Here is a 115,343-nt window from a genome sequence, read left to right as displayed (position 1 = left end):
AATTTTTATACCCAATATTTTAGAAATCCCAATTGCCATATCAGTATATCCGGAAAAATCTGAATATAACTGGATAAAGTATAAGACTGCTCCTATAAAAAGCGTACTTCCGTTTAAAGTGTGGTAAGATTCAAACAGAGGAGTTGTAATGGTAGCAATATTGTCTGCTACAACAAGTTTTTTGAATAGTCCCCACAAGATTTGCTTCAATCCATCAGTAAACTGAGTAGAAGAAAATTCTCTTTTTATTTTAAGATTATTCAGGAAAGGTGTGGCTCTGTCAATTGGTCCTGCAATAATACAAGGAAAAAAGGCTACAAATATTGAATAATCTAATAAATTAGGAATTTCTTTAAGTTTATTATTTTTAATATCTAAAAGATATCCAATCATTCTAAAGGAATAAAAACTAATTCCGATAGGGAAAATAATCTTCAAAAGCTTTAGTTCATTCTTTAATCCGAATATTTTTAAAAGATCATTAAAGTTTTCAATGAAAAAATTAAAATATTTAAAGTATAAAAGTTGTATCAGAACTAAGAAAACGCCTAATCTTAGCCATCTTACTTTTGTTTTTCCTTCGGACGATTTTATTTTATTACCTATAAAAAAGGTAACAACAGTGGAGAGAATTAATAAAGATAAAAATTCCCAGCTCCAACTAGAATAGAAAATATAACTTCCGATCAGGAGAATTATATTTTGAATTTTTGTATTTTTTCCTAATAGGTAATAGCAAAAAAATAAAACAATAAAGAATGCGATAAAGCTGTATGAATTAAGAAGCATGCGGAAAGAATCTATTTAGATTTTATAGATTCTACCATTTCTCCTACATTATTCCAGCTCTGAATTTCCGAAGAAGTAAAACGAATTCCAAAAGCTTTTTCCACAGCAACTATCAATTGAATATGAGAAAGAGAATCCCATTCTTCAATATCTTCTGCAGTTGTTTCTTCGGTAAGCGTAATATCGTCGTTGTCTAATTCTTCACGAAAAATACCGCTAAGTTTTGCTAAAATTTCATCTTGATTCATAATTTATTTGTCTATTATTTGTTTACTATATATACTTGTTTACCTTGATATTCATTTGCATTTAGTACCCATTTATCTTCCTGAGCGGTAAATCCAAGTCTTTCATAATGATCTTTTACCATTTGATTTTTTGCAGTCGGAATATATTCTCCTAAAACATATTTAAAACCATTTTTCTTAGCTGTTTCAACAATTGTATTTAAGGTAAAATCCTCCATTCCTCTTTTCAGAACACGACAACTCATCAACCAAGTATTAATGAAGAGCGTTTCCTCGTCCTGTTTTTCAAGAACAATTACGCAAATCAAGCCATTATCGCCATATTTATCTTCTAATGTAAAGGAAATTGTATGATGATTTTCAGAGCTCATCAGATTTTCTATTTCTTGTTCAGTATATCTTACGGTTCTAAGATTAAACTGATTCGAACGCTGTGTCAACTGAGAAACCCTAGGTTTCGAAAAATTATTAAAAACCTGAACGTCCGAAACCATATTCATGCTTTTCAGGAAATCTTCCACATTCGTAAAACTATCCAAAGCAATTCCTCTTTGAGCTTCAACTTGATATTGCTTCGTTCTTTCCGCATCATTTTCAGAAAAACTTGCAGTTTCGAAAAGATTTAAGCTATATAAATATTCAAGATATTCAGCAGGATCTTCCGGCAATTCGGGAACACAAACATCAGGAAGATTTTCGCGAACGATATTCCTTTCAAAAGGATTGTCATCCAAAAATACCATAGAATCGAATCCAATATTTAAAATATTTTGAATTTTTCTTATGTTGTCTGCTTTATTTTCCCAATTGGCAACAAAAACAGCAACATCATCCAGTTTTATTACCATATCCGGATGCTTCTCGAAAGGTTCTTTCGCTTTATCTTCATCATTCTTACTACAAACCGCCAAGATAATTCCTCTTTTTTGTAAGGCTTTAATCCAATATTGAAATTCTGTGAAAGCTTTTCCGATTCCTAAACTTCCGATTTGAATTTTTTCTAAACCATCATCACCTATAATTCCACCCCAAGTTGTATTGTCAAGATCGAGAATCAGACATTTTTTGAATTTCCCTTCAACAGATGCGATAATTCCAACCATGTTGCTGGCAACAATTGGAAGTACGTCCAAAGACAAAACCATCTCCGTGTTCACATAAATATTGGGCGAAAACATAAAATTTCTTCCCAATTTATTCTGAATAGAAAGTAAGTCGGCAATGAAAAGATTGCTTTTTTTGATTGCTAATTCAGAAAGAAGATAATTTAATTTGTTCTGTTGAAAAACAAAAGAAGATTCTACTTTATTGGCAAAATTTCCAAAAACCTGATTGTTGATTGTCGGAAAATTGCAATAAATAACTTTACTTCTTGTTCGGTTCTGAATGGTATCGTAAAGTTCTTCTAGATAATTGATTTTATTTTGAGCAAAGCCAATCTGTGAATCGTAAGATTTATAATACTGATTTAAAAGTTTATGTGAAGACTCAAAAATGATTGTATAATCTGCCTCAAACTCATAATATTCTGATGTAGGATCAAGAATTTGACGGGAAATCTGCCCAAAGTCTGCTTCAAAAATCTCAAATTCAAAACCTTCATCAATGGCAGTTCCTTTTAAGGCGACATTTAAAAACTGAGTGGCAGTATCGCCAAGCAAAGCAACTTTTACTTTTTTTAGTCTTGTGTTATATAGGATTTTGTTCTTTTTTAATTCCGAAAATGTTTTATACATATTTATGTAATTTACAGAATATTTTAGCTTATATATTGTTTTAAAGCAAAAAAATCTAATTTTTTAGATTAAGTTTATTGATTTGTATGTCTAAAGATGCTATTTAAAAATAATATTCGATAGCCTTGTTTGTGTTTAAAAGAATTGTCTGCTTTTCATCATAAGATATAATTGTGTTTATTATATTTAATACCTACAAAAATATTGTTTTTTTGCTAATTACCAAATTTCTCGAGCCATTAAACAGCAATCATGTATTAATATATTGTTAAACTTCTAAATATTACCAATAACTAATAAATTATCTTGTAATATTTCCACTTTCTTGAATTTTACTCTTAAAAAAACTAAAAAATCAACAATTATTTTAGATTAAAAAAAATTAATTATAATTCTCATAATTTTTTTCGTCACCATTAGGCTGGAATCACCATAAAACCTATATTTGCAGCCTAAATTTTAAATATAATGAAAGAACTAATTGAAAAAATCAACGCGGAATTTGAAGCATTCGCTACTGAAGCAAACCAACAAGCAGAAAAAGGTAACAAAGCAGCTGGAACTAGAGCTCGTAAATCAGCTTTGGAACTAAGCAAATTGTTCAAAGAATTCAGAAAAGTTTCTGTTGAGGAATCAAAAAAATAATTGTTCCGGACCGGCTGACAAGTCGGTCTTTTTTTTGCCTTAAAATGGAAATAGTTAGTTTTGCTTGCATGTGTTTTGGTTGTCATTGCGAGAAACGAAGTGACGAAGCAATATCCTCATCTAAACACGAATAACGCTAATTTCTATTATTTTTAAAATTAATTTTTTAATAGGATTGTATCCTATCCTGATGTAAGTTGTCTCTTAGTACTCCTCATATTTAAATATGACAAGACTTTCTGTGGTGGCTGAGGAAACTCGAAGCCACCAGTCCTAAAAACCCTAGCCCCGCTTTCCATTACAATCCTTTTTTGAAAAAAAAGATTGTAATGGAAAGCGGGAAAAAGCTCCCAAAAAATAAGATTGAAACGAATTGACAATTCACGATTCACATTTTATCTTTTCTCCCAAAATCTCTTTATCTTTAAGCCAATCAATAAAAATTATGAAGATAAACAGATTTTTTGTTTTGCCGGCGGTTGTTTTGGCAACACAATTTTCTTTGGCTCAGGAGAAATTGAATCCAACTGTACAAAATTTCATTAATGAAGTAAATACAAATTCTCAACTTGAAAACATGGCTTTCGAGCTTTTGGACGGAATCGGGCCGCGTTTGGTGGGAACTCCCGAAATGCTGAAAGCAAATGAATGGACAGCAAACAAGCTTCGTTCGTGGGATATTGATGCAAATTTGCAGCAATTCGGAACATGGAAAGGCTGGCAAAGAGGCATTACGCATGTTGATATGATATATCCGCGCGTGAAAACGCTTTCTGCAACACAACTGGCATGGAGTCCGGCAACCAAAAAAGCAGTCGAAGCTGAAGTGGTGATTCTTCCGAAAGTTTCTTCTAAAGCTGAATTTGGCAAATGGTTACCCTCTGCAAAAGGTAAAATTGTTTTGATTGCACAATATCAGAAGATTGGTCGTTCCGATGAGCAGATCAAGGAGTTTGCCACGACTGAATTATATGAAAAATTGAAAGCAGAAAAAGAACAGGCTACGAAAGATTTTCAAAATTATGTAAAGAGTATCGGTTACGACAATACAACGCTTCCTGAAGCTTTGGAAAAGGCAGGAGCAGCCGGAATTTCTATTTCCAATTGGACCGGAATTATGGGAGCTAACAGAATTTTTGGTGCAAAAACAACAAAAATTCCGATGATTGATATTGATGTTGAAGATTACGGAATGTTGTACAGAATGGCTGAAAATGGACAAAAACCGAGAATTAAAGTAGAAACCCAATCAAAAATACTTCCTGAAGCGAAAACTTTTAACACAATCGGAATGATTAAAGGAAAAGAAAAACCTAATGAATATGTAATTCTTTCTGCTCATTTGGATTCGTGGGACGGTGCTCAAGGTGCGACTGACAATGGAACAGGCGTTCTTACCATGCTAGAAACGATGAGAATTCTGAAAAAATATTATCCAAATAATAAACGAACAATTGTTGTTGGACTTTGGGGAAGCGAAGAACAAGGTCTGAACGGTTCGAGAGGTTTTGTAGCAGATAATCCTGAAATTATGAAAGGTACGCAAGCTGTTTTCAATCAAGATAATGGAACGGGTAGAGTGGTGAATATCAGTGGACAAGGTTTTGTGAATGCATATGACTATATCGGGAAATGGCTAAATGCTGCTCCGAAAAAAGTGAAAGATCAGATTAAAACAGATTTTCCGGGGATGCCTGGTGGCGGAGGTTCGGATCACGCCTCATTTGTTGCGGCGGGAGTTCCAGGATTTTCTTTAGGCTCTCTGAACTGGGGATATTTTGGCTATACTTGGCACACAACGAAGGATACGTATGATAAAATTGTTTTTGATGAAGTTAAAAATAATGTAATTCTTACTGCAACTTTGGCGTATATGGCTTCGGAAGATCCTGAATTTACAAATAGAGAAAAAAGAGCGATGCCTCTTGATGATAAAGGACAGGTTACAAAATGGCCGGAAGTGAAGGAACCAAGGAGAGATTCTAAAGGATTTTAAAATGAAATTTTTAAGTTAAAATAAAATAAACCTTCAAGGTTTCAAAAACCTTGAAGGTTTGATTTTGTTAAGTATAAAACTTACAAAATCATACTCAACTGTATTCTTTTTCTTGCTTCATCCACTTCAGTTACACGCACCTGAACGTGTTGATGCAGCTTTACAACTTCATTCACATCCGATACAAAACCGTCTTTCAATTGAGAAATATGAACCAATCCGCTTTCTTTAATTCCTAAATCCACAAAACATCCGAAAGCTGTAATATTATTCACGATTCCAGGTAAAATCATTCCTATTTTTAAGTCTGTGATCTTTTTTACGTTAGGATCAAATTCGAAAACTTTGGCTGCTTTTCTTGGATCTAATCCGGGCTTTTCAAGTTCTTTTAAAATATCTTTGATCGTTAAAATTCCAATATCTTCGGTAATATATTTTTCCGGATTAATTTGAGCAATTTTTTCTTTATTAGCAATCAATTCATTGGTTTTAATACCTAAATCTTTTGCCATTTTTTCAACAATTCCATATGCTTCAGGGTGAACCGCAGAATTATCTAACGGATTTTTACTATTATTAATTCTAATGAATGCAGCCGCCTGTTGGAAAGCCTTTTCTCCTAATCTCGGAACTTTTTTCAATTGTTTTCTGTCTTCAAAAGCTCCGTTTTCGGCACGGTAATTTACGATGTTTTCTGCCATCTTTTCGCCGATTCCAGAAACATAGCTTAACAGAGATTTACTCGCTGTATTTAAATTAATTCCAACAGAATTCACGCATTTCATCACGGTAGAATCCAGTTCATTTTTCAATTGAGTTTGATCGACATCGTGTTGATATTGACCAACTCCAATCGATTTGGCATCAATTTTCACCAGTTCAGCCAGAGGATCTGCCAATCTTCTTCCAATAGAAACTGCTCCACGAACCGTCACATCATAACTTGGGAATTCATCTCTCGCAATTTTACTTGCTGAATAAACCGATGCTCCCGCTTCTGAAACCACAAAAACCTGCAACGGTTTATCAAACGCAATTTTTTTTATGAAAAATTCGGTTTCACGACTTGCGGTTCCGTTTCCGATGGAAATTGCTTCAATATTATAAGCATTTACCATCGATCTGATTTTTTTCATTGCCATTCCGCTTTCGTTTTGAGGAGCGTGAGGATAGATCGTTTCGTTATGTAATAAATCACCTTTTTCATCCAGACAAACGACTTTACAACCGCTTCTGTAACCCGGATCAATCGCCAAAATTCTTTTTTCTCCCAAAGGCGGAGCTAATAATAACTGACTTAAATTTTCCGAAAATATTTCAATTGCTTTTTTGTCTGCTTTTTCTTTGGCTTCCTGTAAAGTTTCATTTGAAATTGCAGGTTCAAGTAATCGTTTGTAGCTGTCTTTTATGGCTAATGAAATTTGTTCTGCTGTTTCGTTGTTTGATTTAATAATGGCATTTTCAATAAAATCAATCGCTTCTTCTTTATCGATATCCACGCTTGTTTTTACAAAGCCTTCTGCTTCAGCTCTCAACATGGCTAAAAGCCGGTGAGAAGGTGTTCTGTTCAGGCTTTCTTCCCATTCGAAATATTGAGAGAATTTCTGTGCGTCTTCTTCATCTTTTTTTGCCTTCACAACCTTTGAAGTTATAACAGCTTTTCTTTGAAATAATCGACGTAGATTTTTTCTCACATACATATTTTCATTGATCCATTCTGCCATGATGTCTCGTGCGCCTTGTAGAGCTTCGTCTTCATTGGAAACTTGATCGTTCAAATATTTTGAAGCTAAAAACTGCAAATCCTGAGCTCTTTGACTCATAATGATTTTCGCTAAAGGTTCTAATCCTTTTTCTTTTGCAGCATCAGCTTTGGTTTTCTTTCTTTTTTTGAACGGTAAATATAAATCTTCAAGCTCTTGAATATCAAAACTTTCTTCAATTCTTTGTTTGAATTCGGGAGTTAAGGCGTTTTGTTCCTCAACAGATTTTAAAATGGTTTCTTTTCTCTTTACGATTTCTTCGAATTGTTTGTTCAGTTTTGAAATTTGTTCGATTTGCGTTTCGTCCAGATTTCCGGTTTTGTCCTTTCTGTAACGGGAAATGAAAGGGATTGTGCAGTCTTCACTTAATAATTGAAGCGTTGCATTAATGCTTTTTTCGGATATATCGAGAGTTTGTTTGATGTACGTAACTGTGTTCATTCGAAATTTTTGAATGGCTAAAATACTGACTTTTTTATTAAAGAATTTTGATTTTTTCTTCAGTAAATTTATTTGCGTAAAATTTGTCATGCTGAAAGCATCTAGACGAGAATCTACCCATAATTATTTCTAATACTATGTTTTTAGGTCCTTTACAGACTGACAAACTTTGTGAATATTTTTTCGAATGTTTAAAATGATGACTTCCGCCATAGCCCCGATTGCAGCGACATCCTTTTGTGTAGTGAAGCGGAACAAAAGATACAGCGGAAAGCGGGAAAAAGCTCTTTAAAAATAAAATTATTTCACGATCTCATCATAATAAATCGGAACATATTCCTTCTCATCGTACCCCATAATGATGATTCTGAAGTCTTTGGCATCATCATTATTAAAGAACTGAATTTTTGCAGAATCTTTGGGTTGCACCTGAAAATAAGGATTCCAATAGAGAACATTACGGAAATCCTGCGAAATATTTTTAAAATTTTCGTCGTCGTAGAGCGGACTTACAAATGGAGTTTCTTTGTCGAAACCATTCAGAGTTATCTGTTTTAGTTTAGTTGGAGCAGAAGAGTTATTTGCTGAACCCGTAATTCCACCGCGTTTTGTATAGATTGCGATTCCACCTCCTCCGCCACCGCCAAAACCGCCTGCGAAAAAGCCTTTCATTACTTTTACCATTGCAATATCGGATGTCGAAATAGAGGAAACCATGGAAGGTTCGACTTTCATTTCGTCGAGATAAATGTTGATCGTGCTTCCTCTCAATTTTGGAACAAAATCTCCCATGCTAGATTCGATCGTCAATCCGGCAACTCGTCCTTGTAGCCATTGAAGAATGTTCATAGAACCCATCGCAGAATTATTATCGTTCACCAAATCGAAAATAATGTCGTTGGCACTGTTGAATAATGGACTGCTTAGTTTCTCGTTTAATTCTTTTGTTCGGTCTTTTTTCTCACCTTTTAACTTAATTTCCTCGATTAATGTTGCTTTTTCATTGATGGAGCTTTGGGCATTCTTATCTGCAATATATCTTTGAATTTGTTCGGTGGGCTTGTCGTCGTTTGAACGTTGAGTTAAAATATAATTGCTTTTCGGCAAATCCTTTTTAGACGGAACAAAAGCGTAATTAGGCTGAAAAATAACCTGAACCTGTTCTTTTGGAATTTTAGGATCATTTAATTGATATGAAAATTTAATGGCATCTTCAAAGAACAATCCGTTTAAAGCAAAAAATCCGTTGGCATCGGTTTTTACCTGATAGAATCTTGTGCCGTGATTGGGGATTTCGAATAGCAAATTCATTTCCGTATTAGGCGCTGGTTTCCCTTGAATAGAGACTTTTCCTTTGTAAGAAATATAAGGTTGCGGTCTGTTGCTGATCGTCGGAAAAACTCCAGCCATGATAGTTTTCCAGTCGAATCTTTTCCATTTTTCTGAGATTAAAAGGGCATCCAAAGCCTCAGAATTATGATTTTTTGTAAAATATTGCGACGGATTATAAATTTTAGAAGTGATATCGCCGGTAAGCCATAACGTGCTTAATAAACTGTTTTCATCTTCCGAACTATCAGATTTTCCATCAAGAACGAGAACTGTGTAAGGCCTGTCGTCGGAAGTTTGAGGAAGTCCGAAAGAATTTGAAGCTCTTGGGGATTCGTTCAACGATAATGATTGAATAGATGGTTTCTTGATTTTTAATAATTCAGGTTGAACAAAGCAAAGTCTCTGAGCGACAATGTTTTCATTTTCATCAAAAACAGTAAGCTGTAAAACTCCATTGATTAATTTGTCTGTTGGAATCGTATAAGTTTGTTCTAAAATTTTGTTTGATTTTGCCTTAAAAACCAATTGATTGCTAATTGTTCCGATTACTTTATACAAAGTTTCAGGAGCTATGTTTTTCGATTTTAATGCAAATTTTACGGCTTCATTTGTGCTTTTAACTTGAAGATTTATTCCTGAATTTGAAACGTTCGGTAAATCGATGGTCTGTTTATTCCCTTTTGAATCGTCAACGATTAATTGATATTTTGTTCCAACTTTTGGAGTCAATGAAAAAGAACCGATATTTTGATCAAAGCCTTTGAATGAAATTATTTTTACATCAGGTTTTGCGGTATCGATTACATAACCATTCCAATCGGTTGGAGTTATACCTGTTGATTGTAAACGAACTGCAAATTTTGTATTAATTCCATCAACGAAAGTTCCGCTTTCCGGAAAAACAGAAGCTGTCCATTTAGATTCATTATTAATGATAAGTTTTTGTGAAGAGTTTGGATTATAAACCGTAATGGATCTTAGCGCTTGAAAGTCTTCATTAAAATTGGTCATCCAAGTCGTGTAAGCTCTGATATAATAAATGTCTTCTTTTAAATTTTCAGGTAATGAAAAACTTCCGCTGCCTTCTCCATGAATTAAAGGAATTAATTTTTTACTGATCTGAGTTTTGTTGCTGTCGTAAAGCTCAACAAACAACGAGGTAGAAATTGTTGAAGGGCTATAACCATCAAAAACAAAAGATTTAAACCAAAGATTTTCACCCGCGATGTAACTGTTTTTATTGAAGATTAAATGTACTTTTTCCTGAGGATATTTATCGGTAAATATTTCAATGGCTTTCTCAGCTTTATCCTGAGCTTGGAAATTACCGAATGCACTTAAAATCAATAATAAAGGTAATAAATTTTTTGACATAAACCTGAAATTGTTTGTGTTTGAATTAAGTGTTAAAATTACATATTTAGAATCTTAATATGGTTGTAGTTTAATTCTTGTTTATTAAAATATTATTAAATTATCTAGGATAAATAATTAAAGGTTTAAAGTTTTAGTGTATTTTTAATAAGATCATTTCTTGATCTATGTTAAGCTAGTAGACTATTGTTTTTTTCTATTTTTGGACTACCGAAATTTTAGATGTAAAAATATTTATTAAAAATTTCAGTTATATTAGCTATAATTAATAAACTTTTTTAACAATTAATAATATGAAAAAACTTAGTGTAATTGCATTGGTTGCAATCGGTCTTTTTGCGACGTCTTGTAATAAAGAAAAATCTGCAGACAGTGCAGCAACAGCTACAGAGCAAAAGGTTGCAGAAAGCAAAGGTGAAGTGTTGAATGTAGATATTGCAACATCTGTTGTAAGCTGGAAAGCGACTCACAAAGGAGGTATGGCTCCACGTTGGGGAACTCTTAATGTAAAATCAGGAGATTTAAGCGTTGATAACGGACAGCTTACGGCAGGAAATTTCGTGATCGATATGGCTTCTATTAAAGTAGATCCGGCTTCTGTAACTGAAAAAGATAAAAAACCGGCTGATCTTGAAACTCACTTAAAAAGCCCGGATTTCTTTGATGTAACTAAAAATCCAACTTCAGAATTCAAAATTACAAGCGTAACAGATTTAGCTGAAGCACCAAAAGAAGGCGCAATTGCTGGAGCAAACAAAACAGTAAGCGGAAACCTTACATTATCCGGAAAAACAGTAAACGTAACTTTCCCTGCAAAAGTTGATGTTGCTGAAGGCACGGCTGCAATCCAAGCTAAATTTACAGTAAACAGAGCAGATTGGGGAATAAAATTCGGTACGTCTGAAACAGACCCTGCAGAGTGGGCAATCAGCAAAGACATCGAAATTTCTGTTGACGTAAAGGCAAAAAAATAATTAATTGCTAGATACAAAATCTTAAAGCTGCCTCTTTTTGGGGTGGCTTTTTTGTTTTAATTCAAAACCTTTGAATTCTCAATTCTCACACAATATTCGCTTCCAAGATACAACGGATTTCCATGTTTCTCAGACCAAAAACCATCCAAAATATCTTTATTAAGACAACGATAAACAGCAACTCCTTTATAAATTTCCTGATTATCACCTTTGTAATTAAAATTAATCACTAAAATCTGATCTTTGTAAAATCCTGTTCCATTTTGAATATGATCGCCAATCATCCATTGGGCGATGATACGATTGTTTTCGTCCAGAGACAACGTTAATATTCCATGATAAGAAATATAGTCAGTTTCTTCCTGATTGCTGCCTTGAACCGAATAACTTCCCGCAAGATCCTGTACTGTCATTGATTTTTATTTATTGAATTTGCAAAGTTATTGAATCTTGTTTTAGATTTGTTCATATGTTTTATTTATTAATTTTAATCAATCTTATCAGCTTTATAATTTTTGGATTAGATAAGAAAAAATCAATTAAACACCAGAGAAGAATTTCTGAAAATACTTTATTGGGTGTTTCATTTATTGGCGGGACTGCTGGGGCGATTGCAGGAATGCTTATTTTCAGACATAAAATTTCTAAAGGATCTTTTTTGTTAAAATTTGGATTTGTTGTGATGCTTCAGGTTGTTTTAATTTTGCTTTTTCAAAAGCATTTTAAATAAAAAAGACAACCTTAAAAAAGGCTGCCTTCGTCTTAAGATAATTTAATTGTTAATAACACCAAAAGGCTTCCATGTATTGATTCCATCGGTCGTGTTTACCCAACCAATTGGATTGGTTACAGAAGGTTCTGTATTTAAAATAATATCGCCGCGTCTCCATTCGGAAGAAGAAGTTGTAGGATAGGAAGCTGCATAACTTACTTTTATTTTCCCCAAGTTGAAAAAGTCGTTTACATTTTGATAATATACGATTCCTAAATTATCATTTGTAATGAAATTACTAATTATGTTGAATTCAACATCTGACAAGCATTTGTTATTGCTAATTGTTGTTTTCAATCCTTCATTAGCCTTAATATCGTAAACTTTAAAATTTTTAACTGAATTTCCTCTTACATCATCGTAAAGAGAACCTTCCCCGACAATATTTATTCCAATGGAAATTTCATTATCAATGACACCGTTGTAACTTAGAATATCATTATCAACAATTTTATTTCCACGAACTGCTAAAGGATTTACAGTGTTATTTGCTAAGTACAATCCATATCCAGGTTCATCCAGAGCAATATAATTACTGTTAATATTCCAATTGTAACAATCATCTAATAAAACAATGCCGATGTGATGACAAAAATCGATCATACTATTCATAATGTTTACATGTGATGTTTTTTCTGCATATATAGCATCATAATAATTATTTATTAATGTGTCAATGATTCGCCAGCCTTCTTTTACTATTCCATCGTTATTAAACCAAATTCCCTTACTATTAGGAATTTTTACATTATCGGCAAGAGAAATAGATGTATTATTAGAAATTTCATTATTTACTGATCTTCCATTAATTAAAATACCTGTTTTACAATTTAATATTTTTAAAGATTGGATTTGAGAAGACCACATATAACTAATTTCTAATCCAGTTTCGTAACCATTTATAAAAATATCTCTTATAATAATACTACTAAGTTCACCTTCTGTAATATTTGTCCCATTTACTTTTATACCTATGTTTGTATTTGGTTCATTCACATAAGAATTTCCACTTCCGATTGCAAAACCATCTAAAACGACTCCAGATGAATTAATAATAATTCCATTATTGTTTAAAGTAAGAATATAAGACGGTAATATATTATTATATCCTTTATTGCCAATTGTAGAAGATCCTTTTATTTTAATTGCTTTATTAATTTGCAATGGAGAATAAAGCATATATCTTCGTTCATCTAAACTTAGTATATGTCCAGCATCCATTTCATCAATAAGTTTTTGAATTTTAGAATAATCATCAGTATTTCCATCTCCAACTGCACCGGAAATTCTCACCGAAACATCACCAGTAATCATTCTCCGATATTTTGCGATACTATTGTCTGAATTTGATTTTGTAAAATATAAATACTTTCCATTGGTTGGAATGGTGTTGTCATTTTTGAAATTAACAAGCTCTCCGGTAAAATCATCAATTAAAGTTACTATCTCTCTATCTAAAGTAGAGTCCTGAGTAATAATGAATTCCGAAATCGTCAATAAATTTAAGTTGTTTGTCATTTTGTAATTTAAAAGTGTTAATAATAATATAACCTTGCAAGAATTATAATCCAAAAATACAGGCTTGAAGCGTCAAAACTTGACGTGTTTTTATTTATTAATTTTAAATTTTTAACGAATTTTAAATACCACATTTTTCTTATCGGCATCATATTTTCACTTCACCATCCTACAAACACCAAAATATTAATATTATGTCAAAAAAAATCGCCATTTTGGCAACACACGGATTTGAGGAAAGCGAATTAGCATCACCGAAAGAATATTTGGAGCAACAAGGATGGACTGCACACATCATCAGTCCAGAATCTGGAAGTATAAAAGCATGGGCAGAAAAAGACTGGGGAAAAGAATATCCTGTCGATAAGACTTTGAATGAAGCATCCGCTTCAGATTATGATGCCTTGGTTTTACCAGGCGGTGTTATCAATCCTGATCAATTGAGAACAAATGAAAAGGCTTTAAGTTTTGTTAAAGATTTTTTCCAACAGCATAAACCAGTCGCTGCAATTTGTCATGGACCTCAGATTTTAATTAATGCAGAGGTTGTAGAAGGACGAAATTTAACTTCTGTAAATTCAATTAGTAAAGATCTAAAAAACGCAGGTGCCAATTGGGAAGATAGTGAAGTTGTTGTAGATAATGGGTTGGTTACCAGTAGAACACCGAAAGATTTGCCTGCTTTTAATGCCAAAATGGTGGAAGAAATCAAAGAGGGAAAGCATGAAGAGCAAACTTTGTAATTTTTAAGTTTATAAAATAATGAAGGGTTTAAGTCAAAAGATTTAAACCTTTTTTAATGATTTTAGCTTTTAAAATAAGAAGGATTTATCGCTTAATATTCAACATTTAAGGATTATTTTAAATAAATCTCTCATTATGAATTTGTTAATTAACTAAACTTATTGTTTATTTTTTCATTAAAAATCACTATTTTTGCACCCGTAAAAATCTTATATGCAAAACATTAGAAATATTGCGATTATCGCACACGTTGACCACGGTAAGACTACTTTGGTTGACAAGATCATCCACGCTACCAATATTTTCAGAGAAAATCAGGAGAGTGGGGAGTTAATTATGGATAACAATGATCTTGAAAGAGAAAGAGGGATCACGATCTTATCCAAGAATATTTCTGTTACTTATAAAGACACGAAAATTAACGTAATTGATACACCTGGTCACGCCGATTTTGGAGGAGAAGTAGAAAGAGTATTGAAAATGGCAGACGGAGTTATTTTGTTGGTGGATGCGTTTGAAGGACCAATGCCACAAACGAGATTCGTACTTCAGAAGGCTTTGGAATTAGGATTAAGACCATTGGTTGTTATCAATAAAGTAGATAAGCCAAACTGTCGTCCGGACGAGGTTCACGATCAGGTGTTTGATTTATTCTTCAACTTAGAAGCTACAGAAGAGCAATTGGATTTCCCAACGTTCTATGGTTCTTCTAAACAAGGATGGTTCAACACTTCATTAGAGCAGACTGACAATATTATGCCATTGTTGGATGGTATTTTAGAATATGTTCCAGCTCCGAAAGTAACTGAAGGTAACCTTCAGATGCAGATTACTTCTCTAGATTTCTCTTCTTTCTTAGGAAGAATTGCGATCGGAAAAGTAACAAGAGGTGAGATCAAAGAATCTCAGTGGATCGGTCTTGCTCAGGCAGATGGAAAAGTTGTGAAAGGAAAAGTAAAAGAATTATACGTTTTCGAAGGTTTAGGAAAGAAAAAAGTAACTGAAGTACAGGCAGGTGATATCTGTGCTGTTGTAGGTTTCGACGCTTTCCAGATCGGAGATTCTTTCGTAGATCTTGAAAATCCTGAACCATTGGAAAGAACGGCTATTGATGAGCCTACGTTGAACATGACATTCTCTATCAACAATTCACCTTTCTTTGGTAAGGATGGTAAGTATGTGACTTCTAATCACCTGAAAGAAAGATTGACAAAAGAATTAGAGAAAAACTTAGCATTAAGAGTTCAACAAACTGATGATGCAAACACTTTCCTAGTTTTCGGTAGAGGTATTCTTCACTTGTCAGTTCTTATTGAAACAATGAGAAGAGAAGGGTATGAAATGACGATCGGTCAGCCACAGGTTATCTTAAGAGAAGATGAAGATGGTCAGAAATTAGAGCCTTATGAATCTTTGGTTGTAGACGTTCCTGAAGAATATGCTTCTAGAGTAATCGACTTGGCAACTCAGAGAAAAGGAGATCTTCACATTATGGAAACTAAGGGTGAAATGCAGCATATGGAATTCGAAATTCCTTCAAGAGGTTTGATCGGATTGCGTTCTCAGATGTTGACAGCTACTGCAGGTGAAGCTATTATGGCTCACCGTTTCACAGAATACAAGCCTTTCAAAGGTGCTATTCCTGGAAGAAACAATGGGGTATTAATCAGCAAAACTCAAGGTCCTGCAACTGAATATTCTATTGCTAAATTACAGGATAGAGGTAAGTTCTTCGTTGATCCGGGTGAGGAAATTTACGCAGGAATGATCATCGGTGAGCAAAACAAACCGGGTGACTTAGTTGTAAATATCGTTGAAGCAAAACAGTTGAACAACATGAGAGCTTCAGGTAAAGATAAAGATACAGGTGTTGCTCCAAAAATCTTATTCTCTCTTGAAGAATGCATGGAATATATCCAAGGTGACGAAGCAATCGAGGTAACTCCAAACTTCATCCGTATGAGAAAGAAATTACTTTCTGAAGAAGAAAGAAAAAGAGTGGAAAGATCTGCGAAAGCGTAATCTAAAACTTATAAATATACTAAAGCCTCGATTTTTCGGGGCTTTTTTTGTTTTAATGATTAGGCATAAATTTTCTAAACGTAAATTAGTATTCAATAGGAGCGGACTTTAGTCCGCTTTCAATTTTGAATCTAAATTGGCTTTAGCCAAAATTTAATAAAGAATATCTTTGAGAGCTTATTTAAGTGAAACGCCTTTGCGAACTTAAAAACAATTAGTAGTCAAAAAAACCTTTGCGCACTTTGCGTTAAAATATTTATAATTTAAAACAATATCAATTAAATAATTCATTTTATTATCGTAATTTTTAAAATCAAAAAAAATAATTTAATGTAGTTTTGTAGACTATGAAAATGAATACACTAAAGCTAATCGTTTTATCAGGAATTCTAGCATCTTTTACAGCATGTTCTACTCAGAATAACGCAGTGAAAGCTACAACTCCAACAAAAAATACGACAAAGCCGAATAACAATATATCGACTCCCAAACCGCCTGTTGCAAACACAAAACCAGCAATTCCGCCAACAGAAGAAGTTTTCAGAACCAATCTTCCTGAAATCAAAAGAGAATTTCGTGGAGCATGGATCGCAAGTGTGGCAAACATCAACTGGCCTTCAAGAAATAATTTAACAGTTGACCAACAAAAAGCAGAAGCAATTTCCATGTTGGACATGTTGAAAGATAACAATTTCAACGCGGTAATTTTTCAAGTAAGACCTTCCGCAGATGCTTTGTATACAAGTAATATCGAACCTTGGTCATACTTTTTGACAGGTGAAACAGGAAGGGCGCCTTATCCGAATTACGATCCGTTGCAGTTTTGGATCGACGAAGCGCATAAAAGAGGGTTGGAACTGCATGTTTGGTTAAATCCTTACCGTGCTCATCACACAAACGGAGGAACACCAAATAGTTTATCTATGGCGAACAAACTTTCGGATATTGTCGTAAGATTAAAAAACGGAATGTATTGGTTTGATCCCGCAAATCCGAAAACGCAGGGGCATGTTTCTAATGTCGTGAAAGATATCGTGAAAAGATATGACATTGATGCAGTTCATTTTGATGATTATTTTTATCCTTATGCAACCTACAACAAAGGTGCAGATTTTCCTGATAATGCAACCTGGAACGAATATCTGAGAAATGGCGGAACATTGACCAGAGCAGACTGGAGAAGGGATAATGTGAATAAATTTGTAGAAAGAATTTACAAGGAAATTCATGCTGAGAAAAACTATGTGAGATTTGGGATCAGTCCGTTTGGGATTTGGAAACCCGGATATCCGGAAGGAATTGTCGGTTCTTCTCAGTACGACGAATTATATGCCGATGCCAAATTATGGTTAAATAAAGGCTGGGTAGACTATTTTTCCCCGCAATTATATTGGCCGATCGATTCTAAAGGTCAGGCTTTTGAATCATTATTAAACTGGTGGGAATCCGAAAATACAATGAAACGCCATCTTTGGCCTGGCTTAAATACAGTTGAAATAAAAGTTTCCGATCGTCCGACTGAGATTAAAAATCAGATTGAAATTTCGAGACAGGTTTTAGGAAAAGATGCCGGTGAAATTCATTGGAGTATTGCGGGTTTAACGAAAAATTCAAACATGCTTCCAACATTGAAAAGCGGACCTTACAAAGAAAAAGCTTTGGTGCCAAAAACACCTTGGCTAAAAGCTGTTCCGCTACAAATACCGACTTTGTTTGCTAATGATAACGGAAGTTTTGTTCAGACAAGTTGGAGCAGTAAAAATTTAAAAGAAGTTTTCCAATGGGTTTTATTTACTCAATACAACGGAGTTTGGGAAATGGAAATTTTAACGTTGGATCAACTTTCAAAAGACATTCTTAAATTTAAAGATGGAAAAAAATTGGAAGCTATCGCAATAAAAGCGATTGACAGACTCGGAAATGAAAGTGATTATTTAGCTAAAAAAGTGAAATAATTTACCAAGATTTTTAAACTTAACCGAAATTCCTATCCTCTAAAAGGGTGCAAAGATTCAAAAAAATTTTGACGGGGTGGTTTAAAAATAAATAATTATAAAAAATAAAAACCAGTTCAAAGAGCTGGTTTTTCGTTTGTTGTGAAATTTGTAAATCTATTTCTGCAAGTTAAAACAATCCAAATCCGGACATAAAAACGTTTGAATATCAGTCAAATTCAAAATTCCGGAATCTGCAAGTGAACAAAGAAGTTTGCATACAGGATCCAATAATGCACCTCCTGAAATGGTCTTAAGCTCATTTCTTTCTAGTTTTTTTAGATTTCTCATGGTAATAATTTTTGTTTGGTTAATTCAATTCTAAAATATAAAATTTTTAGTTTTTATTTTAGAATAACTATAAATTATTAATTTAAATTAAAGTAAATCAATGAATTATAAAGTGCGGTTGCTAGTTTTTATGAAAATAAGTACTTCCTCGGAATCATTTTTGTATAACTAATTGTATAACCACACAAAAAATATTTTATTATGAATACTAAAAGACTTTCCGAGGCAATGGAAAACGCATTAAGTAATCAAATGAACAAAGAAATTCATGCTTCTCACGTTTTCCTTTCGTACGGAATTTGGGCAGATGACAAAGGATATCAGGGAATTGCAAATTTCCTTTACAGACATGCGCAGGAGGAAAGAAATCACTCAATAAAATTCATGGAATACGTTCTCAATAGAGGAGGAAAACCGAAAGTTGATGCGATTCCTGCTCCACCACAAGATCCGGAATCTTTATCTGCTTGCTTCGACGGTGTTTTTAAACATGAAGTAGACAATACAACATCAATTTATCGACTTGTAGATCAGGCTTTGGAAGAAAAAGACTGGGCAACTTGGAATTTCATGCAGTGGTTTGTACAAGAGCAGATTGAAGAAGAAACTTTAGCGCAAAACCTAATCGACAAATTAAAAATTGCCGGTGGCGATCGAGCTACAGACGAGTCTCTATTTACTCTAGATAAAGCATTACAGGAAGCACCAAACGACGTTCCGTTGGCGCAGGACGCTACTGGTGCGAATCCTTAAAAACCATTTGGTGAAACAAAAATTATTTTAAAATCTGTCAAAATTTGGCAGATTTTTTTATTATGAAACTCCCTTTAAATTCACTATCTTTGCACGCTGAAAGTTCAAGGTTTTTAATTCAAAAAAATTAAATTGAATTTACTTTAAACCTGAATATTAAAATAAATTTAGAATTTACAATATGAAACCGAAAGGTTACATAACATTATAAATAAAATAAAAATTTCGTTATGAAATGTGGAATCGTAGGCTTACCAAACGTAGGTAAATCAACTCTTTTTAACTGTCTGAGTAACGCAAAAGCTCAGTCAGCAAACTATCCTTTCTGTACAATCGAACCGAACTTGGGAACAGTTTCTGTACCGGATCACAGATTGTTTGAATTGGAAAAATTAGTAAAACCAGAGAGAGTTTTACCTGCTGTTGTTGAGATCGTAGATATTGCTGGTCTTGTGAAAGGAGCGAGCAAAGGAGAAGGTCTTGGAAACCAGTTCTTGGCAAATATCCGTGAGTGTGAGGCGATTATCCATGTTTTAAGATGTTTTGATAACGGAAATATCGTTCACGTTGAAGGTTCGGTTGATCCTTTAAGAGATAAAGAAATTATCGATATCGAACTTCAGTTAAAAGATTTGGAAACTGTTGGAAAAGCAGTTGAAAAGGCAAAAAAATTCATCAAATCCGGAAAGAAAGAAGATATTTTGACGTACGAAACGCTTCAAAATCTTCAAAAATTCTTAGAAGACGGGAAAAATGCAAGAGAATTTGCAACTGATGATTTCACAAAATCGATTATTGGTGAAGTTCAATTGTTAACAAATAAACCAGTTCTTTACGTTTGTAATGTTGATGAAAATTCAATTAAAAACGGAAACGACTGGATTGGTAAGATTGAAGAAATGGCTAAAAATGAAGGCGCAGAAGTTGTGGTTTTAGCTGCTCAAATCGAAGCTGATATCAATGAACTGGAAACTTATGAAGAAAGAGAGATTTTCCTTGAAGAACTTGGTCTTACAGAACCTGGAGTGAACCGTTTGATTAGAAAAGCCTATGATCTGTTGAAGCTTCAAACGTATTTTACAGCGGGTGTAAAGGAAGTTAGAGCCTGGACTATCGGACAAGGTTGGACTGCTCCTCAAGCTGCAGGTGTAATTCACACAGACTTCGAAAAAGGTTTTATCCGTGCGGAAGTTATCAAGTTTGATGATTATATGACATATGGTTCTGAGGTGAAAATCAAAGAAGCAGGAAAACTTTCTGTAGAAGGTAAAGAATATATCGTGAAGGATGGCGACATCATGCACTTTAGATTCAACGTATAAGAAAATATTAAAGTTAGTTATAATTGAAAAGCGCTCCCGATATATTTTGGGAGCGCTTTTTGCGTTATTTAAAATTTATTATTTAATCAAATGGAAGCAGTTGACACTGAAGTTCGGCACATCCGATTCCAAATTTTTTGCACTGTCCGGTCATTGGATCAATACATTGTTCTTTACCGCCCATAACTGAGCGTAACTCTTTTTTGTTCAGTTTTTTTAAATTTTTCATTATTATTGATTTTTAGTGAGTTAGTAACACTAAGATAAGGAAAATATTAATAGTAAATCACTTTTTGATGACAAATTTAAGCTTTACAGTTTACTGCTTTTTTTCCTCATTTAAATTTAAAAATATTATTTCGTACATTTGATTTTTACAAATTTCTAGTCATGGAAAAAACAGCACACACTTCATATACATCGCTGGAAGATTTTTATCAAGAGATGACAGAAAAGCTGGGAAAAGATGTTGAAAGTATTTTCCCAAAAGGTCTTCATAAAGATATCGGTCATTTCAATGTTTTTGATATTGCTCAAACCCTAGAAAGATCTAGGCTGACTTCTGAAATGCCTTACAATAGGAGAAAATATTACAAAATAAGCTTGATAAGAGGTAGAAACAGAGCTGAATATGCAGACAAAATTATCCGAATTCAGAAAAATGCTTTGTTATTTGCAACACCTAAAGTTCCTTATCATTGGATTCCGGAAGATCCGCAACAATCCGGGAGTTTCTGTGTTTTTACAGAAGATTTTTTCATAAAAGATAAATCCCACAATACTCTTGAAGATTTACCCATTTTTCAGCCGGGAAATATTCCTTTGTTTGAAATTGATGATGAGCTAGCGGATGAGATTGAACAGTTGTTTTCTAAGATTAAAAAAGAGATTGATTCCGATTATATTTTCAAATATGATTTAATCAGAAACTATGTATTAGAACTTATTCATTATGGGCAAAAATTGCAGCCTGCTTCAAAATTATCAACCTCAAATGATGCTTCGCTACGCGTAGTTTCCTTGTTTATTGAGTTGCTGGAGAGACAGTTTCCTATTGAAAGTTCTGACCAGAGACTGCAACTAAAAACAGCAAAAGACTATGCGGATCGCTTGGCTGTTCATGTGAATTATTTAAATAAAAAATTAAAGGAAAGTACAGGAAAAACGACTACTGAAATTATTGCAGAAAGGGTAATTCAGGAAGCTAAAATTTTATTAAAACAAACAAAATGGAATGTTTCAGAAATAGCTTATGCTTTAGGTTTTGAGGAAATAGCCCATTTCTCAAATTTCTTTAAAAAGAAAACTTCTTTGGCTCCGTTGGAATTTCGCTCATGATTTGAATTTTGCAAATTTCAGTTTGATTAAAGCAAACACTTTCCCTTAAAATTGTCTGAACTTTGTCTCATCAAAAACAAACAAAAAAAATGGAAACAAGAACAAAAATCGCATTAGTTACAGGAGGAAGTCGTGGATTAGGAAGAAATTCTGCTCTTAAAATTGCTCAGAAAGGGCTAGATGTGATCTTAACTTATAAAAGCAATAAAGAAGAAGCCGATAAGGTTGTTGAAGAAATTCAATCTTTTGGAAGAAAAGCAATTGCTTATCAATTGGATACAAAAGATACAAAGAGTTTTGATGCTTTTGTAAAAACAGTTGGAGATCATTTAGAAGAAAATACGGGAAGCAGAAATATTGATTTTTTAATCAATAATGCAGGAACTTCTTTGCATGCTTCGATTACGGATGTTACAGAAGAGCAATTGGATGATATTGTAGATATTCATTTCAAAGGGGTATTTTTCCTGACTCAGAAATTTTTGCCGTTCATCAACGAAAATGGAGGAATTGTAAATATTTCTTCCGGATTGGCACGATTCGCAACGCCTGGATATTCAGTTTATGGTGGAATTAAGGCTGGAATCGAGATGCTGACAAAATATATGGCAAAAGAATTGGGCGCAAGAAAAATTAAAGCCAATGTTGTTGCTCCAGGTGCTATAGAAACAGATTTCGGTGGAGGATTGGTAAGAGATACAAAAGAAATAAATGATATGGTTGCAGGTGCTACAGCTTTAGGTAGAGTAGGCGTTCCGGATGATATCGGTGGAGTTGTAGCGTTCTTGTGTACGGAAGATGCGCGTTGGATTACAGGACAAAGAATCGAAGCTTCCGGAGGAATGTTTTTATAATATCTAAAATAAATGTGGTGACTTCGATAGCCTCAATCACCCATGAGGGTAAGAATCAATTATTCAATTAATAATTATATTGATACCACAAAAAAACTGGTGACTAAGGTTCTCAAAGTCACCAGTTTTTTTATTTAAAATTTAAAAAATATATGCAATCATCTGCATAATCTGCCAAATCCGTGAGAGATTAAATTTTAAGAATTAAATTACAATTTAGCCAAATTCTCAATAGCCTTTTCCAAAGTTTCCTGTTTTTTCGCGAAGCATAGACGAATTACATTTTCATTCAATTTATTTTTATAGAAAGAAGAAAACGGAACGCTTGCCACTTTATGATTGATCGTCAGTTCTCTGGCAAAATCAAAATCGTTTTTATCGGATATTTTATCGTATTTCAAAGCCTGAAAATAGGTTCCTTCACAATCTAGAAGTTCAAAAGAAGTTGTAGCCAAACCTTGTCTTAAGAAATCTCTTTTTTCCTGAAAAAATTGATTCAAATAATTGTAATGATCCTCATTTTTCATATACTCAGCCAAAGCCATTTGAATTGGAGTATTTACAGAAAATACATTGAATTGATGAATCTTTCTAAATTCATCCGTCAAATATTTTGGAGCCGCACAATATCCTACCTTCCAGCCTGTCACGTGGAATAGCTTTCCGAAAGAAGCCACCAAAAGACTTCTGTTTTTCAGTTCTGGATATTTACAGATGCTTAAATGTTGTTTTCCATCAAAAACGATATTTTCATACACTTCATCGCTTAAAATTAAAATAGAAGTTCCTTCAACGATTTTTATTAATTCCTGAAGATCATTTTCTTTTAAAATTTTTCCGGAAGGGTTGTTTGGATTGTTTAAAATAATCATTTTCGTTTTATCTGAAACTAGATTTCTCACTTCGTTCCAATCGATTTCATAATCCGGAGCTTTCATTTCAAAACGCTTTACAATTCCTCCGAAAAGCTCTACAGTTGGTTCATAGCAATCATAAGCCGGTTCAAAAATGATCACCTCATCATCTTTTTTTACAAAAGTGGCAATGGTTGTAAAAATTGCCTGAGTTCCACCTGCAGTCACGGTAATTTCAGAATCGGGATGATAAATTGCCTGGTGCGAATTCTCTATTTTTCTTGCAATTTCTTCCTTTAAGCCAATCATTCCGCCCATCGGAGCGTATTGATTAAAGCCTTTTTTAATAAAGTTGTCTACGAGATCCAACAATTCGGAATCTGGCATAAAATCGGGAAAGCCTTGGGATAAGTTGATGGCTTCATTTTCATTGGCAAGTTGCGTCATCTGGCTGAAAATCGTAGTTCCGACATTGGAAAGTTTTGATAAAGGAAGTTGTATCATTAAAACGAAATTTTATTGATATCGAATTTATTTATTTTTTTCAAGAAAAAGGTAATGAAACCTTAATAATATTAAATAAAAAAGACTGTCTTCACAATAAAGACAGCCTCCCTTTTGAATTCATATCAACTTATTTGGAAATCAAAAGTTTTTGAGAAGAAGTTTTTATTTAATCCACTCAAATATTTTTGTGGTTTTATCTGAACCCTCAAAACCATCCACAGGAAAATAAATAAGGGAATCTTTTCTTAACATTTGGCTTGCAAATCCGACTACTTTTTTCTTGTGGTCTTGCATTATTTGGATATCATTTTTTCTAAGTGCTCTTACCACAAACTCAGAACAATAATATTTTTCATTATTTTCATCAAAATCGAAATCGAATATGATGTTTTCTTTTTCAGAAGAAATTAATGTGTTTTTAATGCTTTCAAATTTTTCAGTATTTATGTTATTTAATTTCCATACAGATACATAATTCAGATCTTCAGGTTTTGTGAAATCTTCGATGGTTTCGATAAAAAGATTGTTTTTATGAGCATTCTTTTTTACATAAATATGGTAAATATTGAGTTCACCATCTTTTATAAATCCAATTCCTAAATGAGATGCGTATTTGTTTTTAAGATTGAAATCTTTGGCAAGATTTCCAAGTTTTCCGGTTGTTCCCCTTTGTATCAAATAAATAGCCTGAGTTTCTAGTTTTAAATTTTTTATTCTAAAATCTAAAGAAGGTCGTTTATAAAAAGAAAAAACTACTATTATGAGCAAAATACCCATAATAGTAATTAAAAATTTGAAGAATATATTATTCTTAGTTTTCATAAGGTTTTATTTATTGTCCAAGGCAACGCCTACAAACCATCCGATTGTACCGCCAATGAATGCTCCCGGGGGCCCTGCTACTGCGAATCCTATTCCAAGACCTATTGCTCCGCCGATAAATCCGCCCCCATCTTTGCTCATTACACCTCCGCCAATAATAGCTCCCTGTTCATAATTGAGTCTGTATTTATTAAGATTTCGTAAGAATTCTTTTTCGTTTTGAGGAAGATTGTTTATCGCTAGTTTGTTTTCAAGATCAGGCATATAGCTGTTAGAAATAGCAACAGCAAGATCTTTAGCCGGATTAGAATATCCCAAATTTGTAAGGGCTTCATAGAAAGTAAGCTGAGAGTACGCTGTTGTTTGCCCGATCAATTGGTTTACTGTGTCTAGAGGCAATCGGTCTGCATCTGGAATTTGGGTAATCTGGTAAAATTCATTAAGATCATTCTGGGTAAGCACATATCCAGGTCCGTTTTGTGCAACTTTTGCTTTGATAAAATTTACACCCTGATTAAAAATATCAGGATTATCAAAATAATTTTGACCGTCGAGATTACTCACCGATATATCAGAACTTTTAGAAGCAACAGTTTCTGTCTGCATATCTACACTGTCCTGATTACAAGAGTTTAAAAATGTTTGTGAAAATACCAAGCCGATTACAGCTAAAGCGATTTTTGTTTTTTTCATGATATACTATTTTGTAAAGTTTTGATAAAAGTATTCATGAATAAAATATCTCACTATTGGGAATAAGTAACTGTTGGTGTATTTTGATTAAGTGTAAATTTTTTATCAACAAATGTTTAAAATAAAAAAGACCGCCAAAAGGCAGTCTTAATTTCTTTTAAATAGCTATTCAACTGTCACATATTCAGGCAACTTTTTGCAAAAAATCATTTTTTCTGCGAATGGAAACATCCAGAACAGAATTGTCTACCATCACCACTTGCCCGCCTTTTCCTTTTATATATTCTTTTAAATGTTCAAGATTAATAAGGTGCTTATGATGGATTCTGAAAAAATTGTGTCCTGAAAGGTTTTTTTCAAAATCACATAATGTTTTAGAAACTACTACTTTAGATTTGTCTGACAAATAAATAAATGTATAGTTGGAATCTGCTTCACAACGAATAATTTCATCAATATTTACTCTTTTAAAACCTTGAAGTGTAGGAAGATTAATCTTATTTTGAACAATATTAAAACTAGAAACTTTATTTTTATTGTTTTCTATGACCTTGTTCACGGTGATTACGAAGTCGAGATTGGTGACAGGTTTTAATAAATAATTTGTAATTCCTGTTTTGATGGCCTGAATAATAAATTGTTCACAATCCGACATGAAAATAATCTGAGAATGATTCCGCCTGAATGATAAAAGTCGTTCTACAGCCAAATCGTCTCCTAACGGAATATCGATAAATAAAAGATCAGGAGTTTTTTTGCTCAAATAACTGGCAGCAAATTCAAGTTTATTGGCTTGGAAATCAATTTCGCATTCAGGAAACTCTGCATTTAATAAGAGGGAAATGCATTCACTATCGTCTTGTTCGTCGATAATGCACGTTTGTAATGTATTTTTCATGGTGTGGAATAGGTTTTTAGTTTTTATTGTATCAGTTTCTCTTAAATCATTTTATATTTTTTAAAGATTAATATTTTAATTTATTATCAAATTTGGTTGATAAATTTCAAATAATTAATGAATTTTGTTTTTCACTTATGCTTGAATAATGTAAATATAGTATTTTATTAACAATTATCCAATACTTGCAGATAAATAATGATAAAAAATGAATTAAAAGTTTAGCTTAATTTTCGCCAAATTCGTATTTTTGTATGTTTGCTGAAATTACGTATGTCACAAGAAATAAACCCAATCTATTCCGAAGATAATATCAGAACCCTCGATTGGCAGGAACACATCCGTTTGCGTCCCGGAATGTATATCGGGAAGCTGGGAGACGGTTCTTCTGCTGATGATGGTATTTATATTTTGCTAAAAGAAATTCTAGACAACTCAATCGACGAGTTTAGAATGAAAGCAGGCAAAAGAATTGAAATAAAAGTCGATGACGGTAAAGTTATGATCCGCGACTTTGGACGTGGAATCCCTCTTGGAAAAGTGGTTGATGCCGTTTCGAAAATGAATACCGGAGGGAAGTACGACAGCAAAGCCTTCAAAAAATCTGTAGGTTTGAATGGTGTCGGTACAAAGGCGGTAAATGCGCTTTCAGAGTACTTCCGAGTTCGCTCTTTCCGTGATGGAAAGATGAAAATGGCGGAATTTTCGAGAGGCTTAATTAAAGAAAATTTTGACGAAAAAGATACTTCAGACAGAAACGGTACAGAGATCTCTTTCGTTCCCGATGGTGAAATTTTTCTTCATTTTAAATTCAGAAAAGAGTATATCGAAAGAATGCTCCGCAATTATGCATACCTGAATCCAGGATTGAAAATTATCTTTAATGGTGAAACTTTCTATTCGGAAAATGGTCTTAAAGACTTGTTGGATGAAGAACTTGAAAATGAAACTTTATATCCTATCGTTCACCTGAAAGATAATGATATTGAAGTGGCAATTACACACACCGATAAATCTCAGACGGAAACATATTTTTCTTTTGTAAACGGACAAAATACAACGCAGGGAGGTACGCATTTGAATGCTTTCCGTGAAGCATATGTAAAGACAATTCGTGAATTTTTTAATAAAAACTTCGATGCGTCGGATGTTAGAAAATCTATTGTTGCAGCGGTTTCCATTAATGTAGAAGAGCCTGTTTTCGAATCTCAGACGAAGACAAAATTAGGTTCCAACGATATAGGACCCAACGGGCCAACGGTAAGAACATTTATCATTGATTTCTTAAAGAGCAAACTAGATAACTTCTTACACAAAAACCCTGAAATTGCAGAAGCGATTCAGAGAAAAATTTTAATTTCAGAAAGAGAAAGAAAAGAGCTTTCCGGAATCCAAAAATTGGCTAGAGAGAGAGCGAAAAAAGTTTCTCTTCACAATAAAAAACTTCGTGATTGCAGACAACATTACAACGATCAGAAAAACGAAAGAAAAGGAGAAACTCAAATCTTCATTACCGAGGGAGATTCTGCATCCGGATCGATCACAAAATCGAGAGATGTTGAAACGCAGGCTGTATTTTCTTTAAAAGGTAAGCCGTTGAATTGCTATGGCTTAACAAAGAAAGTTGTGTACGAAAATGAAGAATTTAACCTTCTTCAGGCAGCACTAAATATTGAGGAAAGTTTAGAAGATCTAAGGTACAATCAGGTTATTATCGCAACCGATGCCGATGTCGACGGAATGCACATTCGTCTGTTGATGATCACGTTCTTCTTGCAGTTTTTCCCTGATTTAATTAAGAATAATCACCTTTATATTCTTCAAACTCCATTATTTAGGGTAAGAAATAAAAAGGAAACAAGATATTGCTACTCAGAAGCTGAGAGAATCAAGGCTTTGAATGAGTTGGGAAAGAATCCGGAAATTACCCGATTCAAGGGATTGGGAGAGATTTCTCCGGATGAATTCAAGCATTTCATAGGTAAAGACATTCGTCTGGAACCGGTGGTAGTAGGTAAAGATCAGACAATCGACCAATTGCTGGAGTTTTATATGGGGAAAAATACTCCGGACAGGCAGACTTTCATTCTTGAAAATCTAGTGGTTGAAGATCCTGATATCGATAAAAAAGAAATATTGAGTGAAGTCATAGATGAAAATTAATTTTAAATTTTATTTTTAAAAAACACAAAACACTAAACACAACAAAAATGAGACTAAGTAACCGTAATAAAACCTCGGTTTACAGCTTCGTAAATACACTCTTAATCATGTTTTTGATAGGAGGAATCGGAGCTTATCTGTTGGAAGAATACAGATTTAATATTTTAGGAAGAGAAAGTTTACTATTGATCATTGTTCCAATCATATTGATAGTATTTTTTTATCTTAACGGAAGACAGATTTTTGAGTATGACAGCGACGGAGAGGCGCTTCATTTCAGAAATAGGAACATCATTCCTTTTTTGGATAAACCATTAAGTGATGAATTTCCCAAGTACAAACTGTTGAAATATGAAGTAATTGATATCTTTTTTATGAAAAGACTGTATATTACAATTTCAAGTAAAAACAGTGGTTCTACTATGTTGAAATACGAGATTTCATATCTCACAAGAAAAGAAATTAATGATTTAAAACTCTCCTTAGCTAAAGTAGTAAAGACTAATAACGAGAATAAGTATTAATTGTAAATGATGACAGAAGAATACTCGCATGAAGGTGAGAGCTTAAAAAAAGTATCGGGACTTTATAAAGACTGGTTTTTGGATTATGCTTCTTATGTAATTTTAGACAGGGCGATTCCGTCAGTTTTTGATGGTTTCAAGCCTGTTCAGCGAAGAATCATGCATTCCATGCGAGAGCTGGAAGACGGACGTTATAACAAAGTTGCCAATATTGTTGGAAACACCATGAAATATCACCCTCATGGTGATGCTTCTATTACGGATGCAATGGTGGGAATCGGGCAAAAAGAGCTCTTGATCGATACTCAGGGAAACTGGGGGAACATCTACACAGGGGATTCTGCGGCTGCGGCGAGATATATTGAAGCAAGATTAACACCCTTTGCTTTGGAAGTGGTTTTTAACCCGAAAACTACCGATTGGGCAAAATCTTATGACGGCAGAAACAACGAGCCGATCGACCTTCCCGTAAAATTTCCGTTGCTTTTGGCACAGGGTGTTGAAGGAATCGGGGTCGGACTTTCTACGAAGATTCTTCCGCACAATTTTAATGAATTAATTAATGCTTCTGTTGCTTATCTTAAAGGCAAAAAGTTTGAATTATTTCCAGATTTTCTTACAGCCGGATTTCTCGATGTCTCCGAATATAATGACGGTCACAGGGGTGGAAAAGTAAGAGCCAGAGCGAGAATCAATCAGGTAGATAAGCATACTTTGATGATTACCGAGCTGCCTTATTCTAAAACTACAAGTGATTTAATTGATTCGATCTTAAAGGCCAATGAAAAAGGTAAGATTAAAATCAAAAAAATTGAAGATAATACATCGGATAAGGTTGAAATTTTAATTCACCTTCCTAATGATGCTTCGCCGGATAAAACTATCGATGCATTGTACGCATTTACCGATTGTCAGGTTACAATTTCTCCGAATGCGTGTGTAATTGTTGGCGACAAACCAATGTTCCTGAACGTTTCTGAAATTCTAAGAAGAAACACAGATCATACCGTTTCTTTACTTAAAAAAGAACTGGAAATCGAGCTTCATGAATTGCAGGAAAGCTGGCATTTCTCTTCATTGGAAAGGATTTTTATTGAAAACAGAATTTATCACGAGATTGAAGAAGTAAAGACTTGGGAAGATGTTATAAAGACTATTGATGCAGGATTAAAACCTCACACCGGACATCTTTTGAGAGCAGTGACGGAAGAGGATATTTTAAAATTAACGGAAATCAGAATTAAGAGAATTTCGAGATTCGATTTAGATAAATTTAAAGAAAATATAGCCGCGCTTGAGGGAAAAATAGAGCAGGTAAAACATCATTTGGCAAATCTTATTCAGTATGCAATTGATTATTATTTAAATATTCAAAAGAAATACGGAAAAGATAGGCAAAGAAAAACTGAGCTTAGAATTTTTGATACCATTGATGCAACAAAAGTTGCGGTGGCAAATGAGAAATTCTACGCCAATTTCGAAGAAGGTTTCATCGGAACTTCCTTGAAAAAAGACCAATATCTGTTTGATTGTTCGGATATTGATGATATCATTACATTCAGAAAAGACGGAAGTATGAAAGTCGTAAAAGTGGAAGCCAAAACTTTCATCGGAAAAGATATTCTTCACGTTGCGATCTGGAAGAAAAATGATAAAAGAACCGTTTACAACATGATTTATCGTGAGGGAACAAACGGTCCTTATTATATGAAACGTTTTTCGGTGACAGGAGTTACGAGAAATACGGATTATCCTTTAGCTTCGGACAAAAAAGGCTCGGAAACGCTTTATTTCTCAGCAAATCCGAATGGTGAAGCGGAAACAGTAAGTGTTCTTTTAAAACCAAATCCGAGAATCAGAAAAAATAAAATGGATATTGATTTCTCCGAATTGGCGATTAAAGGTCGTGATTCTAAAGGAAATCTGGTTACAAAATATGCGGTGAAAAAAGTAGATCTGAAAGAAGAAGGTGTTTCTACTTTGGCGCCAAGAAGAATCTGGTTCGATGATACGGTGAGAAGATTGAATGCAGACGCAAGAGGAACATTATTGGGAAGTTTTAAAGGTGATGATAAGATTCTGACAATCAATACGAACGGTGAAGCGAAATTAGTTTCGTTTGATCTTGGAAATCGTTTTGATGATGAATATTTAGTCCTTGAAAAATGGAGACCGGAACAGCCTGTAACGTGCATTTATTTTGATGGCGAAAAAGATATCTACTTCATTAAGAGATTCTTATTCGAAAATAATACGAATGTACAGACCTTTATGCCATCGGAACATAGTAAATCTTTCATCGAAAATGTGATCGTTGCAAATGGTGCAACTGCAGAAATTATTTTCGCGAAAGATAAAGGTAAAGAGCGTGATCCTGAAACAATTGATATCGACGAATTTATTTCTGTAAAAGGCATAAAAGCAATTGGGAATCAATTCACTAAATTTAAGGTTAAAACAATAAATATTACAATTCCTGAACCTGAAGAAGAGGAACCAGAAGTCTATGAAGAACCGGAAAGAGTTGAAGGTGAGGAAGATGGAGGAACGATCGGTGATTTGTTTCAGGGTGATGAAAATTAAAACACAGAAAATTAGATAAAATTATGAGCCCAATTGTTTTAGTTATTATTGCAGTTACATGTATCGTTAGTTACATGGGACTGAATAATGTGGCAATGTTTGAAAAATACAAATTCAGTGTAAGTGCCATTAACAATAGGAAAGAATATTTCAGATTAATAACTTCGGCATTTCTTCATGCAGATTTTATGCATTTGTTTTTCAATATGCTTTCGTTGTATTTTTTTCAAGGCGTGGTAATGGTTTTCTTTGGAAATATAGGATTTTTAATTATTTATTTTGGATCCTTAATTCTTGGGAATTTGTTCAGTTTAATGATTTATAAAAATCAGCCTTGGTATTCTGCGATTGGAGCTTCAGGAGCCGTTTCAGGGATTATTTTTGCTTCAATAGCCATGGCTCCGAATGAGATAAGTGTAAACTTTTTACCAGGATGGATCTTCGGAACATTATATTTTGGATATTCAGTTTATATGATGCTGAATCCTAAACAGTGGGATAATTTAGGTCATTCTGCGCATTTGGGAGGTGCTTTTTTCGGATTGGTTTATTCAATCGTAATGCATCCTCAATTGGCATTGAGTAATCTTTATTACTTAGGTGTAATGTCGCTTCCTTTGATTTATTTAGGATATCAGATTTTTGTTAAAAAGAAGATTAGATAGAAAATATATTTAATTAAAAAATATAAACCAATGAATGATTATTCATTGGTTTTTTTATTTCAAGTTGTTTTGAACTTATTAAATTTATTTTACTCCAAAAACAAATCTGTCATTCTCAGACAAATCTTTTATCAACAGAGCTTCTGAGAAATCATTAATATATAATTCCAAAGTTTCCGGGCCTAATTTCTGATTAATTTCTAAAAATAATAATCCGTTTTCGTTCAAATATTTTTTAGAATCTTCGGCTATTTTTCTATAAAAAATCAAGGCATCGGGAGTGGGAGAGAAAAGTGCCATTGCTGGCTCAAATCCTTTTACAGAATGCTCAATTTCCTGTTCTTCATCAATTCCTATGTAAGGTGGATTTGAAATAATGATGTCAAAATTTTTCTTCAAATCAAAATTTAGATAATCTGCATGAATAAAATTAACTTCAAGTTGATGAAATTCTGCATTTTTTTTCGCTGTTTCCAATGCTTTTTCAGAAAAATCAATTGAAGTGATTTCTGCTTGTGGAAAATGTTTTTTTAAAACCAAAGGAATAATTCCGCTTCCCGTGCCGATATCGAGAATTTTTAATCGGTCGATTATCAAAGCTGAATTGTGAATTTTTTTTATGGCAAACTCAAGCAATTCCTCAGTTTCAGGACGTGGAATTAGTACATTTTTATTCACGAAAAAAGTCATTCCATAGAATTCTGTTTCACCTAGAATATGTTGATAGGGTTTGTTGGTTTTTAATTCAAAAATGATATTTAATAATTTTTTTTCATCTTCAATCAGCAGCTCCTGATCAGAAAATCTTCGTTGATGAAAAGAATCGAAACCGACAATTTTTTCAATGAAAATTGAACTTAGAAAACTACTTTCCGAATCTGTATACAACTCGGAAAGCTCTGTTTTAAGATATTTTTTAAACTCTGAAATAGTCATTATCTCGTAAAAACAAGTTTTGTATCGGTCGATTTTTCCTCATCTATTCTGTAACCTTCGTAGTTGAAAGCTTTTACATCATCTAAAGTCTGAGCATTGGTTTCTGCACAAAATCTTACCACCAAACCTCTTGCATGTTTTGTGTATACAACGATGGTTTTTAGTTTTCCTTCTTTTAATTCATAGAAATCAAAATCGATAATTTTATGGTTTAATTTCTTACGATCGACAGCTTTAAAATATTCATTGCTTCCCAAGTTTAAAAGAATTTCGTTCTTTTTCATTTCAGAATTAAGCTGTTCTGTGATTTTTTCTCTCCAGAATTCATACAGATTTTTGTATTCATCGAACTCGAAGGGTCTTCCCATTTCCAATCTATAAAGCATTACCTTATCGGAAGGTTTCAACAAGCCGTATAAACCGGAAAGTATCCTGTAATTTTTTTGTAGATAATCTACTGCGCTTTTATCTAAAGTTTTCGCATCTAAGCCTCTGTAAACTTCACCAGTAAAAGCAAACATTGCAGGAGCAGATTCTTTTGCTGTTGGCTTTGCTTTCCATTTTTGGTTTCTTTCCCAGTTTTCGTCTGCCAATTTTGGGGAGATTTCCATTAGCTCGGAAAGATATTTTGGAGATTTTTGTTTTAAATAAGAGTATATAAATTCCGCTTGTTCAATGAATTTTGGGGTAGTCGTTTTCAACAAATCTGTTGTATTTTCTACGTTCATTAATTTGGCTGGAGATGTTACTATTTTCATACTATTAAAATACAGATAAATGTTTGAGATCCATAAGATTCATCACCATTAATGATACAAAATCATATATAAAGTGACAAAGAATCAGGATCTTAATGTTTGAATAAATTTTATAAAAAACTGCAAAAACGACACCGATAAAGAAAGGTACGACAACCTGACCAATTGTTCCGTAAGTGCTGTGAAGAATCCCAAAAAGAATAGCGGAAATGATGATTCCAAAATATTGATTATTGTAAATTTTTTCAATTCTTGGCTGCATATAACCGCGCATAAGAAGCTCTTCGACAACACCCGCCGTTAAGCAGGTAAAGATAATTAATAAATAATTGTTTTTAAAAATGGAAGAAAGCTGAACAAGTTTCTCACTAAACTTCTCCTGAGTTAAAATTTTAATTAAAACATTTAAGAAAGCTCCACCAAACGAACAAATAAAGTAAAGCGCACTAATTGCTACAATATAAAATCCGAATGAATATTTTTTGTCTTTCCAAAGTAAAAGCGAATTTTTTTCAATAAAAAGACTGTAAAGAAATGTAATAATTAAAACAAACCAAAAAACAATTCTCGTATAAAAAAACTTTTCTGCAGTAATGTCCGTTATTCCCAAAATTGTATTAATTAAAGGAAAAATGTACATCATGACTATAGCCAATAATACAAAAGTAAGTAAAATTCCGAGAGAATATTTTCCGTTCAGACTCATAAAATCAACGTAAAAAATTAATGTTTAAAGATTTTCTGTTGATTTTTTAAATATCACCTTTTCCCTGTCTGATAACTTCCGGTTCGCCCGAAGTAAGGTCCACAATCGTAGAAGCCATATTGTCTCCGTAACCGGAATCGATAACGATGTCAACCAAATGATCATATTTTTCTGCAATCAATTCAGGATCAGTGGAGTATTCTAGAACTTCATCATCATCTTTAATAGAAGTTGAAGCAATCGGATGCCCCAATTTTTCAACAATTAATTGTGGAATCGAATGGTCTGGAACACGAATACCAATTGTTTTGTGACCTTTATATGCTAAAGGAAGACTTTTATTGGCATCAAGAATAAATGTAAAAGGTCCCGGAAGATGGCTTTTCAAAAACCTGAAAGTCGATGTATCGATAGGTCTTGTGAAATCGGAAAGATGGCTTAAATCATTACAAATAATGGAAAATTGAGCCTTCTCCAATTTAATTTTTTTGATCTGAGCCAGTTTTTCCATGGCTTTTATGTCAAAAATATTACAGCCTAATGCATAGACAGTATCGGAAGGATAAATAATTAATCCTCCATTATTTAAAGTTTTAATGACCTCATTGATAAGGTTTTCCTGTGGATTATCTGGATATATTTTCAATATTTTTGCCATAGCTCAAAGATACGAATATTAAAATAGTTTTCATAAAAGTCCTTTATTTAAAAGAAAAATTAGGAGTTTTAAAAAATATTCGTATATTTGCAATCCAATATCGCGGGATGGAGCAGTAGGTAGCTCGTCGGGCTCATAACCCGAAGGTCATCGGTTCGAGTCCGGTTCCCGCTACTAAGTAAGTGTTTTCGGTAAACACTCTAAAAATACACCGCGGGATGGAGCAGTAGGTAGCTCGTCGGGCTCATAACCCGAAGGTCATCGGTTCGAGTCCGGTTCCCGCTACTAAGCAAGTGTTTTCGGTAAACACTCTAAAAATACACCGCGGGATGGAGCAGTAGGTAGCTCGTCGGGCTCATAACCCGAAGGTCATCGGTTCGAGTCCGGTTCCCGCTACTAAGCAAGCGTTTTCGGTAAACGCTCTAAAAATATACCGCGGGATGGAGCAGTAGGTAGCTCGTCGGGCTCATAACCCGAAGGTCATCGGTTCGAGTCCGGTTCCCGCTACTAAACCAAGAGTATTACAATTTTTGTGATACTCTTTTTTATTTCTCTTTGTAGTGATTTAATTTAATGGCTTAATTTATGTACATATTTCGATACACCATTAAATCAAAATATCATGTACAAAAAAATTCTCGCAGGTCTGGGAGGAGCAATTGCCCTCAATCTGCTGCACGAAACAATCAGGAAAAACTTTGATAATGTTCCTCAAATTAATAAAGTGGGAGAAGAGGCTTTAAATAAAGCTTTGGATAAAGTCGATATGAAAATTACAGACAAAGATCAGCTGTACGCTGCGACATTGGCCGGAGATGTGATAGGAAACGGAATGTATTATGCAACTACCGCAACAACAGGTTTTAATATGATTTCAGGGATCATGATGGGGTTAGGTGCTGTCGCGCTTCCTAAGAAAATGGGACTCAATGATGATCCCGTTGCGGAAACAACTGAGAAAAAAGTGATGACCGTTGCTTATTATCTTTTTGGAGCTATCGTTACAAAGCTCATTTATGATAAAATAAAATAGAAGTTCATCTTTAAAATATTTGCCACAACTAATTGTTTGTGGCAATTTTTTTATATTTTTTTCAATGCTGAAGCTTTATGAACGGCAGATTTTCCTGTCTTTTCACTCATTACTTCATATTGCGGATTTTCTTCTGAGGCTCGACGTTGTCTGCTCATGAAAATGAAATCTTTTGTATGAATTTTAGTAATGATCCCGTGAGTTTCTCCGTTGCTGAATCTCCACTTTACCATATCTCCTTTTTTTAATGTGCTCATTTTGTTTGATTTAATGAATGTTAATCATTTATTATGCCATAAAATTTTAAATTTATATTCAATAAAAAAGAGAACCAAAATTTGATTCTCTTTGTATTAAATTCATTCTAAATTCGAAAGATATTATCCGAACATTCCCACTTTGTAATCACCGGGAACTTGTTGGAAAGCGATGTTGAACCTGTTCCACATATTGATTGCATTCACGACCAAAGTAAGATCAATGATTTCTTCTTCGGAAAACTGTGATTTTGCCTGTGCATAGACTTCATCTGAAACGTGAAGGTTATTTACGGCCTCAGCATATTCCAAAGCTGCTCTTTCTCTTTCTGTGTAATAAGGAGTTTCTCTCCACGCGCTCAATCCGTAAAGACGTTGCTCGGTTTCGCCCATTGCACGAAGCTCTTTGGAATGCATATCCAGACAATAGGCGCATTTATTGATCTGTGAAATTCTGAAATCTACCAGTTCCATCAGTTGTTTGTCGATCGACGAATTTTTTAAATACTGAGTAATTCCAAATAATGGTGTGATTGCTTTTTTTCCTTTTTCGAATAAATTGATTCTTGGTTCCATAAGATTTTAAAATTTGTTGTTTATATCTTAATGACAATCGAATTTTTGTTTTTGGACAAACATTGTTTTTTTTAAACACAAAAAGTGAGAAAAGATTTTAAAACCTATTAATAAGCTTAAAAAAAGAATACATAAGCTTTAAAAATCTTTGATTCTTACTTTTTGAAATTCTTTAAGTAATTAAGTTTTAATCAACTATAAATCTTTTGCATCTTTGTGGTTAAAATTTAAACAAAATAAAAATCCCGCTTATAAAAAGCAGGATTTAAGGTATCATTTAATTAAAAAAAATAATTATTGTTGCGCAGCTAAATCGTTGTAAGGTGCCAGTTTATAATCATCAGCCATGGTCTGAGTTACAAATTCTGTTCTCTGAGCCCCTTTCATTCTTCCTGCAGCATCAAGAGCGTTGAAGTATGATTCGCTCAATTTTGTTCCGATTTCAGCAGGTTTAAAATCAAATTTAGTATCACCTTCTACACCAAGATATCCGTTCTTTCTTGTAAGGTTTGTGATATAATTGTTGTAATTGATCATCGTACCAACAAACATTTTGTTGTGATATTCCATACACTTCTTCGCTTTCTTTGAAGAGTTGTTTAGGATACAATTGTTCATATTTCCTCTGTAAAGTTTCCACTCCAGATCTATTTTTCCGTATTCTTTTCCGATAGCCGTTTTACCGTTTGCAAAGATATTCGGATCGTTTTCTTTATCGCTGATTTCCTTTAAATGTTTGATAGCTAAAGGAATTGTATTTTCGATTTTAGTTTTAGCTTCTCTTACTGCACTGAAATCCGCAGCCGGAGAACCTTTCTTTTGAGCGGTAGTAATGTTAAAAACAAGTAGTAATAGTACAATCAGTAAATTATATCTTTTCATGCGAAATTTTTAAAGCACTAAAATAAATATAATTTCTCGTTTTAAACAAATAGATTTTAATTTTATTTAATAAATTTTAACAATTCTTTAATATTAATTGTTCATTGTTGCCAAAATGATGGTTTTCGTACTTTTATGAGAGGCATTTTCGTAGGTGAATTGCTATTTATTTTTCAAATACAATCACCTGATCGGTACTTCCCATTATGACTTTTTGAGTAAGATTGATAAACAAGCCATGTCCTACAACTCCTTCAATTTCATTTAAAGCAATTGATAATTCTGAAGGATTTGTGATAAAACCAAAATCTGCATCTATAATATAATTTCCTTGATCCGTTAAAAATGTTTGATTATTAATATGACGAATTTCTCCTTTGCCTTGTAATTCTTTAATTTTAGAATGAACATATGTTGAAGCAAAAGGAACGACCTCAATCGGAAGTTTGAATTTGCCTAATTTTTCAACCAGTTTAGACGAATCTGCAATAATAATTTCTTGAATTGTCATGGATGCAACAATTTTTTCCCGAAGTAAAGCTCCGCCGCCACCTTTTATTAAGGTTAAATCTTTTGTAAACTCATCTGCACCATCAATTGTAATATCAATTTTATCGACTGTATTGATGTCAATCAATGGAATTCCCAAAGAAATTGCAAGTTCCTGAGTTTTAATTGATGTCGGAACAGCTTTAATTTTAAGCCCGTTTTTTACAAGTTCTGCAATTTCTTTAATAACATAATATATAGTTGAACCCGTTCCTAAGCCGATAATTGTATTATCTTTTAAATATTTTACAGCTTCTTTTGCAGCAAGTTCTTTTTCTTTTTCTAAATCTTTTTTCATTGCGATGATGATAACAATGTTTTGCTGTTTCAATTTAAGAATTTCAGAAAGAATAATACTTTTTTCAACAGATTAAATAGTGAATAATTCTGAGAGTTAAAAATTTAACAAATTTTAATAAAATTTATATAATTGATTTTCAGTTGATTATACTTATTTGGTTTTTATCACTAAAAAAATAGTTGTTTGAATCAGTTTTATTTCTACATTTGTATAACTAATTTCTTAGTGATATAGAATTCCGTGAAAATTTTATATCATAATTAATGATTAAATGAAAGGGATATGAAAATTCAGACTTTAACAAAAGCAGAAGAGCAAGTGATGCAATATTTATGGAAACTGGAAAAAGGATTTTTGAAAGATGTCCTGGATCTTTTCCCTGAACCAAAGCCTCACACCAATACCGTTTCTACTATTTTGAAAGTGTTGAAAGACAAAGAATTCGTAGACTATAATGTATACGGAAGACAACATGAGTATTTTCCAATGGTTTCTCAGGAGCAATATTCCGGAAAAACAATGAAAAGTCTTGTGAAAAATTATTTTAAAGGTTCTTACAAAAGTGCCGTTTCTTTCCTTGTAGAAAAGAATGAGATGACTGTGGAAGATCTTGAAATGCTATTAGACGAACTCAAAAATAAATAACCATGGAAACTGTACTTCTATACTTAGGAAAAGTTATTTTATGTTCAGGTGTAACGTTTTTGTATTATCAGTTGTCTTTAAAGGACAAGACGTTTCATCACTACAACAGATTTTATCTTTTGTCTGCGATGCTCATATCGTTGTTGCTTCCTTTAATAAAGGTTGAAGACTTTACCATTGAAGTAAGCAATGATATATATAAGTTAATAGATACGGTACAGAATTTTAACTCAACTAAAAATTTAAACAATGACCACATTTATCTTAGAATTATTTTTTCAGCTTTGGGATTGGTTTCTTTCTATTTTTTAGGAAGGTTTATCTACGGAATTTTTAGAATCCAACAGCTTAAAAATCAATTTCAAAAGGAGAGTTTTGATGGAATTAATTTCTATCATACCAACCTGACCGAGGCACCGTTTTCATACTTTAGAAATCTTTTCTGGAAGAATTCTATCTTGCTGAATTCCGAAGTAGGAGAGCAAATTTTAAAGCACGAAATGGTACATATTGAGCAGAAACACTCATTCGATAAGATATTTATTGAGATCAGCACGTCTGTGTTCTGGTTCAATCCATTCTTTCATATCATTAAAAAAGAAATCAGTTTAATTCACGAATATCTGGCTGATAAAAAAGCCGTAAAACAATCGGACACAAAAGCATTTGCGCAGATGCTTTTAGCAAGCCACTTTTCCGGAAACCAGTTGCCTGCGACCAGTCCGTTCTTAAGTTCAAATCTAAAAAAACGACTAAAAATGTTACAAAAACCTCAAACCAAATTCGGGTATGCGCGTAGAATTTTTGCATTGCCGGTAGTGTTTTCAGTTGCATTTGCCTATTTGGTAAATGCTAAGAATCAAGAAATTAAAGCAACAAATATAGAAATTGAGAAAGCGGTTTCTCAAATTAAAAAAGACGATAAAATCTCAATTAAAAAAGATACAATTACTCCAAATTCTAAAAATGATGTTGTTGTAGCTCCGAAAGTGTACATTAGAACCAATGATGACAAGAAAATTTCGGATTTAAGCAAAAAAATTGGTGAGAAAAGTAAAAATTTAAAAGGTTTAGAACCTGACAGTAAAGAATTTCAAAAAAATATAGAAGAAATTAATGCTCTTTCTGACGACATTAATAAAATTGTAAATTCACCAGACTTTCAAAAAAATATCGGTGATTTTAAAATAATTGCTAATAAAAACAGATCATTAGATTGGGAAACTACTGTTAGTGATGTAAAAATTGCTGATCTTGGAGATATGCATTTTGATTTTGACTTTCCAGATGCACCACCACCTCCGCCGAATGCACCAAACGCTCCAAAAGTAAAAATCTACACTTTCAAAGACATGAAAGATATGAAATGGACTCCGGAAGCTAATATGGCTTTCAAATCTGCAGAGAGAGCAAAAGAATCTGCTTCTACAGCCAGAAGAAGAGCAAAATTGGAGAAGGAGAGAGCAAGACTTGACGAAAAAAGAGCAAAGCTTGAGGGCGAAAGGGCAAAGCTTGAAGCAGAAAGAAGAGTTTTAGACGGAAATAAGCGAGTATATGTTTATGCCAACACTTTTAAAACATTCCCTGATGAAAAAACTTTCAGAATAAATGCGGACAATATTACTTTGAAAAGAAATGGACAGTCTTTGATTGCTTCAGGGATTAAAAATATAAACGGAGATGGGGATATAAAAATTTACATCGACGGAAAAGAGTCTACCAATGCAGAAATGCAGGCTCTGGATCCTAAAAATATATCGAGAATGGACGTTAATAAAAGAAATGTCGACGGGGGAAAAACAACCGGAGAAATCAGAATTGAAACGAAGAAGAAATAATAAAGTTCCAATCGGCTCTGTTGATACTTAATTTAAAAAATATTGACAGAGCTTTTTTATTGATATTATTTTAAAGAGTTAAAATATTTTATTAAAACATAAAGTTGAAAAAATATGGAGACGTTATTTTCATATTTAATTAAAATTGTTATCTGTACAGCGGTTTTATTGGGATATTATTATCTGTTTTTAAAGGATAAAACATTCCATCATTACAACAGGTTTTATTTGTTGTCTGCCTTGCCGCTTTCTTTACTGATTCCTTTGATAAAAGTTGAAAATTTTACCATTGAAGTCAGCAGAAACATATATTTTTTTATCGAAAGAATGCAAACCTTTAGTTTCTATAAAAATGCTGATAACCATGAAAATATTTATTTAAGCATTGTATTTTTAGCTTTGGGATTCATTTCGCTTTTCTTTCTATTAAAATTTTTATTAGGGATTTTTAAAATTGAAAAATTAAAAAAGCAGTTTCAGAAAGAACAAATCCAAAATATTAATTTTTACAGGACAGATCTCACAAACGCACCATTTTCTTATTTTAAAAATCTTTTCTGGAAAAATTCAATTGAATTGAATTCAGAAGTAGGAAGGCAGATTTTAAAACACGAAATGGTTCATATTGAACAAAAACATACGGTGGACAAGATGATTGTCGAAATTATCGCATCTAGCTTTTGGTTCAATCCTTTCTATCACATTATTAAAAAAGAACTGAGTTTGATTCATGAATATCTGGCGGATAACAAATCTGTACAGCAATCGGATACTAAAATGTTTGCACAAATGCTTTTAACAAGCCATTTTTCAGGTAATGAGCTGCCTGCAACGAACCCGTTTCTGAGTTCAAATTTAAAAAAACGATTAACTATGCTACAAAAACCTAAAACGAAATTTGGATATACCCGAAGAATTTTCGCGCTGCCGCTTGTTTGCACTATGATATTTGCATATATGGTAAATGCGAAAAATAAGGAAATTAGAGAAATCAATATCAAAATAGACCAGGCTGTTTCTCAAATGAAAAAGGATACGATCACCCCTCAGAAAAATCAAGATAAAGGTGAGATTAAAACAACAAAAAACCGTCTGGCTACAGAAAAGTCAGAAAATGAATATGCTCGGTTTTACAGGGATACAGAAAAAAGAAGATTGGAATTGATAAAGCAAAACGAAAAATCTAAACAGGAATTAATAAAGACTATAGAATCCCACAGAGAAGAGCTGGCTTTTGACGAAAAATTTCCTAAAAATAGAGATTACGATAAAAAACCTCTGACTGAAGAGGAAAAAAATGAGCTTAAGGAAGATGCAGAACAAATCGAAAAATTAAGCAAAGCTAGAGTGACACAGGTAAATTCTAATTCAGGTTATGGATTTTTTAAATTTGATAAAACAACAACAAAAGTTTTTGATATCAACGGAAATGAAATTAAAAATGATGCTAAATCTCCGGTCGGAAATCCAAATATGATGACGATCTTCATTGATGGAGCAGAACTTTTTGTCAACGGAAATAAAGTTTCCAAAGATGAATTTTTACAGTATCAGGCCAATTTCAAAGGCGCATCGGATGCTCCTGCCAATATTAAACTTTTTAAAATAGAAAGGGTAGGAGATCTTAAGAGGTCTTATGCCAAAAGAATGGAAATTATTACGAATTAAAAAAAACAAATTATGAAGAAAATTTTAGCTTTAGGTTTAATCGTCTTGGGACTGATTGCTCATGCGCAGGTCAACAGATTTTACTACGATTACAAATACATTTCAGACTCAACCAATAAAGCAGATGTGAAAAGTGATATGATGCTTTTAGACATTGATAAAAATGGTTCGAAATATTACAGCCGCGAGAAATTTGTATCAGATTCTACAATGAAGGCGGATATTACGAAGCAGATGAAAGGCGGATTCGGCGGAAGTATCAATATTAAAAGGAATATGAAGCCGGGAATGATTTATACAAGTGTTACAAAGACTTATCCGGATTATAAAGTTTCGCTTTCGGAAAAAATAGGTCAAACCAATTATAAAATTGAAGAAGATCAAAAGCCGGAATGGAAAATTCTTCCAGATAAGCAAAAAATTGGAGATTACAATGCTCAAAAGGCAACGACAACTTTCGGTGGAAGAGAGTGGATTGCATGGTTTAGTACAGATATTCCTTTTCAGGATGGACCTTACAAATTCTATGGTTTACCAGGTTTAATCGTGAAACTGGAAGATAAAACAGGTTCTCACATCATGACTTTAGTCGGTAACAAAAAAACAGAAGCAAGTACAGATGAAGAGCTTAAATTGCAGGGCGTGATGACTTTTGGGATAAATGATAAAGATATCGAAGTCAGCAAAAAGCAGTTCAGAAAAGCATGGAAAGATTATCAGGCAGATCCTACTAAAGATATGAAGCAGAGAATGAGTACTCTTCCTGCAGGTGCAGTTGTAAAAATGAAAAATGCAGACGGAAAGGATATCGATATGAATGAAATGTACAGAAACATGGAAAAAAGTGCGAAACTGGAAATTCAAAAAAATAATAACAGAATAGAACCTGAATTATTTAAATAAAAAAATAAAGCAAACCGTAACTTTTTAATTTTAAGCAGGGTGGATTTTTAAAATTCATCCTGCTTTCTTTTTATTATCTTTAAATTTTAAACATTAAATCTCAATTATGACAGAAAAGGAAAAATGCGCAAAAGGACTTTTGTATAATGCCAATTATGATCAGGAATTGATAAGTGAAAGAATTGCCGTAAAGGATCTTTGTCAGGAATATAATCAGCTTAAAAATTCGGATGCTGAAGGTCGGATTCAATTAATTAAAAAGATTTTAGGAAAAACCAAAGAAAATATATGTATTGAACCCAATTTCTGGTGCGATTACGGCTATAATATCGAAGTTGGAGAGAATTTTTACGCCAATCATAATCTTGTGATCTTAGACTGTGCTCAGGTTATTTTTGGGGATAATGTTTTCATAGGTCCGAACTGTAGTTTTTATACGGCGAATCACCCTCTTGACGTAAAACGCAGAAATGAAGGTTTAGAATCTGCACATCGCATTAAGATCGGAAGCAATGTTTGGCTGGGTGGAAATGTCGTGGTTTTGCCTGGAGTTTCCATCGGTGATAATGCTGTAATTGGAGCGGGAAGCGTTGTTACTAAAAATATTCCTGATAATGTTGTGGCAGTCGGGAATCCTTGTAAGGTTGTGAAAAATATTGATAATTAAATTGATTTTGAGATTATAATTTAAAACATAAACATTATCAAAATCAGCGAGAGATTATAAAAATATACAAATAAAAAAGTTCGGCGCGGAAACGAAGTTTCCGCGCCGAACTGTATCTAAAATATCATCTGATTAAGACAATTTCTGAGAGTCTGCAACAAATTGTGCCAAACCACTATCCGTAAGAGGATGCTTCAACAAGCTCAAGATCGGAGGAAGTGGTGAAGTAATAACATCTGCACCAATCTTCGCACAGTCGATAATGTGCATTGAGTGACGGATAGAAGCTGCTAAAATTTCAGTTTCATACATGTAGTTATCAAAAATCAATCTGATTTCCTGAATTAAATTTAGTCCGTCAGTTGAAATATCATCAAGTCTTCCTAAGAAAGGAGAAACGTAAGTTGCACCAGCTTTTGCAGCCAAAAGTGCCTGTCCCGGAGAGAAAATTAAAGTGCAGTTTGTTCTGATTCCTTTGTCAGAAAAATATTTTAAAGCTTTCACACCATCCTTAATCATTGGGATTTTTACCACAATATTCGGGTGGATTGCTGCCAATTCTTCTCCTTCTTTAATCATTTCGTCATACGTAGTAGAAAGAACTTCCGCAGAAATATCTCCGTCTACAATTTCGCAAATTGCTTTGTAGTGATTCTTGATCGCCTCAGCTCCCTGAATTCCTTCCTTCGCCATCAAAGATGGGTTTGTCGTTACTCCATCAAGGATTCCAAGATCTTTCGCTTCTTTTATTTGCTCTAAATTAGCAGTGTCAATAAAAAATTTCATTTGTTTTCTGATTTATTACACAAATATAATCATTCCATTTCGAGTAGGGAATTTAATTTTGTATGGAATTAATTAAAAGAATAAGTATTAAATTAGCCTATAGCATATTGCTTAAAGCCAAATCATGAAAAACCAATTCACAACAAAACTCGAAATTATCGGCATCAATCCTTTTGTTTTTCTTCCAGAGGAAATTTTAAATGAAATTTTCGAAAAATCAGGAAAAAATAAAAGCCCGATTCCTGTAAAAGGAATGGTAAACAATAAAGAGTTTAAACAAAATCTAATGAAATATTTAGGAGAATGGCGCTTGTATATTAATTTAACAATGCTAAAAGACTCTCCCAAAAGAATTGGTGAAATGATAGAAGTTTCAGTTGAATTTGATGATTCAGACCGAACGATTTCCATTCATCCAAACTTAGAAAAAGCAATCAACGAAAATTCTGTTGCTTTACAAAACTTTGAAAATTTGATTCCATCAAGAAGATTAGAACTGGTTCGCTACATCAATAATTTGAAAACCGAAGCCAGCATCCAAAGAAATATTGAGAAAATAATCAAACATTTAACAGGCGAAACCGATTTCTTTGGGAAGAAAATTAATTAAAAATTTACGAATTCAAACAACTTCAAGATTTTGAAAACCTTGAAGGTTTAGTTTTTATAAAAAATAAGATCCAAAGAAAAATTCCTTGGATCTTATCTTCACTATGAATTTAAAGCTTGACTAAGTTTTACAGCATCCTGATTGGTTGGGTCATACTGTATCGACTTGGCAATATGTTCTTTAGCTTTTGCCGGATCTGATTTTTGTTCGGAGAAAGCAACATAAAAATAAGCATATGCTAGATTTTTCTTATTGGCTTCAACTTCTTCCGGTTTTACAGTTGCAATATACTTTTCGTAAGCAGTTTTTGCATTCGCATCATCCTTATTTGCTTGATAGGCATAGGCTTGGCTGTAATAAGATGGTGCCCAATCTGGCAATAAAGCTGATATTTTTTTCCATGTTTCAATAGCATTTGGCCAATCCGATCCTTCCTGATAAGCTCCCGCCAGTTTTGCTAAGGCTTCTGTATCTTTTGGATTTGTCTCAATTTGTTTTTTAAGTCCGTCAATCGTAGGGTTTGTTTGTGTTTGAGCTGTTGCTGTCGCATCTGTTTGAGTGGTTTGTGCATGCATAAAACTCGCTCCTCCTAAAAATATTAATCCTAAAAAAAGGTTTTTAATATCAATTTTAATCATTTTCATAATCTTATATTTTTCAAATTGTATAGTTTAAAATTCAATAATAATTCCATAAAAGTTTAAATTTTAGAACCATTAAGTTTTTTTAGAGAATATTAAGAAGATCAACTATTTTTTTATCTAAATTTTTGATTCGATCTGGTTTGAGTATCTTTGTATTTCAACAATTTTTAGTCAAAAACAATCGTATGAACATTATATTAGCTTCAACTTCCACACTTTTTGGGGGAGAATATCTGGAATATTTAAGAGAAGAACTAATTCAACTATATGCAGGAATTGATGAAATAATTTTTGTTCCATTTGCAAGACCAAGCGGAATTTCTCACGAAGATTACACCGCAAAAGCCCGTTCTTTTTTCGAAACCATTGAAATTAAAGTAAAAGGACTTCACGAATTTGAAAATAAAATTGAAGCCGTAAACAGCGCAAAAGGATTTTTTACAGGAGGTGGAAATACATTTTTATTGGTTAAAACTTTACATGAAGAGGGTTTAATGTCTATTTTAAAGAAAAATGTAGAAAGCGGAAAACCGTATCTTGGATGCAGTGCCGGAAGTAATATTGGAGGAGAAAATATGAAAACAACGAACGATATGCCGATCGTTTACCCTTCAAGTTTCGATTGTATGGGATTGGTACCGTTTAATTTAAATCCACATTATCTCGATCCAAATCCGAAATTGAAGCATAATGGAGAAACCAGAGAAACAAGAATCAAAGAATTTTTGACTCAAAATGATTTGAAAGTTGTCGGACTTCGCGAAGGAAACTGGATCAGAAGAATCGGAAATAAAATTACCGTTGAAGGGCAAGAGCTAACAAGAATTTTTGAAAAAGATAAAGAACCTTACGAGATCGAAGCGGGTTCTGAATTGTAAATTTTATTTTAATTATATTTGAATTAAAGTCCAAGCATCTCAATAAAATCATTCTGAAAATAAAGAAACAGATTTTTCGTTTCTCAGAATGACAATATGAGTGTAGAAAAACAAAAAACGCAATGAAAAACACATTTGCAGTTCTTACTTTAACAACGCAAATTATTTTTGCTCAAAATATATCTGAAAAACTGGATGCAGCTACGAAAGGTCTTATGAATTCTTCGGGAGCTATTTCTTCAAATTTATCGTTCTATGTTTCCGACGAAAACGGAAATTTTATTTATGAATATCAGGGAAATAAGGGGCTTTCTACGGCTTCTACTCAAAAGATATTTACGGCAGGTGCGGCTTTGGAGGTTTTAGGCAAAAATTATACATACACAACATCTTCAAGTTATTCAGGAAATATTTCTGAGGGAACTTTGAACGGAAATCTTTTCATCAGTTCAAATGGCGATCCAACGTTGGGAAGCTGGAGATATGATTCCTACAAACCTGAAAATTTTAAACAAAAATTAATTGAAAGCATAAAAAAATCCGGAATTAAAAAAATTTCAGGTGATTTGGTTGTTGATGATTCTTATTTCGATCACCAGACAATTCCCGGAGGTTGGCCTTGGAATGATTTAGGAAATTATTACGGAGCAGGAGTTTGGGGAGTCAATTGGCGTGAAAATCAGTTTGATATCAATATTAATGGAAGCGAATTTAAAAGTTTTTCTTATCCGTTGGAAGGCGTAAACTGGCTGAATGATTTAAAAGTTGGAGGAAACTCAGATCAAAGTTTGATTTTCACTGCACCACATTCAAATGTTGCCTTAATTAACGGGACTTTACCTTCAAAAACAGTTACGGTTTCAGGCTCTACACCCAATCCTCCATTGCAATTAGGAGTTGAAGTAAAACAATGGTTAAAAGACTCTGGAATTGATTTTTCAGGAAAAGTTGTGACCAATTCCCAGCTTGAAATCGAAGGGAAAAAAGCATTGGAAGTTCCGAAAAGTAATGTAATTTTTACGTATCAATCGCCGACTTTAGATAAAATTATTTATTGGTTTTTAAGAAAAAGTATCAATCTTTATGGTGAAACTTTAATTAAAACACTTGGAAAAGAGAAAAAAGGAAACCCAAGTTTTAAAAGTGGAGTGGCTTATTTAAAGGAATTTTGGAAATCAAAAGGAATAAATCCGAATATGATTAATTTTGCTGATGGAAGCGGACTTTCACCACAGAATTACGTTGCGGCAAAAGCTGAAGTTCAGGCTTTATTGTATGCTAAAAAACAACCGTGGTTTGAGTCTTATTACGATGGTTTTCCGACACAGGATAACGGTATGAAAATGAAAAGCGGAACGATGAGCGACACGAAATCTTTTGCAGGATATCACACTTCAAAAGATGGGAAAAAGTATGTTTTTTCAATTATCATCAACAATTACGAAGGAAGCGGAAGCGCAGAATTGCAGAAAATCCTGAACGTTTTAAAATAAATTACTTTGAGAAAATCCATTTTTGCAAGATTTAATAACTGGATTATTTTTACCTTAATGACGATTGTTGTTTTAACCATCGTTATTGCTTCCACTATGGTGATTAATTTCCTTCGTAGAGAGGAAGTGAAGAGGGTTGATATTTTGGTAAGTGCTTTGAAATTTCAACAGGAAATACAAACTCCAAGCCTTGAAATTCAGGGATTGCTTCTTCAAATTTATAGTTCTAATACAACAATTCCGGTGATTATTCTAGATAAAGATGATCAAATTATCGAGCACAAAAATATTCCTCAAGATATTGAAAATAATCCAGAAAAAATAAAAGCTTTAGCTCAAAAAATGGCAAAAAGCTATTCTCCAATTGAGATTGAAATCGTAAAAGGAAACAAGCAAATTGTTTACTATGATAACTCTGAAATGTTGAATAATTTACGGTATTCACCCTATATTTTAGGACTTTTTATTCTTTCTTATTTTGGCTTTTCATTTTGGTTTTTCAGAACAATTAAAAAAACTGATGAAGGGTATCTTTGGGCTGGTTTGGCGAAAGAAACTGCACATCAAATTGGAACTCCGCTTTCCTCAATGATCGGCTGGATGGAAATTATGAAGCTAGATACTCCCGATTCTGAAGGTGTTCACGAAATTGAAAAAGACATTGAAAGACTGCGAACCATTTCTGAAAGATTTTCAAAAATAGGTTCTATTCCCGAGTTGAATGATACAGACTTTGAAGCCACGATTCAGGAGAATTATGATTATTTAAAGACAAGGATTTCGCGAAAAATAAATTTTGGATTACACCTTCCGAATTATAATATTTCAGTTCCACACAACAAAATTCTGATGAGCTGGGTGATCGAAAATTTGGTTAAGAACGCTGTGGATGCTATGAAAGGAGAAGGTTCGATTGCTATGTCTGTCTTTGAAAGAAATAAAAATATCGTGGTAGAAGTTCAGGATACCGGAAGCGGAATGACAAAACAGCAAGCGAGAAATGCTTTTAAACCGGGATATTCAACAAAGAAAAGAGGTTGGGGATTGGGATTATCTTTGGCAAAAAGGGTAGTTCAGGAATATCACAATGGGGATATCAAAATTGCACAAACAGAGGTAGGAAAAGGGACGACTTTTAGAATTACAATTAAAAAAACTTAAAATTTCCGACATTAATTAACCCATGTAGTTTGTCATTCCGTAGAAATCTAGGCATATTTTGTAAAGGTTTAATTTAAAAAAGCAGCTTGAATTCCTACGGAATGACAAACCAGATGGTAGATACTGAATAATTTAATCCATATTTATTGAGATTGCTTCGTTACTACGTTCCTCGCAATGACGAAAAAAGCGGAGAAAAATTCCCCGCTCAATTATTAATTTTTCATTAAAAACTACTTTTTTCCTGTCAACCACTGATCCTGTAATTTTTGTTCTGCCGGAGTCGGATTTGCCTTAAACTGAAGAGATTCTACACTCATTTTATCCAAAATAGCTTTTCCTTTAAGATCTATTTTATCGGTTTTGTCGCCATTCTTTCTTAGAACAGTTACAGTTACATTTTGACCTTCCTTAACAGTTTTAGCATAATTTACAAACTCCTGAATATTTTGAATATTCAGCGTTTTCCCATCTAAAGCCACAATTTTATCAGTAATTTTAAACCCGATGCTCTTTGAGAATGGTGATAAAGCGGAATTTTCATCAAAAACAAATGCATTGTCTTTTTGGTCATAACCCGTCTGTTGCGGGTCTTTAATAAACCAGAAAATCGGAGGTGTTTCCTGTTTTTTAGTTTCTACACCTACCATGTTCAGGTATTGTGCATAAGGCGTTGGCTGATCTCCTGCAATATATTTGTTATAGAAATCTTTTACCTGAGGGTATCCTGTAACGGTCACCAATTCGTCGATCAGTTTGTCATCTTTAAATGGTTTGTTTTCACCGAATCTTTGAGACAGTTTTCTGATCATATCGCGGTAACCCATTTCACCGTTCGACAGTTTTCTCAGTTCAATATCAAGACACATTGCCAGAAGCGCTCCTTTTTCATAAACGTTTCTGTACTGATCTTTATATTCATCCTTAAGAACATTTTTACTCATTACCGTGAACGGCATTGTATCGTTATAATTCTTGGAATTGGTGATTTTTTCTGTAATTCTCTGCAGGAATTCATCCTTCGTAATCAATCCTTCCTGGATCTGGAATAAATTGGCAAAGTATTCAGTTCCACCTTCATACATCCAAAGATGCTGAGACATTTTCGGGTCTGCATAATCGAAATAATGAATCTCCTCAGAATGTGTTTTCAAAGGATTCACCGTGTGGAAAAATTCGTGCGAAACAACATCTGTAATTGTCTTGTCGATGGCGTCTTTCGGCATCATTTCAGGCAAAACAACACTTGTCGATTCGTGGTGTTCCAAAGCTCCGAAACCTTTAATTTGCGGTCCGTCTCCCCCGGAAAGATACAACATGATCGCATATTTTTTATTGGTATTCATGTCACCCAAAAATTTCTTTTGAGCCCCCACCATTTTTTCTAAGTTTTCTTTAAAATCTGCAGCTTTATACTTTCCTGTCGGAGAATAAACTCCCAAAACCAAATCCATTCCTCCTGCGTTGAATGTGATGTAATCCGGTTTTGTGTACATCAGGGGCGAATCGGTTACTTTAGCATAATTGGCCAGTGTAAAAGTATCTGTCGATTCAGATTTATCTTGGTCAACCAAAGCTGTCGTTCCGTAGAAATCTGTAGGTTTTTGGATGACAAGCTGATACGGAACATCCTGCATATTGTCGATATATCCTATGAATCCATGAGTATTGATTAAATAAATTTTTCCCGCTTCAATATCTGTTCCTGAAGGCGAAAACACAGCTTTATGTTTAGAATCATCCAGTTCGTCATCAAAACTGTCATTCACGAGGTATGTAATTTTGCTTAAATTCTGAGCGTTTTTTAACGAATAGGTATTGTCATTTACTTTCGTAAAAGCGATTTCTTTTCCTTTATTATCTAAAAACTTGATGCCTTCTACAAATCTTCCGTAGTCGTCTACAGAATACGTTCCGGGAACAGTTTTTGGAAAATGAAATTTCACGTCGCCGGATTTCATTTTTGGGAATTCCATCGTTACAGCCACTTTGTCATCTTTTACATTCACAAGATCGATGGTGGTTTTGATGGATTGAGCATTAACTAAAAAGGCAGTTAAGACTCCTAAACTTAGTGCTATTTTTTTCATTGAGTTCAAATTATAATTAAGTAGTTGTTGAAAAAACGATTTTGTTACGCAGATTTTATTAAACTTTTCTTAAATTTTTCAGAATATAATCATAAATGCGTTTCATATAGTGTTTTGCTGTCAATTAAATAAAAAAGACAGAACCATATTAAGATGATTCTGTCCCAGATTTTATTTTGACAATAAACTATTGCACTTTTTTGTAATGAACATAATAATTCTGATTAAAATTCACCGGAGTTCCTTTCTTCAGCTTTATCGTCTGCCATTGTTCGGTTGGATTTATCGTTTGCTCACCATCAATTCTAATCGGAAGCTTAAGATTTTTTACAATGTCTGTGTATCTAAATTTAAGCTCTTCTCCTTTTTGAGAATATTCAAGTGTTGGTACTTTTGTCGATCTTAAATATTGATTGAAAACTGTTGAAAAATCAACTCCCGATTTCTTGGAAATATAATCTTCAATTTGTTGTGTAGTAACCGTCTGATGATAAAAATCTTTATTCAAACCTCTTAAGATCTGTCTGAATTTATCATCATTATTAATGACCTGGCGAATCGTATGAAGCATACTTGCTCCTTTCGGATACATATCGCCGCTTCCTTCATTTCTCACACCATATTTTCCGATAATTGGAACGTCATTTTCAATACCAGATCTAATTCCTACAGCGTATTGATCAGCAGATTTTTTATCCATATATTTTTCGGTAAATAATACCTCAGAATAATTGGTAAAACTCTCATGAATCCACATATCGGCCTGATCTTTGGCTGTGATATTATTCGCAAACCACTCATGACCACTTTCGTGGATGATGATAAAATCCCAATTTAATCCTACACCTGTCCCGGAAAGATCTCTTCCAAGATATCCATTCTGATATCCGTTTCCGTAAGCAACATTGCTCTGATGTTCCATTCCTAAATAAGGCGAATCAACCAGCTTATAAGAATCTTCGTAGAAAGGATAAGGTCCAAACCAATATTCAAATGCTGAAAGCATCGGTTTTACTTGTTGGAACTGTTTTTTTGCTTTGTCTAAATTATAATCGATCACCCAATAATCAAGATCCAGTTTTCCTTTTTCTCCATTAAAAGTGTCTTTAAAATTCACATATTTTCCGATATTAGGAATAATAGAGTAGCCATTAATTGGATTTTTAACTTCCCAAGTGTATATCGTCTTATCACCTTGAGGCTTTTTATCAATAAGCCTTCCGTTTCCAACTCCCACTAAATCTTTTGGTGTAATAATTTTCATGACGATTCCATTATCTGGTTCATCGCTCCAAATATCTTTTGTTGGCAGCCATAGCGAAACTCCGATTCCTTCATCGGCAACGCTCATCCATGGATTTCCTTTTTCGTCGGTCGTAAAAACCCAGCCTCCGTCCCACGGTGCACGTTTTGCAATCGTCGGATTTCCGGAATAAGTAACATCGATAGTATATTTTTCGCCTTTTTTGAAGCTTTTATTGCTTTTGATCCAGATAAAGTCACCGTCCTGCTTATATTCTGCAATTGGGAAACTCGCTTCCACTTTATCAGCTTTCATCGGTTGCTGCAAATCGATCTGGAAAGTCGGATTTGTAACATCTTTTATGATCTCGAAACTGATTTTATTGTTTCCCTTAATACTTTTCTGTGCAAAATCAGGTTCTACGGACAGGTCGTATTTTTTTACATCCCAAAAATTTCGGAATTCTGTATTGGAACCTTTCAGAGTATCTTGTTTTGTAAAAACTTTATCTTTTTCGAAGAACTGTCCGAAAACAAGTCCTGATGCAAATAAAAGTGTATACGACAGCTTTTTCATTTGAATTAAAATTAATCTACCAAAAATAAAAAATTAATTGATTGTAAAATTTAGAAAGTATAAATTATTACATCTATTTCATTAGACGAGAGAATTGAGATTTTGTTACAATATCTAAATTCCTCTCCTTTGCCGGGGCGGTTAGAATGTGAATAGTCAATTCGCTTTGCTTGTTAATTTTTTAGATGCCAAAGTTTACCGTTCACTTTTTCACGTTCGCAAGTTACTAGCCCCGATTGCAGCGACATCCTTTTGGGTTGCGCTCGGAACGAAGTGGAGAACGTAACCCAAAAGATACAGCGGAAAGCGGGAAATAGCTTCTAAATAGTTGATGGTTGATGGTTTTTAGCTGATTAATTGTTCGTAATGACTATAAAAAATCCCGCAGAAAAAATTCTACGGGAATATATTTTTAATTAAAATTTTAGATAAAAGTTACTTCTGAACTGCCGGTAAATTTTCTGCTGCTTTCTGTACTTTTTTATAAGTATAAGCACACATCAAAATACTGAATTCATATAATAAAACCAATGGGAAGGCTGCCATCAACATACTTAAAACATCTGCCGGAGTGATGATTGCGGCAACAACCATAATCAAAACAATCGCATGACGACGGTATGTTCTCATAAATATTGGCGTTAAAATCCCGATTGAGGTAAGGAAATAAATAAGTACCGGGAAAAGAAAAATTACCCCCATCCCCAAAATTACCTGCAAAAACAAAGTCGTATAATCGCTCAAATCATAAAGCGGTACAATGATATCTGAGATTTTAAATATAACCCCAAAATTGATCGCAAAGGGAAGAATTAAAAAATATCCGCATAAAACTCCAGTTATGAATAAAATCCAAACCGAATTAATAATAAATATTGAATTTTTTCTCTCTTTTGGATGCAAAGCCGGACTAATAAATCTCCAAAGTTCCCAGACAATATAAGGAAAAGCCCCCACAATCCCACCAAAAATAGAAACCGCCATCATCACATTAAATTGCTGATACAATTTACTCGCACGAACCGGAAAATCTTTGGGAAGGTGAATGCTGTCTTCTCCTAAAATCATTCTGGAAAAGTGATTTACAATTTTAAAAGTAGGAAAATCATTTCTCGTAGGACCAAAAAAGATGTGATCCATGATCCAGTTGATATTAAAGCCGACAATCACCGCCGCAACAATAATAGCAAGAATCGAGCGTACAAGATGACCTCTTAGTTCTCCAATATGTCCAAGGAAGGACATGTCTTTAGCTTCGCTCACAGAATAATATTTTTTTACGGCTTCAAATTTATGAAAAAAGTTTCAGTAATGTAGGAAGTTGGGCGATGGAAGATGTAAGTTTAAAATATTGTAATTATTTTTGTTTTTAATTACGAGTTTTCACGTGCAATTAAACGGTTCAAAAATAAACTTCCAGCCTCCAGTTTCAAGACTTCCAGCTTAATTTATTCCTTCATCCAACAACTTATGAAGATCTATAATTCCGAAATACTTTCCGTTTTCGGTTACGATTAGCTGTCCGATGTTGTTTTCCTTTAAAATTTTCATGGCTTCTTTTGCCAAAGCTGTTCTTTCGATCGATTTTGGGTTTAAAGACATAATATCTTTCGCCAAAACTTTAGAAATATCATCACCTTTTAAAAGCATCCTTCTTAAATCTCCGTCGGTGATGACGCCAATAATTTCATTGTCATTCGTTACAACCGTGATTCCGTGTCGTGAACTGCTGATGGAAATAATAACATCTTTAACGGTTTCGTTTTCTGTTACTTGTGGTTTTTGTGAAGAAAGAAAATCATCCACTTTGGAAATTAAATTTTTCCCTAAACTTCCACCCGGATGGAATTTAGCAAAATCATTCGCTTGAAAATCATTCATTTCCATTAATGCAATCGCCAAAGCATCTCCCAGAGCCATTTGTAACGTTGTTGAACTTGTTGGAGCCAGTTTGTTTGGACAGGCTTCCATATCAACATGAGTATCTAGAATAATTTCGGAAAATTCTGCCAGTTTGCTTGATTTATTTCCGGTCATTCCAATTAAAGCAGAAGAATAATCTTTCAGATAAGGAACAAGGTTTACAATTTCAGGAGAATTCCCTGAATTTGAGATGCATAAAACGACATCCTGTTTTTGAATAACTCCTAAATCTCCATGAATGGCTTCCGAAGCATGTAGGAATTGAGAAGGAGTCCCTGTCGAATTCAACGTTGCAACGATCTTATTTCCAACATGTGCAGACTTTCCAATTCCTACAACAATTAACTTTCCTTTTGCAGAATGAATAATTTCGACTGCTTTTGCAAAATCTTCATCGAGTCTGTTTTTAAGTTTTTCAAGTTCCGAAATTTCTATTTCTAAAGTGCTTTTCGCTATTGAAATGATGTTGCTTTTTTCCATTTTACGCTGATAGGTATATAAAAAATCTCTTAAAAAATGTTATATTTTAAAAAGGATATTTAATATAAATTTTATTTTTAATAAATTCGTTCACTTTTATTTTAAGCGAAAAATTCATAACTTTGGGTTAAATGCAAATTTAGCAATAGAAAATTAGATGAGCGCAAAAAAAGCCAATTTATCAGGCGAATTGAAAAAATATTTCGGGTTTTCTACTTTTAAAGGACAACAAGAACAAATTATAGAAAACCTGTTGAATGGGAAGGATATATTTGTGTTGATGCCTACTGGAGGAGGAAAATCCTTATGTTATCAGCTTCCGGCACTTATTTCGGAGGGTACGGCAATAGTAGTTTCGCCATTAATAGCGTTAATGAAAAATCAGGTGGACGCGGTAAACGGACTTTCATCTGATGACGGAGTAGCACACGTTTTAAATTCATCATTAAATAAGACACAGACCAAACAGGTTTTTGATGACATCACAAGTGGCAAGACAAAACTTCTGTATGTGGCTCCGGAATCCTTAATTAAGGAAGATTATTTAGAGTTTTTAAAAGATGTAAAGATTTCTTTCTTTGCTATCGACGAGGCGCACTGTATTTCGGAATGGGGGCACGATTTCCGACCGGAATACAGAAATTTAAAATCAATTATAGATAAAATTGCGGATGTTCCAGTGATTGCTTTAACGGCGACTGCAACACCGAAAGTGCAGGATGATATCCAAAAAACTTTGGGAATGAGCAGTGCAATGGTTTTCAAGGAAAGTTTCAACAGGCCCAATCTTTATTATGAAGTACAGCCAAAAGTAAATGTTGATAGAGAGATTGTGAAATTTATCAATCAACACAAAGGAAAATCGGGAATTGTTTACTGTTTAAGCCGTAGAAAGGTTGAAGAATTTGCACAGCTTTTGCAGGTAAACGGAATTAATGCTTTGCCTTATCACGCAGGCCTTGACCAAAAAGTGAGAGTGGCAAATCAGGATAAATTTCTGATGGAAGAGGTTGATGTAATTGTCGCAACGATTGCATTTGGAATGGGAATCGACAAGCCGGATGTACGATTTGTGATTCACTATGATTTTCCAAAATCTTTAGAAAGTTATTATCAGGAAACCGGTCGTGCAGGTCGAGATGGAGGAGAAGGTCATTGTTTGGCGTTCTATGATCCGAAAGATATTGAAAAGCTGGAGAAATTCTTAGCTCAAAAACCTGTTTCTGAAAGAGAAATCGGATTGCAGTTGTTGAATGAAGTTGTTGGTTATGCCGAAACTTCCATGAGCAGAAGACAATATATTCTGTATTATTTTGGCGAAAATTTCGATCCGATCCACGGTGATGGAGCAAAAATGTGTGATAATTCCTCAAACCCGCCAAAACTGAAAGATGCAACGGATGATTTAAAAAAAGTCCTTGAATTAATCAATGAAACAGGTGAAAAATTTAAATCCAAAGATTTAATTTCTGTGATTGTAGGTAAAGAAACTGCAGTAACGAAGTCTTATAAACTAGAGCAGGCTTCCTATTTCGGTTTCGGAAAAGAGGAAAAAGACAACCACTGGAAAACCATTTTGAGACAGGCAACGGTTCAGAATTTCTTGCAAAAAGACATTGAAACGTATGGAGTTTTAAAGATTGCTGAAAGAGGAAAATTGGTTTTAGAAGGAAAACTAGAACATTCTTTCTTAATTGCTGAAGATCGAGAATTTGATTTGAGTCAAACCAAAGCAGAAAGCGATCAGATTCAGCAACAGTCTGCGGGTGGTTTGGATCAAAATCTCTTTACTTTGCTGAAAGATTTACAAAAAAAAGTAGCAAAAAAACATGGAATTCCGCCTTACACAGTTTTCATGGAGCCTAGTTTGGAGGATATGACAGTTCAGTATCCGATTACTGTTGAAGAAATTGCGAAAATTTATGGAGTTGGCGAAGGAAAAGCTAAAAAATTCGGTAAAGAATTCGCAGATTTCATCAGCAAATATGTAGAGGAGAATAACATCGAACGTACTCAGGATATGGTGCTGAAACAGGTTGCGAACAAATCCAGCCATAAAGTTTTCATCATCCAAAGTACCGATAAAAAGATCGATCTTGAAGATATTGCAAGAGCCAAAAATCTTTCAATGGATGAACTGTTGAAGGAAATGGAAAGTATTGTTTATCAAGGAACTAAGTTGAATATTGATTATTATATCGAAGACAATTTTGATGAAGATATTGTAGATGGTTTTATGGAATTCATGACGGAATCTGAAAGTGACAGCATGAAAGTTCTATTAGATGAATTCGGAGACGAACTTTCAGATGAAGAAGTAAGAATGTTGAGAATAAAATTCATCAGCGATGTTGCCAATTAAATGATTTTAAACGATAACGAAATGATATTAAAAGAAATTCTTTCCCAAAAGAGTTTCTTTTTTATTTAAAATGAGTAAGAATTTTAACGTTTAGCTTGTCATTCCCATTTCTATGACAAACTTGGATGATAGAAAATTTTAAAGATAATTTAAATTTTAAGTTAAAAATCATTAATTACGAGTTGGGATTAAACGTTACCAAAACTTTTTACTAATTTTACAGTGATGAAAAAGATTTCTGTAATTTTTATTCTGCCGGATTTGGAAACCGGAGGCGCAGAAAGGATTGTTACCACCATTGCGAATCACCTCTCTCGAGATCGATTTGAACCCAAGATTTTGCTTTTACGTAAAAAAGGTGGCTACCTTAAAATTTTAAAAGATGATGTTGAAATAATCGACGTAGATACTGAAAGAATCCGACATTCTTTAAAACCAATTTTAAGGGAAATTTACCGTAGAAAACCAGATATTGTTTTTTCCGGTTTTGGGGAGGTAAACGCTTATTTATCACTCTTTATAAAGCTATTTCCAAAAACGAAATTTATTGCGAGAGAAACTAATGTTGTTACACAGCACGTTACAAGAAAAGAGATAAAATTTTTCTATAATTTCTATAATAATTATGATAAGATCATTGCACAAAGCGATGATATGATGAACGATCTCACAGGCAATTTCAAGATAAAATCCAATAAAATTATTAAAATCAATAATCCTGTAGATTTTGATTTTATTGACCAGAAATTAGCCGTTTCTTCCAAACCTGAATGTTATAAGTACAACTATAAGAACGTTGTAGCCATCGGAAATTTATCGGCAAGAAAAGGGTTTGATAATTTGCTCAAAGTTTTTTCAAGACTTAAAAATGAAAATATTCTACTTCATATTTTAGGTGACGGACAGGATCGGGAAGTTTTACATCAAATGAAAGATTTTTTAGGACTGGAAAATGTTATTTTTCATGGAAGACAGGAAAATCCGTATCAGTTTTTGAAGTATGCGGATCTGTTTATTCTTTCTTCAAGATATGAAGGTTTTCCGAATGTTTTACTGGAAGCCGGAGCATGCGGAACGTATTCTTTGGCCAATAACTGTCCTGGAGGAATCAACGAAATTATTCAGGATAATACCAACGGCGAAATTTCAGACATAGAAAACCACGAAGATTTTTCACAGATTATCATGAGAATTCTTCATGGAAGTTATGATAAAGATTCTATAAAAAATTCTATAAAATCCCGCTTTTCAAAGAATATTATTTTAGATAAATATGAAAAGGTTTTATTGGATTTGATGAAATAATATTTCTTACTTTTGATGCCTTTAATTTTTATCTAAAATCAGTTTCAGAAATGAATAAAATCCCAAAAATTGGATGCGCCTGCGAAAAACCTACTTCAACTTATACTGAGTACAGAACTTCAGAAATAGGAATAGATCACACCAACGGAAGAGACGCAAAAGTTGCGATTCAACAGTGCAAACTTTGTCAGAGAATTTGGATTTATTATTTTATGAAGTCTGAAAATCCTCAATCAGACAGATGGTACAAAGGAATTGTCACTAAAAAAGACCGTCCGAACATTACTCCTGAAAACGCAGTGGAATTTTTGGAAAGCCTTGAATGGTATGTTTATGGAGGTTCTTATTTTGAAGATAAGATAGAATTTGGAGAAGGGAAATTGAATTTAGATTTGTAGACGTGCTGGAGGCTAGATGCTAGAAGACCATATATAGCGATTGCTTTCAAAAAATATACGCAATACTTTAAACTTCCATCACTCATCCTCCAACTTTGAAAATTTGACAAATCTCACTTTCTCACGTGGTAATTAATCGTTAAATTTGTAAGAATTAAAGAGATAATAATAAACAAATTCATATAATAACATGAGTCAATTCGATGTTACCGTAATCGGTTCTGGTCCTGGTGGTTATGTTGCTGCAATTCGTGCTGCACAATTAGGTTTCACAACAGCAATTATCGAAAAATATCCAACTTTGGGAGGAACTTGTCTGAATGTAGGATGTATTCCGTCAAAAGCACTTCTAGACAGCTCTGAGCATTTTGAGAACGCGAAACACAATTTTGCAGGTCACGGAATCATTATCAATGAGCCGCAGGCTGATATCGCAAGAATGATCGAGCGTAAAAATGAGGTGGTAAAACAAAATACAGACGGAATCAATTACCTGATGAACAAAAACAAAATCACTGTTTTTGAAGGCGTTGGAAGCTTCGAATCTGCTACTCAGATCAAAGTAACGAAAAACGACGGTTCTACTGAAACGATCGATTCTAAATATACAATCATTGCAACGGGTTCTAAACCATCTTCTTTACCTTTCATTACTTTAGATAAAGAAAGAGTGATTACTTCTACAGAAGCTTTAAATCTTAAGGAAATTCCTAAGCATCTAGTAGTTATCGGTGGGGGAGTTATCGGTCTTGAATTAGGTTCTGTTTATTTAAGATTAGGCGCTCAGGTAACTGTGGTTGAGTTCATGGATAAAATTATTCCTACGATGGATGGAGCTTTAAGTAAGGAATTAACTAAAGTTCTTAAAAAACAAGGAATGAAGTTCATGCTTTCTACAGCGGTTTCTGCAGTGGAAAGAAATGGAGATACGGTAAAAATTACGGCTAAAGATAAAAAAGGAGAAGAGGTAGTTGTTGAAGGAGATTACTGTTTAGTTTCTGTAGGGAGAAAACCTTACACAGACGGACTAGGACTGGAGAAAGCTGGTGTTGAGCTAGACGAAAGAGGAAGAGTAAAAACAAACGATCACTTACAGACAAACGTTGCAAACATCTACGCAATCGGGGATGTTATTAAAGGGGCAATGTTGGCTCATAAAGCTGAAGAAGAAGGAGTTTTCGTTGCTGAAACGTTGGCTGGACAAAAACCTCACGTTAACTATAACCTGATTCCTGGTGTTGTTTACACTTGGCCGGAAGTTGCCGGAGTTGGTAAAACTGAAGAGCAATTGAAGGAAGAAGGTGTTGCTTATAAAGTAGGATCTTTCCCAATGAGAGCCTTAGGAAGAAGCCGTGCGAGTGGTGATGTTGATGGTTTGGTTAAAATTATCACAGACGAAAAAACGGATGAAGTTTTAGGAATGCACATTGTAGGAGCAAGGGCTGCCGATTTGATTGCAGAAGGAGTAATTGCAATGGAATTCCGTGCAAGTGCTGAAGATATTGCAAGAAGTTCTCACGCTCACCCAACGTATGCAGAAGCTATTAAAGAAGCGGCTTTGGATGCTACAGCAAAAAGACCTATTCACATGTAATATTTGATTAGAAATCAATCATTTTAATAATAAAAGAGAGACTTTTGTCTCTCTTTTTTGTTTTATCAATATGGTAGCAGTGCTTCATTCAAGGCAATTATAAATAATCTCATAAAAAAGAAGATTATTTTATTTTACTGCATCTTGAGGATAATCTTCCGGAATAAAGAGTTGCAGACCGTATTTTTGATTTAAATACTTTTTAATATCAGGACTTGAATTGATAACCCATTCAATCATATAAATTTTACTGGTATCAATATCTAATTTTTTATAATAATCATTATGTGATTGTGCTGTGATCTTATGCAGATATTCAAAATCTTCCGGGGTATGTTCATTATAAACAAAATGTTCAGGCTCATATTTAGCGGCTAAAACTTTGTCACAAGAGTCCTGAATATCCCGATGGGTTTTGATATAATAATCTCCAAAAGCTTTATTTTTCGAATCCAGATGATCTAAAAACTGATTAAAAACCTGCAGCGTATCCTTATGAAGATTCATTTTTGAAATTACAGTATCCCTGAATTCATCATTGATTTTTGGTGTTTTTGAGCAGGAAATTATTCCGGATACTATAAAAAGAGTGTAAGTGATTGGTTTTCTTAGAGACATATATATATGTTTTTATAAAACTATGATTATTTTTTTGATAAATGAACTTTTTAAAATTTATTTAAAAGAGAATGATCAGAAGCTTAATATGATCTTTTTTTGGCATAGAAATGGACATCGAGATTAAAAAAATATTTATGAAAAATATATTGACGGGTGTGTTGTTTCTTATCTCAGTTTATTCTTTTGGGCAGGAAGCAGGAAAAGCAGGTGAACTGTTAAGAAATGAAGCCTCAAAAACCGAAATGGGAAATGTGAGTTCCAATAAAAATTTAGGTTCAAAAAATAATAATAATTCGGGATTTAGAAATCCAAATAGTACAGGATCAAGAAATAAAAAGCCGATCTATCAATGGAATCAGAATGACGGATATTCTGAGGTTTTTCTGAGAATTCCTGAGCAGGGGTTTTTCAGTGTAGAAGTGGGCGATCAGTTTATATCAAATAATTCGGGGAAATTCCGTTTTTTCGATTTGCCTTCGGGAAGAATTCCGGTTTCTATTTATGATAATGGATATTTGTTGTACAGAACGACTTTAAATGTCAGAAATAACAGCAGATTGGTACTGGATTTTTTTACAAATGAAGGTCTGTTTTTATTGGATTCCTATCCCGTGAAAAATCTGTCGTATGAGTTTGATAATTGGAATGATGTCTGGAATAATCCTTACGGAAATTCAGGAAACAATGGAAGCCTAAATTACCCAAATGTGATGGATAACCAGACTTTTCAGCAGTTTTTTACAACGATGAAGAAAGACGCATGGTTTGATGATAAGAAAATAGCATTTATTAATCAGCAAGGACGTCATGCAATGTTTACTTCGGAACAGATTGGGATTTTAGTGAAAGATTTAAGCTTTGATAAGAATAGGATTACATTAGCCAAATCGTTATTTTCCAAATGTGTAGACAAGCAGAAATATTTTATAGTGTATGATGCTTTAGATTTTGAAAGCAGTAGAAGAGAAGTTATGGATTTTGTTTCAGCATATTAAATTATTGAAATTTCAGGCTGTTGATGAAAATGGATACATTAAAACTCCTCAAAAAATTAATGAAGCAAGATATTATTATCAAAATAAAAAGCTGATAAAAACTCTTGGAGAGCCGAATAATAGGGAAGAAAATATAGACTATTGGCAGGAAACTGAATCCTTGAAAAAAGATTTAAAAGAATATCAATAGGTTGAAATCTTCAAATTTCCGTACCTTTGTCGACTAATTTATCATACATGCAACCCGGAAAAACTCAAACTTTACAAATTTCAGACAAAAACAATTCAGGATGGATTTTATCAGACGAATCTGGTGAAAAAGCTTTTTTACCTAAAATTTTCATTCAGGATGAAAAAGAAATTGGTGAAGATATGGAGGTTTTTGTGTATCAGGATGATCATAAACTGAAAGCAACAACCGAAATTCCTTTGGCAGAAGTAGGAGAGTTTGCGGTTATGAGTGCAGTTCAGAGCCTTCCAAGTGGAGCTTTTATGGATTGGGGAATCATCAAAGATTTATTTATCCCTTATAAACAGCAGAAAACTAAAATTATTGAAGGAAAAAGATATTTAGTCCATATTTATATTGATGAAACTTTAGATTTAATTACAGGAACAACCAAGTTTAAAAGAAATCCTCAATATGAGAATCTGCCTTTCCAAAAAGGGGATAAAGTAGATTTAATCATGATGAATGAAAGCGAATTAGGCTGGAATGTGGTAATCAATAAAAAATATATCGGATTGATCTATGCTTCCGATGTTTTTAAGAAATTATATCCTTTATCAGAAGAATCGGGTTACATTAAAGAAATTCGTGAAGATGGTAAAATAGATGTTTCTCTTCAACCTCAAGGCTTCGAAAACATTGATGAATTCAAGCAAAAAATCTTAAATAAACTAGAAGAAAATTACGGATTGCTTCACCTTTCAGATAAATCTTCTCCGGAAGAAATTAAAGATGAAGTTCAGATGAGTAAAAAGAACTTCAAGAAAGCGATTGGCGGACTTTATAAAGATAAAATTATCGATATTTTAGAAGATAAAATCAAATTATTATAACATAAAAAACGAGCAGAAATTTCTGCTCGTTTTTGTTTATTCTCTATTTTTAATCAGTAACCAACCCGTATAAGCTCTACCGTCGGAAACTTTTATTGTGTACCAGTAATTTCCTGTCGGGATCGGGCTTCCGTTCAGTTTTCCGTCCCATTCCAGAGGTTTTTTCGTCATCACTTCCTTGAAAACCGGAAGACCTCTTCTATCATAAACATTCACCTCTGTACCTGGATAATTTTCCAGTCCTGAAATTTTCCATTTATCGTTGTAACCATCTCCGTTTGGTGTAAATGCATTCGGAATATTAAAGATTGAAAAAGGTTTTTGGCCAATAACACAACCTCCCTTTGTTCTTACATAAACGATATAATCTCCAATATTTAAATTCGTGAAAACATTAGAATCCTGCCAGGCAAAATTATCTAGTGAATACTCAAAACTACCTGTTGCTGAAAGAATAATTGTTGCGGAATTATTGCTAATATTAACAGCCGTAATCTCCGGCAAAACCGTATAACTTACCTGAATATTGTCTGTATTCTGGCAGCCAAAACTATTCGTAACTGTTACAGAATAATTCCCCGGGGTAGAAACCGTGATCGATTGAGTTGTTGCTCCTGTACTCCATAAATAGGTTGAATAACCGCTTCCTGCATCCAGTGTAATCGTTTTTCCTTTACAAAAATCTATTCTCTCAGGAAGACTGAATTCTGGTTTTGGATTTAATGTTAAACTTAATCTAACGATTTTAAAACAACCATCCGGTGTAGAAACTTTTACATTAATAACAATCGGACCAACATTTAAAGTATAATTTGATGGGTTCGAAATCACATTTCCAGCAGTATCAGAATAAATAAATGTATAACCAGCTGGATTTGCAATAAGATTTGCTTGATAGGAAGTTAAATTCACAACCATAGAATTTCCTGTTGTATTATTACATAAAACTGTATTATAATCGTTAGCAGGAACATTATTTGTTGAGAGTGTAACAGCGATTGCTGATTTTTCCGATTCGCAATTATTCAAAGTTTGTGTTACAAAATACGTTGCACCATGAACAAGCAGTGTTGTTAATGGAAGTACATTTCCTGCCGCATCATAAAATTTTAAAGCTGTTCCGGTCACTACGAGATTCGCTAAAGTCGGACTTGCAGAAGCACAGAAATCTTGCGTTAAATTTCCTGTAGGTTTTGGGGTTTCATTTACGGTAACTTGAATCGAAATTTTATTACTTTCGCACCCATTTATAGTTTGAGAAGCATAATATGTTTGTCCGCTAACCAAAATTGTTGTCGGTGCTAAAATATTTCCCGCAGCATCATACCATTTTATATTTTGTCCTGTAATCTGAATGTCAGAAATTTTCGGATTGTTTGTTTTACAGAATATTTGTTGAGTATTTGTTGTTGTTGGTAGAGCAGGAGCTGTAACAATAACGTTTTGATTTTGTGTAGCTGTATTTCCGTTTCCATCATTGAAAATCCAGTGAATAATGTAAGTTCCTGGAAGAGAATAGGAAAGCGGATCTGTCGTTGTTGCATTAATTATTCCGGCACAATTATCTGTTGCTGTCGGAATATTTGAAACAAGGGTATGGCAATCTCCTGTAACGTCCGGAAGAGTTGTTGCATTGGGAACGGGAGCGACATTGTCTCCCACAACTACGTTTACCGTAAAACTTCCATCACAAGCTCCTGAACCCGTAACTTGACAAGTATACGTTCCTGCATTTGCTGCTGTAGCATTTGGAATTGTTGGATTTTGCTGGTTTGATGTAAATCCATTCGGTCCTGTCCAATTGTAAGTTGTTCCACCGGCTGCATTTAATTGAAGGGTTGAATTGATGCAGACCGGAGAGTTTGATGAAACTACAGCAGAAGAAGTACAATCTTGGAATTTAGCAATAAACATATCATTTGAGGGATGACCTCCTTGTTGTTGAAATGTTCCGGGAGTAGCAATTCCTGTAGTATTATTGCTGGACATACCTGTAAAATAGATAGAACCCTCATTATCTTTTGTAACATATCCGAGCTGTGTGCCTCCGTTGCCTCCATAAAAAGTTCCCCATTGTTTTACAATATTAGAATCATACTTTATCATAAATGTTTTTATGTATGGTCCGGTATCTTCCATGTAAGCGTTGGGTGTTGCAATATCTGTTTGATGGAGATGATGACATAATCCTGCAAAAAATACATTACCCGTATTATCAATATGCGCTGTAAGTTGAAGCTGATATTGGAAAGGTAAATTAGTTTTAGTCACAATATTTGTATTCAGATCTATTTTCCAAATTCCGGCAGGTCCATAGACGGGGCCTGTAAGATCAGGAAATTCTCCTGCAAGTATTAACGTATTGTTTACAATTCTCGCTTCCCATACATAATCCTGAATAGAATTTCCAAAATAGCTGGACCTAAGCAAAGTACCTGTAGTTTTTGAAAATTTTAAATACAATCCATCAGTTACTCCTGCAAAAGTAGACTGAAAAGGATTTATCATCGGAACATTTGGAGATCGTGTTGCTCCAATAACTTCCAGGTCACCTGTTGAAGAAAAAATATTAAAAATTGAAGTTGAGTGATCTGATGCTCCAAAAAATGTTGATCGTAAAGTATTACCAGTTACAGCATCTACAGTAGTAATAAAACCATCTGTATACCCGTTCGGACTAAGTTTAGTAGGTTGAGGAGCATTTAAACTTGGAAAATCCGCACTCATTGTTTGTCCGCCAAGAAAAACCTGATTGTTGTTATATGAAATTGTATAGAAATCTTCCGGAGAGTTTCCTATAAAATCTTTTTGATAAATAAGCATACCATTGGTGTCAAATTTTACCAGCACAACATCTTGGTTAGTTGCCTGTCTTAAAATCTCACCTCCTGCATAAATATTAAAATTTTCATCAAATACAACATCAATAAATGAATCATCTTTTATTGTTCCAAAATAAGTACTCCATAACTTTTGTCCATTTTTTGTAATTTTCATTAGGAAGGCATCAAAACCTCCATTGAGATTTTGTTGATAAGCTCCTGAAGTAGAAATGTTTGTTGGACTTGCTGTAGTACCAAAAATATATCCTGTACTTTGAGAATCCGTTTTTATTTTTCCATAATCTTCTCCAAAACCACCGGCATAGCTACCCCAAATTCTCGTTGGAACCGGATCTATTACAATAGTTTTATCAGAAGAATTAATAGGAGCATTAAATCCAAAAGTTTGATCACCTAAATCTTTAAAAGCAACATCAATATTTTCCTTTTTGCTTCCTAAAATCCAACTGTTTGGAATATTTTCATACATCTCTCCAAAGCGAACTTTCATTAAAAGTTTAGCTTCTTTGATAGAAGTTGAAACTCCATTAAATTTCATTTTAATATCTGAAATTTTTCCGCCTGGATTAATGATAAAATTATATTCAATTGGTTTTAAAGTGTCATTAGGTTTAAAAAATACCAAATCAATATTTGGATAAATATTTTTATACAAAACTTTTTGATAACGATAAACATTCGTTACACCTTTCGGTTTATGGGGAATGTTGAAGTAATTATCATAATCTGGAGACTTGCCTTCTGCAACAATTTTCGCTGTTTTATTAGAATTAATTAATTCAATATCAATTCTATGAAACAGATTTTCATAATTAAATTCATCATGATAGTACGTTTGTCCTTTAATAGATTCATCTTTTCTAAACTTTGAGGAATTAGGATTTATCGTTTTCTTTGTTTCATAAAGATCATAAGAAAATCCATTGGAACGAAGCTGTACATTCAAGCCTGCAGAGTGGAAAAGGTATTTTACTGCAGGGTTTTCCTTTCCATCCTGATCTACGATTTGCCCTTTGTTTTCGTAAAAATAATAATCATTGTTTTTTGAAATTTTGTTTTGAGAAAACAAAAATCCACAGCAGAAAACTGTGAAGAGAAACAATATTTTTCGCATCGGTTACTAATTTTTGCGCAAAGATAAAAAATAGTCCTGTTTATCAAAGATTAAGAAATAGTAATACAACGGAATTATGCAAAACCTGACGCAAGTCATACAATTTTGTTTAATTTTTTTGTTTAACAATTTTGTCAAAAATGTTTTTTGATTTACATTTGCACAAATATGTTTAACAAAAATGTCAAATCAAGCAAAAAAAGACCAAACACAAGAATTAATCAAAGAGACAGCAAAGAATTTATTCTTTGTGAAGGGTAAATTCGATGCTACAACGCAGGAGATTGCTGATGCTGCAGGAGTAAACAGAACGCTTATCAATTATTATTTTCGTTCGAGAGATAATTTGATCCAAATTGTCTTCAATGAAGCGCAGAAAGTAGAACAGGAAAAATCTAAAGTAATTCAGAATTCAGATCTTCCTTTCAAAGAAAAAATGGCACAGTTTATTGAACATAGCTTAACGACAAGTCTGCAATATCCATACCTTGAAACCTACATTGTTTCACAGATCAATAAAGGGAACTGTCATCAAAAAGACATCGAAGAAGATGAATTGAATAAACTTTACGTAGATATCAAAAAAGAAATGGAACTAGGAAACATCGAAAAAATGGAGCCTATTCAGTTTGTTTTGAATATGATTTCATTATTGGTTTTTCCAAGTGCGGTAAGACCTTTGCTGATGGAAAATCTAATGATATCCGAAGAAGAGTTTGACCGAATTATTTCGGAACGAAAGGAAATTATTTTAAATATTTTATTTAAAAATTAATATTTGTTAAAGTATTTTAAGAAATGATTCGTCCTTTAGAAATAAAAACACCGAAGACAAAGAATTACATTAAAAAAATAAACGAAGTATAAGATTATGAAAAGAAAACGTATAACTGCAAAAAAGCTAAAAATAGGAATAGCGGCTGCATTTATGATTTTCGGTTTTTCATCAGTGTCTGCGCAACAGCAGGTTTCTTTACAGGAAGCCATCAAACAGGCACTTCAAAACAAAGCAGAAGCTAAAAAGGCAGCTTTACAGATCAAAAAAGCCGAATACAAAATTGATGAAGCTAGAGCCGGAGCTTTGCCACAGATAAGTGCAACAGCGGGTGTTACCTACAATCCTGTTATCCAGGAATCATTACTGGAGTTTGGAGGAGAGAAGATCAGAGCGCAATTGGGACAGCCTTGGAGCTCTACAGCTTCTGTTCAGCTTCAACAGGCGATTTTTGACCAAAGAGTTTTTACAGGTCTGAAAGCTGCAAAATCAACTAGAGAATTTTATATTCTGAATGCTCAGCTAACTAACGAACAAATCATTGAAAACGTTGCAACAGCTTACTATCAGGTTTTTGTACAGGAAGAAAATTTAAAGACGGTGGAAGCAAGCTACGCCAATACCGAAAGAGTAAGAAATGTAATTAAAAGTCTGGTGGATAATGGTTTGGCTAAAGCGATTGATCTGGACAGAACCAATGTTCAGCTTACCAATATCGGTTCGAATAAGCAGACATTAATCAACTCGGTTGAGCTTTCAAAAAATGCTTTGAAGTTCTACATGGGAATTCCAATCAGTACAGATATCGAGCTCGAAGAAAAAAGCATTGAGCCAAAACCTGAGCTGATTGCCAGTAATGTTAACCTTGACAACCGCACGGAAATCAAAGTTTTAAATAAAAACAGAGAACTTTTGGTCTTTAATAAAAAAGCAACGGAAGCTTATCTTTATCCTACGGTAAACTTGGTAGCCAACTACGGATGGGGCGCAACCGGAGCAAAGTTTCCTTTAACGAACGGACTTAAAAACGGAGTGCTTTGGAGCGATTATTCTGCTATTGGTTTGAATGTAAATATTCCGATTTTTACGGGTGGAGCTACAAAAGCAAAGATCAATCAAGCGGAAGTCGATATTCAGGATTTGGATCAGGATATTCAGAATACGCAACTTAGTTTAAGCTTAGATTATAAAAATGCAATCACCAATATGGAAAATGCATTAATCAATATAGAAAGTATGAAAGACAATGTAGGTTTGGCAGAAAGAGTTCAGAAAAACACTCAATCCAACTACCAGTATGGTTTGGCTACACTTACAGAAGTTTTGGATGCTGAAAATGCTTTAACGCAGGCTAAACAGAACTATGCAAATGCTTTATTAGATTATAAACAGGCTGAAATTAAATTAATAAAAGCAAAAGGAGAGTTAAACACATTACAAAACCCATAATAAACTATAATGAAAAGAACTTTAATATATATCATCGTAGCCGCTGTCCTGATCGGTTTAGCAGCTTACAAGATTGCCGGCAACAAAGAAAAACAGACGCAGGAGGTAAAAGAGGTTGCTAAGCAGGTAGATAAAATCAATGTGAATATTGTAACAGTATCAAGAGAAAATATTGATACAGATTACTCTGCCAACGGAACTTTCCTTCCAAAGCAGGAAATGAATCAGTCTTCTGAAATTTCAGGACGTATCGTAAGCGTTTTGGTAAAAGAAGGTTCAAGAGTTTCTGCAGGGCAGACTTTAGCAACAATTAAAAAAGATGCGATCGAGGTTGATATTTCTCAGGCGCAGAATAACTTACAGAATGCCGTGATTGATAACCAACGTTACGAAAACGCATTCAAAACAGGAGGTGTAACCAAACAGCAACTAGATAATTCAAGACTACAATTGAAGAACGCTCAAGCAGCAGTGAGAGCGCAAGGTGTTAAAATTAACGATACAAGCATTCGTGCAGGGATCAGCGGAACGATCAATAAAAAGATGGTTGAGCCGGGAACTGTGGTTTCTCCGGGAACAGCGATGTTTGAAATCGTTAATATTAACAGCTTGAAACTTTCAGTTTTAGTGGATGAAAGCCAGATTGGAAAAATCCAACTGGGTCAGGAGGTTCCGATTAAAGTAAATGTTTTACCTGAAGATTCTTTTGTAGGGAGAATTACATTTATCGCTCCTAAAAGTGATGCTTCTTTAAACTTCCCTGTTGAAATTGAAGTTCAGAACAGAGGAAATCTAAAAGCTGGTATGTACGCAACAGCAACATTTAAAACTAATAATGGTGCAGAAACTCAGAATATGTTGACAGTTCCTGCAGAAGCCTTTGTAAATGGAGTAAGTTCAGGGCAGTTATTCGTTGTTCAGAATGGTGTTGCTAAATTGATTAAAGTTACCATCGGAAAAGTTTATGGAGATAAAGTTCAGGTTTTAAGTGGATTGAATGGAGGAGAACAAGTGGTAACAAGCGGACAGATCAACCTGGACAACGGATCTAAAGTGAACATTATAAAGTAGAAGGTTTATGAAGTTAGCAGAAATATCGATTAAAAGACCATCGTTGGTGATCGTATTATTTACGATTCTTACGTTGGGAGGTATCCTGAGTTATACGCTCATGGGATACGAATTGATTCCGAAGTTTGAAACCAACATGGTAACGATTTCTACAGTGTATCCGGGAGCATCGCCTGCAGAGGTGGAAACTTCCGTTACCCGAAAGATTGAGGATGCTGTTGGTTCTTTGGAAAACGTAAAAAAAGTAGAGTCTTCTTCATACGAAAGCTTATCCGTAATCATGGTTCAGTTGAATGATGGAGCAGATGTGAATTATGCTTTAAATGATGCTCAGAGAAAGGTAAATGCCGTTTTGGGAGATCTTCCGGATGATGTAGATGCACCGTCTCTAAATAAGTTCTCTTTGGATGATTTACCGATTATCACGATGAGTGTTTCGTCGGATAAATTGAACAGTAAAGATCTTTATGACCTTTTAGATAAAAAAATCGAACCTATTTTCTCTCGTGTAAATGGTGTGGCACAAGTTGATCTTGTGGGTGGACAGGAAAGAGAAATTCAAGTGAATCTTGATGAGAAAAAATTGCAGGGTTACGGACTTTCAATCGGGGACGTACAACAGGCGATTCTTTCATCAAACCTAGACTTTCCTACAGGTAGTTTGAAAACAAGAACAACAAAATCTACGATCAGATTATCTGGAAAATATAAGTCGGTTGCTGAAATGAACAATCTTGTCGTTTCCAATAAAAATGGAGCGCAGGTTCGTTTGTCTGATATTGCAACGGTTTTCGACTCTCAGAAAGATACAGAAAAAGTAGCGAGATTCAATCAGTTTCCGACGATCCTGATGCAGGTGAAAAAGCAGTCTGATGCAAATGCAGTTACAGTATCTGAAAGTGTTCAGAAAACAATTGCAACAGTAGAAGCAGCTTACAAAACTCAGGGTGTAAAAGTAAAGGTTGTAAATGATACAACAGACTTTACCCTAGAATCTGCAAACCACGTTATCTTCGATTTATTCCTTGCGATTATTTTGGTGGCAATTGTGATGTTATTATTCCTTCACAGTATCAGAAATGCATTTATTGTAATGGTTTCTATCCCGGCTTCATTGGTGGCAACGTTCATCGGGATGAATTTAATGGGGTATACTTTGAACTTAATGAGTTTACTTGGTCTATCGCTTGTGGTAGGTATTCTGGTGGATGACGCGATTGTTGTTTTGGAAAATATTTACCGTCACATGGAAATGGGTAAAAGTAAAATCAGAGCAGCATATGACGGAGCTTCGGAAATCGGATTTACGGTAGCAGCGATTACTTTGGTAATTGTGGTGGTATTCTTACCGATTGCGATGAGTTCAGGGCTTGTAGCGAACATCTTGGGGCAGTTCTGCGTCACGGTGGTTATTGCAACAATGCTTTCATTGTTGGCTTCATTTACGATTATTCCTTGGTTGTCATCAAGATTTGGTAAGCTTGAACATTTAACGGGAAAAAATTTCTTCGAAAAATTCATCCTTTGGTTTGAAGGTTTAATTGATAAATTCACGCACTGGATTACAGGAATTCTTGAATGGTGTTTAAAAACAACTTTAAGAAGAATTTCAACAGTTATTATCACATTCGTTGTTTTAATTTCTTCATTTATGTTGGTTGCATTCGGTTTCATCGGAGGAGAATTCTTCCCGCCAATCGACCGTGGACAGTTCCTTGTTCAGATGGAATTATCTAAAGATGCAACAGTTGAAAAAACAAACCAGCTTACATTAGATGTTGAGAAGTTTTTAAGAAACGATAAAGATGTTGTGGATTTGATCACGACAGTAGGACAGCAGTCAACAGGTTTTGGTGGCGCTCAGGCTACAACTTACCAATCGGAAGTTCAGGTAAATTTAACGGATAAATCTGAGCGTTCTGAAAGTACAAACATCAAAGCTGCAAAAATAAAAAGACTTTTAGAAGAGAAATTTACAGGAGTTGAATTCAAAACTGCTCCAATCGGTATTCTAGGTGCTGAAAATGCTCCGATCGAGATGGTGGTAACAGCTCCGGATAATGCAACAGCTGTAAAAGAAGCGACAAGAATTTTAGAATTACTGAAAAAAGTTCCGGGAGCAGTGGATGCAGAGTTATCGACAGATACAGGAAATCCTGAAGTTCAGGTAAATATCGACAGAGATAAAATGGCTTCTTTAGGTTTAAATCTTTCAAGTGTAGGACAGACGATGCAGACTGCATTCAACGGAAATACAGACGGGAAATTCAGAGCCGGAGAATATGAATATGACATCAATATTCGTTTCGGAGATGCCAACAGACAATCTATTGATGATGTTAAAAACTTAATGTTTACAAATCCTCAAGGACAACAAATTCGTTTAAGCCAGTTTGCTGATGTAAATATGGGCTCCGGACCAAGTTTGCTTGAACGTAGAGATAAATCACCTTCTGTAAAAGTAAGAGCAAAAGCAGTAGGTAGACCTGTGGGAGACGTTGCCAATGAATGGGCTGCACAGTTTAAAGACAACAAAAATAAACCTGTAGGTGTAGATTACATCTGGAGTGGTGATATGGAGAATCAGGAAGAAGGTTTCGGTACTTTAGGTATTGCTTTATTAGCGGCTATTGTATTGGTTTATCTGGTAATGGTTTCATTGTATGATAGTTTTGTATATCCGTTTGTGGTATTGTTCTCTATTCCGTTGGCGATGATCGGAGTAATGTTAATTCTTGCCTTAACAGCCAATTCATTGAACATTTTCACCATGTTGGGGATGATCATGTTGATTGGTTTGGTAGCGAAGAATGCGATCCTAATTGTGGACTTTACAAATGCCAGAAAAGCAGCAGGAGCAAATACACACGACGCTTTGGTACAGGCCAACCATGCACGTCTTCGTCCGATTTTGATGACGACCATTGCGATGATCTTCGGTATGTTACCGATTGCGTTGGCAAGTGGTGCAGGAGCCGAGTTTAATAAAGGTTTGGCTTGGGTAGTTATCGGTGGTTTAACATCGTCTCTATTCCTTACCTTGATTATTGTACCGGTAGTTTACTCACTTTTTGAATCAACAATTAATAAATTCAGAAAATGGTTTAAAGCAGGTGATAAAGTAGACTATGAAGCCGAAATGAAAGCCGATTACGAACACAGAGAACTAAGTGATGATGGTTTCACACCGAAACATTTAGATTAAAATAACAACTTATAATTAACCGAAAAAGCGTATCAGAAATGATGCGCTTTTTTTATTTTTGGATATGTTTAGAACGAAATTAATTGTTTAGATTCCTATATCCAGATTATTCTTTTTCGTAGATATAAGCTCCAAACTCTGCAGGAATCCATTTTCCTTTTTTACTGTTTTTATCTTTTAATTTTTTAAATAAGGTGAATGGTCCTTCGATTGTCATTGTGTACTGATCCTGGTTTTTTAAATTGAATTCGGTTGCTGAGTAAGAGATACTGAATTCTTTGCTGCCAACTATTTTTTCTACCTCTGGCTTTAAATAATCATAAATAGCTTTGGGGTGAATGAATTTTTCATTTTTTGGAAACTGCAGTTCAAAAGAACCTTCATAAATAAAAATAGGTTTATTCACATATAAAGTTTTTTCATCTTTTATTATTTCTGAATTGAATTGATTGAATTCCTTTTCATTTTTGAATTCCATTTTATACCATTTGTATTGGAAATGATACTTTTTTGAAAGATTCTCCAGAATCGAAATATCGAATTGATGACTGTATCCCTTGATATTAATGTTTTTAAATTTAGGACTCACACTCCATCTGTCGATTACTTTATTTCCATTTGTAAGAATAATATTAAAATCACGACCAGATATATTTTCGCCTCGTTCACCATATTCAACCGATGCAATTAAAGAATCAATAACTTTTTTGTCAGTAATTAAAAAATTATATTTTTCATAAGTTTTATGTTTGTCCCATTCATTATACATTCCTATTATTTTAACAGAATCTGTAACTGTAAATTTATCAGATTTGAAGAGCTTGTTTTGGCTGTAAATATTTTGACTTGCTGCTAAAATAATAAGTATGATCGTTTTTTTCATTTTTATTGTAACTATTAAATGTCAAAATTATTTATTCCCATAAAGATGTTAATGAACCTAATCTTAATTCTTTTTAAAATTAAATTTAGGCAGGATTTTTTATTTGAAGAATAACAATATTTTACTCTTTGATCATAAAAAAAGCTTCCGAAATCAATCGAAAGCTTTCATTTATTTTTAATTACAAAATTAGTCTGCCATCATCGCCTCACCGGACTTTCTGTAGACAAAACTTCCATAAATATGTCTTCTAGCAAAACGGCTTGGAGAATCGGAATTTACCATTTTGATGTACGTATTTTTCGGTACACCGATGTATTCGTACATATTTCCGTTCAAGTGCTGAACCGTAAGAACAGATTTCTCCAGATAAAAATCCTGAATATTAGATTTTGTAATGGTTTCTGTGTATTCTTCTTTATATTTTTCCTGCGTTTCAGGATTGATGCTTACCAAAAAATGATAGGCTTCAATCACAGATTTACTTTTTTCTTCTGCTTCCAGCTTTCCCACTTCGTCATTGATAAATTTATCAGGATGTGTATCTTTCATCGTATTCCTGTAAATTGTTTTCAGTTCCTTTAAAGTTACATTTTTATCAACTTCAAGAAGCTTTCTGTATTCGCCTAATTTTTTCATAATGGATGATCCTTATTTCGGGGTGCAAAATTACGGTTTTTAATTGAGAAAGTGTAAGTTATTCGTTATTAATGTGAAAACAAATTTTATTTAATATATTTTTTTGTTTCGTCTAATAATATTTTCACGATTTTAAAATCTGAATTATCATCATTATTTTCTTTTAAATTAAATAATTTGTTTTTACTTGTTACCAAAGAATCGTAGATATAAGTTTTAGAGATGTATTTTGCTAAGTCAGGTTGTTGAGAATCATTAAAATAAATAGTAATTTCGTTAATAATACTTTTTTCAGGTTTTCCGTCAAACTTCTCATAATGGTTAGTTTCAGATTTTAAAATACGAACTATTTTGTCATTTGTATTTTTTGTTATTTCAGTTGAATAACCAATTGAACCAATATTTTTATTATAACGATTTCTAATAAACCCAGAACCTTCGATAAGTTGAGTAGGATATTCTTTTGAATAGATATTAATACTATCCAAATAACTATAATTTTTAAGTTTTATTTGATTTTGTAAATCATTATTTGACTGAGCAGATAATGATGATGAAATTAAAAGTAAAAAGAATAAAAGTCTCATATTATTTATTTTCATGAAAATATTCATAGGCTAATCCTTCTAAATCTCCACTTTCAGAAATTAAATTATCATCTTCATCAAATATTTTAAAGCTTTCCTGTGAATCTCCAATACTTCCAGCTCCATCCAAGCCAAGTAAAATAGTGTAAAAAGTATCCGTCAAAAGATCAGAAACTATTTCCTTTAATTTCTCAGTTTGAATTTTATTTAGACTTAATTCTTCAATTTTTGTTGAAACAAGAGTTCTATGTTCCGATTGATTGTCAAAACTTGAATGGAGAATATGTTGTTTTTCTTGGTAGAAGTTTTTTACGAATTGTTCGGTGGTCATTTGTTTTAATTAAAAATATTTTCATAATGATGTTGAAGTGATGCCTTATTGGGATAGTCTTCAATTCTCTGTGGTAAATTAATCTTTTTATTATTCAAATCAGCATAATATTTATCAGTCATAATTTTATGACTTACTTTAAGAAAATAGTTTTCAGGATTTATGCTAATTAATCCTAAATCAAATAGTGTATGGATGTCGGAACGTAATAAAATACCATTAGGAATTTTGTCTGTATCGGAGCCCTTGAAATTATAAATATGCGCCGCTTCTAACATTTCAACAATTTCACATTTTGTTACAGCACATTTGCTATTATAAGCATCCAGAAGTTTTTGTCTAAATTTTTTTTGGCCTCTTCTTGCATTAATTTGTACAGCTATTCTTTTTCTATCATCTTTAATATTTTCTATATTAAAATATTCTATTTCGTGTTCATTAATTGTTGAATTTAAGTAATCGTTTGTTTGTAAGTATTTGGAATCTGTGATTAACTTTAGGTTATATAGACATAAACTTAAAGACTTTTCTATATGATTTTCTAACTCTGAATCTTCTACTATTTGATAATAAAAATCTTTCGGATTTTCAAAAACATTGTTGTATTTAGTATTTGAACTGCCACCATCGACATCTATTTCTGGAATATGTTTTCCTCGTTTTCTGATTTGTATATTCAATCCTTTAGGATTAGTTTTTGATTCTGCACATCCAATAACAGCTCCTTTTCCTGATTTATCAAAACAAATTGCCACATAAATTCCATTTGAAACTTTTTGATTAGGAGGAAGAAGACAGACGTGAGCTACATTAGGGAAATTAGCTGCACCCTTTGAAACTTCTATTTTTAAATCAATACCTTCAAATTTTAGATATTTTTTTTCAAGTTCTATTTTAAAATTATTAAGTGCATTTTTAACGTTGTTTAGAATAGGATTGTCAGTTCTTATAGCATTGTTTGAAATTATAGGATGATTTTGTCTAAATTCACAAATTTGGTTAAAATAATTAGTCATTAGATTTTTGAATCTAAACTAAAATATTTTTTATAAAATCACAAATAATATGAATTTTATTAACTAAAAAATGGGAGCCTTTCAGCTCCCATAATCTAATATTTCAATTTCTCCTCCTTTAAAAATGCTTCACTCGCTTCCCTCGAAGCCGCCACCATCGCAATCAACGCTTTTTCCGTTTCATCCCAATGACGGGTTTTCAAACCACAATCAGGATTTACCCAAAGTTGCTGTACAGGAATTACGGCTTGTGCTTTTTTCAGCAATTCTACCATTTCCTCTTTCGACGGAACTCTCGGCGAGTGAATATCATAAACTCCCGGTCCTATCTCATTCGGATATTTGAAATCTGCAAAAGCATTCAACAATTCCATCTGACTTCTGGAGCATTCAATCGTAATTACATCTGCATCCATATCGGCGATATTTTGGATGATGTCATTAAATTCAGAATAACACATATGCGTGTGAATTTGCGTCGCATCTTCCACTCCGCTTGCCGAAATTCTAAAGGCTTCAACTGCCCATTTCAAATAATTTTGCCAGTCGGATTTTCTTAATGGAAGACCTTCACGAATGGCAGGCTCATCAATCTGAATAATTCTGATTCCCGCTTTTTCCAAATCATTCACCTCATCACGAATCGCCAATGCAATCTGTTTACAAGTCGTTGAACGAGGTTGGTCATCACGCACAAAAGACCATTGAAGAATCGTTACAGGTCCCGTCAACATTCCTTTTACCCATTTTTGAGTTAAAGATTGCGCGTATTCCGACCAATAAACCGTCATCGGATTCGGTCTGTGAACATCTCCGAAAATTACTGGAGGTTTCACGCAACGGCTTCCATAACTTTGAACCCAACCGTTTTGTGTAAACGCAAACCCAGCCAATTGTTCCCCGAAATATTCCACCATATCGTTTCGCTCAAATTCTCCGTGAACCAACACATCGATCTGGATTTCTTCCTGCCAACGAATCGTTCTTTCAGTTTCCTTTTTCAGTAAAGTATCATATTGTTCGGCATTTAATTCACCTTTTTTGAATTTTGCGCGCCAATTTCTCACCTCTTTCGTCTGCGGAAACGAACCGATCGTAGTGGTAGGAAACAAAGGAAGCTTAAGAACATCATGCTGAATTTCTTTTCGGATATTGAATGGAGAATTTCTCTTCGCATCATCTTCAGTCATGACATCAACACGGTTTTTTACGTCCTGATTGTGAATTAATGTAGAAATTTTACGGTTTTCAATCGCTTTTTTATTTTCAGCTAAAGCTTGTAAAGCTGTATAATCCGGATTTTCGGATGATAATTTTTTTAAATTAACAATTTCAGTCACTTTCTGTTTTGCAAAAGCCAGCCATTGTTTGATTTCAGGAGATAAAATATCTTCGTTTTTCTCGGAGTCAAGGTCGAAAGGAGAATGTAGCAATGAACAGGACGGAGCGATAAAAATTCTTTCTGAGCCAATTTTTTCAACAGCAGTTTTAATACTATTTAATGATTTTTGGAAGTCGTTTTTCCAGATATTTCTTCCATCAACAATTCCTAAAGACAGGCTTAATGTTTCTGGAATTGTATTTAAAACCTGATCCAATTGTTCAGGACAACGAACCAGATCAATATGCAAAACATCGATCGGAAGGTAAGTTGCCAATGAAAAATTGTCTTTTAATCCTTCAAAATAAGTCGCAACAATGAACTTTAATTTCGGGAATTGTTTTCTGATTTCGGCATAAATAAACTGATAGACTTCTCTCGCTTTTTCAGTTAAATCTAAAGCTAAGAACGGCTCATCAAACTGAATATATTCCGCACCGTGATTTTCAAGTTCTTTTAAAATTTGAATATAAACTGGAAGTAAGTTTTGCGCTAAATCTAATTTGTCAAAACCTTCTTCTTTTTCTTTTCCTAATAATAAATACGTCAGCAAACCGATAATCACGGGTTTTGCATTGATTCCTGCCTGTTTTGCGCTGATGAATTCTTTGATGATTTTATTGGAAAATAATTTAAACTCCTGATTTTTCTGAAATTCAGGGACGATATAATGGTAATTGGTATCGAACCATTTCGTCATTTCCATCGCGGTGATGTCCAATCCATCTTTCTGGAAACCTCTCGCCATTGCAAAATAAAGATCCAGTTCAGACTTTTTGAAGGCAATTTCCTGATACCGTTCCGGAATTGCTCCAACCGTTAAAGTCATGTCAAGAACCTGGTCATAAAACGAAAAATCGTTGCAGGGAATAAGGTCGATTCCTGCTTCCTGCTGCAGTTTCCAGTTGTTTTGAGTGATAGTTTTTCCGACTTCCAAAAGGTCGTTTGCTTCGATTTTGCCCGTCCAATATTGCTCGCAGGCTTTTTTGAGTTCTCTGTTGCTACCAATTCGCGGATAGCCAAGAATGTGCGTTTGCATTTTCTTAAAAACTTTTAAATTAAACAATGATTTTAAAAGCTCTTCAGATGCTTCGCAATGCTATCTTAGAAAGAAATTTTGTGGAATAGAGGAGATACAGTGAGGACGTAATTTTTCCTTAGAAGATTAAAATTTTAACCATTACGAAAAATTAAGTGGTTAAGACTTATTAAGGAAACATCAAAGATGTTCTAAGCGCTATGCCTAACTTAAAATATCTTTAAACTTAAAATTCTCAAATATTTAATGTTAAATTTTTTGACGCAAAGTTTTAATCAAACTTTCTATATTATTTAAGCGGACAAAGAAGAATCAATACATTGATTTTAAGAAGCGGACATGTAAAATATAAACTTCATCAGCGACAAAGTCGCAATTCTTTGCTCCTTAAAAAATAAGAGGCTATAAAAAAATCTTTACGTTTAAAAAAATTAAATCAAGTTAAAATTTTAAACCAAAATACGTTCAAAAGTATCATCTGTCTGACCAAAAAACTCCAAACCGCGAGAGCATTGTCAATTCGGAACAGGCAGGTCTCCTGACTTGTAACAGCTTTTGTCATCCTTCCCGTTTGCACAGTGGATATACGCGGACAAAAACTTTTGGTGTGTTACTTACAGTTGCGCGACAGCTCGTGATTCTCACACGATTCCCTATTAATCTACCTTAAGTAAAACCTTTTCCGTTTGATGAAGTATGTAAAAGAACTGTTTTCGAGGCAAATGTAGGGAATATTTGTTTGAGTTTTTAGAAAAATTAAATAAATGCAGCTCCGGTTGCCCAATCAATAGTATTTAAAATGTTATAAATCTCATTAGGGCACTTTTTGCAAATAGTTATAAATCTAAAATCTTTTTCTTTAATTAAAGTATCGAAAGTCTCAAGCTTTGTATTGCAAACAGTGCAGTTTCCATCTTCGCTACTTATATTAATAGCTTCTAATTTGTCGATTTCTACGTTTAAATCATTTACCGACTTAGAAATACTATTTAGATTTTCTTTGAAATGAAGTTCTGAAAATTCCAACAATAACAAAGCTTCAATTTTCATATCCTGAAAAGTGATTTTTCGCTCTTCGAATGATTCTAAAATATATTTTCTACAGTAATTTTTAATTCTATCTGTGAATGCTCCTGCCCGAAATATAAATTCAGAATCTGGATGGCTTATATCTATCATATTAGTGTTTAATCAATTCTTTCAAAAGGAATAATTCTATCTTCAATCAATCTATTTTTTAACTGATTTGCGTATTTATGTGCAAATTTTTCTTTTTCAACTTTAGGAATACTAAAATAAAAATCACCGCGAGCTTCTTTTTCGTCGTAATCCTCATCTTCATTTTCAGGTCTTTCTACAACTTCCAAATAATGAACATAATGTCCAAATTCGTGTAATAAAGTTCTGTAAAGCTGAGTGTTTCTGCAAGATTCTAATCTTAACTCAGCAATAAAATCTCTTTTATTTTCTTCAAAAATATGACCATCTTCTTTTAGTCTTTCAAATTCTTTTTGATCTTCAATTGTTTGTTTTTTAGGCCAAATTAATTTTTTGTCAAGGTCAATTGCATCTAAAATGATGGCTGGAAAATATTCTCCATCAAAATCAAAACTATAAATTAATCTGCCCCACACTGATGAAATTATTTCTTCCTTTCGCTTAGGCTGACGAAGAATAATAAATTTTAAATCTCCATAATCTTCTTTTGGAATAGATTGAATGATTTTAACTAAATCATCAACGGAACAAGAGTGAAAAGAATGCTCTCTTGTTTCTTCAATAATGAATAAAAATTCATGACCGTTGATTGTTCTTGCTTCTTTCTTATGTTTTCCTATTCTTTCGTAGAAAGATTTTAATGTTCCGTATGGTGTTGAAATTTTAAGTTTATTATTTTGTCCAAAACCTTGATTTTCGGTTCCAATATTCCGGTTTCTTCGTGTGGGATTGTACATAAATTAGTTTCACTTATTCCGTTTTCTGATAAATATACGTCAGTTTAGAATTCTTAATAAAATCCTCCAAAGAAGTATTTTGTTCAGCGTTTTTATTCGTCAATTCAAAATAGTAGATGATATTATTTGGGAATTTTGGATCTTTACATGTGATTCTAAACCTTTTTACTTTTGGGTCTGAACTTAAAAAAGTTAATTCAGTTCCGTTGCTTAACTTAATATTATTCACATCGAAAGAATCTTTCCAGTTTTTCTGTAGGCGGACAAATCTTTTCTGTGTTCTGTCATTATCTTCGTTTTCGAATTTATCGATCTGAAAATCAGTTAAAAGTTGAGGGTAAACCAAACCTTGTTTAAGAATGTTTTGAGTGATTTTATCCGATTTATCATAAAAAGCAATCTTGCTGTCAAACATCACCTGATTATCTTTAGCTGTCACAATATTCCCTGAAAATTTTTTGTAATTTTTCTTTTTATAATCGGTTTTAAAATGCTCAACAACAGCTTTGTCTCTAGGACTTAATTTTTCAGTTTTCTGACCAAAAATATTAGCAGACAAAAATAAAGAAAGGCTGATGGTATATAGTATTTTCATTGTGTGTGATTTAAATTAACTTGTTTTCAGGATTTATAAAATATTTTTCAGTCTCAAATGTTGAAGCAACATGATGGTTTTTGCATCTTTAATTTCTCCTGAATCAATCATTTTTAATGTTTCTTCGAAAGAAAGTTCCAAAACTTCTATATTTTCTCCTTCATCTTCCAATCCGCCACCATCTGTAATTTTCATATCTGTAGAGTATTCTGCAATAAAAAAGTAAAGGATTTCTGTCACCGAACCAGGCGACATATAGGCTTCAAAAATCTTCTCTACATGTGAAATTTTATAGCCTGTTTCCTCCTCAGTTTCCCTTTTGATGCACTCTTCAGGATTGTCATTATCCAGTAATCCTGCACAAGCCTCGATTAACATTCCGGTAGAATTTCCATTAATATAGGTAGGAAGTCGGAATTGTCTCGTCAAAATTACCGTCTTCGCATCTTTATTATAAAGCAAAATAACCGCACCATTTCCTCTGTCATAGGCTTCTCTGCTTTGTTGTTCTACCGTTCCGTCCTTTTTCTGAATATTGAAAGTCACTTTTTTTAAAGTGTACCAGTTGTCTGATAAAATTTCTGTTTTTTCAATATTTACGTTTGTATTTTGCATAGATTTTACAATCTTGATTGAGTTTTTTATTTTAAATTAATTTTTAAGCAAATCTTCTAAAGCTATTTTTAAATCAGGAAATTCGAATGTGAAACCTGCATTTTGAATTTTATCAGAAGATGCTCTTGAACCTTCCAGCAAAGCACTTGCCAATTCACCAAAAACCAGCTTTAAAATAAAGCTTTGAACATTCGGCATAAATAAAGGCTTTTTTAATACTTCAGCAATTTTTTTAGTAAAATTTTCATTTGTGGTGTGTTGAGGCGATGTTGCATTATAAGCTCCGTCCAGTGCTGAATTTTTTAAAGCAAATTCGTAGATTGAACAAATATCGTTAATGTGAATCCAAGGCATGTATTGTTTTCCCGATCCGAGTGGTGACCCTATTCCCAATTTTATAGTTGGAATCATCTTTTTCAATGCACCGTCTTTTTCAGAAAGTACAACTGCAGTTCGGATTTTAACCACTCTTTCTGCTAAATTCTGTTCTTTAAAATCGTCTGCAGCTCTTTCCCAAAGGACGACAACTTCACTTAAAAAATCATTTCCCGGATCATCTTTTTCATTGAAAATTTTATCTGTTGTTTTTGTTCCGTAGTAATTTATTCCTGATGCTGAAACGAAAGATTTTAATTTAATATTCTTTTTTCGTAAAGTATTTAAAATCAATTTTGCAGAATCTACACGACTCGAAATCAATTCTTTTTTTCTTTCATTCGTCCATCGTTTTTCGGAGATATTCGCTCCCGCCAAATGAATGACATGTTCAATATTTTCAAATGCGGATTCATCGATTGTCTGCGCTTTAATGTCCCATTCAAACTGATTTTCATTCTGCTTTTTTCGAGTTAAAAATCTGACAGTGAAATCTTTTTCAAGCTTTTTCGAGAGTTCATGGGCAATAAGACCATTCGCTCCTGTGATTAGGACAACTTCTTTCATGTTAATAAATTTAAGTTTGGTGTTTATTTATGCTTGGTTTTTTACTATTAAAATAAAATCATCTTCTAAAACTTTATAGCCATAATCGTAGATGAATTTATATTCAGAACCGTTTTTATAAACTTTTAAATTGGTAAAATATTCAAAATCAAAACCTAAACCGTCGAGCTTTGATTTTAAAACTTTCGTTTTGCCGTCCGTATTTATTTCTACGAGAATCCTGTAATTTTTTCGAAGTTTATTGTTTACATTCCGCATCAGATTGCTGGAATCTTTATTTTGCTTGTTGTTATAGGCATTTCTACAGGCATCATTGCAGAATTTTTTATCGGATCTTCCAATAATTTTTTCGCCACATTCGAGACAATTCATAATTTTTTACTTTTTCATTTTGTGTGTATGTTCGTGTTTTTTCTTCAATAGTTTCTTGAACCTTGTATGTGTCGGATAACTTCTATGTGAGGTAATATTATTAAAAAATAAAGCTACAATTAATAAAATAATGCAGCCGGATAAAACAGGAGAAATGGCATACCAATAGCCCAATTCAGGAATTTTCCCTGTTGAACTTACAGCGATCAATGCAGTTGCGCCGCCAGGAGGGTGTAAAGTTTTCGTGTATTGCATCAAAATAATAGAAAAAGCTACAGCTAAAGGTGCAGAAAGCCAAATAATATCCGGAACAATTTTGTAAACAGTAACACCAACAAGTGCCGAAAGAACATGACCTCCCACCAAATTTCGAGGTTGAGCCAACGGACTTTGAATCGCCCCGTAAATCAGCACACTTGAAGCTCCGAAAGAACCGATCAAAAAGATATTTTCAGTTGAAGAAAGTGTATGAGATTGAATAAACGCGATGATTCCAATCCCAAAAAAAGCTCCCAAAAATGACCAGAAATGTTCTTTATAATCGACCAAAGTTTCTTTATAAATTACATATTTTGAAACTCTGAATGTTCTTTTAATCGTCTTCTTCATATTATAATCAAAGATACGTAATTATCCGTTTGCAAACGACTGTAAGATATTTAAAATAAATTTTTTGCCGAAAACCGATTAAAAATTTTAAAATTTTTAATTTATAACTAATTGATTTTTAATATAAAATTCGTTTACAAACGACTACAAATGAATTTAAATAGTTTTCTCCCGATTACAATTTTCCAATTCAGCAAACTTTGCAACAGAGATTTGAGAAAACAGTGAGCGTCTCTTATCTGAGTATTAATCATAAAATTTATTAATTATGTCACTTAGAAATAAAACGTCCTTAATTGGGCATACAGGTCGAGAAGTAGAAGTTGTAAACTTTGAAGGCGGAAATTCAAAAGCAACGGTATCTTTAGCTACAAAAGATTATTACACCAATGCAAAAGGTGAGAAAATTGAGGAAACACAATGGCACAATTTGGTTGCATTCGGGAAAACAGCGGAGATTTTTCAAAAGTATGTTACGAAAGGGAAAGAAATTGCCATTGAAGGGAAATTAACGTACAGGTCTTACGATGACAAAGAAGGGGTAAAAAGATATATTACGGAAGTTCGAGTAGATGAAATCGTACTTTTAGGAAGTAAATAAAGGCAAAAACGCAAAACGATGAATGTAAAAATTTTTAAAATAAGATTGCCCGAAGAATTTCTGTATGAAGATCAGAAAACATTGGATGCATTTTTGGAATCGCACGACATTGTAAAAGTAGAAACAGCTTTTGTAAATGATGAAAATTATTGGTCTGTGGTTTTGTATTTCGATGAATTAAAAATCACTAAAAATACGGTGAAAGATTCAAAAGAAACAAAATATTCTCTTGAAGATGATACCTTGAATTATGATGAAGAAAAAATATTGGAAGCCTTAAAACTGTGGAGATCGGAAAAAGCGAAGGAACAAAATTTACCTTCTTATTTCATCGCAACCAACAAAGAATTGATGTCTGTGGCAAAATACAAACCAGCGAGAAAAGAAGAACTTCGTGATATCAAAGGTTTTGGAAAGCATAAAATTGAAAATTATGGCGAAGAAATTCTTGAAATTTTAGAAAGTATTTGAGTTTAAGTATATCTGCTAATCTTTGTGACTTTTGTGGTTAAAATTATAAGATTCAGGATTTTGATAGAATACAAATGATCTATATATACTTATAAAGTCGGAGAAATTGCTTCTTCGGCTTTTGTATAGTGGCAAAAGTCTTTTCAATTCCCTATTTTTGCAATACTTATAAATATTAATCATCATTTATCTATTATAAAATGAAACCAAGTTTAGCAAAAGGGACGAGAGATTTTACAGCGTTGGAGGTTGCAAGAAGAAGATTTATTATCAATACTTTACAGAAAAACTTCGAATTATTCGGATTCCAGCCATTGGAAACTCCTAGCTTTGAAAATCTTTCGACATTGACGGGGAAATACGGAGAAGAAGGAGATCGTTTGATTTTTAAGATTTTAAATTCAGGGGATTATACTTCAAAAGTGAATCAGGAAGATTGGGAAAATAAAAGTCATCAGAAGCTGACTGCCCAAATTTCAGATAAAGCCCTTCGTTACGACCTTACCGTACCTTTTGCAAGATTCGTGGCGATGAATCATAATCAACTGACTTTTCCTTTCAAGCGTTACCAAATTCAACCGGTTTGGAGAGCAGATCGTCCTCAGAAAGGAAGATTTAGAGAGTTTTATCAGTGTGATGCAGATGTTGTAGGAAGCGAAAGTTTGTTGCAGGAAGTGGATTTGGTTCAGTTATATTTAAAATCATTTTCACAACTCGGTGTTTCTGTAACGATTCATATCAACAATAGAAAAATACTTTCCGGTTTGGCAGATTATGCAGGAATTACAGATAAACTAATTGACTTCACAGTTGCCCTGGATAAATTAGACAAAATCGGAAAAGATGGTGTTGTAAAAGAATTACTGGAAAGAGGAATTTCTCAGGAATCTATTGATAAACTGGATTTCTTGTTCACTCAATCTGATGATGCTTTGGAAAATCTTCTTCAATTAAAAGAAAAATTTGTAGGAAATGAAGTTGGCTTAAAAGGTGTTGAAGAACTAGAATTTGTGATTACTCAATCTTTAAATTTGGGTGTTGATATTCAGAATCTTGTGTTTGATATTACATTGGCAAGAGGTTTAGATTATTATACAGGTGCTATTTTTGAGGTAAAAGCTGATGAAGTTCAAATGGGATCCATCGGTGGTGGTGGAAGATACGATAACCTTACGGAAGTTTTCGGAGTGAAAAATATTCCGGGAATTGGTATTTCTTTCGGTTTGGATAGAATTTATCTTGTGATGGAAGAACTTGGACTTTTCCCTGAAGAAGCAACTTCAAAAGTGGAGTATTTATTTGCTAATTTCGGTCTTAATGAATCTTTGGAAGCATTAAAATTAATCCGACAATTAAGAGAAAAAGGAATTTCTGCAGAGATGTATCCCGAAGCTGCAAAAATCGGAAAACAGTTTACTTACGCCGAAAAGAAAGGAATTAAAAATCTTGTCTTTTTAGGAGAAGAAGAACTTAAAAACGGAAATGTTACCTATAAAGACCTTGAAGCTGGAGAACAGAAAACGGTTTCTTTGGAGGAATTTTTAGGGTAAAATATGTTTCATATAACTGATGGAAAATATACAATATCAAATTAGAAAAATTAATCCAGAATTATTTCTTGGACAGAATCAGAGATTACTGCATTTTCAGATTTTTTAATGGAAATGAAAAGATCATTCACATTCTTGACGGAATGTATGATGACAAAGCGATCTTTCTTCTTTCAACAGATAAAAGAATAATATTTAAAGGTATCGGAATTGATTTTATGGAAGTCATTCCTCATGATAGAATTAGCCTCATTAATCTTCAACCTCAAAATATGATTTCGGTTTCCACAGACGAAAAAATTTACGGAATTGCGAAAGTGGATGAAACGATGGCTGTCAACTTTGTAGAAATAGTGAATGCTTTTATATTTGGAAGTAAAGCTCACTCTCAAAATAAAGATGAAGAGTCTTCAAAATCGGTTCTTATTCTTTTGGAACAATTGGGAGGCCTGAGAGAGAATGGAATTTTAACTGAAGAAGAATTTTCGATACAAAAGAAGAAATTGCTTGAAAAATTGTAATTATTATTTTTCATTTAAACGCAAATTCGTAATTTGGATTAATGCAAAAATTTTTAGCATTAATTAAAAAACTATTAAACATAAAACCAGATGAGTACCATTTGTGCATTATGCGGGAATCCGTTAACGTCTATGGATACGCTTTTAGGAGAGAACAAGCTTTCCGATGGGCAAATCCTTTGCAATAAATGTCTTAATGAGGCAACTAACGTCAATAAAGAGCTTGTAAATAATCTTGCGACTTATAATTTGGCCGAAATCAGAGGAATTCTTTTGCAGGGGAAATTGGGAATTTATGAAGAACCTGAACTTCCTCAAGTTACAGGGTTTCAGCAAAATATAAATTTAAGCTCCAATTCAGGTGAAAGCAGCTATCAATATAGAGCGGATGCGCCTTCAAGATTGGACGAAATAAAAGACCAAATCGTTGCATTAAATGCAAGACTGAGTATTTTCGTGAATATGGAAGTCAACGAATTGGAGAAAATTTTAGATAAAGACGAAAGATTGATTGCCATTGCAGAAGGAAAATATTTGTATAATAATCAAGAAGGTATTGTGATTTCTACTCAGAAAAGGGTTGTTTTCTTCGATAAAAAATTCTTTGGCGGAGTCGATAAAAACGAGTTTCTTCTTGAAAAAATTTCGTCAATCGATTACGATACAGGACTTTTAACTTCTGAACTTAAAATCAGAACAGCAGCTGGAACAGCAGAATTTAAATTATACAATAAAACTGCGGCACAAATATTTTGCGACGCAGTGAAAAACTATCTTGGTCGCCCTGCAAATCAAGTTCAGCAAACACAATCTTTTCAAAGCAAAGCTCCTGAACCACAATCATCATTCAATAATTTATATAATACAAAACGTCCTGAAACACAATCTTACCAGCAAAGTGTTCCTCAACAAAAAGTTCAACCAACTTCTAATGTTCCAAAAGAATCTGCAGAAGTGATTTTCCAGCAATTAGAAAAGCTTGGAAAATTAAGGGAAATGGGAGTTTTGACGGAAGAAGAATTTGCCGAACAGAAAAAGAAACTGTTGGAAAGACTTTAATTTAACATTAAAATGATGGAAAAATATTGTGCATTGTGTGAAACCGAATTCAAAATTCCGGATGGAGGTGAAGAAAATAAACTTTCTGACGGCGGTGTTTTGTGTAATAATTGTTTGGAAAGAGTAAGTAATATTAATGAATATATTCCATATCAACTAGAATGGTATAGTCTTTCTCATATTCAGGAAACCATCAAATATAATTTGAGATCAAAAAGCTCAGAGGAAGAAGAAGTTCCGATTGTAAAGGAAGAAGAAAAACCTATAGAAGATATTCCTGCGGAGCCTACGAAAGATGATTTAATTTTTAAAGATTATAAAAAAAATAAAGAAACATTCAAGCAACAAATAGAGGAGTCAGGAGCTAAGCTTTCTATGACTATGAGAGGAGAGCTGAAGCAATTACCGCATGTTTTAGATGATGACGAAAGGATAGTTGCCGCTACGGAATGTAAAATTGGAGATACAGGAGAAGGACTTTTGGTTGTTACCCAAAAAAGAATGTTGCATGTTGAGAAATTTATACTATCTAAAGCCAGTTTTAAAGAAGTTCTTAATGAAGATATTAAATCTGTTACATGGAATGTCAGTCAATCTATTTCGGTGCTAAGTGTTTCAACGAATAAAGGTGCTGTTCCGTTTTTCTTTCAACCTTACCAAATAACCGAAGGATCGGCTTTCTATGCTAAAATAGGAATAATCTATAATAAACCCAAGCCCAAACCACAGCCTAAACTTGATTTTAATCCAAACCCATTAAAAAAAGATAATTCCCAACAAATTTTTGGCTGGCTGGAAAGGCTTAATGTTTTATATGAAAGGGGGATTTTAACCGAAGAAGAATTTTCGAAACAAAAGGCAAAATTCCTGAATGAAATTTAATTTTAATAAAACAAAATGATAGAAAAATTATCCAGGGCAGATAAAATAAAGAAAAAAATAAACGAGCTAAATTCAAATCTAGCTTTCAATACACAAAGCGAAATAAATGCTCTTCCATCCATTCTTTTAGAAGATGAGGAAATTTTGGCGGTTACTGATGCTACATATTTAAGTGAACACTTAATGAGAATGATTGTAGCGACAGAGCATCGACTTTTTTTTGTGAAAAAAGCAATTCTTTCAAATATTATTAGATAATAATATACTAGTTAATACCAAATTAATTAAACAACATTTCAATACGTAAACAGCATCAACCTTTTGATGCTGTTTTATTATTAAAAGTTTGTATTTAATTAAAAAAATTAAATTGCAATATTTGTAAATTGCAAAAAACTTATTACATGATTACGACAAATGAGATATTGTTACTCTTCGGTGGAGGTACTGTTATTGCTCCTGCAATTGTTGCCTTCTTAGCACAACGATTAGCTGATGCACAAAATAATAAATGGCGAGCAAAGACTGATGAAAAATTGGAAGTAATTAAAACTGATCTAACAAATAAAAATAATGTTCTTTCAAATTTAATGGACGTTCAAAAATCTAATTATGATGTTAGTCAGCAAAGAAGAATTGATGCTATAGAAAAAATATGGGTATTATTAAATGATTTTAGAATGGCAATTCCACATACATACTCTTATATATTAAATTTTATAAATGAAAATGAAATTTCAGAGTTTTCAAATTATATGGAAAATCTCAGTAAAGAAGTTGATTTAGAAATTGATTATCATGTAGATGATTTTTTAATACTATATGAAGAGTTAGAAAAAACACTAAGAAATGAAAGACCATTTCTTAGTTTTGAAGTTTGGGAAAAAATCTATCTATTTAAGAACTTTATAATGAATAGTATTTCATTTGTTATAAAAAATATAGAAAAAAATATTTTTAAGCACTGGCAGAATAATGATAATTTAGTTGATTTATTAAAATATTCTTTAAGCATTGAAACAGTAAACTATATATGCAGATACAAGGAAGAATCATTTATTTCAGCTTTAGTTATCTTGGAATCAAATATTATAGAAAGTATTAATGATGTTTTATCTGGCAAGATAGCAAGTCATAATACTCTCGAATATATTAAGACCTTAGACTCTATTAAAGATCATAATAAATTTAGTTAATAGATATAAATGGAAAAAGAGACTCATATATACCAGCATTATATTCCAGAATGCTATTTAAAAAATTTCACATTAGATGATAAAGGTCTTTTTGTTTATAGAAAAGGTAATAATGGTAAAGTTTTTCCTCAGTCAATATCTAATATTGCAGGCAGTAAACGATTATATGATGTAGATGATAAATTTTTACAAGAAGAATTTAAAGGCAAAAATAAATTTATAGAAACAGAAGTATTTGCAAATAGTTTCGAGCCGATTTTAAATTATATACTTCAAAAAATAATTGAATCATGTGAAAATTGGGATAAGAAAAATATTTACAATGATGTTTTAAATGACGTTGACAGAGATTATTTTGCAGAATCAATTGCTGTACAATATATTAGACATCCAAATTTCATTTATAAATTTTGGAATCTTCATAAAGATATGCATACTAAAAGGTGTGATATAATTATATCTTTTTTGCGAATAACTAATCCTGATCTCAAAAAAGCTACAAATGCAAAATTAGAATTTGACGAAAAATCATCTTCAGCATTACATTCAAATTTTATATTAGATAATGAGTGGAGATATACTATTCAAGAACAATTATCAAGGAAAATATGGATTTTCTATTATACTCAAGATAATGTATTGTCATCTGATAACCCAATCTTATTAAAACCTCATATTAAAGCCGAAACTTCTTTCGTCGACGGCTTTGGTAAAAAGGGTGTCGAAATAATATTTCCTATAAGTAAAAATCTAATTTTAACTATTTGGGACGATGAATATTTTTCCAATAAAAAAGACTTAGATAATAGTATTCAATTTTTAAATTCTAAACAATTAAGGGAATATAATCTATATCAATATTGTTTTTCAAATTATGAGATTTATTCAGCTATAAACGATTTTGATATTATTAATAAATTTGTAGAATTAAATAATGGTGTGGATTATTTCTCTTCAAAACCAAAAATCAATGTTCATTAATTTAGATGTTTACATAAACGTAAAGCTTTTAAAAGTTAGCTATTGACAACAGTTTATATATATTCTAAATTCAATTATTATGAAATCATTAAAAGAATTCATCGCAGAAAATTTAGAAAATCCAATTGTTCCAGTTGTTCAAGAAAATGTTGAACAAACTAAAGAGAATAAAGCTGAAGATATTCAAGTTGATGAAAATCTTGTCAGCCAAGAAACTATTGAAGATTAAATTTTAATACGTCGAGTTTTGACGCACTTCTTCTCTAAATTTGATAAAACATCTGGTTATTAAGTGTTTATTTATAAATTTATATATTTGCAAACTAAACTAATAACCAAAACAAAATGTCATTCAGAGGACTTAACTTAAATAGAGAAAAAATTCATGATGCAATTAAAGATTATAACAACAATTATACTATAGATATTAATGGTAATGATAGTTGTCAAAAATATCATATATCAGAAAATGGAAGTATTGTTAGTAAATTAAATGTATATCCTTTAAAAAATGGAAAAACAACGGTTTCATGGCAAGAATGTAAAAACCCAACTCTTAGTCAGAGTATTTCTGAGCATATAATTAATTGCTGTAAATATCCTGAACAATTAAATACACCTATTTACATAAAAAGACTAGAGGATGACGACCTTAAAAGCTTGATAGATTTTCTTGAAAACTTTTGTGATGCAACGTTAGAAAAAACAGTTAATTTAACTAATGGCAAACAATATAAGGTTAAAAGTATCTATGGAGATCAGGTATCAATAAACCATTATACAAATGGTGCATTTAATATTCAAGGTACAAGTGGTTTAATGAAATCTCAGGTTATTGAAGGTTTATCTTCATATCTAACATACAACGATATTGTAGAAGCTACATTAGATAGCGTGAAAATTGATGAATTAAATAAGACAGAAATTGAAAAATTATTTGAAGCAAGATTTCCTGTTGCTCACTCTATGATTACTGATACAACCAAATGTATTATTATGCCAGTATTTTTAACCGAAAGACTTGATGTTGCTGATAAAGGTATTGGAGATTTTTCATTTATGGTTTTTCCAATACTAAGGGGATTAGAGGGTTGTATCAAAGAATTATTTATAAATAATGGCATTAATATTGGTAATAATATAGGAAGTCAATTCAGTCAATCAACAACTGGCGGAACTTTTGAACTACTCCAAAGGCATAAAGATTCTATTGCTAACAATAAAATAGTAGATTCATTGGAAAAAATGTATAACTTTCATAAAAATAATAGACATGCATTATTCCATGTAGATGATACTATTATTTCGACAAGATTGATTAGTGATATTGAAATCGCAAAATCATCAATAAATGAAACAGCAGAGTTAATAGAACGCTGTTATGTAGCCATTAGTAACAATTAATATAAACAAATGAAATCTGAATTTAAAATAGTTATCGTTAATGATAATGCGGTAGTCTTTATAAATTCAAATAAAAGATTACCAGAGATTATTACAAAAATCGAAACTAATTTTAAGAAAAAGAAATATTCTGGCTTAGTTATTTTTGATTTGTTAATCTCGAATGGATTGAATAATAGATTTTTGGAAGTACCCTTTTTATCTGGAAGTTTCATATTAAAGGAGCTTAAAAAGATAGAAAGTATTGAAAATTCTATTTTAGATACTGCGAATGATTATTTTCGCAGCAATAAAGAATATATCCAAAATTCGTTTATTACAAGGCTTGAAAAAAATAGAATAATGAATGAATTGGAACTGACTTCCTAAATAATTAATTAAATGAAAAACGCAAAACCCTCTAAAATAGAGGGTTTTGCGTTTTTCAGCCTTAAATCTTTTTTATATATTTGTATTATTAAAAATAAAATCATTCCGAAAGGGGTGTAAAATAAATCGTGCTGTTTGCATTATTGTCAACCTAAAATTACCACAACGAAGTAATTTTTACTTCAGCCATAGAAAAGACAAATAATGTATATAAGGTACGCCAGTTTTGGCGTGGCTTGTATCATTGTTTTTTAGGGTGTGGTAATCCTAAGGTTGACGTGGTACAATGTCCACGCTTTATTTTTTATGTTAAACCTTAAATTACCACACAATGAAATTTGAATTCTCTACATTCATAACAGTAGCATCATGTTCTATTTTGATGCTAACAAATCTCTCTTTATCAGGACAAACAAAATTTTCTTTTGATGATGAAACACTAAAAAAGTTTGACTACCAGACTTTAACTCCTGTTAAATACAAACAAATAACCGATGGTTCAGAAAAAAGAAATGCTTACATGATTTCAATTGATGAACAAATTCCCATTTCCTCAGATGAATTAAAAGGTTCTTTTACTGTTGTTTCAGATAAAATGGGTTTTCATGATCAAGATGTTTCGGGACATTTTCTTAAATATGAACTAAGTGAAGAAGTCATAAAATATTATGACATTCCTGAAAGTAATGTATTGTTGGTAGAAAATGAAAATACCAAGAAACTTTATATAATGGAATCAAGTTTTCTTAAAAACATAAATAAGGAAAAAGAAGAAAAACAAAAAGATGAAGCTGATAGAGAAACTTTAAATCAATTTATGCAATCACTCGGCTATAAACCTTATCAAATAGGTGAAAATCTGTATGTGAAGACCAAATATTATCGAATATGGTGTAATACACCTACACTTGAAGTTTTACAAAAAGATAAGAACTATTTGAAGAAAATGGATTCTTGGTATGAACAAAGACAATCTATTAGAAAACAATTAATACTATTGTCACCAAAATTAAAACACTACATTCAATTATATAATGTACAACGAAATAGGATGTCTAAATCTGATATTTTAGCTTGGTCATCATTAACAAAATCAGCAATTGCTTTAAATGATAAAGAAGTTGATTATCTTGTCAATAAGCTTTTCGGTTTTTCTGATATAAATGGTATAGAAGAAAAACAAAATAAAGCAATATCAGAAATTAGTGAATATATAGCTGCTTCAAGAGGAGTTTTAGGGTTGTAAGACGTAAATAAATCCGGCATAGCCGGATTTATTTTTCTTTATATTCGATAGTTTTACCTTCAAGCTCAGAAAAATGTTTGTTGAAATTAAATAATAGTTCTTGGTGTGAAGAGGATAATTCCATATCCATGTGTTTATAATTAGGCTTAATAGTCTCTATTACTTTTCCTTTACAGTAGACAAATACGTTAAAATAAGGTGTGTCATTACTATTGCCATCATTATTTTGTATCTTATAATTTATACTATGCTTAATTTTACTATAATTATTAGAAGAAACATTTAATGGTAATGTTGCATCATTTATTACAAATAATTTTATACCATTAAATTTTTCAAAATGTTCATGTACAATTTTATTAAGATCACTAATTAATTTTTCTTTATCTAAACTCATATTTTCAAGATATGGAATAAATTTACACAAAAAGTTTATTACATAAAATTTAAAATAAGAACATCGACATTTTATAAGGATTTTTGTTTGTTTACAAAACAATAAAAATTTAGACATTGATTATAAATTTAAAATTGTTTAATTAAACTCCAACAAGTTTAAGAATATCTCGTAAAACAAATGTTAAGCAATCAGTTCCTCATAAGTAAGTCGTTCCTCAAATGCACAGTATAAAGCAAAATTAAATCGATTACCTTCATCAAAATCTTTGGTATTATATCTAAAAGAAAATTCATCGCAGTAAAGTTGTAAATGTTTTGGACTAACCGAATGGTAAATACCAAGAATTCCGCGTTTCAGTAAACTCCAAAATCCTTCAATACTATTAGTATGGTAATTATCTTTAACATATTGACCTTTAGTATGAGGTATACTTTTATGTTCGTAATGTTTGTGTACTTGTGAATAACCTTTCCAACCATCACTAACCACAATAGAACCTCTTTTGACCATGTTTTTAATAATCGTTGTGAGGGTTTTTCCTTTTGTGTTAGGAACAATTTCTGTGGATACTTTTCCATTGCTTAGAAGACCAAATACAACAGCTTTTGTTTTAGTACTTCGACCCTGGGTATTTTCTACTCTTTTTTGCCATGATTTTTTATGATTTTTACCACCTATATAAGTCTCATCTACTTGAGTGTCACCATCAAAACTTTTAACTTTTTCAGAACGTAATGAATGTCTTATCCTCGAAAGCATGAACCATGCAGTTTTTTGAGTTACGCTAATATCTTTTGCAAGTTGATGGCTGCTAATACCTTTTTTGTGCGATGTAAAAATGTAGATTGCATAGAACCATTTTCTAAGCGGAATTGCTGAATTTTCGAACATCGTTCCAATTTTCACATTAAAATTTATTCTACAATCTTTGCATTTATAGATACCATTGAATTCACCATTCTTTTTTAATTTGTAATGGTCAGGTCGTTCACTTAAACAATTGGTACATATCGGATCATGTGTCCAAATTAAGTCTTCAAGATATTCTCTACATTTCTGTTCTGTATTAAATGATTCCATCATATTCATTATAGAATCTGTAGGATCATTAAATCCAAGATTGAAAAGCTTTGTTACTCTGTGAATTATCATATTTTATTAGTATATATAAATTTAATAAAAAAGATCGAGGCAGAACAATGCAGGGAAACAAATTTTTATGATTTTTATCTTGTTTTATATTTGATTTCCAGCTCATTGTGACTTGTTATTTGACAATTTCAGGAATAAAAAACAGCATCAAAAGATTGATGCTGTTTAGGTTTTGAAATGTTGTTTAATTAATTTGGTATTAACTAGTATATTATTATCTATTATTATTAAGAATTATTTTAATGAAACAGTATCTTCGATGGAATATTTTCCACAGAAATATAATCCGGAATTGCGTTTTGTAATTAATGGTAAAAATGTTGATTTTCAGTCTTCAAATGGAGCTAATTTTTATAATAAAATGAAAGATTTCTACAATACAACCAAACCTGAATCTAAACAAGAAATTCCAATAGAAAAGGAATCGCCCGATAAAGTTTTCGATCAGCTAGAAAAACTAGGCAATCTCCACGAAAACGGAATCCTCACCAATGAAGAATTCACAGAACAAAAGAAAAAACTACTGGAAAAATTATGATAAAATCATTTATTGTCAGAATATTCAACGGAAAATGGTATTCTTTGCCTTTATTTGTGTCCATATTCAGTATATTTTGCTGGTTTTTGTTGATCATTCTTCCGATAAATAAGGTAACTTGGAGTCTGCTGATTACTTTACCAATTACAGGATATTTTGTATGCTTTATTTTAGGATTTTCTAAAATTTTCAAGAAACAATTTAAAGAAGCCATCAAACAGTGCATTTTCACAGTGCTTATGTCTACTGTTGCCGCTGTTTTTCTGACTGTTTTTCTTCCCAAAGATCAATATAAAGAATATAAAGGAGATGCGAAAAATCCAAATAATGTAAAACTGGAAATGCCTTTAAAATTAACTTTTTCAGGAGAAAAACCATTATTTGAGGTTAAAAACCAGAACGTTTTCTTGTACGATTATCAATTTCCCGGTCACTATAAATATGAAGTTTTCCTTAATAAAATTGAAAAAGGAAAAGTATATTTAAAAATGTTTGATCTTGTAACAAACAGAATTCTTTCAGCTGATGAAATTAAGAAAAGTTCTCAAATGGAAGTGTTTAATTTAACGGATGAATTAAGAGAATTTGGATTGAGTAAAGAATTCGAAGTTACAGAAGGAGATTGGGGCGATTATTATGGAAGTAAGGTAGAAGTGTGGTTTCAGCCAGACGATGAAAGCCAGCCGGAAAGAAAATTAATGACGAAATATTATGTGATTCAGGGTTGGTAGAATTTTTTTTTGAAGCTTTATCCCGCTTTCCACTGTATCTTTTTGGTTACGGGTTTCGCTTCACTCCACCCGCAACCAAAAAGGATGTCGTTTCAATCGGGGCTAGGAGAGGGTTGCTGTTGAAAACCACCCCGTCAACAACTCTTTGAATTTTCGCCACTCCTCCAAAGGAGGGGAATTCACGTTTCCCGTTATATAAAATCTTTGAGTTTTTATTTAAGTTAAGCTTCTTTGCGAACTTAAAAAAGTTTAGTAGTTAAAAAAAATCTTTGTGATCTTTGCGTTAAAAACAGTGGTAAAAGGACTATTTAGTAATTAAAAAGAACTTAAGAGTAATTAAAAAACCTTCGTGATCTTAGTTAAGTGAAACGCCTTTGCGAACTTAAAAAAGTATAGTAGTTAAAAAAATCTTTGCGACCTTTGCGTTAAAAATTAAAACTAAACATCAAACCAATGGAAAACTATCTTGAAATCAACAAAAACTCCTGGAACGCAAAAGTAGAACCCCACCTAAAATCAGATTTCTATTTTGTTGATGAGTTTTTAAAGGGCAGAACATCTCTCAACTCCATTGAACTCGAACTTTTAGGTGAAGTAAAAGATAAAACAATTCTGCATTTGCAATGTCATTTCGGGCAAGATTCCATTTCGTTATCGAGAATGGGCGCGAAAGTGACCGGAATCGATTTATCAGATAAAGCCATTGAAGCAGCGAAAGATTTAGCTCAAAAAGCAGGAAAAAATACAGAATTTATTTGTACAGATTTGTATAATCTTCCGAACGTTTTAGATCAAAAATTTGACATTGTTTTTACAAGTTACGGAACGATCGGTTGGCTTCCTGATTTAGGAAAATGGGCGAAAATTATTAATCATTTTCTTAAAGATGGAGGAAAATTCATCATGGCAGAATTTCATCCTGTAGTTTGGATGTTCGATGATGATTTTAAGGAAGTGAAGTACAATTATTTCAATGAAAAGCCAATTGTAGAAACCTATGAGGGCACCTACGCTGATCAATCAGCAGATATTATACAAGATAATGTAATGTGGAATCATTCTTTGGCAGATGTACTTCAAAATTTAATTCAAAATGATATTAAAATAGAAAATTTTAAAGAATACGATTGGTCGCCATATCCATGTTTCAAGCACGTAGAAGAATTTGAAAAAGGAAAATGGAGAATTCCACAATTTGGAAACAAAATACCCTTGGTTTTTGCCATCGAAGCGCAAAAAAAGAGTCATCGCAACTAAAAACTGTGATGACTCTTTCTTTGTATATATGAATGTTAAATAAACTATTCTTAATTAAGGGATTCTTGTGCTTTATTTTTCACTTCATCCACTTTATCCTGCACCTGTGAAGCAACATTATCGGCTTTATCTTTCAGATCATTTCCCCATTTATTAAGGTTATCTTTTGCATTATTGATCTTATCTTTTACCATTTGTTTTTCCTCTTCAGAAGAATTTTTGTATTTCCAATATGCTAATGCTCCTAAACCCAGTAAAGCTAATAAGCCTTTTGCTTTATTTCCCATGATTTCTATTTTTTTAAGTGATTAATATTAAAGTTTGATGTTAGTTATCATGTAAAATGTGTGCCAAAAAAATAATATGTGGTATAAAATAATGTTAAAATTAATTAAAGACTTCAAAATTTTCTCCATCAAAACTTGCGAAAACCATTGTAGGATAAGAATCCTGATGGTAAATATTTCCGTCTTTATCTATTGCGATAGCTCCTGCAAATCCGTCGATGGTTTTTAGTTCGTCAAAAGTTTTTGTGAAGGCATTTTCTAAAGTCATTCCGTCTGTAACTCTGGTTACAATTTTCGTTGCAGTAGCATTACTTACAATATCTTCACCTACTCCTGTACAGCTTACAGCGCAAAAAGAATTGGCATAATTTCCTGCAACCGTCGCAGAATCCGAAATTCTTCCGGGAATTTCAAAACCTTTTCCTCCGGTTGAAGTGGCAACGGCTAACTTTCCGTTTTTATCAATGGCAACGCAGCCAACAGTTCCTTTTCCGCCGTTATTCAATTTGGCTTCATATTCTTTTCTTCTTTGAGGAATTTCAGTTGAAAAATTTTCGAATCCGTGTTCTGTAGCATAATTTTTTGCGCCATTTCCTCCTAAAACTCGATCGTCTTCTTTCATTAATTCCTTAGCAACGAAAATTGGATTTTTTACATCCTGAATATTAATGACACCGCTTAGCTTTTGAGTTTCACCATCCATGATTGCAGCGCTCATTCGGATTACTCCATCACTTTGAATTTGCGAACCGATTCCTGCATTGTACAATTCATCATCTTCCAATAAAGAAACAGCATACGCAACTGTATCAAATGCAGAATTAGATTGTAGATATTCAAATGCCTTTTGAGCAATGTTTTTTAAAGAATTTTGTTTGGCAATTTTTACTTCGTGGCTTTGGTCGCTTTCGGAGAAAAATCCGCCGTGGATGATTATTTTCATGTGTATAAAGTTATAAGTTATGAATTATTAGTTATGAGTTCTTTGTTATGAAAATTTTAGATTTAATTTAAATATTATCCCAAACTCATAACTAATAATTCATAACTTATGACTCAAATTTATCTGTCTTGTGGTATTGGATTAAATTGCGAATTTTCAATTGTTAATGTCTTCGTTGTCAAGTCATAATGATCATTCATCGACATGACATGAACAGTTAAATTATCAATAGAAATCGGTTCGCCCAAGTTGATATTTGTAAGGTTAGTGTCTTTAATAAATCTTCCGTCTACCAAAATCACCAATCCGGAACCGACAGCCGTCATTACATCATTATGAATGAAAAGTCCGGTGTCTTCTCCCAAACCAATTCCCAACGTTCTCGGATTGTTCACAACAGCTTGGAAAAGTCTTCCGATTCTTCCTCTTTGTACGAAATGAGTATCGATAATTACGTTATCAATTAATCCCAAACCTTGAGTGGTTTTAATTTCACCTTTCAACAAAGCTTCCGAACTGCTTCCCTGATAAATCATATTTTCAGAAGCGGCAGCAGCTCCTGCAGAAGTTCCGGAATAGATAAAATCCTGTTCCTGATATTTCAATAAAATAGTGTCATGAAATCTTGTTCCTCCAAGAATTGACGTAAGTCTCAACTGATCTCCACCTGTGAACATCACCACATCTGCAGCGTTGGCTCTTGCCACCATGGCATCGGAATTAGCTTCTTCGCGATTGTGGATATCAAGGATATTCACGTTTTTAGCACCTAAAAATTCAAATGCTTTTTTATATTCTGTACCTACAATTTGCGGAATTTGCGACGCTGTGGTCACAATTTCGATAACGGAATCTTCCTTATGTTTAGATTCGTTAATGATTTTTCGAAGAATTCCTCTTTCAAAAAAGTTTAGGTTTTTTTCAATATTTTGGTCAAAATCGGTTTCTGCAAAGCTTCCTTTGTTTACAGCGCCTCCGATTACAATTAATTTTCCAACGGGTTTCATCATAGTGTGCAAATTTAAAAAATATTTAACATTTAGCGAAATTCATACCATATTTAGATTGATTCTGAGTATTTTAGAATTGTTAATAAATTTTCTGAATTTTTTGATAAATGTTTAACTGTGGTATAGTTTCGTTTAGGGTTTTGCATTATCTTTGATTTTAAATGGAGTTATTGTTAACTATTAAAAATGCAAATAGGCTATGAAAATTGAGAAGATACAAGCATTACGCGGTCCCAACATCTGGAGCATAAGACGAAAGAAGCTGATACAGATGAGATTGGATCTCGAAGAAATGGAAAATTTCCCTACTAATAAGATTGAAGGCTTTAGAGAAAGAATCGAAAAATTACTTCCTTCTTTGTATACGCACAGATGTTCTGAAGGTGTTGAAGGCGGATTTTTCCACCGTGTAGAAACGGGAACTTGGATGGGACATGTTATTGAACATATCGCTTTAGAAATCCAGACTTTAGCAGGAATGGATGTTGGTTTCGGAAGAACACGCGAGACAAAAACTCCGGGAGTTTATAATGTTGTTTTTAATTATATTGAAGAAAATGCGGGGATTTATGCAGCTGAAGAAGCCGTAAAAATCGCAGAAGCTTTGATTGAAGGTAAAGAATATGATTTAAATGCTTGTATTCACAGGTTAAAAGAAATTAGAGAAAGAGTTCGTTTAGGGCCTTCTACAGGAAGTATTGTTGAGGAAGCCGTTTCTAGGAAAATCCCTTGGATTCGTTTGGGTACGAATTCTTTAGTTCAATTGGGGTATGGCGTTAATCAACAAAGATTTCAGGCGACGATTACCGGAAAAACGAGTTCGATTGCTGTAGATATTGCCTGTAACAAAGAGTTAACAAAAAGAATGCTTCATGATGCTGCCATTCCGGTTCCGGTTGGTGATCTGATAACGAACGATGAAGAATTGGATGCTGTCGTTCGAAAAATTGGTTATCCTCTGGTGATAAAACCACTCGACGGTAATCACGGAAAAGGTTCTTCCATTAATGTAAATGATTGGGAAGCTGCAAAAATTGGTCTTGAACATGCTCAAAAATATTCAAGAAAAGTTATTGTTGAAAAATATATTACAGGATACGATTTTCGCGTTTTGGTCATCAATAATAAAATGATTGCCGCAGCAAGAAGGGTTCCTGCTCATGTGGTTGGAGATGGTGAACTTAATCTTCAGCAATTGATTGATAAAGAGAATAAAGATCCGAGAAGAGGATACGGGCATGAAAACGTTTTAACCGAAATTTTAATTGATAAAGACACTACCGAACTTCTTGAAAAGCTTAACTATACTCTAGAAACTATTCCGCAGAAAGGTGAAATTGTTTATTTAAAATCAACTGCGAATCTCTCAACTGGTGGAACTTCGATTGACGTTACAGATATGGTTTATCCCGAAAATATCACAATGGCGGAAAGGATTTCAAAGATAATCGGTCTTGATGTTTGCGGAATTGATATTATGGCTGAAAATTTAACTCAACCATTAAAAGAAAGTGGTGGAGCAATCATTGAAGTGAATGCTGCTCCAGGTTTCAGAATGCACCTTGCTCCAAGTGAAGGATTGCCGAGAAACGTTGCTGCGCCGGTTGTAGATATGCTGTATCCGCAGGGAAAACCGTTTACGATTCCAATTATTGCGGTAACGGGAACGAATGGAAAAACGACTACGACAAGGTTAATTTCTCATATCGTTAAAAGCAATGGTTACAGAGTTGGTTTTACGACTTCGGACGGAATTTATATTCAAAATACAATGCTGTCGAAAGGGGATACAACAGGACCTCTTTCTGCTGAGTTTATTTTGAAAGATCCAACGGTGGAATTTGCCGTTCTGGAGACTGCAAGAGGTGGGATTCTTCGTTCCGGACTTGGCTTTTCTCAATGTGATATTGGTGTTTTGACCAATATTGAAGAAGATCACTTGGGGATGAACGATATTCATAACCTGAAAGATTTAACAAGAGTAAAACGTGTTGTTCTTGACAGTGTAAAGAAAAGTGGGTGGAGTATTTTAAATGCTGATAATGAGTATTCTATGAAAATCGTAAATGATCTTGACTGCAATGTTGCGATTTTCAGTATGAATGAAAATAATCCTCATATTCAGAAGTTTGCGAAAGATGGAAAAATCACTTGCGTGTATGAAGAAGGTTTTGTGACCATCAAAAAAGGTGATTGGAAAATCAGGATCGGAAAAGCGAAAGATTTCCCGATTACGATGGAAGGAAAGGCTAGATTTATGATTGAAAATGTTCTGGCAGCGAGTTTGGCTTGTTATCTTTACGGCTTCGGAATTGAAGATATTTCAAACTCATTGAGAACTTTCATTCCAAGTGCACAATTGACTCCGGGAAGATTGAATGTTTTTAAATTTAAAAGTTTTAAAGTCTTGATTGATTTTGCCCACAATCCATCGGGGTATGAAGCGATTGAGGATTATCTTAAAAATGTCGAAGCAACGAAAAAAATCGGAATTATTTCGGGTGTTGGAGATAGGAGAGACAGCGATATCAGAGAATGCGGAAAAATCGCAGGAAGAATGTTTGATCACATCATCATCCGAAACGAAAAGCACCTTCGAGGAAGAACCGAAGAGGAAATCAATGGGTTGATTATTGAAGGTATGCAGTCTTCCGGAAGAGATGTAAGTTATGAGATTATTCCTAAAGAAATCGAAGCCCTTAAACACGCCATGGGAATGGCTGAAGAAGGAACTTTTATCACTGCCCTTAGTGACGTGATTTCTAATGCAATTGATCTTGTTCAGGAGTATCAGGCGAGGGAATTGCTGGAGGATGATAAGATTTAACGTATTTTTATCTATATAAAAAGTTTCGGCGGCATCGAAGATGCCGCCGAAATTTTTCAAAATTATTCCTCCACAAAAAACGCATTCGAACTCCCGATCCAAATCGCATCCTTCTTGTTAAAATCTACGTTTACCATTGCGGCTTTCGTCATTCTTCCAAGATTTTCCAATAGAATAGGGCGTTCATCGTTTTCGCGCCAAATATACAACAAACGGATTTCTGCTTTAGAAAATTCTCCGTTAATATCTTCAAAAATCGGTTCGTAATTTACCTTTCTTTGCAAAATATAGTTTTCTTTATCTTCAATAGCGTCGGTAACTTCCTTTGTCGGATTTAAATTAACGCCACTTCCGGCGAAAGAAAATAAAGGTTTTAAAACAAAGTTTTCAAGATTTTCACTTTCAGGAAATTCATGTAAAAAATAACTTTTCGGAACAAACTGATGTTGCAAAAGCGGCAGTAAAAATTTGGAAACTTTAAAGAACCAATTCGGGTGTGTAACCCAAGTTACATCAATATCTTCACGGAAATCAAATTCAGTTTTAAGATCCGGAATTCTGTCTAATTCATCGAAAATAACACGATTGTAGATTCTCTTAATCTCCGTTAATTTTCCATTATTTTCGTAGTATAATTTTTTACCCTCTTTTTTGATTTTAGTCAGGCAAACAGTTTTTATTCCCAACAATTTTTCAGTTAAAACAAAATCAATAGCTGTCTTTTGTTTTTCAGGATAAATTTCAAGAAGAATCACGTTTTCAGGGTTTTCATTACCAAGAATTAAATCTTTTAAATAATTTTTAAACTCTTTGTGCGGCATTTTATTTCTAATCTCCGAAAGAAAAGGATAAACTTCACAAAATGTGTCTTCAAAGACTTTCTGAAAAGCATATAACGAAGGGAAGGCTTGAAGTTCAATTAATTGTGGTTCAATTTCTCCATTTTCGCTTTTACAGATTCCAAAATCTATGGTGAAAAAGTGTGGTTGTTTTGTGTCATTTGGAACTCTGCAATTATCGGGGATCGCCTTTTGTAACGTTTCTTCGGGTAAACTTTTTATCTGATCAATAATGCTTTCGCTGGCATCAATTAATTTAGATTCAAATTCTTTAGTTAAGAAAAGTGGACTTTCAGAAATTCTGAATCCGGGCTCGATACCGCTCTTTTCTTTTAAAATATCTTTAAATTGTTGATATTTTTCCTGTGAAAATTCCTGATTAAATTGCTTTCTGTATTTTGAAATCATATTCTTTTTCTTTTGTGATTTTAAAAAATCGGACAATTGTTGCCCGATTTCTTTATTAATTTTTTATTGTTAAATTCAATTTAAACCATTGCTTCCGCCTGCTTCAAAATGTTTTTTTTTGCTAAATCCAAAAATCTTGGCAAAATCTGAGCCTGCGTAAGAATAATTTTATCTTCATCATTCATTCTGTCAACGGTTTCAAGATATTTTTCCATTCCGAAATTCTCGATCATGGCTTCCTTATTTTTTTCGTCTTTCAGGTTTTCGATCATCCCTTCAGGATTGGCTTCGGGGTGGAATTGTGTTCCGAAAATTTCCTCAGAAAAACGAACCGCCATTACTGCTCTTTCCAGATTAATATGAGGTCTGAATTTTTCAATCGCAACGATTTTCATTCCTAATTCCTCAAAACGCTCATGATCGGGTTCAATAAACTGAAAAGCTCTTGAATCAACAGCATAGAAAGGATCGGGAAGGTTTTTAAACAAAAATTCCTGTTCGCCTTCTTCTGTCTTGTGTACCGGCATCACTCCAAAAGAATAGGATTTTCTCTTATTGATATTTCCCAGCTTCCAGTGAATACTCGCCAATTGGAACGAATGACAGATTAAAAACAAATATTTTTTATCTTCATGATGTTGATTATATTCAAAAATATGATCTAAAAAATTTGCAAATCTGTCTTCCCATTCAAGTCCTTCTCTGTGCGGATTTCCGGGACCTCCCGACGAAATGAAAATATCAAAATCTTCTATATTAGGCATTTCATTTTTATGTCTCACATCAAAAGTTTTGATGCTTACATTTTCCTCAGAATTTTTCTGAAATGCCTCTGAAATTTCTCTTATATTTTTAAAGCCCTGATTTACCTGATTGTTGTTCATGTCCAGCAAAGCCATTCGAATATCTCTCATACTACTTCATATTTTCTGCAAAGTTACCAAAAAAATTACGAAGCAGGTTCGCCGTGAGTGATGCCATATTCTGTTTCGGAGATCATATAATCAACAACTTTTGTTAAATCTCCTGTTTCTTTGAAAATTTGTAATTGGCGATCTGCACCAGTTCCGTTTTCTAAAATTTTCCAGGCATATTCTACTTCTTCCCGGCATCCTAATTCGTCTACAACGTCGTCGATAAACTCCAACAATTCTTTCAACAAATCAGGATAAGGAACAGATTCTTCCTTACCAAAATCAATCAAATGAGCTTCGATTCCGCTTTTGGAAGCACGCCATTTGTTTTCATTTAATAATAATCTTCTGTAGCTTCTGAAACTTAAATTCTGCTGATGAAGCTTGTAAATTTTTGCTACTAAACTTTGCATAATTGCCGCTAAACAAACCGTTTCTTCTATTCTTAAAGGCATATCGCAAATTCTGAATTCAATCGTAGGGTAGAACGGGTGAACTCTCAAATCCCACCAGATTTTTTTGGCATTGTCGATCGTTCCTGTTTTTACCAAAAGATCAACATAACTGTCAAATTCAGCCAAAGAATTAAAGAAACTCGGAATCCCTGTTCTTGGGAATTTCACGAAAATTTCCTGTCTGTAAGATTTAAAACCGGTGTTTCTTCCTATCCAAAACGGTGAATTGGTGGACAATGCGTAAACGTGCGGCAAGAAATAACGCATCACATTTTGGATTCTCACGCCTTCTTCACGATTCGGAATTCCGATGTGAACGTGTAGTCCGAAAATTAAATTTCCACGCGCAACATCGCCCATATCGTCAACGATTTTGTTGTAACGCTCACCGTTTGTAATCGTATTATGCTCCCAGTTTGAAAAAGGGTGAGTTCCGCCTCCTGAAACGCGAAGTCCCTGTTCGTGGGCTGTTTTAATTAAATGTCTTCTAAGATTCGTTAATTCAGCTTTTGCTTCCTGAATGTTTTGGCAGATTCCCGTTTCCATTTCAATCATGGATTCGTGCATTTCGTGCTTTAAATTTTCACTTAAAACCGCTTTTCCGCCTTCAATAATTTTCGAAACATGAGATATCAGATCTCTGCTCTCAACATCTATAATTTGGTATTCTTCTTCGATACCAATAGTAAACTGATGATGCATTTTTTTTCGGTGTTTTTTATTAGCCTATTATTTTACTGAATCTTTTACGAAAGTTCCCCAAGAAATATTTGGTTTTCCCGGAACATATTCTTTAGCTTTTTCGATTGCTAATTTTGCAGCGTGTTCTACGATCCAAGCAAAATTTTCTTCACCTACAGAATTTCTGTCAGCGTCCGGAGCTGGGTTGCAGAAGTCGATCGCGTAAGGAATTCCGTCTCTTACAGCAAATTCTACCGTATTGAAATCATATCCTAAAGCTTCATTCATTTTAATGGTATAATCGTGAATTGTTTTTAATAATTTTTCCAATTCTTCACCTTTTGTCTGATGTGTTGTTGCATATCTCAAATGGTGCGCATTTCTCGGTTCGTAAGGCATGATATGAACATATTTTTGCCCTAAACAATATACTCTGTAATAATCATCAAAAACAATTTCCTCCTGAACCATCATCACCAATTGCTCTGTTTCGCTTAGTTTATTCCAAAGATCTTCCGGATTTTCAACTCTATAAACGCTTTTCCAACCACCTCCGTCGTGAGGTTTCATATAAGCCGGAAAACCAACATATTCGAAAATATATTCCCAATCGTGAGGAAATTTTAGATTTCTGAAAGATGTTTCAGACGTATCTGTCGGTCTTTCATGCGAAGGAAGCAAAACCGTTTTAGGAAGAGGAATTCCCAGTTTAGACATTAATGCATTATTGAAAAATTTTTCATCTGCACTCCACCAAAAAGGGTTATTGATGACGTAAGTTCCGTTCAGTGCTGCATTTTTTAGATAAGCTCTGTAGAAAGGTACATCTTGCGAAATTCTGTCGATAATCACTGCATATCCATAATCTGCTCCTTGTTCCAATTTGTCGATCATAACGGGTTCTGCGATAATTTCTCCGCCACCCAATTCGTTTACTTTATCGATAAATGCCCAAGGAAACGTGTCTTCCATACCGAAAAGAATTCCAACTTTTTTTGCCATAATTGTATTTTTTAATGTTTTTTATTTAAATAATTTGATTTTAAACTGAATTAAATTTTAAGAAAAGAAAGCTCCGATAAACGTCGGGAAAACCATTCTCCAAAGTGGCCAGTCGTGATTGATCCACTTTCTTTCGTCATACCAGAAATCAATCCCTTTTGCATTTAAAATATCTGCCATTTCAAGGTTTTTATCTTTACAAATATCCTGATCGGAAGTGCTTAAAACAATGTGCATATGTTTATATTTCCAGGCTTCATCGTTTTTTACAAATTCTCTGGGACAGTTAAAATAAACCAATTCGTCAGAATATCCATCCATAAAATTTCTAATACTAAAAGCTCCTGAAAGACAGAACAAATGCGAAACTACATCCGGAAATCTGAAAGCAAAATTCGCGGCATGATAACCTCCGAAACTTGCTCCTGCAAGAGCAACGCGATGCACTTTATGAATTTTCTGGATATAAGGAATAAACTCCTGAATCAAAAACTGAACATATCTTTCGTAATTTTTAATTCTTTGCTGTGGCGAAATTTTTTCATCATAAAAACTCCACGAATCAATGGTCTGAATATTATAAAGTTTAACTTTTCCCTGTTCAATAAACCAATTGATGCTTCCATTCAAATGAAAATCATGGTTTTGGGTGTATTGTCCTTGCGAAGTCGGAAACATAATGATCGGATATCCATAATGTCCAGTTACTTCAACTTTAAGGCTTGTTCCTAAAATATGCGAATAATAATCTGTATGCTCTATTTGTGGCATTTTTCTTCTTATTTGGTTTTTAAATTGATAATTTTAACTTGTAGGTTTACTCTTTGGAGGAAGGATATTCAGCATTTCTGCATAAATTTTCTCTGCTGCATGATCCAACTTCTCCTGAACAATGGTAGAATCATTCGATTTATAAACAATTCCAACGTGGTAGTCGATCGGTAAAAATTTCACCACTTCTTCACATTCGAATTGATTATAATCCGGTTCTTTATCTTTAATTAAAGCAATGATTAATCCTGAATAATATCCTGTAGGCTTTGAAATTTCATAATGATTTCCTCTCAGCAAAGCATCTTCGATTTTCGCCCATTCTCTCCAAATATTGATGTTGCTTGAAGCCTCGACCAAATCAGGAATATGTGCGCCTCCAACTCGTGAAGAAGTTTCTAAAAAATAGTATTTTCCGTTTTCTTTACTTCTGATAAATTCAGTGTGTGTTGCACCGTTCATCAAACCAAAATTTGACAAAACTTTAGCATTAGCTTCATCCAAAGCTTTGAATTCATCAGAATATCTCCCCAAAGTTTTTGTTCTGAAAACCCCACCTTCATGCGAAACCTGCATCGGCGGAGCGAGATATTTTGAAGCTGAAGTGAAAACGATTTCTTTATTAAATGTCAAACTGTCAACGTGATAAACATCTCCGGGTTTGAAGCTTTCCAATAAAAACAGATGGCGTTCTTCTCCTAGTGCATTCAGAGCATCCCAAAGTTCGTCTTTCGATTGAAGTTTTTTAATCCCCGATGCTGATGCTTCCGACCGTGGCTTTAAAACCCATGGAGCAGGAACTTTTTCAACGAAACGATTAACCTCATCATTATTAAAAACCGCTGTAAACTCTGGGACATTGATTCCCGAATCCTTAGCTTTTTGGCGCATAGCCAGTTTATCTCTGAAATACCGATGTGTCGTTTGTCCCATTCCCGGAATTCGGAAAGTTTCACGGATGAGGGCAGCCTTTTCCACGTCGTAATCGTCTAAAGCGATTACAGCATCTACTTTTCTGGTTTGCATTAAATATGAAAATCCTTGAATCAGGTGTTCCAAATCCCAGACAGAAGGCTTCACTTCGGGCATGTAGAATACCTCGTTGATGGCGTGCCATGGCCAGTTTTTCTCTTTAAGATTCTCGGATGTAACTAAGATTATTTTATTACCGAGCTTTTTCATTTCATCCATGAAATCATAGCCCTTGTAATAGCACGAAATACATACTATTGTTTTCTCCTCCATATAATGTTTTTTAAATATTGGTGAATTATCAAAAATAAAACTTTATTAATATTAATTAAATAATACTAAAATTCGAAATAATATGTGTTTTTGAAAATTCCTATATCAATTATACTGAGAATTTTTGTAATAAACTAATTTTTAGTGATAATTTTCGATTAAATCTGCTAATAATTGTACCCCAAAGCCTGTTGCTGCTTTTTCTCTGGCATATCCAACGCTTCCGAAGGCAACGCCGGCAATATCAAGATGTGCCCATTTTGGGTGGTTTTCGATGAATTGTTCCAGGAATTTTGCCGCAACAATACAGTCACCGATCGGCTTCATGGAAATATTCTTCAAATCGGCAACATCAGATTGAATATCGTCTTTCCAAACATCCCAAAGCGGTAAGTTCCAAAGTCTTTGGTTAGTTTTATCGCCTGTTTTTATCAAAAGATTTTTCAATTCTTCATTATTGGAAAACATTGCGCCACAAGTATCTCCGAACATTCGCACTGAGCTTCCCGTCAATGTCGCAAGGTCGATCATAAAATCTGTTTTGAAATTTTTTGCCATGTAAGAAAGTCCATCTGCAAGGATCATTCTGCCTTCTGCATCGGTGTTTAAAACTTCAATTGTTTTCCCGTTATAAGCCGTAATGACATCACTCGGAAGGAAAGCTTTTTCTGAAATCGCGTTATCTGTGATCGGTAAAATCGCAACAATATTCACCGGAAGCTGCATTTCTGCCGCATAAATTAAAGTTCCCAAAACCGCAGTTGCTCCACCCATATCCGATTTCATATAATGCATATTGTCTGGATTTTTTAATGAAATTCCGCCTGTATCGAACAAAACGCATTTTCCGACTAAGCCGAAAGTTTTAGCATTTTTTACCGTTGTTTTATATTCTAAAATGGTAAAAGCTGCATCATAAGCACTCCCTTGATTCACGGAAAGATATGCTCCCAGACTTAGTTCTTCACATTTTTTTCTGTTGAAAGATGTGTATTTTAAGTCGTACTTTTTGGCTAAATTTTTAAGATATAAACTAAAAATATCTGGCTTTTTAAGGTTTGCAGGCTTATTTAGCCAGTCTTGGCAGGCAGTTTGTCCGTTGCATAAAGCCAAAGCTCGTTGGCTTATGGCGTCTAATTTTTTCTGACTTGCATTCTCAAAATGAATTTCGAATTTTACATTCCAAAAAGGATGCGTTTTTTCGAAAGGATAATTGTAAGTTCCCAGCAATAGACCTTTTACAAACTCTTCAAATTGTTTTTCATTTAAAAAATCTGCAAAAACCAATGTTGGAACAGCTTGTAAATTTTTCTTCTGAGTTTGAGAAAATTTAATGGCAACCTGCTGAATTTCGAAATTTTGTAAAGTAGATTTTCCTAAACCGATAAAATAAGCAATGCCTTCTTCCTGAGCATTAATGTAAATTTCTTGTTTTTTTCCTGTGAAAAAAGTAGAAATATTCTTATTGAAATTTTTTCCTGTTTTTGCCCATTCTTCTTCAGTAAATAAATGGAAAATCTGAGTATAGTTTTTATTTTTTTTGTTGATTAATTTCATACTTTAATTTTTAATGCTTTTTTGTTGTGGCTTTACTTCTACAGGGTTTTCTGTGTTGTCGTAATACAGCCATTCAATTGCTCTTGGGAACTCCTGCGACCAGTAAAATTCGCTGTGTGTTCCTTCGGGATTAATATTGGTTTTAAATTCAAAATCAAATAAATTTTTCTTTTCCCAGCGTTTTAAATATTCTTCAAAAATGTGAATTCTTTTCACCATTTTCGACCCTTCCTGTCCGCCTCCGTAAAGATAAATTTTTGTCTTAAACGGAACCCTGAAATTCATCATCGGGAAATTATTATTAGGTTCAACCCAAAGTGACGGAGAAAAAATCAATAATTTAGAGTAGACTTCAGGATAAAGGAAGCCACTGTAAATGCTAATCAAAGCGCCCAAAGAGCTTCCCCCGATTCCTGTGTTGTCGCGATCCCTTTTTGTGCGGTAATTTTGATCTACATAAGGTTTTAAGGTGTCGGTAATGAAACGAATATATTTTTTGCCTTCCGAACCATTGGCAACATTATCATTATCAAAAATATATTCCTTAATTCTTTCTTCGCTTCCGTGTTCAACGGCAATTACGATCACATCACCACGACCGTACTCCGATAGAATAGAAAGTTTTTTGTCGATTTCCCAATTTCCGTATCCGCTTCCTTCGTTGAATAAATTTTGGGCATCCTGAAGATACAAAACAGGATAACTTTTATCGGAAACGTAATAATCATAAGGAAGTAAAGCCCAGACTTTACGATAACGGTCGAGCTGCGGAATATAAAATTCTTCCGAAATAATTTCAGCGATCGGAAAATATTCATCTTTAAAAGGTCCCCAATTAAATCTCCATTTTTCTACGCTGTCAGAAGTTTTTTCTGCAGCTTTTGAAGCTTTTCTGTTGGGCGTAATATTTCCATATTTGTCCAGCTCAACATTTTCCCATCCTCCTTTTGTGAATTTGTACTCAACAATATCGGGGAGGATCTCATCTTCTATCTCAATGAAATAATTGTTCTTATCGAGTTGTTTAAGGGTAAATCTGTAATCTTTCGGATTCCAGCTGTTGAAATTTCCTGTGATGTATATTGTTCTGTCATCACTCTCTTCCGTATAAAGTTCAAACCTCATCATGTGTGCGTAAATAAATTATAACGGCTAAATTTATAAAAAATCTTTTTAAATAGATTTATTTTTAAAATTCAATACGAGGTGAAAGAAATTTATATATATTTGATAAAAGCAAGTGTTGGAAAGAGATTGGCATGATAATTATTTCAATTATAATTAACGTTTCTTGTTAATTTTTTTCGTAGTTTCAAACAAAATATAAAATTAAATTAAAACCGTGATGAATTCGGTTAAAACTTATACGCTTTTTACGGACCAAGATATCTACCTTTTTAAGGAAGGCAGAC

At 33.4% G+C, this 115,343-nt stretch carries 109 protein-coding genes, 4 tRNA genes and 1 riboswitch (2 of these 114 only partly in view); of the genes, 58 read left to right on the top strand and 55 right to left on the bottom strand.

What is annotated here, in order from left to right:
* The 3 genes in view from ACKX2A_RS03245 to ACKX2A_RS03235 are tightly spaced (at most 14 nt apart) and all read right to left on the bottom strand, a layout consistent with a single transcriptional unit that may run on beyond the window.
* Nucleotides 1-789, bottom strand: partial view of an MBOAT family O-acyltransferase gene (locus ACKX2A_RS03245; RefSeq protein WP_415327599.1) — the 5' portion only. It extends 645 nt beyond the left edge of the window; only the first 789 of its 1,434 coding nucleotides appear in the window; its start codon is at nt 787-789; its stop codon lies beyond the left edge, outside the window.
* An 11-nt stretch (nt 790-800) separates the two neighbouring features.
* Nucleotides 801-1,037, bottom strand: a complete 237-nt coding sequence (locus ACKX2A_RS03240) for an acyl carrier protein (RefSeq protein ID WP_415327598.1) — start codon at nt 1,035-1,037, stop codon at nt 801-803.
* 14 nt (nt 1,038-1,051) lie between these two features.
* Nucleotides 1,052-2,773 (bottom strand): HAD-IIIC family phosphatase, encoded by a 1,722-nt coding sequence (locus ACKX2A_RS03235; RefSeq protein WP_415327597.1) that lies wholly within the window; start codon nt 2,771-2,773, stop codon nt 1,052-1,054.
* 468 nt (nt 2,774-3,241) lie between these two features.
* Here ACKX2A_RS03235 and ACKX2A_RS03230 point away from each other — a divergent pair, with 468 nt between their 5' ends.
* Nucleotides 3,242-3,418 carry a histone H1 gene (locus tag ACKX2A_RS03230; protein WP_042720556.1) on the top strand — a complete coding sequence of 59 codons (177 nt, stop codon included), beginning with the start codon at nt 3,242-3,244 and terminating at the stop codon, nt 3,416-3,418.
* Between the two features lie 445 nt (nt 3,419-3,863).
* Nucleotides 3,864-5,414 (top strand): M20/M25/M40 family metallo-hydrolase, encoded by a 1,551-nt coding sequence (locus ACKX2A_RS03225; protein ID WP_415327596.1) that lies wholly within the window; start codon nt 3,864-3,866, stop codon nt 5,412-5,414.
* Nucleotides 5,415-5,494: 80 nt separating this feature from the next.
* On the opposite strand, the gene ACKX2A_RS03220 is transcribed toward ACKX2A_RS03225, so the two are convergent.
* Complete coding sequence (locus ACKX2A_RS03220) at nt 5,495-7,618, bottom strand: Tex family protein (protein WP_415327595.1); 2,124 nt, start codon at nt 7,616-7,618, stop codon at nt 5,495-5,497.
* A 300-nt stretch (nt 7,619-7,918) separates the two neighbouring features.
* Entirely contained in the window at nt 7,919-10,324 is a 2,406-nt protein-coding gene (locus tag ACKX2A_RS03215) for a hypothetical protein (RefSeq protein ID WP_415327594.1), read from the bottom strand.
* Nucleotides 10,325-10,617: 293 nt separating this feature from the next.
* Here ACKX2A_RS03215 and ACKX2A_RS03210 point away from each other — a divergent pair, with 293 nt between their 5' ends.
* Nucleotides 10,618-11,298 carry a YceI family protein gene (locus ACKX2A_RS03210; RefSeq protein ID WP_415327593.1) on the top strand — a complete coding sequence of 227 codons (681 nt, stop codon included), beginning with the start codon at nt 10,618-10,620 and terminating at the stop codon, nt 11,296-11,298.
* Between the two features lie 56 nt (nt 11,299-11,354).
* Here ACKX2A_RS03210 and ACKX2A_RS03205 read toward each other — a convergent pair whose 3' ends face one another.
* Nucleotides 11,355-11,711 carry a hypothetical protein gene (locus ACKX2A_RS03205; RefSeq protein ID WP_415327592.1) on the bottom strand — a complete coding sequence of 119 codons (357 nt, stop codon included), beginning with the start codon at nt 11,709-11,711 and terminating at the stop codon, nt 11,355-11,357.
* A 56-nt stretch (nt 11,712-11,767) separates the two neighbouring features.
* On the opposite strand from ACKX2A_RS03205, the gene ACKX2A_RS03200 reads away from it, so the two are divergent.
* Nucleotides 11,768-12,028, top strand: a complete 261-nt coding sequence (locus ACKX2A_RS03200) for a DUF1294 domain-containing protein (protein ID WP_415327591.1) — start codon at nt 11,768-11,770, stop codon at nt 12,026-12,028.
* 42 nt (nt 12,029-12,070) lie between these two features.
* On the opposite strand, the gene ACKX2A_RS03195 is transcribed toward ACKX2A_RS03200, so the two are convergent.
* Complete coding sequence (locus tag ACKX2A_RS03195) at nt 12,071-13,588, bottom strand: right-handed parallel beta-helix repeat-containing protein (RefSeq protein ID WP_415327590.1); 1,518 nt, start codon at nt 13,586-13,588, stop codon at nt 12,071-12,073.
* Between the two features lie 194 nt (nt 13,589-13,782).
* On the opposite strand from ACKX2A_RS03195, the gene ACKX2A_RS03190 reads away from it, so the two are divergent.
* From ACKX2A_RS03190 to ACKX2A_RS03180, 3 genes are all read left to right on the top strand, one after another.
* Complete coding sequence (locus ACKX2A_RS03190; RefSeq protein WP_415327589.1) at nt 13,783-14,331, top strand: type 1 glutamine amidotransferase domain-containing protein; 549 nt, start codon at nt 13,783-13,785, stop codon at nt 14,329-14,331.
* Between the two features lie 214 nt (nt 14,332-14,545).
* Nucleotides 14,546-16,354, top strand: a complete 1,809-nt coding sequence (gene typA, locus ACKX2A_RS03185; RefSeq protein WP_415327588.1) for a translational GTPase TypA — start codon at nt 14,546-14,548, stop codon at nt 16,352-16,354.
* Between the two features lie 347 nt (nt 16,355-16,701).
* On the top strand, nt 16,702-18,309 hold the full coding sequence (locus ACKX2A_RS03180) for a glycoside hydrolase family 10 protein (protein WP_415327587.1): 1,608 nt from the start codon (nt 16,702-16,704) through the stop codon (nt 18,307-18,309).
* A 156-nt stretch (nt 18,310-18,465) separates the two neighbouring features.
* Here ACKX2A_RS03180 and ACKX2A_RS03175 read toward each other — a convergent pair whose 3' ends face one another.
* On the bottom strand, nt 18,466-18,639 hold the full coding sequence (locus ACKX2A_RS03175; protein WP_415327586.1) for a bacteriocin-like protein: 174 nt from the start codon (nt 18,637-18,639) through the stop codon (nt 18,466-18,468).
* A 201-nt stretch (nt 18,640-18,840) separates the two neighbouring features.
* Between ACKX2A_RS03175 and ACKX2A_RS03170 the strand changes: the two genes are divergently transcribed.
* Together ACKX2A_RS03170 and ychF are read left to right on the top strand one after the other, a co-directional pair.
* The gene (locus ACKX2A_RS03170; protein ID WP_415327585.1) at nt 18,841-19,392 is read left to right on the top strand and encodes a ferritin; all 552 of its coding nucleotides are present in this window, start codon (nt 18,841-18,843) and stop codon (nt 19,390-19,392) included.
* Nucleotides 19,393-19,622: 230 nt separating this feature from the next.
* Nucleotides 19,623-20,714, top strand: a complete 1,092-nt coding sequence (gene ychF / locus ACKX2A_RS03165) for a redox-regulated ATPase YchF (RefSeq protein WP_415327584.1) — start codon at nt 19,623-19,625, stop codon at nt 20,712-20,714.
* An 82-nt stretch (nt 20,715-20,796) separates the two neighbouring features.
* On the opposite strand, the gene ACKX2A_RS03160 is transcribed toward ychF, so the two are convergent.
* Nucleotides 20,797-20,943 carry a bacteriocin gene (locus ACKX2A_RS03160; protein ID WP_415327583.1) on the bottom strand — a complete coding sequence of 49 codons (147 nt, stop codon included), beginning with the start codon at nt 20,941-20,943 and terminating at the stop codon, nt 20,797-20,799.
* A gap of 161 nt (nt 20,944-21,104) precedes the next feature.
* Here ACKX2A_RS03160 and ACKX2A_RS03155 point away from each other — a divergent pair, with 161 nt between their 5' ends.
* Both ACKX2A_RS03155 and ACKX2A_RS03150 read left to right on the top strand, forming a co-directional pair.
* Complete coding sequence (locus ACKX2A_RS03155; RefSeq protein WP_415327582.1) at nt 21,105-22,052, top strand: helix-turn-helix domain-containing protein; 948 nt, start codon at nt 21,105-21,107, stop codon at nt 22,050-22,052.
* Between the two features lie 89 nt (nt 22,053-22,141).
* Nucleotides 22,142-22,906 (top strand): SDR family NAD(P)-dependent oxidoreductase, encoded by a 765-nt coding sequence (locus ACKX2A_RS03150; RefSeq protein WP_415327581.1) that lies wholly within the window; start codon nt 22,142-22,144, stop codon nt 22,904-22,906.
* Nucleotides 22,907-23,115: 209 nt separating this feature from the next.
* Here the strand turns inward: ACKX2A_RS03150 and ACKX2A_RS03145 are convergent, their stop codons facing one another.
* From ACKX2A_RS03145 to ACKX2A_RS03130, 4 genes are all read right to left on the bottom strand, one after another.
* Entirely contained in the window at nt 23,116-24,264 is a 1,149-nt protein-coding gene (locus tag ACKX2A_RS03145) for a methionine aminotransferase (RefSeq protein ID WP_415327580.1), read from the bottom strand.
* A gap of 165 nt (nt 24,265-24,429) precedes the next feature.
* Entirely contained in the window at nt 24,430-25,089 is a 660-nt protein-coding gene (locus ACKX2A_RS03140; RefSeq protein WP_415327579.1) for a hypothetical protein, read from the bottom strand.
* A 6-nt stretch (nt 25,090-25,095) separates the two neighbouring features.
* Nucleotides 25,096-25,782: a hypothetical protein gene (locus ACKX2A_RS03135; RefSeq protein ID WP_415327578.1), complete on the bottom strand. Its 687-nt coding sequence runs from the start codon at nt 25,780-25,782 to the stop codon at nt 25,096-25,098.
* A gap of 184 nt (nt 25,783-25,966) precedes the next feature.
* Nucleotides 25,967-26,680, bottom strand: a complete 714-nt coding sequence (locus ACKX2A_RS03130) for a LytR/AlgR family response regulator transcription factor (RefSeq protein WP_415327577.1) — start codon at nt 26,678-26,680, stop codon at nt 25,967-25,969.
* 273 nt (nt 26,681-26,953) lie between these two features.
* Between ACKX2A_RS03130 and ACKX2A_RS03125 the strand changes: the two genes are divergently transcribed.
* Genes ACKX2A_RS03125 through ACKX2A_RS03110 form a run of 4 tightly spaced genes read left to right on the top strand, consistent with a single transcriptional unit; the run spans nt 26,954 to nt 32,615 of the window.
* On the top strand, nt 26,954-28,843 hold the full coding sequence (locus ACKX2A_RS03125; protein WP_415327576.1) for a DNA topoisomerase IV subunit B: 1,890 nt from the start codon (nt 26,954-26,956) through the stop codon (nt 28,841-28,843).
* Nucleotides 28,844-28,890: 47 nt separating this feature from the next.
* Nucleotides 28,891-29,367 (top strand): hypothetical protein, encoded by a 477-nt coding sequence (locus ACKX2A_RS03120; RefSeq protein WP_415327575.1) that lies wholly within the window; start codon nt 28,891-28,893, stop codon nt 29,365-29,367.
* 6 nt (nt 29,368-29,373) lie between these two features.
* Complete coding sequence (locus ACKX2A_RS03115) at nt 29,374-31,950, top strand: DNA gyrase/topoisomerase IV subunit A (RefSeq protein WP_415327574.1); 2,577 nt, start codon at nt 29,374-29,376, stop codon at nt 31,948-31,950.
* 23 nt (nt 31,951-31,973) lie between these two features.
* Complete coding sequence (locus ACKX2A_RS03110) at nt 31,974-32,615, top strand: rhomboid family intramembrane serine protease (protein WP_415327573.1); 642 nt, start codon at nt 31,974-31,976, stop codon at nt 32,613-32,615.
* A gap of 84 nt (nt 32,616-32,699) precedes the next feature.
* Here ACKX2A_RS03110 and prmC read toward each other — a convergent pair whose 3' ends face one another.
* The 4 genes from prmC to ACKX2A_RS03090 are packed head-to-tail and all read right to left on the bottom strand — an operon-like array spanning nt 32,700 to nt 35,673.
* A complete protein-coding gene (prmC, locus tag ACKX2A_RS03105) occupies nt 32,700-33,551 on the bottom strand; it encodes a peptide chain release factor N(5)-glutamine methyltransferase (RefSeq protein ID WP_415327572.1) in 852 nt (283 codons plus the stop codon).
* Nucleotides 33,551-34,309, bottom strand: coding sequence for a peroxide stress protein YaaA (yaaA, locus tag ACKX2A_RS03100; RefSeq protein ID WP_415327571.1), 759 nt, complete (start codon nt 34,307-34,309; stop codon nt 33,551-33,553). The genes prmC and yaaA overlap by 1 nt, the downstream gene beginning before the upstream one ends.
* A 4-nt stretch (nt 34,310-34,313) precedes the next feature.
* On the bottom strand, nt 34,314-35,015 hold the full coding sequence (locus ACKX2A_RS03095; RefSeq protein ID WP_415327570.1) for a lysostaphin resistance A-like protein: 702 nt from the start codon (nt 35,013-35,015) through the stop codon (nt 34,314-34,316).
* 46 nt (nt 35,016-35,061) lie between these two features.
* Nucleotides 35,062-35,673, bottom strand: coding sequence for an L-threonylcarbamoyladenylate synthase (locus ACKX2A_RS03090; RefSeq protein ID WP_415327569.1), 612 nt, complete (start codon nt 35,671-35,673; stop codon nt 35,062-35,064).
* 101 nt (nt 35,674-35,774) lie between these two features.
* On the opposite strand from ACKX2A_RS03090, the gene ACKX2A_RS03085 reads away from it, so the two are divergent.
* From ACKX2A_RS03085 to ACKX2A_RS03065, 5 genes are all read left to right on the top strand, one after another.
* A tRNA-Met gene (locus ACKX2A_RS03085) sits at nt 35,775-35,847 on the top strand.
* Between the two features lie 38 nt (nt 35,848-35,885).
* Nucleotides 35,886-35,958 (top strand) — tRNA-Met (locus ACKX2A_RS03080).
* Between the two features lie 38 nt (nt 35,959-35,996).
* Nucleotides 35,997-36,069, top strand: a tRNA-Met gene (locus tag ACKX2A_RS03075).
* 38 nt (nt 36,070-36,107) lie between these two features.
* A tRNA-Met gene (locus ACKX2A_RS03070) sits at nt 36,108-36,180 on the top strand.
* A gap of 115 nt (nt 36,181-36,295) precedes the next feature.
* A complete protein-coding gene (locus ACKX2A_RS03065) occupies nt 36,296-36,706 on the top strand; it encodes a hypothetical protein (RefSeq protein ID WP_415327568.1) in 411 nt (136 codons plus the stop codon).
* A 50-nt stretch (nt 36,707-36,756) separates the two neighbouring features.
* On the opposite strand, the gene ACKX2A_RS03060 is transcribed toward ACKX2A_RS03065, so the two are convergent.
* The 4 genes from ACKX2A_RS03060 to rpiA form a co-directional block, all read right to left on the bottom strand.
* Nucleotides 36,757-36,963 carry a DUF2945 domain-containing protein gene (locus tag ACKX2A_RS03060; RefSeq protein ID WP_415327567.1) on the bottom strand — a complete coding sequence of 69 codons (207 nt, stop codon included), beginning with the start codon at nt 36,961-36,963 and terminating at the stop codon, nt 36,757-36,759.
* A 123-nt stretch (nt 36,964-37,086) separates the two neighbouring features.
* Nucleotides 37,087-37,539, bottom strand: coding sequence for a carboxymuconolactone decarboxylase family protein (locus ACKX2A_RS03055; protein WP_415327566.1), 453 nt, complete (start codon nt 37,537-37,539; stop codon nt 37,087-37,089).
* Between the two features lie 294 nt (nt 37,540-37,833).
* Nucleotides 37,834-38,421 carry a hypothetical protein gene (locus ACKX2A_RS03050; RefSeq protein WP_415327565.1) on the bottom strand — a complete coding sequence of 196 codons (588 nt, stop codon included), beginning with the start codon at nt 38,419-38,421 and terminating at the stop codon, nt 37,834-37,836.
* A 166-nt stretch (nt 38,422-38,587) separates the two neighbouring features.
* A complete protein-coding gene (gene rpiA / locus ACKX2A_RS03045) occupies nt 38,588-39,301 on the bottom strand; it encodes a ribose-5-phosphate isomerase RpiA (protein WP_415327564.1) in 714 nt (237 codons plus the stop codon).
* A 252-nt stretch (nt 39,302-39,553) separates the two neighbouring features.
* On the opposite strand from rpiA, the gene ACKX2A_RS03040 reads away from it, so the two are divergent.
* The 5 genes from ACKX2A_RS03040 to ACKX2A_RS03020 all read left to right on the top strand — a co-directional run bounded on the left by ACKX2A_RS03040 (nt 39,554) and on the right by ACKX2A_RS03020 (nt 44,992).
* Nucleotides 39,554-39,916 carry a BlaI/MecI/CopY family transcriptional regulator gene (locus tag ACKX2A_RS03040; protein ID WP_415327563.1) on the top strand — a complete coding sequence of 121 codons (363 nt, stop codon included), beginning with the start codon at nt 39,554-39,556 and terminating at the stop codon, nt 39,914-39,916.
* A 2-nt stretch (nt 39,917-39,918) separates the two neighbouring features.
* Complete coding sequence (locus ACKX2A_RS03035; protein WP_415327562.1) at nt 39,919-41,754, top strand: M56 family metallopeptidase; 1,836 nt, start codon at nt 39,919-39,921, stop codon at nt 41,752-41,754.
* A gap of 114 nt (nt 41,755-41,868) precedes the next feature.
* Nucleotides 41,869-43,422 (top strand): M56 family metallopeptidase, encoded by a 1,554-nt coding sequence (locus ACKX2A_RS03030; protein ID WP_415327561.1) that lies wholly within the window; start codon nt 41,869-41,871, stop codon nt 43,420-43,422.
* A gap of 12 nt (nt 43,423-43,434) precedes the next feature.
* A complete protein-coding gene (locus ACKX2A_RS03025; RefSeq protein ID WP_415327560.1) occupies nt 43,435-44,325 on the top strand; it encodes a GLPGLI family protein in 891 nt (296 codons plus the stop codon).
* A 106-nt stretch (nt 44,326-44,431) separates the two neighbouring features.
* Nucleotides 44,432-44,992, top strand: coding sequence for a sugar O-acetyltransferase (locus tag ACKX2A_RS03020; protein WP_415327559.1), 561 nt, complete (start codon nt 44,432-44,434; stop codon nt 44,990-44,992).
* Between the two features lie 132 nt (nt 44,993-45,124).
* On the opposite strand, the gene fsa is transcribed toward ACKX2A_RS03020, so the two are convergent.
* Nucleotides 45,125-45,778 carry a fructose-6-phosphate aldolase gene (gene fsa / locus ACKX2A_RS03015; RefSeq protein WP_415327558.1) on the bottom strand — a complete coding sequence of 218 codons (654 nt, stop codon included), beginning with the start codon at nt 45,776-45,778 and terminating at the stop codon, nt 45,125-45,127.
* A 124-nt stretch (nt 45,779-45,902) separates the two neighbouring features.
* Between fsa and ACKX2A_RS03010 the strand changes: the two genes are divergently transcribed.
* Nucleotides 45,903-46,388: a YdeI/OmpD-associated family protein gene (locus ACKX2A_RS03010; RefSeq protein ID WP_415327557.1), complete on the top strand. Its 486-nt coding sequence runs from the start codon at nt 45,903-45,905 to the stop codon at nt 46,386-46,388.
* 101 nt (nt 46,389-46,489) lie between these two features.
* Here the strand turns inward: ACKX2A_RS03010 and ACKX2A_RS03005 are convergent, their stop codons facing one another.
* Nucleotides 46,490-47,032 carry a tetratricopeptide repeat protein gene (locus ACKX2A_RS03005; RefSeq protein ID WP_415327556.1) on the bottom strand — a complete coding sequence of 181 codons (543 nt, stop codon included), beginning with the start codon at nt 47,030-47,032 and terminating at the stop codon, nt 46,490-46,492.
* 185 nt (nt 47,033-47,217) lie between these two features.
* Here ACKX2A_RS03005 and pepE point away from each other — a divergent pair, with 185 nt between their 5' ends.
* The 3 genes from pepE (at nt 47,218) to ACKX2A_RS02990 (ending at nt 50,564) form a co-directional block, all read left to right on the top strand.
* Nucleotides 47,218-47,910: a dipeptidase PepE gene (gene pepE / locus ACKX2A_RS03000; protein WP_415327555.1), complete on the top strand. Its 693-nt coding sequence runs from the start codon at nt 47,218-47,220 to the stop codon at nt 47,908-47,910.
* Nucleotides 47,911-48,032: 122 nt separating this feature from the next.
* Nucleotides 48,033-49,403, top strand: a complete 1,371-nt coding sequence (gene dacB / locus ACKX2A_RS02995; protein ID WP_415327554.1) for a D-alanyl-D-alanine carboxypeptidase/D-alanyl-D-alanine-endopeptidase — start codon at nt 48,033-48,035, stop codon at nt 49,401-49,403.
* Nucleotides 49,404-49,409: 6 nt separating this feature from the next.
* A complete protein-coding gene (locus ACKX2A_RS02990) occupies nt 49,410-50,564 on the top strand; it encodes an ATP-binding protein (protein WP_415327553.1) in 1,155 nt (384 codons plus the stop codon).
* 233 nt (nt 50,565-50,797) lie between these two features.
* On the opposite strand, the gene ACKX2A_RS02985 is transcribed toward ACKX2A_RS02990, so the two are convergent.
* The 4 genes from ACKX2A_RS02985 to ACKX2A_RS02970 all read right to left on the bottom strand — a co-directional run bounded on the left by ACKX2A_RS02985 (nt 50,798) and on the right by ACKX2A_RS02970 (nt 56,876).
* Nucleotides 50,798-52,654 (bottom strand): peptidase M61, encoded by a 1,857-nt coding sequence (locus ACKX2A_RS02985; RefSeq protein ID WP_415327552.1) that lies wholly within the window; start codon nt 52,652-52,654, stop codon nt 50,798-50,800.
* A gap of 187 nt (nt 52,655-52,841) precedes the next feature.
* The gene (locus ACKX2A_RS02980; protein ID WP_415327551.1) at nt 52,842-54,473 is read right to left on the bottom strand and encodes a M1 family metallopeptidase; all 1,632 of its coding nucleotides are present in this window, start codon (nt 54,471-54,473) and stop codon (nt 52,842-52,844) included.
* A 435-nt stretch (nt 54,474-54,908) separates the two neighbouring features.
* Nucleotides 54,909-55,736: a twin-arginine translocase subunit TatC gene (tatC, locus tag ACKX2A_RS02975; protein ID WP_415327550.1), complete on the bottom strand. Its 828-nt coding sequence runs from the start codon at nt 55,734-55,736 to the stop codon at nt 54,909-54,911.
* Between the two features lie 180 nt (nt 55,737-55,916).
* Nucleotides 55,917-56,876: a KpsF/GutQ family sugar-phosphate isomerase gene (locus tag ACKX2A_RS02970; protein ID WP_415327549.1), complete on the bottom strand. Its 960-nt coding sequence runs from the start codon at nt 56,874-56,876 to the stop codon at nt 55,917-55,919.
* 157 nt (nt 56,877-57,033) lie between these two features.
* On the opposite strand from ACKX2A_RS02970, the gene recQ reads away from it, so the two are divergent.
* The 4 genes from recQ (at nt 57,034) to lpdA (ending at nt 62,535) form a co-directional block, all read left to right on the top strand.
* Nucleotides 57,034-59,238 (top strand): DNA helicase RecQ, encoded by a 2,205-nt coding sequence (recQ, locus tag ACKX2A_RS02965; RefSeq protein ID WP_415327548.1) that lies wholly within the window; start codon nt 57,034-57,036, stop codon nt 59,236-59,238.
* A 225-nt stretch (nt 59,239-59,463) separates the two neighbouring features.
* A complete protein-coding gene (locus tag ACKX2A_RS02960; protein WP_415327547.1) occupies nt 59,464-60,543 on the top strand; it encodes a glycosyltransferase in 1,080 nt (359 codons plus the stop codon).
* Between the two features lie 50 nt (nt 60,544-60,593).
* Complete coding sequence (locus ACKX2A_RS02955; RefSeq protein ID WP_415327546.1) at nt 60,594-60,941, top strand: hypothetical protein; 348 nt, start codon at nt 60,594-60,596, stop codon at nt 60,939-60,941.
* Between the two features lie 190 nt (nt 60,942-61,131).
* Nucleotides 61,132-62,535 carry a dihydrolipoyl dehydrogenase gene (lpdA, locus tag ACKX2A_RS02950; protein ID WP_415327545.1) on the top strand — a complete coding sequence of 468 codons (1,404 nt, stop codon included), beginning with the start codon at nt 61,132-61,134 and terminating at the stop codon, nt 62,533-62,535.
* Nucleotides 62,536-62,664: 129 nt separating this feature from the next.
* On the opposite strand, the gene ACKX2A_RS02945 is transcribed toward lpdA, so the two are convergent.
* Entirely contained in the window at nt 62,665-63,153 is a 489-nt protein-coding gene (locus ACKX2A_RS02945) for a hypothetical protein (protein ID WP_415327544.1), read from the bottom strand.
* A 137-nt stretch (nt 63,154-63,290) separates the two neighbouring features.
* Here ACKX2A_RS02945 and ACKX2A_RS02940 point away from each other — a divergent pair, with 137 nt between their 5' ends.
* The 3 genes from ACKX2A_RS02940 to ACKX2A_RS02930 are packed head-to-tail and all read left to right on the top strand — an operon-like array spanning nt 63,291 to nt 65,213.
* Nucleotides 63,291-64,151 (top strand): DUF4476 domain-containing protein, encoded by an 861-nt coding sequence (locus ACKX2A_RS02940; RefSeq protein ID WP_415327543.1) that lies wholly within the window; start codon nt 63,291-63,293, stop codon nt 64,149-64,151.
* A gap of 4 nt (nt 64,152-64,155) precedes the next feature.
* Nucleotides 64,156-64,341: a hypothetical protein gene (locus ACKX2A_RS02935; protein ID WP_415327542.1), complete on the top strand. Its 186-nt coding sequence runs from the start codon at nt 64,156-64,158 to the stop codon at nt 64,339-64,341.
* A 47-nt stretch (nt 64,342-64,388) separates the two neighbouring features.
* Nucleotides 64,389-65,213 (top strand): S1 RNA-binding domain-containing protein, encoded by an 825-nt coding sequence (locus ACKX2A_RS02930; protein WP_415327541.1) that lies wholly within the window; start codon nt 64,389-64,391, stop codon nt 65,211-65,213.
* 36 nt (nt 65,214-65,249) lie between these two features.
* On the opposite strand, the gene ACKX2A_RS02925 is transcribed toward ACKX2A_RS02930, so the two are convergent.
* Complete coding sequence (locus ACKX2A_RS02925) at nt 65,250-69,170, bottom strand: T9SS type B sorting domain-containing protein (RefSeq protein WP_415327540.1); 3,921 nt, start codon at nt 69,168-69,170, stop codon at nt 65,250-65,252.
* 181 nt (nt 69,171-69,351) lie between these two features.
* Between ACKX2A_RS02925 and ACKX2A_RS02920 the strand changes: the two genes are divergently transcribed.
* From ACKX2A_RS02920 to ACKX2A_RS02905, 4 genes are all read left to right on the top strand, one after another.
* Complete coding sequence (locus ACKX2A_RS02920; RefSeq protein ID WP_415327539.1) at nt 69,352-69,945, top strand: TetR/AcrR family transcriptional regulator; 594 nt, start codon at nt 69,352-69,354, stop codon at nt 69,943-69,945.
* A gap of 96 nt (nt 69,946-70,041) precedes the next feature.
* The gene (locus ACKX2A_RS02915; protein WP_415327538.1) at nt 70,042-71,394 is read left to right on the top strand and encodes a TolC family protein; all 1,353 of its coding nucleotides are present in this window, start codon (nt 70,042-70,044) and stop codon (nt 71,392-71,394) included.
* Nucleotides 71,395-71,403: 9 nt separating this feature from the next.
* Nucleotides 71,404-72,465 carry an efflux RND transporter periplasmic adaptor subunit gene (locus ACKX2A_RS02910; RefSeq protein ID WP_415327537.1) on the top strand — a complete coding sequence of 354 codons (1,062 nt, stop codon included), beginning with the start codon at nt 71,404-71,406 and terminating at the stop codon, nt 72,463-72,465.
* 7 nt (nt 72,466-72,472) lie between these two features.
* Nucleotides 72,473-75,670 (top strand): efflux RND transporter permease subunit, encoded by a 3,198-nt coding sequence (locus ACKX2A_RS02905; RefSeq protein ID WP_415327536.1) that lies wholly within the window; start codon nt 72,473-72,475, stop codon nt 75,668-75,670.
* 106 nt (nt 75,671-75,776) lie between these two features.
* Here ACKX2A_RS02905 and ACKX2A_RS02900 read toward each other — a convergent pair whose 3' ends face one another.
* The 13 genes from ACKX2A_RS02900 to ACKX2A_RS02840 form a co-directional block, all read right to left on the bottom strand.
* Nucleotides 75,777-76,553, bottom strand: coding sequence for a hypothetical protein (locus ACKX2A_RS02900; RefSeq protein ID WP_415327535.1), 777 nt, complete (start codon nt 76,551-76,553; stop codon nt 75,777-75,779).
* A gap of 189 nt (nt 76,554-76,742) precedes the next feature.
* Nucleotides 76,743-77,192, bottom strand: a complete 450-nt coding sequence (locus tag ACKX2A_RS02895) for a KTSC domain-containing protein (protein WP_415327534.1) — start codon at nt 77,190-77,192, stop codon at nt 76,743-76,745.
* A gap of 86 nt (nt 77,193-77,278) precedes the next feature.
* Complete coding sequence (locus ACKX2A_RS02890) at nt 77,279-77,779, bottom strand: hypothetical protein (RefSeq protein ID WP_415327533.1); 501 nt, start codon at nt 77,777-77,779, stop codon at nt 77,279-77,281.
* A gap of 1 nt (nt 77,780) precedes the next feature.
* A complete protein-coding gene (locus tag ACKX2A_RS02885; RefSeq protein ID WP_415327532.1) occupies nt 77,781-78,110 on the bottom strand; it encodes a hypothetical protein in 330 nt (109 codons plus the stop codon).
* A gap of 5 nt (nt 78,111-78,115) precedes the next feature.
* Nucleotides 78,116-79,126, bottom strand: a complete 1,011-nt coding sequence (locus ACKX2A_RS02880; RefSeq protein ID WP_415327531.1) for an HNH endonuclease — start codon at nt 79,124-79,126, stop codon at nt 78,116-78,118.
* 95 nt (nt 79,127-79,221) lie between these two features.
* On the bottom strand, nt 79,222-81,546 hold the full coding sequence (gene metE / locus ACKX2A_RS02875; RefSeq protein ID WP_415327530.1) for a 5-methyltetrahydropteroyltriglutamate--homocysteine S-methyltransferase: 2,325 nt from the start codon (nt 81,544-81,546) through the stop codon (nt 79,222-79,224).
* A gap of 510 nt (nt 81,547-82,056) precedes the next feature.
* Nucleotides 82,057-82,242, bottom strand: a riboswitch (cobalamin riboswitch).
* Between the two features lie 60 nt (nt 82,243-82,302).
* Complete coding sequence (locus ACKX2A_RS02870) at nt 82,303-82,725, bottom strand: hypothetical protein (protein WP_415327529.1); 423 nt, start codon at nt 82,723-82,725, stop codon at nt 82,303-82,305.
* Between the two features lie 8 nt (nt 82,726-82,733).
* A complete protein-coding gene (locus ACKX2A_RS02865; RefSeq protein ID WP_415327528.1) occupies nt 82,734-83,501 on the bottom strand; it encodes a hypothetical protein in 768 nt (255 codons plus the stop codon).
* 13 nt (nt 83,502-83,514) lie between these two features.
* Nucleotides 83,515-84,096, bottom strand: a complete 582-nt coding sequence (locus ACKX2A_RS02860) for a hypothetical protein (RefSeq protein WP_415327527.1) — start codon at nt 84,094-84,096, stop codon at nt 83,515-83,517.
* Nucleotides 84,097-84,129: 33 nt separating this feature from the next.
* On the bottom strand, nt 84,130-84,711 hold the full coding sequence (gene nudK / locus ACKX2A_RS02855) for a GDP-mannose pyrophosphatase NudK (RefSeq protein WP_415327526.1): 582 nt from the start codon (nt 84,709-84,711) through the stop codon (nt 84,130-84,132).
* Between the two features lie 36 nt (nt 84,712-84,747).
* A complete protein-coding gene (locus ACKX2A_RS02850; protein ID WP_415327525.1) occupies nt 84,748-85,653 on the bottom strand; it encodes a TIGR01777 family oxidoreductase in 906 nt (301 codons plus the stop codon).
* Nucleotides 85,654-85,680: 27 nt separating this feature from the next.
* A complete protein-coding gene (locus ACKX2A_RS02845; RefSeq protein ID WP_415327524.1) occupies nt 85,681-86,025 on the bottom strand; it encodes a hypothetical protein in 345 nt (114 codons plus the stop codon).
* A gap of 6 nt (nt 86,026-86,031) precedes the next feature.
* Nucleotides 86,032-86,634, bottom strand: a complete 603-nt coding sequence (locus tag ACKX2A_RS02840) for an HPP family protein (protein WP_415327523.1) — start codon at nt 86,632-86,634, stop codon at nt 86,032-86,034.
* A 268-nt stretch (nt 86,635-86,902) separates the two neighbouring features.
* On the opposite strand from ACKX2A_RS02840, the gene ACKX2A_RS02835 reads away from it, so the two are divergent.
* The 13 genes from ACKX2A_RS02835 to ACKX2A_RS02775 all read left to right on the top strand — a co-directional run bounded on the left by ACKX2A_RS02835 (nt 86,903) and on the right by ACKX2A_RS02775 (nt 96,914).
* Complete coding sequence (locus tag ACKX2A_RS02835) at nt 86,903-87,235, top strand: single-stranded DNA-binding protein (protein ID WP_415327522.1); 333 nt, start codon at nt 86,903-86,905, stop codon at nt 87,233-87,235.
* An 18-nt stretch (nt 87,236-87,253) separates the two neighbouring features.
* Complete coding sequence (locus ACKX2A_RS02830) at nt 87,254-87,706, top strand: HRDC domain-containing protein (RefSeq protein ID WP_415327521.1); 453 nt, start codon at nt 87,254-87,256, stop codon at nt 87,704-87,706.
* 200 nt (nt 87,707-87,906) lie between these two features.
* Nucleotides 87,907-89,256 (top strand): histidine--tRNA ligase, encoded by a 1,350-nt coding sequence (gene hisS, locus ACKX2A_RS02825; protein ID WP_415327520.1) that lies wholly within the window; start codon nt 87,907-87,909, stop codon nt 89,254-89,256.
* 68 nt (nt 89,257-89,324) lie between these two features.
* Nucleotides 89,325-89,777 (top strand): SHOCT domain-containing protein, encoded by a 453-nt coding sequence (locus ACKX2A_RS02820; protein ID WP_415327519.1) that lies wholly within the window; start codon nt 89,325-89,327, stop codon nt 89,775-89,777.
* Between the two features lie 90 nt (nt 89,778-89,867).
* Nucleotides 89,868-90,836: a PH domain-containing protein gene (locus tag ACKX2A_RS02815; protein ID WP_415327518.1), complete on the top strand. Its 969-nt coding sequence runs from the start codon at nt 89,868-89,870 to the stop codon at nt 90,834-90,836.
* Between the two features lie 12 nt (nt 90,837-90,848).
* Nucleotides 90,849-91,718 (top strand): SHOCT domain-containing protein, encoded by an 870-nt coding sequence (locus tag ACKX2A_RS02810; RefSeq protein WP_415327517.1) that lies wholly within the window; start codon nt 90,849-90,851, stop codon nt 91,716-91,718.
* Nucleotides 91,719-91,733: 15 nt separating this feature from the next.
* Nucleotides 91,734-91,976, top strand: a complete 243-nt coding sequence (locus ACKX2A_RS02805) for a hypothetical protein (protein WP_415327516.1) — start codon at nt 91,734-91,736, stop codon at nt 91,974-91,976.
* A 146-nt stretch (nt 91,977-92,122) separates the two neighbouring features.
* Entirely contained in the window at nt 92,123-92,914 is a 792-nt protein-coding gene (locus tag ACKX2A_RS02800; protein WP_415327515.1) for a hypothetical protein, read from the top strand.
* A 9-nt stretch (nt 92,915-92,923) separates the two neighbouring features.
* Nucleotides 92,924-93,895, top strand: coding sequence for a DUF4238 domain-containing protein (locus tag ACKX2A_RS02795; RefSeq protein WP_415327514.1), 972 nt, complete (start codon nt 92,924-92,926; stop codon nt 93,893-93,895).
* A 79-nt stretch (nt 93,896-93,974) separates the two neighbouring features.
* Nucleotides 93,975-94,124 (top strand): hypothetical protein, encoded by a 150-nt coding sequence (locus ACKX2A_RS02790; RefSeq protein ID WP_415327513.1) that lies wholly within the window; start codon nt 93,975-93,977, stop codon nt 94,122-94,124.
* Nucleotides 94,125-94,240: 116 nt separating this feature from the next.
* Nucleotides 94,241-95,299: a type II toxin-antitoxin system RnlA family toxin gene (locus ACKX2A_RS02785; RefSeq protein WP_415327512.1), complete on the top strand. Its 1,059-nt coding sequence runs from the start codon at nt 94,241-94,243 to the stop codon at nt 95,297-95,299.
* Between the two features lie 9 nt (nt 95,300-95,308).
* Entirely contained in the window at nt 95,309-95,668 is a 360-nt protein-coding gene (locus ACKX2A_RS02780) for a type II toxin-antitoxin system RnlB family antitoxin (RefSeq protein ID WP_415327511.1), read from the top strand.
* Nucleotides 95,669-95,999: 331 nt separating this feature from the next.
* Entirely contained in the window at nt 96,000-96,914 is a 915-nt protein-coding gene (locus ACKX2A_RS02775) for a hypothetical protein (protein WP_415327510.1), read from the top strand.
* 28 nt (nt 96,915-96,942) lie between these two features.
* Here the strand turns inward: ACKX2A_RS02775 and ACKX2A_RS02770 are convergent, their stop codons facing one another.
* Together ACKX2A_RS02770 and ACKX2A_RS02765 are read right to left on the bottom strand one after the other, a co-directional pair.
* Nucleotides 96,943-97,311: a hypothetical protein gene (locus ACKX2A_RS02770; RefSeq protein ID WP_415327509.1), complete on the bottom strand. Its 369-nt coding sequence runs from the start codon at nt 97,309-97,311 to the stop codon at nt 96,943-96,945.
* A 183-nt stretch (nt 97,312-97,494) separates the two neighbouring features.
* Nucleotides 97,495-98,466, bottom strand: a complete 972-nt coding sequence (locus tag ACKX2A_RS02765; RefSeq protein WP_415327508.1) for an IS1595 family transposase — start codon at nt 98,464-98,466, stop codon at nt 97,495-97,497.
* 259 nt (nt 98,467-98,725) lie between these two features.
* Between ACKX2A_RS02765 and ACKX2A_RS02760 the strand changes: the two genes are divergently transcribed.
* From ACKX2A_RS02760 to ACKX2A_RS02750, 3 genes are all read left to right on the top strand, one after another.
* Nucleotides 98,726-99,004: an SHOCT domain-containing protein gene (locus tag ACKX2A_RS02760; protein ID WP_415327507.1), complete on the top strand. Its 279-nt coding sequence runs from the start codon at nt 98,726-98,728 to the stop codon at nt 99,002-99,004.
* Nucleotides 99,001-99,735: a hypothetical protein gene (locus ACKX2A_RS02755; RefSeq protein WP_415327506.1), complete on the top strand. Its 735-nt coding sequence runs from the start codon at nt 99,001-99,003 to the stop codon at nt 99,733-99,735. The genes ACKX2A_RS02760 and ACKX2A_RS02755 overlap by 4 nt, the downstream gene beginning before the upstream one ends.
* Before the next feature lie 453 nt (nt 99,736-100,188).
* Nucleotides 100,189-100,992 (top strand): class I SAM-dependent methyltransferase, encoded by an 804-nt coding sequence (locus tag ACKX2A_RS02750; RefSeq protein WP_415327505.1) that lies wholly within the window; start codon nt 100,189-100,191, stop codon nt 100,990-100,992.
* A 50-nt stretch (nt 100,993-101,042) separates the two neighbouring features.
* On the opposite strand, the gene ACKX2A_RS02745 is transcribed toward ACKX2A_RS02750, so the two are convergent.
* The 3 genes from ACKX2A_RS02745 to ACKX2A_RS02735 form a co-directional block, all read right to left on the bottom strand.
* Nucleotides 101,043-101,279, bottom strand: coding sequence for a YtxH domain-containing protein (locus ACKX2A_RS02745; protein WP_415327504.1), 237 nt, complete (start codon nt 101,277-101,279; stop codon nt 101,043-101,045).
* Nucleotides 101,280-101,379: 100 nt separating this feature from the next.
* The gene (locus ACKX2A_RS02740) at nt 101,380-102,222 is read right to left on the bottom strand and encodes an isoaspartyl peptidase/L-asparaginase (RefSeq protein WP_415327503.1); all 843 of its coding nucleotides are present in this window, start codon (nt 102,220-102,222) and stop codon (nt 101,380-101,382) included.
* Nucleotides 102,223-102,341: 119 nt separating this feature from the next.
* Nucleotides 102,342-103,229 (bottom strand): cyanophycinase, encoded by an 888-nt coding sequence (locus ACKX2A_RS02735; RefSeq protein WP_415329399.1) that lies wholly within the window; start codon nt 103,227-103,229, stop codon nt 102,342-102,344.
* Nucleotides 103,230-103,431: 202 nt separating this feature from the next.
* Here ACKX2A_RS02735 and cphA point away from each other — a divergent pair, with 202 nt between their 5' ends.
* On the top strand, nt 103,432-106,059 hold the full coding sequence (cphA, locus tag ACKX2A_RS02730; protein ID WP_415327502.1) for a cyanophycin synthetase: 2,628 nt from the start codon (nt 103,432-103,434) through the stop codon (nt 106,057-106,059).
* Nucleotides 106,060-106,121: 62 nt separating this feature from the next.
* Here cphA and ACKX2A_RS02725 read toward each other — a convergent pair whose 3' ends face one another.
* The 8 genes from ACKX2A_RS02725 to ACKX2A_RS02690 form a co-directional block, all read right to left on the bottom strand.
* Entirely contained in the window at nt 106,122-107,306 is a 1,185-nt protein-coding gene (locus ACKX2A_RS02725; protein ID WP_415327501.1) for a hypothetical protein, read from the bottom strand.
* 80 nt (nt 107,307-107,386) lie between these two features.
* Nucleotides 107,387-108,220 carry a type 1 glutamine amidotransferase gene (locus ACKX2A_RS02720; protein ID WP_415327500.1) on the bottom strand — a complete coding sequence of 278 codons (834 nt, stop codon included), beginning with the start codon at nt 108,218-108,220 and terminating at the stop codon, nt 107,387-107,389.
* Between the two features lie 35 nt (nt 108,221-108,255).
* A complete protein-coding gene (locus ACKX2A_RS02715) occupies nt 108,256-109,377 on the bottom strand; it encodes a carboxylate-amine ligase (protein WP_415327499.1) in 1,122 nt (373 codons plus the stop codon).
* A 27-nt stretch (nt 109,378-109,404) separates the two neighbouring features.
* Nucleotides 109,405-110,358 (bottom strand): ATP-grasp domain-containing protein, encoded by a 954-nt coding sequence (locus ACKX2A_RS02710; RefSeq protein ID WP_415327498.1) that lies wholly within the window; start codon nt 110,356-110,358, stop codon nt 109,405-109,407.
* 57 nt (nt 110,359-110,415) lie between these two features.
* Nucleotides 110,416-111,129 carry an alpha/beta hydrolase-fold protein gene (locus ACKX2A_RS02705; RefSeq protein WP_415327497.1) on the bottom strand — a complete coding sequence of 238 codons (714 nt, stop codon included), beginning with the start codon at nt 111,127-111,129 and terminating at the stop codon, nt 110,416-110,418.
* Between the two features lie 33 nt (nt 111,130-111,162).
* Nucleotides 111,163-112,374 (bottom strand): ATP-grasp domain-containing protein, encoded by a 1,212-nt coding sequence (locus ACKX2A_RS02700; protein WP_415327496.1) that lies wholly within the window; start codon nt 112,372-112,374, stop codon nt 111,163-111,165.
* Between the two features lie 141 nt (nt 112,375-112,515).
* Entirely contained in the window at nt 112,516-113,931 is a 1,416-nt protein-coding gene (locus tag ACKX2A_RS02695; RefSeq protein WP_415327495.1) for a M17 family metallopeptidase, read from the bottom strand.
* A gap of 3 nt (nt 113,932-113,934) precedes the next feature.
* The gene (locus tag ACKX2A_RS02690) at nt 113,935-115,056 is read right to left on the bottom strand and encodes an alpha/beta hydrolase-fold protein (RefSeq protein WP_415329397.1); all 1,122 of its coding nucleotides are present in this window, start codon (nt 115,054-115,056) and stop codon (nt 113,935-113,937) included.
* A gap of 220 nt (nt 115,057-115,276) precedes the next feature.
* Here ACKX2A_RS02690 and glgB point away from each other — a divergent pair, with 220 nt between their 5' ends.
* A protein-coding gene (gene glgB, locus ACKX2A_RS02685) for a 1,4-alpha-glucan branching protein GlgB (protein WP_415327494.1) crosses the window boundary here: on the top strand, nt 115,277-115,343 show its start. Its footprint extends 1,883 nt past the window's final position; only the first 67 of its 1,950 coding nucleotides appear in the window; its start codon is at nt 115,277-115,279; the stop codon falls past the right edge of the window.

This window comes from Chryseobacterium sp. MMS23-Vi53 (assembly GCF_047651245.1).
In the GTDB taxonomy this organism is placed as follows: Bacteria; Bacteroidota; Bacteroidia; order Flavobacteriales; family Weeksellaceae; genus Chryseobacterium.
This window is presented reverse-complemented; position numbering and strand designations above follow the sequence as displayed.

Excerpts from the sequence above, each read along its gene's own strand:
- fsa (WP_415327558.1), bottom strand. The coding sequence starts at position 45,778 with ATGAAATTTTTTATTGACACTGCTAATTTAGAGCAAATAAAAGAAGCG.
- ACKX2A_RS03090 (WP_415327569.1), bottom strand. The coding sequence starts at position 35,673 with ATGGCAAAAATATTGAAAATATATCCAGATAATCCACAGGAAAACCTT.
- ACKX2A_RS02840 (WP_415327523.1), bottom strand. The coding sequence starts at position 86,634 with ATGAAGAAGACGATTAAAAGAACATTCAGAGTTTCAAAATATGTAATT.
- ACKX2A_RS02760 (WP_415327507.1), top strand. The coding sequence starts at position 98,726 with ATGGAATATTTTCCACAGAAATATAATCCGGAATTGCGTTTTGTAATT.
- ACKX2A_RS02925 (WP_415327540.1), bottom strand. The coding sequence starts at position 69,170 with ATGCGAAAAATATTGTTTCTCTTCACAGTTTTCTGCTGTGGATTTTTG.
- ACKX2A_RS02900 (WP_415327535.1), bottom strand. The coding sequence starts at position 76,553 with ATGAAAAAAACGATCATACTTATTATTTTAGCAGCAAGTCAAAATATT.
- ACKX2A_RS03205 (WP_415327592.1), bottom strand. The coding sequence starts at position 11,711 with ATGACAGTACAGGATCTTGCGGGAAGTTATTCGGTTCAAGGCAGCAAT.
- ACKX2A_RS02715 (WP_415327499.1), bottom strand. The coding sequence starts at position 109,377 with ATGCATCATCAGTTTACTATTGGTATCGAAGAAGAATACCAAATTATA.
- lpdA (WP_415327545.1), top strand. The coding sequence starts at position 61,132 with ATGAGTCAATTCGATGTTACCGTAATCGGTTCTGGTCCTGGTGGTTAT.
- ACKX2A_RS02790 (WP_415327513.1), top strand. The coding sequence starts at position 93,975 with ATGAAATCATTAAAAGAATTCATCGCAGAAAATTTAGAAAATCCAATT.
- ACKX2A_RS02755 (WP_415327506.1), top strand. The coding sequence starts at position 99,001 with ATGATAAAATCATTTATTGTCAGAATATTCAACGGAAAATGGTATTCT.
- ACKX2A_RS02870 (WP_415327529.1), bottom strand. The coding sequence starts at position 82,725 with ATGATAGATATAAGCCATCCAGATTCTGAATTTATATTTCGGGCAGGA.
- ACKX2A_RS02960 (WP_415327547.1), top strand. The coding sequence starts at position 59,464 with ATGAAAAAGATTTCTGTAATTTTTATTCTGCCGGATTTGGAAACCGGA.
- ACKX2A_RS03220 (WP_415327595.1), bottom strand. The coding sequence starts at position 7,618 with ATGAACACAGTTACGTACATCAAACAAACTCTCGATATATCCGAAAAA.
- ACKX2A_RS02860 (WP_415327527.1), bottom strand. The coding sequence starts at position 84,096 with ATGAAAATACTATATACCATCAGCCTTTCTTTATTTTTGTCTGCTAAT.
- ACKX2A_RS03240 (WP_415327598.1), bottom strand. The coding sequence starts at position 1,037 with ATGAATCAAGATGAAATTTTAGCAAAACTTAGCGGTATTTTTCGTGAA.
- ACKX2A_RS03175 (WP_415327586.1), bottom strand. The coding sequence starts at position 18,639 with ATGAGAAATCTAAAAAAACTAGAAAGAAATGAGCTTAAGACCATTTCA.
- ACKX2A_RS02980 (WP_415327551.1), bottom strand. The coding sequence starts at position 54,473 with ATGAAAAAGCTGTCGTATACACTTTTATTTGCATCAGGACTTGTTTTC.
- prmC (WP_415327572.1), bottom strand. The coding sequence starts at position 33,551 with ATGACTATTTCAGAGTTTAAAAAATATCTTAAAACAGAGCTTTCCGAG.
- ACKX2A_RS02830 (WP_415327521.1), top strand. The coding sequence starts at position 87,254 with ATGAATGTAAAAATTTTTAAAATAAGATTGCCCGAAGAATTTCTGTAT.
- ACKX2A_RS02745 (WP_415327504.1), bottom strand. The coding sequence starts at position 101,279 with ATGGGAAATAAAGCAAAAGGCTTATTAGCTTTACTGGGTTTAGGAGCA.
- ACKX2A_RS02695 (WP_415327495.1), bottom strand. The coding sequence starts at position 113,931 with ATGAAATTAATCAACAAAAAAAATAAAAACTATACTCAGATTTTCCAT.
- ACKX2A_RS03110 (WP_415327573.1), top strand. The coding sequence starts at position 31,974 with ATGAGCCCAATTGTTTTAGTTATTATTGCAGTTACATGTATCGTTAGT.
- ACKX2A_RS02765 (WP_415327508.1), bottom strand. The coding sequence starts at position 98,466 with ATGATAATTCACAGAGTAACAAAGCTTTTCAATCTTGGATTTAATGAT.
- ACKX2A_RS02785 (WP_415327512.1), top strand. The coding sequence starts at position 94,241 with ATGTCATTCAGAGGACTTAACTTAAATAGAGAAAAAATTCATGATGCA.
- ACKX2A_RS02710 (WP_415327498.1), bottom strand. The coding sequence starts at position 110,358 with ATGGCAAAAAAAGTTGGAATTCTTTTCGGTATGGAAGACACGTTTCCT.
- ACKX2A_RS03005 (WP_415327556.1), bottom strand. The coding sequence starts at position 47,032 with ATGAAAATGATTAAAATTGATATTAAAAACCTTTTTTTAGGATTAATA.
- ACKX2A_RS02770 (WP_415327509.1), bottom strand. The coding sequence starts at position 97,311 with ATGAGTTTAGATAAAGAAAAATTAATTAGTGATCTTAATAAAATTGTA.
- ACKX2A_RS03040 (WP_415327563.1), top strand. The coding sequence starts at position 39,554 with ATGAAAATTCAGACTTTAACAAAAGCAGAAGAGCAAGTGATGCAATAT.
- ACKX2A_RS03230 (WP_042720556.1), top strand. The coding sequence starts at position 3,242 with ATGAAAGAACTAATTGAAAAAATCAACGCGGAATTTGAAGCATTCGCT.
- yaaA (WP_415327571.1), bottom strand. The coding sequence starts at position 34,309 with ATGAAAATAGTAACATCTCCAGCCAAATTAATGAACGTAGAAAATACA.
- dacB (WP_415327554.1), top strand. The coding sequence starts at position 48,033 with ATGAAAAACACATTTGCAGTTCTTACTTTAACAACGCAAATTATTTTT.
- cphA (WP_415327502.1), top strand. The coding sequence starts at position 103,432 with ATGAAAATTGAGAAGATACAAGCATTACGCGGTCCCAACATCTGGAGC.
- ACKX2A_RS02835 (WP_415327522.1), top strand. The coding sequence starts at position 86,903 with ATGTCACTTAGAAATAAAACGTCCTTAATTGGGCATACAGGTCGAGAA.
- ACKX2A_RS02690 (WP_415329397.1), bottom strand. The coding sequence starts at position 115,056 with ATGAGGTTTGAACTTTATACGGAAGAGAGTGATGACAGAACAATATAC.
- ACKX2A_RS02985 (WP_415327552.1), bottom strand. The coding sequence starts at position 52,654 with ATGAAAAAAATAGCACTAAGTTTAGGAGTCTTAACTGCCTTTTTAGTT.
- ACKX2A_RS03095 (WP_415327570.1), bottom strand. The coding sequence starts at position 35,015 with ATGAGTCTGAACGGAAAATATTCTCTCGGAATTTTACTTACTTTTGTA.
- nudK (WP_415327526.1), bottom strand. The coding sequence starts at position 84,711 with ATGCAAAATACAAACGTAAATATTGAAAAAACAGAAATTTTATCAGAC.
- ACKX2A_RS03010 (WP_415327557.1), top strand. The coding sequence starts at position 45,903 with ATGAAAAACCAATTCACAACAAAACTCGAAATTATCGGCATCAATCCT.
- ACKX2A_RS03055 (WP_415327566.1), bottom strand. The coding sequence starts at position 37,539 with ATGGAACCAAGAATCAATTTATTCGAAAAAGGAAAAAAAGCAATCACA.
- ACKX2A_RS03030 (WP_415327561.1), top strand. The coding sequence starts at position 41,869 with ATGGAGACGTTATTTTCATATTTAATTAAAATTGTTATCTGTACAGCG.
- ACKX2A_RS02905 (WP_415327536.1), top strand. The coding sequence starts at position 72,473 with ATGAAGTTAGCAGAAATATCGATTAAAAGACCATCGTTGGTGATCGTA.
- ACKX2A_RS02805 (WP_415327516.1), top strand. The coding sequence starts at position 91,734 with ATGATAGAAAAATTATCCAGGGCAGATAAAATAAAGAAAAAAATAAAC.
- ACKX2A_RS03160 (WP_415327583.1), bottom strand. The coding sequence starts at position 20,943 with ATGAAAAATTTAAAAAAACTGAACAAAAAAGAGTTACGCTCAGTTATG.
- ACKX2A_RS03210 (WP_415327593.1), top strand. The coding sequence starts at position 10,618 with ATGAAAAAACTTAGTGTAATTGCATTGGTTGCAATCGGTCTTTTTGCG.
- ACKX2A_RS02940 (WP_415327543.1), top strand. The coding sequence starts at position 63,291 with ATGAAAAATATATTGACGGGTGTGTTGTTTCTTATCTCAGTTTATTCT.
- ACKX2A_RS02775 (WP_415327510.1), top strand. The coding sequence starts at position 96,000 with ATGAAATTTGAATTCTCTACATTCATAACAGTAGCATCATGTTCTATT.
- ACKX2A_RS03215 (WP_415327594.1), bottom strand. The coding sequence starts at position 10,324 with ATGTCAAAAAATTTATTACCTTTATTATTGATTTTAAGTGCATTCGGT.
- recQ (WP_415327548.1), top strand. The coding sequence starts at position 57,034 with ATGAGCGCAAAAAAAGCCAATTTATCAGGCGAATTGAAAAAATATTTC.
- ACKX2A_RS03120 (WP_415327575.1), top strand. The coding sequence starts at position 28,891 with ATGAGACTAAGTAACCGTAATAAAACCTCGGTTTACAGCTTCGTAAAT.
- ACKX2A_RS03135 (WP_415327578.1), bottom strand. The coding sequence starts at position 25,782 with ATGAAAAAAACAAAAATCGCTTTAGCTGTAATCGGCTTGGTATTTTCA.
- ACKX2A_RS03225 (WP_415327596.1), top strand. The coding sequence starts at position 3,864 with ATGAAGATAAACAGATTTTTTGTTTTGCCGGCGGTTGTTTTGGCAACA.
- ACKX2A_RS03140 (WP_415327579.1), bottom strand. The coding sequence starts at position 25,089 with ATGAAAACTAAGAATAATATATTCTTCAAATTTTTAATTACTATTATG.
- ACKX2A_RS03145 (WP_415327580.1), bottom strand. The coding sequence starts at position 24,264 with ATGATACAACTTCCTTTATCAAAACTTTCCAATGTCGGAACTACGATT.
- ACKX2A_RS02910 (WP_415327537.1), top strand. The coding sequence starts at position 71,404 with ATGAAAAGAACTTTAATATATATCATCGTAGCCGCTGTCCTGATCGGT.
- ACKX2A_RS03025 (WP_415327560.1), top strand. The coding sequence starts at position 43,435 with ATGAAGAAAATTTTAGCTTTAGGTTTAATCGTCTTGGGACTGATTGCT.
- ACKX2A_RS02720 (WP_415327500.1), bottom strand. The coding sequence starts at position 108,220 with ATGAGAGATATTCGAATGGCTTTGCTGGACATGAACAACAATCAGGTA.
- ACKX2A_RS02865 (WP_415327528.1), bottom strand. The coding sequence starts at position 83,501 with ATGTACAATCCCACACGAAGAAACCGGAATATTGGAACCGAAAATCAA.
- ACKX2A_RS03235 (WP_415327597.1), bottom strand. The coding sequence starts at position 2,773 with ATGTATAAAACATTTTCGGAATTAAAAAAGAACAAAATCCTATATAAC.
- ACKX2A_RS02945 (WP_415327544.1), bottom strand. The coding sequence starts at position 63,153 with ATGTCTCTAAGAAAACCAATCACTTACACTCTTTTTATAGTATCCGGA.
- ACKX2A_RS03180 (WP_415327587.1), top strand. The coding sequence starts at position 16,702 with ATGAAAATGAATACACTAAAGCTAATCGTTTTATCAGGAATTCTAGCA.
- hisS (WP_415327520.1), top strand. The coding sequence starts at position 87,907 with ATGAAACCAAGTTTAGCAAAAGGGACGAGAGATTTTACAGCGTTGGAG.
- ACKX2A_RS02795 (WP_415327514.1), top strand. The coding sequence starts at position 92,924 with ATGGAAAAAGAGACTCATATATACCAGCATTATATTCCAGAATGCTAT.
- ACKX2A_RS03115 (WP_415327574.1), top strand. The coding sequence starts at position 29,374 with ATGATGACAGAAGAATACTCGCATGAAGGTGAGAGCTTAAAAAAAGTA.
- ACKX2A_RS02920 (WP_415327539.1), top strand. The coding sequence starts at position 69,352 with ATGTCAAATCAAGCAAAAAAAGACCAAACACAAGAATTAATCAAAGAG.
- ACKX2A_RS02815 (WP_415327518.1), top strand. The coding sequence starts at position 89,868 with ATGAGTACCATTTGTGCATTATGCGGGAATCCGTTAACGTCTATGGAT.
- ACKX2A_RS02850 (WP_415327525.1), bottom strand. The coding sequence starts at position 85,653 with ATGAAAGAAGTTGTCCTAATCACAGGAGCGAATGGTCTTATTGCCCAT.
- ACKX2A_RS03050 (WP_415327565.1), bottom strand. The coding sequence starts at position 38,421 with ATGAAAAGATATAATTTACTGATTGTACTATTACTACTTGTTTTTAAC.
- ACKX2A_RS02800 (WP_415327515.1), top strand. The coding sequence starts at position 92,123 with ATGATTACGACAAATGAGATATTGTTACTCTTCGGTGGAGGTACTGTT.
- ACKX2A_RS02740 (WP_415327503.1), bottom strand. The coding sequence starts at position 102,222 with ATGAAAATAATCATCCACGGCGGATTTTTCTCCGAAAGCGACCAAAGC.
- ACKX2A_RS03155 (WP_415327582.1), top strand. The coding sequence starts at position 21,105 with ATGGAAAAAACAGCACACACTTCATATACATCGCTGGAAGATTTTTAT.
- ACKX2A_RS02845 (WP_415327524.1), bottom strand. The coding sequence starts at position 86,025 with ATGAATTGTCTCGAATGTGGCGAAAAAATTATTGGAAGATCCGATAAA.
- pepE (WP_415327555.1), top strand. The coding sequence starts at position 47,218 with ATGAACATTATATTAGCTTCAACTTCCACACTTTTTGGGGGAGAATAT.
- ACKX2A_RS02970 (WP_415327549.1), bottom strand. The coding sequence starts at position 56,876 with ATGGAAAAAAGCAACATCATTTCAATAGCGAAAAGCACTTTAGAAATA.
- ACKX2A_RS03190 (WP_415327589.1), top strand. The coding sequence starts at position 13,783 with ATGTCAAAAAAAATCGCCATTTTGGCAACACACGGATTTGAGGAAAGC.
- ACKX2A_RS02705 (WP_415327497.1), bottom strand. The coding sequence starts at position 111,129 with ATGCCACAAATAGAGCATACAGATTATTATTCGCATATTTTAGGAACA.
- ACKX2A_RS02810 (WP_415327517.1), top strand. The coding sequence starts at position 90,849 with ATGATGGAAAAATATTGTGCATTGTGTGAAACCGAATTCAAAATTCCG.
- ACKX2A_RS02700 (WP_415327496.1), bottom strand. The coding sequence starts at position 112,374 with ATGGAGGAGAAAACAATAGTATGTATTTCGTGCTATTACAAGGGCTAT.
- ACKX2A_RS02915 (WP_415327538.1), top strand. The coding sequence starts at position 70,042 with ATGAAAAGAAAACGTATAACTGCAAAAAAGCTAAAAATAGGAATAGCG.
- ACKX2A_RS03125 (WP_415327576.1), top strand. The coding sequence starts at position 26,954 with ATGTCACAAGAAATAAACCCAATCTATTCCGAAGATAATATCAGAACC.
- ychF (WP_415327584.1), top strand. The coding sequence starts at position 19,623 with ATGAAATGTGGAATCGTAGGCTTACCAAACGTAGGTAAATCAACTCTT.
- ACKX2A_RS02895 (WP_415327534.1), bottom strand. The coding sequence starts at position 77,192 with ATGAAAAAATTAGGCGAATACAGAAAGCTTCTTGAAGTTGATAAAAAT.
- ACKX2A_RS03065 (WP_415327568.1), top strand. The coding sequence starts at position 36,296 with ATGTACAAAAAAATTCTCGCAGGTCTGGGAGGAGCAATTGCCCTCAAT.
- ACKX2A_RS03035 (WP_415327562.1), top strand. The coding sequence starts at position 39,919 with ATGGAAACTGTACTTCTATACTTAGGAAAAGTTATTTTATGTTCAGGT.
- ACKX2A_RS02750 (WP_415327505.1), top strand. The coding sequence starts at position 100,189 with ATGGAAAACTATCTTGAAATCAACAAAAACTCCTGGAACGCAAAAGTA.
- ACKX2A_RS02725 (WP_415327501.1), bottom strand. The coding sequence starts at position 107,306 with ATGATTTCAAAATACAGAAAGCAATTTAATCAGGAATTTTCACAGGAA.
- ACKX2A_RS03020 (WP_415327559.1), top strand. The coding sequence starts at position 44,432 with ATGACAGAAAAGGAAAAATGCGCAAAAGGACTTTTGTATAATGCCAAT.
- ACKX2A_RS03150 (WP_415327581.1), top strand. The coding sequence starts at position 22,142 with ATGGAAACAAGAACAAAAATCGCATTAGTTACAGGAGGAAGTCGTGGA.
- ACKX2A_RS03130 (WP_415327577.1), bottom strand. The coding sequence starts at position 26,680 with ATGAAAAATACATTACAAACGTGCATTATCGACGAACAAGACGATAGT.
- ACKX2A_RS02780 (WP_415327511.1), top strand. The coding sequence starts at position 95,309 with ATGAAATCTGAATTTAAAATAGTTATCGTTAATGATAATGCGGTAGTC.
- ACKX2A_RS02880 (WP_415327531.1), bottom strand. The coding sequence starts at position 79,126 with ATGACTAATTATTTTAACCAAATTTGTGAATTTAGACAAAATCATCCT.
- ACKX2A_RS02930 (WP_415327541.1), top strand. The coding sequence starts at position 64,389 with ATGCAACCCGGAAAAACTCAAACTTTACAAATTTCAGACAAAAACAAT.
- ACKX2A_RS03195 (WP_415327590.1), bottom strand. The coding sequence starts at position 13,588 with ATGACAAACAACTTAAATTTATTGACGATTTCGGAATTCATTATTACT.
- ACKX2A_RS03200 (WP_415327591.1), top strand. The coding sequence starts at position 11,768 with ATGTTTTATTTATTAATTTTAATCAATCTTATCAGCTTTATAATTTTT.
- ACKX2A_RS03170 (WP_415327585.1), top strand. The coding sequence starts at position 18,841 with ATGAATACTAAAAGACTTTCCGAGGCAATGGAAAACGCATTAAGTAAT.
- ACKX2A_RS02890 (WP_415327533.1), bottom strand. The coding sequence starts at position 77,779 with ATGAGACTTTTATTCTTTTTACTTTTAATTTCATCATCATTATCTGCT.
- ACKX2A_RS02735 (WP_415329399.1), bottom strand. The coding sequence starts at position 103,229 with ATGAAACCCGTTGGAAAATTAATTGTAATCGGAGGCGCTGTAAACAAA.
- typA (WP_415327588.1), top strand. The coding sequence starts at position 14,546 with ATGCAAAACATTAGAAATATTGCGATTATCGCACACGTTGACCACGGT.
- ACKX2A_RS02885 (WP_415327532.1), bottom strand. The coding sequence starts at position 78,110 with ATGACCACCGAACAATTCGTAAAAAACTTCTACCAAGAAAAACAACAT.
- metE (WP_415327530.1), bottom strand. The coding sequence starts at position 81,546 with ATGCAAACGCACATTCTTGGCTATCCGCGAATTGGTAGCAACAGAGAA.
- ACKX2A_RS03060 (WP_415327567.1), bottom strand. The coding sequence starts at position 36,963 with ATGAGCACATTAAAAAAAGGAGATATGGTAAAGTGGAGATTCAGCAAC.
- ACKX2A_RS02955 (WP_415327546.1), top strand. The coding sequence starts at position 60,594 with ATGAATAAAATCCCAAAAATTGGATGCGCCTGCGAAAAACCTACTTCA.